Consider the following 115343-nt stretch of genomic DNA (forward strand, 5'->3'; position numbering starts at 1 on the left):
TCGTGGATGGCGGAGCGATCACGGCTGAGGTTGGCGCGGCCCTTGATAGATATGTACTTGGCGTCGCCCTGGTCGGCGTAGAGGAGTGAGACGTGGCTGTCCTGCTTGAGCTCCTCGACTTTGCCGGACTCGTTGCGGGTTAGGAACCAGATCTTGCCGTCGAACTCTTTTTCGGTCTGGGTGGCCATGGGGCGGCTGTCGAAGGAGCCATCAGGGTTGGCGGTGGTCATCATGGCAATCTTGATGTGTTTGATGAGCTCGCCGATTTTCTTGAGGCCCTCGGGGCCGGTAAGGTGCTTTTCTTCGGTCATGGATCAACCCTCCGTGGTGGGTTGGATGCGGGGTTTGCGAGGTGCGGTTGAGTAGAATGCGGGTAGGAGATTGATGGGATGAATGAGGCTGTAAAGGAAGTGGGGCCGATGGTTCGGGTACTGGAGACGGCGGAGTTTCACGAGGCGGTGCACGCGCTGACGCCAGAGATTGCGGTGTTCGATTGTGACGGGACGCTCTGGTCGGGGGACGCTGGGACAGGCTTTATGGCCTGGACGATTGAGCATGGGGTGATATCGAAGGAGGCTACGGATTGGCTTCTGGGGCGGTATGAGGAGTACAAGGCAGGGACAGTTTCCGAAGTGGAGATCTGCGGGGAGATGGTGCAGGTGTACCGGGGCCTGACGGAGGCGCAGGTTCGGGGGGCTGCGGCTGAGTTTTTCGCCGCAAAGATTGAGAAGAACATCTTTCCGGAGATGCTGGAATTGGTGACGGCGCTGCAGGCGAAGGGTGTCGATATCTGGGCAGTGAGTTCGACGAACGACTGGGTGGTGGAAGAGGGCGTGAAGCGGTTCGGGATACCTTCGAACCGGGTGCTTTCGGCCCGAGTGCGGATTGCGAACGGTGTGGTGACCGACGAGATTCTGGACGTGCCGACGGACGAGGGAAAGGTGGCTTCGCTCAAAGATGCGGGGATTCTGGCTCCGGATGCGGTGTTCGGGAACTCGGTGCATGATGCGGCGATGCTGGCGATCGCGCGGGGAGCGTTCCCGGTAAATCCTACTGCGGCGCTGGTGGAACGGAGCGTCGCGGAGGGTTGGGCGCTGTACTATCCGGCGTCGGTTGTGCCCTTGGTGGGCTAGACGGATGCTGGCGAGGTTGGTGCGCCTCATCCAATAGGGTAACCGGCGCGTCTAAACTGTAGGGACGTGAAAGAACCGATACGCAAGCTCGATGCTCGGGGAGATTCGGCGGTCAATAGACCTCTGCGCCTTGTGGTGGCGGCGTTGATTTTGCGTGAGGGGGGGACGGCGGTCGAGGTGCTGGTGTGCCAGCGGAAGCCGGACCAGCCGATGAGCCTGAAGTGGGAGTTTCCGGGCGGAAAGATCGAGCCGGGTGAGACGGCCGAAGAGGCGCTGGCTCGGGAGTTGCAGGAAGAGCTGGGGATTGAAGCGGTGATCGGGAAAAGGGTGTCGCGGGTACGGCACAAGTACCGGAACGGTGGGGCGATCGATTTACAGTTCTTCGTGGTGAAGGAGTTCGGCGGGGCGCTGGAGAACCGGATCTTCAACGATATGCGCTGGTCGACGCTGGAGGCGCTGCCGCAGTTCGATTTTCTGGCGGCGGACCTTGGGCTGATTCGGGACCTGTCGGAAGGCAGACTGCTCTAGGGAAGTTCGAGTGGGCGCTCTTCATGTCTGAGGATAGCTCTTGACGCCAGGCTTGGGTCCGTGGTGCTTTGGGCGGGGGTGGCTCCCAGCTTAGCGACGATGATGCTGCCGCGAATGTGGTCACCCGGCTGCTGCAGGGTTTTCGGCGAGACGGATGAGCTTGGGGGCGCATCCAAACCGGCATGGTTCTTCTTGCTTCGATGATGCTGATGATGGCCCAGGGAACTTCGCCTGAAGTTGTGGCGGGTCTTGGGACGACGCAGATTACGCACGTGCGGGTAATCGACGGGACGGGGCGCGCCCCGATCGAAAATGCTACCGTGACGCTGCGCGATGGGAAGATTGCCGGGATCGGGCCTTCGGGGAAGACGGCGGTGAAGGGCGCGAAGGTGATCGACGGGATGGGCAAGACGGTGATGCCCGGGATCATCAACGCGCATGGACACCTGGCGCTGGTGAATGGGACGAAGAACGACGCTGACTACTACACGCGGGAACACGTGCTCGACGAGTTGCGGCAGTATGAGCGGTATGGCGTGACGACGATGCTTTCGCTTGGGCTGAACCGTGACCTGGTCTACCAGATTCGGGCGGAGCAGAGGGCCGGGAAGCTGGATGGGGCGAGCGTGTTTGTGGCGGACCGTGGGATCGGGGTGCCGGATGGGATGCCGCCGATTCCGCACGAGGGAGACCAGCTTTACCAGCCGAAGACTCCGGAAGAGGCTCGGAAGGATGTGGATGAGGCGGCGGGGCGGCATACGGACTTCGTGAAGATCTGGGTAGACGACCTGTATGGGACGAAGCCGAAGATGAGTCCGTCGGTGGCGCAGGCGGTGATTGAAGAGGCGCACAAAGATGGTGTACCGGCTGCGGCGCATGTGTTTGCGCTGAGCGACGCGAAGGGGCTGGTGGGGTTCGGGGTGAATGTGCTGGCGCACTCGGTGCGGGATTCCGCGGTGGATGCGGAGTTGTTGAATGCGATGAAGACGAAGGGTGTGTTTTATCTGCCGACGCTGACGGTGGATGAGTCGTTTTTTACGTATGCGGAGCATCCGGGGTGGATGCAGTCGGAGTTCTTCAAGAATGCGCTGACGCCTGAGGCTTACACGATGCTGACGAGTGCGGAGTACGCGGACAAGGTGAAGAAGGATTCGCTAACGGCGCAGCATCGGAAGGACTTCGAGCAGGCTCGGAAGAATATGAAGGCAGCTTATGACGCGGGTGTGAAGGTGGGGTTTGGGACGGACTCGGGGGCGAGTGTTTACCGGGTGCCGGGGTTTGCCGAGCACCATGAACTGGCGATGCTGGTGGAGGCTGGACTAACGCCGATGCAGGCGATTCGAGCGGCTACGGAGACAAATGCTTCCTTGCTGGGGATTTCTAAGAAAACGGGGACACTGACAGTCGGCAAAGATGCGGATTTGATTCTGCTTGGGGGGAATCCGCTCGACGATATTCGCAATACGGAGAAGATCGTTGGGGTCTGGCATGAGGGGCGGGAGGTGGCGAACCCCGCTGGACGATAGGCATTTTGTTAGAGGCAGAGACGACGGCAGACGCAGATTCCCTTGGGGAATGAGAACGAAAGTGCAAGGGGCAGAGGCTACCCTTCGTCCTGATCGTGAGAGCGCTCAGACGAGAGCAAGGGCGGCTATGAGGCGGGCGTTGTCTTGTTCGTTGCGGACGGCGGCGCGGAAGTAGGTTGGCGGGAGGGACTCGTAGTTGGTGCAGAGGCGGAGGACGATTCCGTGTTGCTGGATGAGGTGTTCCCAGAGTTGTTCCGGGCTCTGGGTGGAGAGTTTGAGCAAGAGGTAGTTGGCTGAAGATCGGGTTGTGGGGATGTTGAGGGTTTTAAGAGCGGATTCGAGTTGGGTGCGGCGGGTTCGGTTCAGGGTGATGGTGGCTTGAGCGTAGGCTTGGTCGGCCAAGGCGGCGATGACACCCTCGGTGGCCAATGTGGTGACGGGCCATGGGGGAACGTTACGCGTGAGGGCTTTGCTTGTGTCTGGGTGGGAGACGCAGTAGGCGGCGCGAAGGCCGGGGATGCCGTGGAACTTGGTTACCGAGCGGAAGACGACGAGGTTGGGGTGCGTGTGGGTCTCGGGGATGAGAGATTTCGTGGGGGTGTAGTCCATGAAGGCTTCGTCTATGAGGAGGCGTATGTTGTTGGCGGTGGCTTCGTGGAGGAGATCGAGCATGGTGCTGCCTGGGGTGAGGACGCCCGTGGGGTTTTGCGGGTTGGCCAGGAGGATGGTGTCGTGGTGGCCCGCGATGGCTCGGGCGATGAGGGTGGGTGGGTCAGTTGAGTCATAGGCGAAGTTGACTTCCGGGCTTAGGGCGTAGGGCTCGATGTGGATGTGGTTGCGTTCGAGGGTGTGGCGGTACTCGTTGAAGGCGGGGACGGGTAGGAGGCAGCGCTTGACGTTCAGGGTGCGGATGGCGGCTTCGAGGAGGGGGACGAAGCCGTTGGCTACGGCGATGGCGTTGGCTGGGGTGTTGGCGTAGGTGGCGATGGAGGTGCGGAGGGCGGTGGATTCCAGGTCGGGATAGGCGGTTAGGGTGGTGGGGTTGGTGAGAGCGTGGCGGATCGCCTCGACTACACCGGGTGGGGGGCCTTCGGGGTTGATGTTGGCGCTGAAGTCTACTAGACGCTCGATGGGGATGTTGAAACGGGTGGCGATGTGGGGGAGTTGGCCGCCGTGGATTGGGGCTATCATCGGCGGTTCCGGCGGGGGATGAGGCAGAAGATGGTGAGGGCTATGAGGGTGGCCGTGGTGACGATCGTGATGGCCTGGTGGACTTTCGCGGGGTTGGCGGGTGGGTAGTATGCACCCATGATCGGGGTCTCGATAAGGTCGCCGGCGTAGGTGTTTGAGCCTCCGAGTTGGACTTCGAGGGCTCCGGACATGGCGCTCTCGGGGTGGCCGGCGTTTGGGCTTTTGTGGTTGCGGGCGTCGGTGCGCCATGTGGCTAGGGAGGCGCGCGGGTTGCCGGAGGCGGCGGCTATGGCGAGGGCGGTGAGGCGGGCGGGGATGAGGTTGGCTACGTCGTCGAGGCGGGCGGCGGCCTTACCGAAGTAGAGGTAACGGGCGTCGGCGTGGCCGATCATGGAGTCGAGGGTGTTGATCGCTTTGTAGGCCATGGCGGCGGGGACTCCGCCGAGGGCGAGGTAGAACATGGGGGCGATGATGCCGTCGGAGGCACTTTCGGCTACGGTTTCGATGACCGCCCGGCTGATTTCGGTGGGGCCGAGTCGGGCGGTGTCGCGGCCTACGATGCGGGCCAAGCGGGTGCGGGCCTGCTCGATGGTTGTGGCGTCAAGGACGGCGATGGCTTCGTCGTGGAGGTTGCGGGCGGCGAGGGTGGTGGCGGCGAGGGTTACCTCGACCATCGCACCGAGGAACGGGTTGAGGCGGTAGGCGAGGCGGATGGTTGTGGCCGTGGCCGCGTAAGTGCTGAGGACGACGGCGGCGGCGAGGGTGGCTCCGGTGAGGAACTGTTCGGTGTTGGTTTGGTTCGGCGTGCGGAGCAGGCGCTCGCCCTGGTCTATTCCCTTCCCGATGATGCGGACGGGGTGAGGGAGATATTCGGGGTCGCCGATGAGGGCGTCGAGGGCGGAGGCGGTGAGGAGGAGGGTGCGGCGGTTCATTCTGATGCGGCTCTCTTGTAGGGCAGGTTGAGCCAGCCGAAGATCGTTGGCATGTCCCAGGAGTCTTCGACGGCGGCGGCGAGGCGATTGAGGGATTCTTCGCGGCGCTGCTTCCACGGGGTGAGGGTGGTGGGTTCGGTGAGGTGGTGGAAAGCGCGGGCGGCGCGGAGGAACGTGTGTCGGAAGGCGTCGTCGTCGAAGAGGCCGTGGAGATAGGTGCCGAAGATGCGGGTGTTGGGGGAGATGCAGCCGTCTTCGTTAAGGCCGGTGAAGGTGGCGAAGGGTTGGGCGTTGGCGAAGCGGGTGGTTTCGCCTACGTGGATCTCGTAGCCCTCGATCGTTGTGTGGGGGATGGGTTGGTTGAAGAGGGTTTCCGTGGTGAGGGTGCCGGTGGTGAGGCGGGTGAGCTTCGTGGGTTGCATGGTGGTCTGGATAGGGAGGAGGGATAGCCCGGGGTGGGTGCCCTGGCGCTCTATGCCTTCGGGGTCGGCGATGGTTTCTCCAAGCATCTGCATGCCTCCGCAGATGCCTGTTATGAGGCTGGTCTGGGCGTGGGTGGTGATGATGTCAGCCAGGTTAGTTTCGCGGAGCCACTGGAGATCGTCGACGGTTTGCTTGCTGCCGGGGAGGATGATGATATCCGCTGTGCGTAGAACGTCGGGCGTTTGCGTGAAGCGCAGGGATACGGAGGGCTCAGTTGCCAGTGCATCGAAGTCGGTGAAGTTGGAGAAGGTTGGGAGGGCTACTACGGCTATACGTAAGAGGCGGTCGGGAGTGGAATCCTGCGGCCAGGGGATGCGGTCGGTTCGGTCCAGGCCGAGGCTGTCTTCTTCTTCTAATAATAGGTTTGGGAGGTGCGGGACTACGCCGATGCAGGGCTTGTTGAGGCGTTGCTCCATCATCTCGATGCCGGGCTGGAGGAGCGCTATGTCGCCTCGGAATTTGTTGATGGCGAAGGCTTGGATGCGGGCGCGTTCTTCGGCGTCGAGGAGTTCGACAGTGCCGAGTAAGGAGGCGAAGACGCCGCCCCGGTCGATGTCGCCGACGAGGATACAGTGGGCGTCGGCCATCTCGGCCATGCGCATGTTCACGATGTCGTGCTGCTTGAGGTTGATCTCGGCGGGGGAGCCTGCGCCTTCGAGGATGATGACTTCGTGCTCGCGGGCGAGGGTTTCCCAGGACTCGCGGACGATGGGCATGAGCTCTTCGACGCGGCGCTGGTGGTAGTCGCGGGCGGTAACGCGGCCCCAGATCTTGCCGCGCACGACGACCTGCGAGGACATGTCGCCTGTGGGCTTGATGAGGATGGGGTTCATCTCGACGCGGGCGGGGATTCCGGCGGCTTCGGCTTGCAGGGCCTGGGCGCGGCCGATCTCGAGGCCATCGGGCGTGGCGGCGGAGTTGAGGCTCATGTTCTGGGACTTGAACGGGGCTACGCTTATTCCGTGCTGGTGGAAGATGCGGCAGAGAGCGGTGACGAGGAGGCTCTTGCCGACGTGGGAGCTTGTGCCGAGGATCATGATGGATTTGGCGCTCACTCCTCAGGGACTCCGAAGTGGTCGAAGTGGAGGCAGTCGTCGAGGGGCGTGCGCTGCTCCCAGCCCTGGCGCTCGAGGTCGGGTTCGGTGGCGAAGGTGTCGACGTAACCGAGGCAGAGGTAGGCGACGATGGTGAGGTGCTCCGGAATGCGTAGTACGTTGCGCAGGTTACGTGGATCGAGAATGCTAACCCAGCCTGCGCCAATCCCTTCGGCGCGGGCGGCGAGCCAGAGATTCTGGATGGCGCAGACGGTGGAGTAGACGGCGGTCTCGGGCATGGTGCGGCGGCCGAGGCCGTGGCCCTGGGGGCTGTCGCAGTCGCAGACGATGCAGAGGTGCTGGGGGGCTTCCAGCAGGCCCTCCAGTTTCAAGGCGGCGTACTGGTCGCGGCGGTCGGCTGCGAAGGCTTGCTGGGCTTCGTTGTTGGCTTCGAGGAAGAGGTCGTGCACGGCCTGACGGATGGCCGGTTCGCGGACGACGAGGAATCGCCATGGTTGCATGAGGCCGACGGATGGGGCGGAGTGCGCCGCCTCCAGCAGGCGGCGCAGGATGTCGTCGGGTAAGGGCGTTGGGAGGAAGCCTCGGCGGACGTCGCGTCGCTCGCGGATGGCTCGGTAGACGGCTTCGCGTTCGGGTTCGGTGAAGACTTGCGGGGTTTGCATTACCAGGCGCGGGACCACTTGGGGCCGGCCTTGTCTTCAGGGCGGAGGCGGGCGTCGATGCCGGCGTTGAACTCGATGAGGCGACCGAAGAGCCAGATGGCGTCGGAGAGGCGGTTGAGGTAGGCGATAACCTCGGGCTGGACTTCGCCGCCTGATTCGACGAAGCGGACGACCTGGCGCTCGGCGCGGCGGCAGACGGTGCGGGCCATCTCGTAGGCGGCGGATTCGGTGTGGGCGCCGGGTAGGGACCAGTCTGCGAGCACGCCCTGGATGGCTTCGATCTTTTCGACGAGGCCGGTGAGCATGTCGACGTCGGCGGTGGTGATGACGGGTGGGGTCTTGCGGCTTTCGGGGGGCGTGGCGAGGGCGGAACCGACGCGGAAGAGGGTGCGCTGGATCTCTTCCGTCCAGCCGGCAATCTCCTTGTCGGTGCAGATGCTGCGGGCGAAGCCGAGGACGGTGTTGAGTTCGTCGACGCAGCCGTAGGATTCGACGCGCTCGTCGGCTTTAGAGACGCGGATGCCGCCGGCCAGGCCGGTCTGGCCTCCGTCGCCGCGTTTGGTTGCGATGCTCATGATGGGACTCCTGATTCTGAGGGTGTTGCGTTGGGTTCGAAGGTCTCTTCGATGTGAATGCGGATGGTTTTGTGAAGACGTGGGCGGGGATACTCGATGGTCAGGGCATCGCTGAGAAAGTCGGTGACGCGGGGCGGGCGTGGTGAGAAGAGCTCGTCCTCGGAGAAGAACCATGGATGGATCGCGCCGACCTCGGCGATCGTGCGGGCTTCTATGAGGACTGCGGGGACCTGATGAACGCCGGCACTCAGGACGAGGAGAGCGCGGTGGTAGCCGTCTCGGAGAATCCAGCGGTCGCGGTAGTGGGCGACTTCGAGGAAGGGGCTCCCGCCGTGGATTCTGAAGGGGTGCTCAGGATCGGCAGTGGGGCGGAGGGTTAGGTCGGGGTTGGGTGAGGTGATGGTTACGGCACCGCTGGCGATGCTTCCGGCGGAGCTGTAACGCACGAGCCGGGGCTGGGAGAGGGTGACTTCTGTGAGGCCGGGCCAGTTGGCTGGGTCGGGAACGACGGGCTGGATGGAGAGTTGATCGAGCGAGAGGCGGCGCTGGAAGGCTACCAGATGTCTCAGGTCGATCAGGCCGAGGGACCAGTCCAGGCCGCACATCTCTTCGGCTAGATCGGGGCGGGTGGCCTCCGCCTTGAGGAGATCTTCTAAAGCGGTAGGGATTTCGAGAAGAGCAGATTCGAGTGGATGTACAGGCTCGGAGGCAAGAGTTTGACGGGCTGCGGCTACGTGGGCTTGTAGGTTGGTGGGGCGATGGCGGTTTTCGTCGAGGCTCCAGCCGATAAGTTCGCGGACGGTGGTCATGCGTTGACCCCGTGGTAGGGGACGAGGCAGCAGTATTCTTTCGTCTTTTCCCACGCGGCGGCTTCGGTTTCGCCAAGGAGATCCTGGAGGATGATGCGGAGGACACCGGCGTGGGTGACGACGGCAACGCGGCGTCCGGCGGTGAGCCTGGCGAGGGCTTTCACCTCGGCGAGGACACGGGAGCGGAAGGCCTCGAAGGTTTCTCCGCCTGGGGTGGGGAGGCTGGGAAACTCTTCGACCCAGCGCTCGGCGTAGGTGCGGTCTCGCTTCCATATCTCATCCCAGGTGAGGCCTTCCCACTCGCCGAAGTCGATCTCGCGGAGGGCGGGGCTGAGGCGGCAGGTGACGCCTACCGAGCGGGCGAGGGCTTCGGCGGTGGTGCGAGCGCGGAAGAGGTCGCTGGAGTAGACGGCCTGGAGGTGCTTGCCGCGGAGCGAGGCGACGAGGGCTTCGATCTGCTCGTGGCCGACGGAGTTGACGTCAGGATCGGACTGGCCGCAGAAGGTTCCGGCGGAATCGGTCTCGGCGTGCCGGATGAAGAGAATTTCGGTCATGCGATCCATGCTCCGCAGAGGTATACGGCGATTTCAGCGAGTTGGTTGGTGGCTCCGAAGCAGTCGCCGGTGACGCCTTTGATCTTGTACTGGTAGAAGCGCGCTGAGATGACGGCTATGGCGGCTACGGCGAGGATGGGGGCGATGGAGTGCAGGCGCAGCGTGATGCCGACGATCAGGAGGGTGAGGGCCGAGCCAAGGTAGAGCGTCGTGAGGGTGGTGCGGCGAGCAAGACGGGCTCCCTGTCCGTCAGATTCGGCGCGGGCAGCGGGGAGGAACGTGCTGAGAGGGAGGGTCGTCCAGCGGCAGAGGACGTGGGCGGCGATGAGATAGCCTACGACGTTTCCGGGCGGCATGGTGCCGAGGAGGAGGACGCGGGCGGCGAGTGAGACGATGAGGGCGATAGCCCCGTAGCTGCCGATGCGGCTGTCGCGGAGGATCGCGAGGATGCGGTCGCGGGTCCAGCCTCCGCCGAATGCGTCGGCGGCATCGGCGAGGCCGTCTTCGTGGAGGGCTCCGGTGAGGAGGATGAGATAGAAGACGATGGCCAGGGCCACGACGGGGCGGGCTACGTGCGGAGTGAGGAGATGGGCGACGAGGGCGGCCGAGCCACCGATGAGGAGGCCGACGAGGGGAAACCACATGACGGAGCGGGCGAGGGCGTCGGGGGAGTATTCGACGCGGGGGGTGGGGACGCGGGTGAGGAACTGGATGGCGACTACTAAATCGGTCCAAGGCCTTCGGGTGAGTGTGGTTGTCGTCATTGGGCGGCCTCGCTGACGCCTGCGGAGGTGAAGGTGGCCATATCGCGGTATAAGGCTATCGCGGATTCGATTACGGGCATTGCCAGGACGGCTCCGGTGCCTTCGCCGAGGCGCATGTCGAGTTGGAGGATCGGCTGGAGGTTGAGGTGGGCGAGGAGGATGGCGTGGCCGGGCTCGCGGGATTGGTGGCCGGCGATGAGATATCCGGCGGCGGCGGGGGCTATAGAGACGGCAATGGCGGCGGCGGCGGTGGCGATGAAGCCGTCGCAGACTACGGCTAGGTGGGTTCGGGCGGCGGCGAGAATGAAGCCGGTGATGGCAGCGATTTCGAGGCCGCCTACGTGGCCGAGGATTTCGAGAGGGGATGCGGCTTCCCTGCCCTTGAAGTGAAGGGCGAGGGATTCTTCGATGATGCGGATCTTGTGCTCGCGGGCGGGGATGTCGATGCCGGTGCCGAGGCCGGTGACTTCGGGGACGGGGCGCCCGGTAAGGGCAGCGGTGATGGCGCTGGCGGCGGTGGTGTTGCCGATGCCCATCTCTCCGGGGGCTACGAGGTTGTGGCCTGAGGCGGCGGCTTCTTCGGCCATGCGAATGCCTACTGTCAGTGCTTCAAGGAGCTCGTCGTGGGCCATGGCGGGTTCTGCGTGCATGTTGCGGGAGCCACGGCGGACCTTGGCGTGGACGAGGGGGGTGGCGGGGTCGAAGTCGCCATCTACGCCTACGTCGATGACCTGAAGAGCTACGTTGTGGAGGCGGCTGAGGACGTTGATGGCGGCTCCTCCGGCGAGAAAGTTGAGGACCATCTGGCGGGTTACTTCGCTTGGGTAGGCGCTTACCTTTTCAGCGGTGACGCCGTGATCGGCGGCGAAGACGTAGACGGCTTTGCTGACCGGATCGGCGAAGCGGGCCTGGCGGATGGCGATGAATTGGGCGGCTATGTCTTCGAGGCGGCCGAGGCTTCCGAGAGGCTTGGTCAGGGTGTCGAGATGCGCACGCGCCTTCACCCGCCATGGTTCGCTCGGTGGAGCGATGTCGGTCCTGAGGTTTGCCGCTACCGCGTGAATCATCGCGTCTCCTTGGTGACGAGGAGCTCGGGGAGGAAGAGGTGACGGGATGCTGGGTAGTCGAAGGCCCACTGCAGGTGTTCGGAGGTCATGATGTCGGCGGGGGAGCCTTCGAGGAGGCGGTGATCGGGACCTAGGAGGAGGACGGTGGAGAAGTTGTTGGGGACGAGGTGGAGGTCGTGGATGGAGGCGAAGATCGTGATGCCTTCCGAACGAAGGAGGTGCAGGAGGTCGATGAGTTCAACCTGACGGCCGATGTCAAGGTTCTGGGTCGGCTCGTCCAGCAGGAGAAGCTTCGGCTGCTGGGCGAGGCCGAGGGCGATCTTCACGCGCTGGCGCTCGCCTCCGCTGAGCTCGTTGAAGATGCGATGGCGGAGGCTGGTGACGTGGGCGAGATCGAGGGCGCGGTCGACGGCGAGGCGGTCTTCGCGCAGAAGGCCGCGGAGATAGCCGACGTACGGGGTGCGGCCCTGTTCGACGATCTGCTGGACGGTGAAGCGGAACGGGACTTCGAGGCGCTGGGGGACGAGGGCTACGCTTTGGGCGCGCTGTCTGCGGTCGAGGTCTCGGAGGGGCTTGCCGTTGAAGAAGACTTCGCCGTGCGCCGGGGTGATGGCTCCGGAGGCGAGGCGGAGGAGGGTGGTTTTGCCGATGCCGTTGGGGCCGATGAGGGCAGTGGCGGTTCCCTCTTCGATGGCCAAGGAGATATTGCGGAGGACTTCGCGGGCGGGGTGGGCGAAGGCTATGGTGTGGAGTTCGAGGAGGGGTGTCACAGGCCGTACTCCTGCTTACTCTTGCGAAGGAGGTAGAGGAAGAACGGACCGCCGACGAAGACCATGAGGACGCCGACGGGGAGTTCGCGGGGGGAGAGGACGGTGCGGGCGAGGGTGTCGGCGGCGACGAGGAAGATGGCTCCGGCGAGGGCGGTGACGGGGAGGAGGCGGACGTGGTCGGGGCCGAGAAGCATGCGGGCGGCGTGCGGGACGATAAGGCCGGCAAAGCCGATGAGGCCTCCGAGGGAGACGGCCACGGCGGTGAGGAGCGAGCCGGTGAGGATGATGGCGAGGCGGGAGCGTTCGATACGAAGGCCGAGCTGCTGGGCATACTCGTCGCCGAGGGCGAGGGTGTTGAGGCGGCGCATAAGGGGGATGGCGATGACGGCGGCGATGGCGAAGAGGGAGGATGTGACGGCGAGTTGGGGCCAGCCGGGTGTGCCGACGGTTCCGCGGAGCCAGGTTTCGAGGATGGCGGAGCTGCGGGCGGGGTCGGGGTCGAGAAGCTCGAAGAGGTAGGTGCTGTTCATCAGCATGGTGCTGACGGCGAAGCCTGCGAGCAGGAGGGCGACGACGTTTGTGCCTCCGGTGCCCCGGGCGAGGGTGTAGACGAGGAGCATGGTCACGACAGAGCCGGCGAAGGCGAGCAGGGCGGTCGCGCTGAAGCCCAGGAAGGCGGCCTGGGAGAAGAAGAGGATGCCGATGCAGGCTCCGACGACCGCTCCGCCGGAGGAGCCGATCACGTAAGGGTCGGCCATGGGGTTGCGGAAGAGGCCTTGAAAGAGAAGGCCGGCGGTGGCGAGGGCTGCTCCGATGAGAGCGGAGGCGAGCACGCGGGGGAGGCGGAGGTCGAAGAGGATGATGCGGTCCATCGGGGTGAGCGCCTGGTGGGCGATGAGGGCGCGCAGGGGGACGTGAACGGCTCCGGCGGCTAACGATCCGAGGATTGATGCGGCCAGGACGGCAATTAGAAGGAGGACGAGGATGGCTAGAGGGATTGGTCGGGAGGGCGTGGGGCTGCCGAGCATCGGGCGGTCGAGGCCCGATGCCGGCAGCGTGCGCGGGGTTTGGGTTACTTGAGCTTCCACGTCTCTCCCCCGAGGGTGACCCGGATGCCTGAGCGGAAGTTGAACGGGAGGGCTGGATACCCGAACGCTTCGCTATAGTGCTCGCTCAGCAGGTTCTGTATCTCAGTGTAGGCGACGAGGCGGCGCGCGACCTGGTAGCTCCCGGTGGCTTCGAGACGCTGGTAACTGCCGATGAGGTTGTGGTTAGGAAGGAGGAGCGAGTTGCCGAAGTCGGCGTCGGTGAGGAAGGTGCTGTCGTCGCGCTTGCCGACGAGGGTTCCGTTGAGCGCGGCGGAGAAGCGGCTTTGGGTGTAGGTGAGGCCGAAGTAGGCGGAGTTGCGGGCGCGGCGGAAGGGGCGTGCGCCGACCAGAGGGCCGTAGCTGCCGATGGCGATGTTGGAGAAGTTGGACGAGGTGTTGAAGACCGGGGCAAGGGCGCTGCTCGAGAAGGAGCGCTGCACGACGGCGTCGAGGAGGGTGTAGCCGCCGCGGGCGAAGAGGTGGTTGCTGAGCTTGATTTCGACCTGGGTTTCGAGGCCCTGTGCGCGGAAGGCGAGGGAGTTGACGTAGGCTCCGAACTGGGTGCCATCGACCGCAGCCTGCGGGATGCCGAAGCTCGTGAGGGCCGATTGCGAGAGGAACTCGAGGCCGTTGCCGAACTCGTTGTGGAAGTAAGTGAGGCCGACGCGGGCTTTGCCTCCGGCGAGTTCCTGGTCGATGCCGCCATCGTAGGTGCGGGAGGTCTCGGCTCCGGCGGGGCTGATGTTGTTCTGGCTGATGAGCGAGCCGCCGTCGGGAAGCGTCGAGAGCAGGCCGAAGAGCGAGTTCGCCTGCTGATAGATGCTCGGCTCCTTGATGCCCTTGCTGAAGCTGGCGTGGAGTTTCGTGCCGCTGAAGAGGCTGCTGCCGCCGGGGCGGACGAGGTAGTAGCCGAGCGAGGCGCGCGGGGTGGCGGCGAAGCCGAAGACGGCGTTCTTCTCAAGGCCGGTGCCGATGGTGAAGTAAGCGCGGTGGTCGAAGTCGCCCTGAAGCTCGAGCATGGTGCTGTAGTTGCGGCGGTCTGTGGTGTTGGGGTCGAAGCCGGTGGAGACGGTGGACCCGCGCTCGTCTTCGTACTTAAAGCCGCCGACGGCGAGCAGGTTGAAGCGCTGCGCGGAGGGGCTGGTGAGGCGGTAGTCGGTCTGGGCGTACATGAAGTCGCGCGCGGTGTGGTTGGTGGAGAAGCTGGGGTAGGTGCCGGGGTACTGGAAGATGGCCTGTCCGGAGACGGAGTAGCCGTTGGCTCCGCGAATGGTGACGGGGGCTCCGAGATAGTCGTCGATGCCGCCGAATTCGGGGTCGATCTGGGGGACGCCGGTGGGGGCGTAGTCGGAGTAGAGGAAGTTGAGGCGGAGGCTGCCGTAGCGGAGCTGGTTGTGCCAGCGGGACGTGGTCTGGCTGTTGAGGACGGCGCCGAGGTAGCGGTCCTGCTCGCTGACGTTGGCGGAGTCGGGGATGCCATAGAGAAGGATGGCGTTGGGCTGGCCGCCGGAGGTGGTGATGTGGCGGAAGTTGAAGCGGAGGTCGGTGGTGTCGTTGGGCTGATAGCCGATGTTGTCGGCGAAGGTGGCGTTGTGAAAGGCGGAGGAGGCGACGCTGTTGCCGGTGTCCTGACGGGTGAAGTCGGAGAAGTAGTCGAGCTTGCGGATGGCTCCGCCGAGGGCGGCTTCCTGACGGTAGGTTCCGAAGTTTCCGCCTTCGGCCGAGTAGTCGAGCTGGGGCAGGGGCGTTGTGCCGCGGCGTGTGGTGAGCGAGACGACGCCGGCGAGGGCGTCCGAGCCGTAGAGGGCGCTGTTGGGTTCGCGGAGGACTTCGGCGCGGGCGATGCCGGCGGTGGAGATGTTGGCGAACTCGACGGCTCCGCCGACGTCGTTGGCGGGAATGCCGTCGATGAGGACCTTGTTGGCGTCCGTGTCGCCGCCGCGAATGTAGAGGCCGCTGGTGCCGCCGGATTGGCCGGTCTGCGTGATCTGGACGCCGGGGACGTAGCGGAGTGGCTCCTGAATGTCCTGGTTGTAGGGGAAGTCTTCCCTGGTGAGGACAGTGACGGGAGCGGCCACCTGCGCGAGGGGTGTGGGCGTGCCGGTTGCGGTGACGGTAACCTCTTCCGTGGCCGTGGGGGTGGCGAGAGTGATGTCGAGGTGCGTGGGGGCGGAGTCGGGGATTGTGACTTCAGTGGTGACAAATGTGCGGGCGGTGGAGCGGAGAGCGTAGTGGCCGGTGGTTAGGACGGTGAGGTGGTACATGCCGTTGGCGTCGGACTGAGTGGTGGTGAGGACTTCGCCATCGTGGATGAGCGAGATGGTCGCGCCCTGGACCACGGCTCCGAGGGGATCCTTGACGGTTCCGTGGAGGGTGGCCTCATGCGGAGTCTGAGCGTGGCTTAATGCTGCTGCTAAAAAGAGAACGGACGGAGTTATAAGTTGGCTTAGCCGGTGGGTCGTGCGGGTCATGCTTTGTCTCCCTCGAGATGGTGAGTCAGAGCCGGTCTCCTGGCTTACGCGTCCTTGAGCCATGCTGCCTTCCCGGGCTTGTGCCCAGTGGCGTTCCACGTGAGTGCATGGCTCTCTGCGCTTACAGTTACGGGGTAGTGGCGGATTTGCACCGCGCTTCCCGACACTCTGACTTTTGGCTGACGTTGTGGGCCGATGGCTTCTCGGCTTACGGATGAAATTGTTTGGCGAGGTCTTCGAGGGCGTCGAAGGCTACGGGGCTGGCGAAGTCCATGCGCTTGTCGACATAGAAGACCTTTGCCTGGGTGACGGCGGGCATGGACTGCCAGCCGGGAAGCGTCTTTAGGAGTTCGAGGGTGACCTTGCCTCCGCGGGTGAGAAGGAGCGCGTCGGGGGCGCGGGCGATGACGGCCTCGATGCTGATGTGGGGCCACTCCTGCGGGATGTCGGCGGTGACGGAACGGGCTCCGGCGGCGGCGATCATCTCGGTGATGAAGGCTCCGTGGCCGATGGTGATGACGGGGTCGTACCAGACGGGGAGGAACACAGTGACGACAGGCTTGCCCTGCGCGCCGGCGCGTACGGCGGCGAGGCGCTGGCGGAGGCTGGCGACTTCGGCGTCGGCCTGGGGGCGGCGGTTGAGGGCGTCGCCGAGCGAGAGGATGGAGCGGAAGATACCGTCGATGCCGTGGGGGTCGATGAGGAAGATGGGTATGCCGAGCTGGCGGAACTTTTCGACGGAGCCTTCGCCGTTCTGGGTCTTCATGGCGAGGAGGAGGTCGGGGTGAAGGGAGACGATGGTCTCTAAGGACGGCGTGAGGATGGAGCCTACGGATGGTTTCTTTTTGGCTTCGGCGGGGTACTGGACGTAGTCGCTGACGGCGACGACGTCGTCTCCGGCTCCGATGGAGTAGACGGCGTCGGTGACGCTGGGGACGAGGGAGATGATGCGGTGAGGATGGTCGGGGACCTGGACGGCGCGACCGGTCTCGTCGGTGACGGTGCGGGTGGCGTGGGCCTGAAGGCTTAGTGCTAAAAGCGTAAGGAGTAGGAGGAGTTTGGTCTTCATGCGTGCACCAGGCGTGCTGTTCGTGCGGCTTCTACGAAGTGTGGGGCGATGGTTGGGTTGGCGCGGAAGTGAAGGTGGATGTAGCTAGCGAGGATGTTGCCCTGAGTGAAGCCTTCCGGCTCTTTGCGGCTAGCGAGGGAGTAGGTGACTTCGTAGCTTGTTTTCTGCGGTGCGGGAGAGGTGAGGCGGGAGTAGTGGAAACTGTGGCCTCGGATTACGGTGCCCGCTGGGCCGAGGAGGTTGGATTGGGTGAGTTCGACTGTGGTGTAGCCGAATTGGTTCAGCTTGGGGGTCATCTCGAACGCCAGATCGAGGAGATTGGCCATGGCGTGTGGCTCGCCGTCGGTTGTGGTGAGGGTGCGGCCGAGGTAGATCATGCCTCCGCATTCGGCGTAGATAGGGCGGCCTTGCGCGGCGAAGGTTCGGAGGTTTTCGTGCATGGATGTGTTGGCGCTCAGGGCTTCGGCGTGGAGTTCGGGGTAGCCTCCGCCTAAGTAGAGGGCGTCCAGGTCTTCTGGGAGATGAGGATCGTGCAGGGGGCTGAAGGAGATGATTGTTGCGCCCGCGTTGCGGAGGAGGTCGAGGTTGTCTTCGTAGTAGAAGCTGAAGGCGTCGTCGCGGGCTACGCCGATTCGGATTGGGTCTGTTTTGGTCTCAGATGACGTAGACTGCCGAGCTTCGAGCGGAAACTCGAGAGCCAGGATTCGGTCAAGTTCGAGGTGCGCTTCTGCTGCTTCGGCAAAGAGGCTCAGCACTTCCGTTGCTGGAGCTTCAGAGGCCGCGTGCAGACCGAGGTGGCGCTCGGGGATCGTGATGGCTGGGTCGCGGGGAAGCCAGCCTAAGACCGGGGTGCGGCAGGAGGCGGCGATCGCGGTGGAGAGCATCTGGTAGTGGCGCTCGCTAGCTGCGCGGTTGAGGATGACGCCGGCCAGGTTGAGGGTGAGATCGAAGGACTCGAAGCCAAGGACGACGGCGGCTATGCTGCGGGCGCTCTTCGATGCGTCGAGGACGAGGATGACGGGGAGGCCTAGGAGTTTGGCGATCTCGGCGCTGCTGCCGGTCTCGGTGAGACCATCTTTCCCGTCGAAGAGACCCATCATGCCCTCGACGATGACGGCGTCGGCTCCCGCGCTCGCTTCGGAGAGGACGGCGCGGTTTGCCTCGGGGGTGAGCATCCAGGTGTCGAGGTTGCGGGAGGTGCTGCCGGAGATGCGGGTGTGATGGGTGGTATCGAGGAAGTCGGGACCTCCCTTGAAGGGTTGGACGACGAGGCCGCGCTGGCGCGTGGCGGCGATGAGGGCGAGGGTAACGGTGGTCTTGCCGACGCCGCTGGCGGTTCCGGCTACAAGGAAGCCTTTCATCCCATCACCTCGATGTGGCCCTTGAGGGCGAGGGGAAGACCGGCGACCATGAGGATGACATCGTCGGCGATGCGGGCTACGCGCTGGTTGATCTCGCCGAGAAGATCACGGTAGCGGCGGCCCATGGGGTAGGCGGGGACGACGCCGCTGCCGACCTCGTTCGAGACGAGGATGACGCGGCAGGGGGCGTTGGCGAGGGCTTCGATGAGAGCCTCAATCCGAGGTTCCGTGGCATCGCGGACGTCTTCTGTGCCGGCGTCCATCAGGCTGGCGGCGAAGATGGTGAGGCAGTCGATGAGGAGGATGTCGGCTTCGGTTTCGGTGATGACGCGAGCGAGTTCGAGGGGCTCTTCGATGGTGCGCCAGTGGGTGGGGCGGTCTTCGCGGTGGCGGTCGATCTTGCGGCGCATCTCGTCGTCGACCGCGGATGCGGTGGCGACGAAGACGACGGGGGTGCGGCCTTCGTCGAGATGCCCGGCGAGGCGCTGGGCGTAGCGGCTCTTGCCACTGCGGACGCCGCCGAGAACAAGCGTGACGCTGCCCTGACGGTTGTGAGAAGACGAGTCCTGCACGCTTCGCACTGGTGAATACCATTTCGCTCGATGCAGGAGCACGAGGGCGTCTACATCGGGCGGGATTTGGATTTAGGCAGCGGACACGGCGTGGATCGCTTGATCGCGACGACACCGATATGCTCTCCAGCTCTCCCTAGAAGCCGAATCAAGCCCAGATTGGTACGCGGCCGGTATCCTGACTTGTGCTTCGCTGAATCCGGCTCGCCTTCCCAGGGTCGTTTGCCCCAGTGGCTTCAATTACTTGCCGGACTCTCCGCACATACAGTTACTGGGTAGCGACGGAGTCTCACCGTCTTCCCGAAACCGAATACTTTGCAAGTATAGCGGGAGTGCGGCGTCAGGCGGCGGGAAGGCGAAGTTCGGCGCGGCAGCCGGGCTCGTCCTCGCGGTTGGAGAGGCGGACGGTGCCTTGGTGGCCCTCGGCGATCTGGAGGGCGAGGGCGAGGCCGATGCCCGTGCCCTCGGGCTTGGTGGTGTAGAAGGGCACGAAGAGATTGTCGGGGTTGGTGATGCCGGGGCCGTTGTCGACCACATAGATGGAGACGGCTCCGCGTTCGACCTGCCAGCCGACGCAGACGATGGGCTTGCGCGCGCCCATGTCAGGACCAATCGAGGCTTCGACGGCGTTCTTGACGAGGTTGATGAGGGCCTGCTGAACCTGGTCCTCGTCGATGAACAGGAAGACCTCGGGGCCGGGGTCGATCTGAACCTTCATGCCGTGCTCAAGGTGGGCGACGCGCTCGACGAGGAGGGCCACGGAGATGCGCTTGAGGCGGGGCTTTGGCAGGCCGGAGAGTTGACGGTAGGCCTGGAGAAAGCGGTTGAGGGATTCGGCGCGGTTTTCGATCACGCCGAGGCCGCGTTCGAGGTCTTCGAGGCCGGGGTCGCTCGATTTGGCGAGGCGCGCGCGGAGACTCCCGGCGATGGACTTGATGGGGGTGAGGGAGTTGTTGATCTCGTGGCCCATGACGCGTACGAGGCGACGCCAGGCGTTGCGCTCCTCTTCGCGGAGGGCGGAGCTGACTTCCGAGAGCACGACGAGGATGTGCGGGATGCCGCGCATGCGGAAGCTGGTTCGGTTGACGACCCAGCGGGCTCCGGTGGTGCTGCTGCCGAGGGTGATGGACTCCTCTTCGGCTGGCAGGAGGAGGCTGTCGAGGCCGAGATCGACGCCCCGGCGGCCGACGGCTTCACCCATGCGCAGGCCGAAGACGCGCTCGGCGGCGTTGTTGAGCATCTGGACGCGGCCGTTGCCATCGAAGGCGAGGACGGGAGTCTGCATGGCGCTCATGACGCGCTCGGCGAGGGCGACGGCGTCGAGGGCGCTGCCGCGCTGGGCCTGGAGCATGGAGGCCAGAGCATTGACCTCGATGGCGAGGTCGCCGATGGCGTCGTTACGACGGCCGCCACGGGCGCGGAAGGAGAAGTCGTCCTCGCGGAGGGCGGCGATGACGTTGGCGAGGGTCTGGAGCGGGCGGCTGATGGACTCCATGACGAGCGAGACGACCAGCGCCCAGCCAAGCGCGACGGTGGCCAGGACGGCGAGCAAAGCCGCGATGCCTTCGGAGCGGAGGAAGAAGAAGCAGAGGAGGAAGGCGGGGACGCCCATGAGCCAGAGCTTCTGGCGGAGACGACGTTCGAAGCTGAGGCGCTTGCCGCGTGGACCGAGGGCTACCCGGCGGCGGCTAGAGGCCATACTTTTCGATTCGGCGGTAGAGGGCTCCCCGGCTGAGACCGAGAGCGTCGGCGGCGTGGCTGACGTTGCCACCGGCGCGGCCGAGAGCCTTGCGGATGAGCAGGCTCTCGACGGCTTCGAGGCTCATCTCGTCGAGGCCGGCGGGGGTTCCTGCTTTTTGCGGGTTGAGGCCCAGGTCGCTGACTTCAACCTCGGTTCCTCTGGCCATCAGGACGGCGCGCTCCATGGTGTGGTCGAGCTCGCGGACGTTGCCGGGCCACGCGTACTGCATCATGGCGTGGAGGGCGGCGGGTTCGACGCCGCGCAGGGCCTTACGGTAGCGGGTGGCGTAACGGGAGAGGAAGTGTCCGGCCAGCGCGGGAATGTCTTCGCGACGCTCGCGGAGGGCGGGAAGGCGGATCTCGACGGTGTTGAGGCGGAAGAGGAGGTCTTCGCGGAACTCGCGGGCGGTGACGGCGGCGCGGAGGTCGGCGTTGGTTGCGGACAGGACGCGGACGCTTACGGCGCGGGTACGGGATGAGCCGACGCGTTCGAGCTCGCCGGTTTCGAGGACGCGGAGGAGCTTGGCCTGCTGGCGGATAGGGATGTTGGCGATCTCGTCGAGGAAGAGGGTGCCGTTGTCGGCGAGCTCGAAGCGGCCCATGCGGTCGGTTTTGGCGTCGGTGAAGGCACCCTTGACGTGGCCGAACATCTCGCTCTCGAAGGTGCCTTCGGAGAGCGCGCCGGTGTTGACGGCGACGAGCGAGCGGGCGGCGCGGGAGGATACACGGTGGAGGGTCTGGGCGACGACCTCCTTGCCGGTGCCGTGCTCGCCGGTGATGAGGACGTTGGCGTCCGATGGGCCGATGCGGGAGATGAGCTCGACGACGGGACGCATGGCGGGCGCGCTTGCGATCATCTCGGGGACGCCGTCGGTGCGGGCCATGCGGAGCATCTGGTTCTCGGCTTCGAGGCGGCGGGACTGCTTCTGGCTGCGGTAGAGCTCGACCTGGGTGTTGAGGACGGTGAGGAGCCGGGCGTTCTCCCACGGCTTCTGGATGAAGTCGGTGGCGCCGCGGCGCATGGCTTCGACGGCGAGGTCGATGTTTCCCCAGGCGGTCATAACGATGATGGGAACTTGGGGTTCGAGGGCGTGGACCTTCGAGACGAGATCGAGACCCTCCTGGCCGCTGGTGGTGTCGCGAGAGTAGTTGAGATCGAGGAGGATGCCGTCGAAGCTTTCAAACTGGAGCGCTTCGAGTACGAGCGCGGGGGTGCGGACACACTTGAGGCCGTAGCCCTCGGGCTTGAGGAGGAGCTCTAGGGCTTCGAGAACGTGGGGATGGTCGTCGGCGACGAGGAGGCGGCTATCCCCGTTTGCCTTTCCTGCTCCGTTGCCCGATCTCTCCGCCATACGCGACTCCCTGCTGCTTTCAGTTTGCTGCACTGGCGACCACACCTGTTCTGGCCGAATCGATGGAGATGGCATTCTGTTCGAGCGTGGTGCCGATGGATCGGTCCAGTTCGATTTTAGCTTTCTGGTATGCGGTCATCGCAGCCACAAGGGTACTCTCGGCGGCGTCGAAGTCGCGACGGGCGGTAAGGGTCTGGAGTTGAGAACCGGCGCCAAGTTCCTGTTCCTTTGTAGTGATGTTGAAGGTCTTCTCGGCGAGATCGCGGGCCTTGCGCGCGGAGAGGACGCGGGCCTCGCTCTGGGTGAGGGCGTACTGAGCGTTGCGGACCTCGATGCGGATCTGCTTGCGAAGCTGCTGGAGGCGCAGCTCGGCCTGGCGGGCTTCGAGCTCGGAGCGGTATTGATCGCTCTTGGCGACGCGGTTGCGCAGGGGGATGTTCATCGAGAGGCCGACGTAGTAGTCGGGCGCGCTGTTGTTGAAGGTGGTGCGGAGGGCTCCTCCGAAGCCGACAGGCGAGGTGGAGGTGACGCCCGCGGCGGGGTTCTGGACGCCCGCGAGTCCGGTTCCAGCGTAGTAACCGGTAAGGGCGACCTGCGGGAGGAGAGCGTTGCGGGCTGCGTCGCGGCTGATGCGTCGGTTTTCAAGATCGATGCCGGACTCGCTGAGCTCGATGCGGTCGCTAAGGGCGCGGGCGATGAGATCTTCGGTGGGGCCGGAGGCCTGGCCCTGGTCGAGGCCGATGCGGTCGGTGGGACGGACGGGCATGGCTTCGAGGATCGGGTCGTCCAGGTTCTTAGTAAGGGCGTTCTTGATGAGCAGTTCCTGGAACTGGAGGGTGGACTTGGCGATGGAGACATCCTGCTCGCGGGTGGCGACTTCAGCTTCATCCTTGAGGACATCCATGGCCGGAATGGCCTGGAGTTCAAGCTGCTTCCGTCCCTTGTCGAGGGTCTCCTGCGCGAAGGTGAGGGAGCGGGCTTTCAGTTGGTTGTCCTCGTAGGCGGCGACCAGATCCCAATACATGTCGGCGATCTGGGTGATCGTAGTGATGACCTGGAGTCTGAAGGCTTCGTCCGAGATCTTCTGGTTGTTTTTCGCGATGCGGAGAAAGCGGAGGTTTGGACCGAGGCCAAAGCCTGCGAGCAGTTGCTGCTGAAGGAGGAATCGATAGTTCGAGTTCAGCGTTGGATTGAGGATGCTGAACGGGCTGTTGGTGGCCTGGCGATTGTTGTCGAAGATGGCCTGCAGCGTCGTACCGGTGGCGAATGATTGCGAGTAGCCGAAGTTGCCGGTGATGGTGTTGAGCTGCAGAGACTGAACACCGTAGATGGATGTGTTCGAGAGCGGCTCGGTATCGTGCTCGGTGTTGATCGAGGCGGTGATGACGGGGTCGTAGGAGTTGACGTTGGTTCCGGTGCCGAGCGTCGACTGCACGAGGCCGGATGCGCCTGAACCCGCGCCACCCGCGCCACCCGAGGTTCCGCCCGCACCTGCGCCGCTTGAACTGGAGCCGAAGCCGCCTACGCCGCCTCCGGGGGTGTTCTGGACGATGCCGGTGTTGACACCGCGGAAGGATCCACCGGCCTGCGTGCGGATGATGTCGGCCTCAGCGATAGGGATGTTGTAGCGGGCGATAGCGAGGTCGAGATTGTTCTCGAGCGAGAGGGCGATGGCGTCCTTGAGCGAGAGGACGAGTTCACCATTCTGAACGAGTTGGTCGATGCGTGGGGAGTTCGCGAGATTCGGTGGTGCGACGAGCGAGGCTCGGTAGGGCGCGAACGGGTTGTAGGAGTGCGGAATGTCGAGGCGCAGAGCAGGCCTGGCGGCAGTCGCAGCGCTCTGCGTTGTCCCGTTCTTCGCGTTGGCTTCCGCGACGCCCTGGACGGCCTGATTCTGGGCTCCCCGGGGAGCGGGGGCTTCAGGCGGGGCGGGGGCTGGGGAACTGGACGAGGTCTGGGCTTCGAGGCTGCTGGTGAGGAGAAGAGCGATCTGGGCAAGTGCGAGTTTGTTGCGGATGTTCAAGCCGTCACCCCCGCGGTCTCGGTGACGCCTGCGGTATCCGAGAAGATCCACCCGTCGCGAAGCTCGATGGTACGTGTGCCGTAGGCGGCGTTCACCTCCGAGTGGCTGACCTGGATGATGGTGGTGCCTTCGTCGTTGAGCTTGCGGAAGAGCTCCATGATCTCGGTGGCCTGGGCGGAGTGGAGGTTGCCGGTGGGCTCGTCGGCGAGGAGGAGATCGGGCCTGTGGATGACGGCGCGGGCGATGCCGACAAGCTGCTGCTGGCCGCCGGAGAGCTGGTTGGGATAGAGGTCTTTCTTGCCGACGATGTTGAAGCGGTCGAGGGTGTCGGCGACGAGGCCCTGGCGCTCGGACTTGCCGATGTTCTTGTAGGAGAGAGGCAGGTCGATGTTCTCGGCGACGGTGAGGTCGTCGAGCAGGTGGTAGCTCTGGAAGACCATGCCGATGCGGCGGCGGGCGATGTCGGCGCGCTGCTTGCGGTTCATGGCGTGGACGGCTTCACCGGCGAGGAAGTACTCGCCGCGCCATCCGTCGTCGAGCATGGCGATGACGTTGAGGAGCGAACTCTTCCCTGCTCCGGATGGACCCATGAAGGTTACAAATTCACCCTGGCGGATGTTCAGGTTGACGCGACGAAGGACCCAGTTTTCCGTGGAGCCGGTTTTGTAACTGCGTTCGAGACTTTTTAGCTCAATCATGTGTTCTGCCTTCCTATTCCGTGCCCTACTCTGTGCGCAAAGCATCCATGGGTTCAATCCCCGCCGCCCGCCGCGCGGGAAGGTAAGCCGCGATGGCGGCAACGACGATCATCAGCGTTGCAGCGAGAGCGACCGTAGCGATATCGCGAGCCTGGACGCCGAAGAGAAAATGTTTAAGAAGCTGCGTTGTCGCAAGACTTACCGCGACTCCGAGGGCGATGCCTCCGCCGACCATCCATCCGGCCTGCCGCATGACGAGCGAGAGGATGTCTCCACGGGCCGCGCCGAGCGCCATGCGCAGGCCGAACTCGCGTGTGCGCAGGGTTACGAGATAGGCGAGGAGGCTGTAAAGGCCGGCGAGCGCTACGCCGAGTGCGAGGAAGCCGAGGGCTTCGAGGAGGTGAGCCGCGAGAAGCCGGCTGGCCATGGCGTCCTCGACGATCTGATCCATGGTCTCGACTTCACTGGCGCGGAGGTCGGGGTTGACGTCGCGCATGACGCGTTCGAGATCGGGGATGAGGCTGCTTGCATCGCGATTGGCGCGGATGGCCAGTTGGACGCGGACAGAGAGAGTGGGTTGGTAGAAGTTGTCGCCCTTACGCATCTGAGGAGCGCAGACGTCGATCTCGGGGACGGCGGGCGTGTCGATGCCTGCCTGGTGAAAGTCCCTGATGACGCCGACGATCTTGAAGCCTTTGCCTTTTTCCTTCCCACCGACCGTGAAGTTTTCGAGCGGTCCGTTATCCGGCACGTAGCTCTTGACGAAGGCTTCGTTGACGACGGCGACGTGCTGGGAGTCGGGTGTGTCCTGATCGTTGAAGAAGCGGCCCTGTGCCATCTGGAAGCCAAGAACTTTTTGCAACTCGGGGCCGGCGGCTTTGAGGGTGGCGGAGACGCTTGGCTTGGGCTTCGAGGTGCTGTCGCCCTTACCCATGTTGAGCGTGAGGTTGACGTGGAAGCCGTTGCTGAGGGGCATAACCGTCGTGATCGTGGCGGCTTCTACTCCATGGACGGCACGGATGCGATCGAGCAGGGGCTTGTAGACGGTGGTGTTCGCGTCGAGGCCACGGTATTTGTACGCGGGAAGCTTAGGGGTGAGGACGTAGACGTGATCGGTCCGAAAGCCGAGGGGAACGTTGCGAAGGGCGAAGACGGTGCGGAGGAGAAGACCGCAGGCAACGAGCATGGCGAGGCAGAGGCCGATCTCGGCGACGACGAGGGCGGATTGGGCACGGTGCTGGCCGCGTCCGGTGCCAGCCTGTGTGCCTCCGCTACGGAGCGTCTGGTCGATGGGAACGCGTGCACCAAAGAGGGCGGGAGCAACTCCGAAGACGAGGGCGCTGAGAATGCTGAGGGCCAGAAGAGCGAGGAGGACCGGCGTATCTGGAAGCGTGCCGATGTGGGTGGCGAGGCTGGCTTCAAGGGACTTGCTGAAGGCGCGGAGCGTGGCGTAGGCGAGGCCAATGCCGATGGCCGTTCCGCTGAGGCTCAGTAGGAGGCTTTCGACCATCATCTGGCGGGCGAGACGCCATGCGCTTGCGCCGAGAGCGCCACGGACAGCCATCTCACGACGGCGTGCGGTGCTGCGAGCGAGCATGAGATTGGCGACGTTGGCGCAGGCGATGAGCCAGACCATGCCGACCGCACCGAGAAGGGCTAGCAGCGCGGGGCGCTGCTTCGCGGTGAGCTCCTTGCGATAGCTGATGAGCTTCACGGCGGATGGGGTGAGATCGGGGGCCATGTCGGTGTAGAGCTTGGCGTTGTCACCCTGGATCGAGCTGAGTTCTCTTTGGGCAGCAGCTTCGGAGACCCCGGAGCGTGTTCTTCCGATGGCGCGGAACCATCCCGCGTCGTAGCTGCGTGCTCTCTGTTTGGCTCCGACGGTTGCAGGAACCCAGATTTGGGGGGTCTTTGTGTCGACGGGAAGGGCGAAACGGGCGGGCATGACGCCTACGACGGTGAAGGGGGCGTCGTCGATGCGGACGGCGCGGCCGATGATGTCTGGTGACTCGTGGAAGACGTTGCGCCAGAGATCGTTGCTGAGGATTGCTACGCTTCCCTTGCCTTCAAGTTGCTCGTCCGGAAGGAAGGCACGTCCAAGCGCGGGGGCTGTGCCGAGCAAGGGGAGAAGGTTGGCGCTGATGGCGGTTTTAGTGATGTCCTGCTCGCCCAGGCCGGCGTCGAGGACACCGTCTGCTTGATCGTAGTAGGCGACGCCTTCGAGAGTCTTGCTTCGCTGCTGCCACTGCTCGATGTCGAGGATGTGTACGGATTGCTCGTCGCCCTTGCCGGTGACGGTCTGCAGGGTGACGATCTGGTTGGGATCGCGATAGGGCAGGCGGCGCAGGAGGGTTCCATCGAGCACGGTAAACATGGCCGCGTTCGCGCCGATGCCGAGGGCGAGCACGCCGACGACCGTCAGCGTGAAGCCGGGGGAGCGGCGAAGCTGGCGGAGGCCGAAGCGGATGTCTTGGATAAGCGAAGCAAACATGCGGTCTCCTATTCGGTGCGCAAGGCCTGGGTCGGCTCGACGGATGCGGCGCGGCGTGCGGGCACGGCCGAGGCGACGAGGACCATGGACGCGGTGACGACGACGCAGGCGGTGAGCGTGAGCGGGTCGAAGGGCGAGACCTCGAAGAGCTGGCTTCGCATCAGGCGCGAGAGGGCGATCGAGACGGGAAGCGCGAGGACGATGGAGATGCCCGCGACGCGTGCCATGTCGGTGAGGATGAGGCGTACGACCGACCAGCGCTGTGCGCCGAGAGCCATGCGAATGCCGATCTCGCGAGTCCGCTGCGCGGTGGCGTAGGCGAGGACGCCGTAGAGGCCGACGGCTGTCGTGAGGAGAGCGACGATGGCGAAGCAGGCGGCGAGCAGAGCGATCATGCGCTCGTTCGAGACGTTGTCGTCGATCTGCTGGGTCATGGTCTTGATGCCGTCGGGTACGAGCTTTGGGTCGACGGTATGGATCGCCGCGCGGATCATGTTCTCCGCGCTCTCGGGAGCCTGCGTGGTGCGGACGTACCAGGCGAGGCCGTTGCGTGGGCGTGCTCCCTGGGCGAAGGGGAGATACATCACGGGCTTGATCTCGTCGCGGACGCCATAGTGCTTGGTGTCGGCGACGATGCCGATGATCTGGGTGTCAAGCGGTCCGGCTCCGCCGCCGAGCTTGAGCAGGTGACCGAGGGCTTTCTCCGGCGAGCCGAAGAACTTTGCCGCGAAGCCTTGGGAGACGACCGCGACCTTGGCGGCTCCGGCGCGGTCAGCTTCGTTGAAGGTGCGGCCTGCGAGGAGCTTGATGCCGAGGGCGTCGAAGTAGCCGGGGGTGATGAGGGGCGTCTCCATGTCGGTATCGTCTTCAGGCGGCGGGGTGTAGCCTTCGACGGAGATGTTGGCGATGGACTCGCTTCCGCTGAGGACGGGGTCGGTGGATCCGCCGAGCGCCTTGACACCGGGGAGCGAGGCGAGGGCTGCCTGGACGCGTTCGTGAACGGCGAGTGAGTCGCTGTTGGCGTAGCCGGACATGGTGGGGTCGAGGGCGAAGAGGACGACGTGGTCGGTCGACATGCCGAGGTTCTGACCCTTCAACTGGTAGAGGGTGCGGACGAAGAGACCGGCTCCGCTGAGCAGGAGGACGCTGAGGCCAATCTGGAGACCGATGGCGATGGTACGGATGCGCTGCGCCGCGCCGAGGCCGCTGGCGGCCTTCTGACGCAGACCGTCGGTGAGGTTGGGCTTCATCATCTGCCAGGCTGGCGCGAGGCTGAAGAGGACGCTGATACCGAGCGACAGGACCAGGTTGAAGGCGAGGACCCAGGCGTCGGGTCGCGTGGAGAAGGCGGCTTCGCCCGTGGCAGAGGTGACGCGGCGGACGAGGAACTCCGCGGCTGCGGGCGCGAAGGCGAGGCCAAGCGCGCCGCCGATGAGGCCGAGCAGAACGCCTTCGACGATCATCTGGCGGATGATGCGTCCGCGTGCCGCGCCGAGGGCGTAACGGACGGCGAACTCCTTGCCGCGAGCGGCTCCGCGTACGAGCAGGAGGCTCATGAGGTTGATGCAGGTCATGGCCGCGAGCAGGAGAACCATGCCCATGAGGATCATGAGCGGTGTCTTGAGCTCGGTGCGGGTTGGCGAGAAGCCCCTGGCATCGTCGACGAGGATGATGCTCGACTGATTCACGAAGCGATCGCTGAAGCGCTGGGAGGCGTGTGGGATCGCCTTCAACTCTTCGGCGCGGAGAGCCTTCCAGAGAACGGTGAGCGAGGCCTGCGCGGTGGCGGGGCTGACGCCGGGCTTGAGGCGGCCGACGACGTTGAGGAAGCGGGCGCGGCGGTTGAGGAGATAGTCGCGGCCGGGCTTGACCTGCGACTCCATCGTGATGGGCACGAAGAGCTTGGGCTTGAAGCCGCCGATGGCGCTCGAGAAGCCCGGGGCGGCGACGCCGACGATCTGGAAGGGGTGGCCGTTGACGAGGAGCGTCTGGCCTACGACACCGCGATCGGAGGCGAAGCGCTCCTGCCAGTAGGCGTAGCTGAGGACCGCGACGGGGCTTCCGTCCTTGACCTTGTCATCGTCGTCGATGAAGGTGCGGCCCGCGAAGGCGGGAACGCCGAGGACCTGGAAGTAGTTGCCGCTGACCATCTCGGCGTCGGCGGTCTCGGCCTGGTTCTTCCAGGAGACGCCGACGCTGTCCTCGACGTTGGCGAAGACGCCGCTGAAGACGGTGTTCTTATCGCGGAGGTCGTGGTACATTGCGTTCGAGAAGTAGAGGGTGCCGTCGCCGCCGAAGCTGCTCATGTGTCCCATGTCGGAGCCGACGAAGGTGACTTGTTCGAGCTGCTGCGGAGCCTCGACGGGAAGATGACGGAGCAGGACCTGGTTGAAGACGGTGAAGATCGCGGTATTCGCGCCGATGCCGAGAGCGAGGGTGATGATCGCCGTGAAGGTGAAGCCCGGGGCGCGCAGCATCTGGCGGAGCGCGTAACGAACGTCCTGCATGTATCCGCTCATGATGAAACTCCTATTCAGATCGCAGGGCTTTGACCGGGTCTGTCGATGCAGCGCGGCGAGCGGGAACGAGGCCGGCGACGGTGGCCGCCAGGGCAAGCGCGAGGGTTGCGCCAGCCAGCACGGTATAGTCCGTTCCGGTGGCCTGGTAGAGCTGCGCCTTGACGAAGCGGACACAGACGAGCGCGACGGGGATGCCGATCGCGAGGCCGATACCAGCCTGCAGCAGAGCGTCTCGAAGGACCATGGCGACGACGCTTCCGCGAGCGGCTCCAAGGGCCATGCGAATGCCGATCTCGGGGGTGCGGCGAGCGACCGTGTAGGACGTGACGCCGTAGAGGCCGACGGCTGCGAGAACAAGCGCAAGCAGGCCGAAGAGAAGGGTCAGGCGCGCGATCATCCGCTCCTGGCTGAACTGATTGCCAACCTGCTCGCCGAAGCTCTCGTAATGCACGAGCGTGAGGTTCGGATTGATGCTCGAGAGGGTCTGGCGCACCCTCGATTCGAAGCCCGCGTCCGAGCCTTTGAATTGCAGAACGATGGCGCCGATGTACACCGTGCGAATCTCATAGTCTGGCTTGGCGGCGCCGCTGGCACCCCGTTGCAGCAGGGGACGCATGTACATGGCGCGGATCGGCTCCTTCGGATTGTTGTAGACGACATCCGACATCACGCCGACGATCTCGTTATCCATTGTGCTCTTCGGGCCATCCGAGCCGAAGTGCTGGCCGATGGGATCTTCGCCCTTAGGGAAGAACTTCTTTACGAACGCCTGGTTGACTACGGCAACGCCACGCGAGGTCTCTGTGTCTTGATCGGTAAAGGAGCGGCCGCGAACCAGCTTCTGTCCGATTGCCTCGAAGTACTCCGGGTTCGCGCGGTTCCAGGAGGCCCCACTGTTCTCGTTCGGGCCCGGTTCGGGCCTGCCAGCGATGTTGATGCCCTCGCCCCAGTTGTTCCCTTCGAGCGGCGTGTAAAGACTGAGACCGACGTTCTCTACACCCGGAAGCGCGTGGAATTTTTGCTCGAGGTCGGCGTAGAGCCCGTGAAGCTGTTCGAGCTTGTAGCCGGCGTTCTCGGGCGAGAGGTGGATGACGACGCGGTGTTGGGTGTCGATACCGAAGTTCTGATGCTCGAGGCGGTTCAGGCTCCGGGTAAGCAGCCCGGCTCCAACGAGGAGGACGAGCGAGAGCGCAGCCTGGAGGATGACGAGTGAACGCTGCACCAGCGAGGAGCCGTCTTTGGTCGAGCGGCCTGATCCACGGAGGGCTTCGGCGGGTTCGCCATGCGAGGTGATCCACGCGGGCGCGAGGCCGAAGATTATGCCCGTGAGCAGAGAGATGCCGAAGGCGAAGGCGAGGACAGGGATAGACGGCGCGGCGTGGATCGGCAGGTTCTTATCGTTGCTGAAGGCGAGGGTGAGCAGGGCGTGTACGCCCGCATAGGCGACACCGATTCCAGCAGCGCCACCGATGAGTGCGAGCACGATGCTTTCGGTAAGCGTCTGGCGGATGAGCGTGGAGCGCGATGCTCCGAGCGCCATGCGGATGGATGTTTCGGAACGGCGGGCGAGGCCACGAACCAGCACAAGATTTGCGATGTTCGCGCAGGCGATCAGGAGAACGAGAGCCGCGATGCCGGTAAGGAGATGAAGGCCGGAGGAGAACTCCTGGGCCATATTTGCGATGCCTGTGCCACCGGGTGTCAGGACCGTGTGCGTTTTACCAAGCTGCTGCTTGCCGTACTCCGTCTTCTTGTACATTTCGACGTTGGCATTGAGCCAATCACGAATCTCGCCACTCATCTTCTCCTGTAGAGGTCCAAGCTGAGTTCCCTCCTTCGTTCTGCCGAGAAGGTAAACCCAGTTCGCGGGATGATTGTGGAGGATGCTGCTCGGGGCGAGGACCGGCTCCGCGGAGAACGGGAGGAAGTAGTCGGTGGCATCGGCGAGGCGGTCGCCGAAGAAGCCCTGCGGCGCGACGCCGACGATGGTGAAGGGATGCGCGTTGATGACGAAGGTGCTGCCGACGATGGATGGGTCGAGGTTGTAGTCGCGCTGCCACGTGTTGTAGCCCATGACCGCGACGAGCGGGGCTGCGGGTGCGTCGTCAGACGGGATCATGAGCCGGCCAGCCGCGGGCGCGAGCCCAAAGGTGAGGAAGTAGTTTCCGGAGACGTACTCGCCACGGCTGGCTATTGCCGCTGAGCTTCCCTCGCCGGAGCTGCGACGCGCCGTGACGGAGCCGTCGCCGATACCGGACTGCATGGCGGCAAGCTGCTCGAACTCAGGCGTGTGGTCGCGGAGATGGACGTACATGTCGTAGGCGAAGAGGGAGTACTTGTTCTCGTCCGGGAAGCCGCCGTTGACGCAGCAATCGTCCCTGTCTCCGACGCGGACGAGGCGCGAGGGATCGGTGACGGGGAGCTGACGAAGGAGGACCGCATGAACCAGCGTGAAGATAGCCGCGTTCGCGCCGATGCCGAGTGCGAGCGTCAGAACTGCGGTGATGGTGAACCCTGGCGCCTTGGCGAGCTGGCGCAGCGAATAGCGTACGTCCCGCATGATCTGGTTCATTCGCGTTCCTCCTTCCTGTGGTGAGTTAGCTTCTCTGGGCTTCGGCGAGGAGCTGGGTCATCTCACCCTCGGCGACGACCTTGCCATCGAAGAGGTGGACCTGGCGCTCGGCGTGCGCGGCGAAGCGGGGATCATGGGTCACCATGCAGATGGTGGCGCCTTCCTGGTGAAGCTCCTGCAGGAGCGACATGACGGCCTCGCCGTTCTTCGAATCGAGGTTTCCGGTCGGTTCATCAGCCAGCAGAATGGACGGCGAACCGGCGAGCGCACGGGCAACGGCGACGCGCTGCTGCTGACCGCCGGAGAGCTGGGCGGGATAGTGGCGCATGCGGTGCGCCATGTTGACGCGCTCGAGCGACTCCTGCACGCGGCGCTTGCGCTCGGCGGCCGGCATGCCGGGGCGGTAGGTGAGGGGGAGCTCGACGTTCTCGGCCACGGTGAGGTCGCCGATGAGGTTGAAGCTCTGGAAGATGAAGCCGATCTCCTGGTTGCGGATGCGCGAGCGGTCGGCGAAGTTGAGGTTCGCCACCTGCTTGCCGTTCAGGATGTAGGTGCCGTCGGTTGGCGTATCGAGCAGGCCGATGATGGACAGGAGGGTCGACTTGCCGCAGCCCGACGGGCCGGACATGGCGACGTACTCGCCGCGGTTGATCTCGAGATGAATGCCCGAGAGGGCGTGCGTCTCGATCTCATCGGTGTAAAAGACCTTGGTCATGCGCTCAATCGCGATAATCGCTGTGTCCGTCATGCTCTTGCCTCACTCGCCTTAGAGTCTGCCGCGCCTTCGGCGTGGTCAGTGGTTCAAAACTGGTTCCTGCTAATCGAGACGTATGCGATCCGTGCCATCCCAGCGCGACATATCCGAGAGGATGACGGTGTCGCCGTCGGTCAGGCCCTCAAGGATCTGGAGGCTGTTGACGGAGGCGCGACCGACCTTGACCGGGACACGAACGGCTGCCTTGCCGTCGGGGCTCAGCTTGAAGAGGTTGATGGTGCTGTTCTCGTTGCCGAAGGCGGGGCGGCCGACGTAGAGGACGTCGCCCATGCGTTCGAGGTCGATGGTGCCGTCGACGCTGAGGTCGGGGCGAGCGCCCTGCGGAAGAGCGCCTGCAAGCTCTACGTCAACCGTGACCGTTCCGTTCACTACGGCGGGATCGATTCGCATCACCTTGCCGTCGATGACGCCGTTGTGGGTGTCGACCTCGGCGGGCTGGCCGATCTGGATGTCGCGCGCCTGGGTCTCGGCGATCTTGAGGCTGGCCTTCAACTGGTCGGGCTGCACGACCTTGGCGAGGGTGGTGCCGGGATCGACGTGTTCGCCGACTTGGTGCGGGAGATCGACGAGAACGCCCGAGATGCCGGCGCGAACGGTAAGCCCGGCCGCGTCCTTCTGCTTGAGTCCGAGCATAGCCTGCGCCTGCTCGACCTTGGTCTGCTGGACCGCGAGCTGGGTCGCGATAGCTTTGTCGTTCAGGGTGAGCCGCTCGTCTTCGAGATGATTGCGGGTGGTGAGCTCGTCGGCCTTGCCCTTGGAGGCGCTGTAGGTGAGGCCGCTGATGACGCCGAGATCGAAGAGGCTCTTGTCTGTCTGGGCCTGAAGCTGGGCCTGCTTGTAGTCGGCCCCGACTGTTGCGGCTCCGGCCTTCTGGGTCATGAGGTCGCTCTGGAGCTTGGCGCGGATGTTCTGGTAGTCGACCTGCGCGGCCTTGAGTTGGAGCTGGGCGTCGAGAAGCTGCTGCGCCACCTCAGGGTCGACAAGCTCCATGATCTCGGTCTGCGGCTCGACCTTCGCACCCGGGAGCACCAGGATGCGGACGACCGTGGCCGCCGTCTGCGCCGGGATCAAACGAATCTTATCCTCGCGTGGGACGAGGGTGCCGGGTCCGCGAACCTGCCGGAGCAGGGGTCCGTGCTTGACCGTGTCGGTCCAGACGGTGCTCCGGTCGACTGACGGTGCGGCGGGTTTGAGGCGCACCACGAAGTATCCCGCCGCGGCGAGGACGAGAACCGCGATGCCGCCGATCATAAACTGCCGCCGCTGCTTCGTGCGCTTGATATCTGGTCTTGAAATGTCCATCTCGGTCCTGACTAATGCACTTGAAACGCCAAAGTTTCTTGCTTGTATGGAACGACTTACGAGCGCCATGGCAATTTGGTTCCGTCCGCTCGTGAATGCGGCTGTCCGTTTCCGGACACTTACTCCAGGGGCAGTGTTTGATCGAGGCGTAACCTCCACGCCTTTACAATCGTGGGATGGCCCGCATCTACCCTTTTCGCGCATTCCGCTATGACCCATCCCGCGTCAACCTTGAAGATGTCGTGACGCAGCCGTACGACAAGATCACCCCCGAGATGCAGCAGCGCTACTACGACGCTAGCCCCTACAACCTGATCCGGGTGATCCTCGGCAAGCATGAGGCGGGCGATAACGAGACGACCAACGTCTACTCGCGCGCCGCCGAGACGCTGACGACACTGCGCGAGGATAAGATTCTGAAGGAGGAGTCGGAGCCCGCGCTCTACGGCTACTCGCAGACCTACACTGTTCCCCATACTGACGAAGTACGCGAGCGGCGCGGGTTCATCGCGCTCGGCCACCTTTATGACTATGCGGACCACGTGGTCTATCGCCACGAGCAGACGTTTCCAAAGCACAAGTCCGATCGGCTCGCGCTCTTCAAGGCGACGCGCGCGTATTGCGAGCAGATCTACATGCTCTACTCCGACCCGGCATTCACGGCGGAGAAGCTGATCTTCGGTGAGGGCAAGAGCGGCGGGAATGCGCCGGACCTCGCGATCACGGATGAGTACGGCGTCGTGCATCGGGTGTGGAAGCTTACCGATCCGACGCTGATCAACCTGATTCTGACGGCGATGGCGGATAAAAAGCTCATCATCGCGGATGGGCATCATCGCTACGAGACGAGCGTCACGTATTCGAAGGAGCGCGCCGCCGAGCTTGGTGTGGAGCCGGGCCTCTTGAAGGCCCAGGAAGCTGCCGAGGACGAGGAGAGCCCAAGCGGGCGAGCGGACGAATCGGCGCAGCCGCTTCCCACACCTCCGTATCCCGAGGCTGCGATGATGATGACCTTTGTCAACATGGAAGCGCCGGGGATCACTATCCTGCCGACGCATCGCGTGGTCTTCGGGTTGAAAGATTTCGACCGGCAGGCGTTCCTGGCCAAGGCGGAAGAGTTCTTCACGATCACACCGGTTACGGACCATGGTCTCGCGAAGTTGACCAGCGCACAGGGCACGGCGTTCCTTGCCGTCACGCGTGGCGCGCAGGATCTGCTCGTGGCGAAGCCCGAAGCGATGAAGCGCGCGCTCAGCGACATGTCGCCACGGCAGGCTCAGCTCGATGTCGTTCAGCTTCACCGGATCGTGCTCGAGCACTTGCTCAACCTCACGCACGAGTCGATCGCGCGGCTTGAGAATATCCGCTATCTGCGCGAGGCCGACGAAGCGGTTGCCCAGGTCGAAAAGGGTGAAGCGGATATCGCCTTTCTCATCAAGCCGGTGACGCTGACGCAGCTTCGCGATATCTCGCTGGCTCTCGAGGTGATGCCGCAGAAGTCGACGGACTTTTATCCAAAGCTTCTGACCGGACTCGCGATCTACGCACTCGACTAAAGCGACTTCATTTCGTAAAAGACTTCCGGATCCGTGCTCGCCGCGGTCCGGATTTTCTCTTAAGCGATGAAGCGGAAGGGATTGAAGCTCTCGTTGCGGTCGAAGGTGTCAACATGCTCGGCGTGCTTGAGCCACGCGATGACCGCATAGGTAATCGGCGTGGCCAGCGCTTCATACGCGACCTTGGCGAGATAGCCCTGGATGATCATGACGGCAAGCGTCTTCCAGCCGATGACCCCTGCGAAGGTCAGGGTAATAACGATGGTTGTGTCGACGGCTTGCCCTACGACGGTTGAACCGATCGTCCGCGTCCAGAGCATGCGCCCTTCAGTGAACAGCTTCATCCGCGCCATCGTGTAGGAGTTCGCAAATTCACCTGCCCAGAAGGCGATCAGCGATGCCGCGAGAATGCGCGGGATGAAGCCGAAGACGGTCTTGAAGGCCTCCTGGTTCGGCCAGCCCGGAGCAGCGGGGAGAGCGATGGTGGCGGCGCTGATCGCATACAGGAGCGCGGTCCCAAAAAACCCAAGCCAGATGGCGCGGCGTGAAGCGGCGAACCCGTAGACCTCGGTGAAGACGTCGCCGAAGATGTAGGTGATGGGAAACAGGAGGATGGCACCCGAGGTGACGAACGGGCCGATCTGGCAGACCTTTTGCGCGACCAGATTCGAGACCAGGAGAATGACGACAAAGGCCGTCGTGAGTGCGTCCAGGTAGATAAATCGTCCCGCCCGGGAATCTTCTTGCGTCATCGAACACCCCGTTCCATCCTACCGATCCTGTGGTTTTCAGGCGACGTTTCGCGTGGGTGATCTCTTTGACAGCGCGGGTTGAAGTTGGTAGCCTCAACTATGGATCATGGCGCGCCCGCGCTGGTCTATGTGCGTCCCCGTCGTCCAGTGGCCTAGGACACCGCCCTTTCACGGCGGTAACACGGGTTCGAATCCCGTCGGGGACGCCAAAAAAAAGACACTCGCATCTAACTAGCGGTTCTGCTACCTCATCCGGAAGGCATTTTTTGCGGAAATGTGGCATTCCCCCGCGCCCCGTTCAAAGATCCCCCACCCCGAGACAAACGAATCAGATGACGCGGGGCAGCATCGAATATCGGATTATCCGAAGGTCGTTTGGGCCAGCCTCTATACAGGCCCACCTACCGCAATCGTCGGGGCGTGGATAACTAACCGTTCTTTGATATCCCATATCGGCTATCAGGCGCCCTCTAACGTCTAACCACTCCTGAAGATAACTAGGTTCCTAGTGCTAGCGTTGCACGTTGCTATAAGTTAAACTTTAGGCAGTGTTGGCATCCTTGAATCAGATTTGCCCAATCCCTTCAAATTTGAACCACAACGATCATCAGAGAAACGTACCGAAGAAACCACCGGTCGCTACCATGGCACTCATCCCTGAACGGCTGCTCCATTGCGACGAGCCAGCATAAAACGCGAAGTGCCATCCGAAGACGCTACAGAAACTGCTCAAGAAGACGTTGTGCGTGGAATTTATGTCGGAAAGCTGCGGCGAGTCGGTGACTCCCGGCTCTGCGCTCATACGAGATTGACTTTGAGAATTTTGGGATTCGCGTCACCGAATCCATCTGGTACCAAGTGCTGGGCTTCTGTAAGGCGGAAGAATCTGCAAAGCCGGTTCCGATGAACGCATTAGGGCGGACAAGCTGCTTCGTTGACGAAAGATCTGCGCGTATCCAATGCAAGGTGCTTGGGTCTTTGTCAGTCCGCGCATGAAGGGCAAACCGCCCTACCGCATCCAAAGAACATCGATTGGCACACACTCCGCCATCCTTTCGGCACGTTCCTGAAGGCAAACGGGGAAGATGTGAAGACGGGACGGGAACTCTTAGAACGCGCCAGCAGCAGGATCACGCTCGATGCTTATACGCAGCCCCTGAACTCGGAAAAGCGAGCAACTCAGGGTAAGCCTGTTCAGATGAGGGTGCCGAATCCAAATACAAACGGCTCCACCTAGATGGCTCAAGGCGCTTCCTAAGAAGCTCACTGTGCTTATATTGCGCCCGGATTTGATTGTCACTTAGGTCCCATACATCCCAGAAGCCATTTAGAATGTATGGCGGGGACGACGGGGCTCGAACCCGCGACCTCTGCCGTGACAGGGCAGCGCTCTAACCAACTGAGCTACGTCCCCAAAACTTCTCTGCCGCTTGAGAATATGTCAAACAAAATCAAGCGTTCGCTATTCCCAAGTCTGTCGCTCCTCTGGACCCAATTTCCGTCTGTTTGGACGATAACTGGACACCACGAAGGTTTGCGCAACGACAAGACCAAGTCTACCAGAACAGGGACCGATTTGGTGTCCACAGCGCGATCTCAATGACAAGAAAATGGAACTCGGCGTGCCCACCGCAGGAGAGTCACGAGTCTGACGATCTCGCAGTGCTTATCAACGAGATAACCTACTGTCTTATCCGGCCATGATGAAGCCGTTACTTGCAGCTAGGTCCCCGTAATCTGAGCCACACTAGCAGAACGTGCGCAAGCCCATCTCCAGTTGCACCTTTGCAGTTTCTCACCTCACCGTCCCCGGGCTAGAGTGAGGCCATAGATCCGCACGCGCTCCATATTCCTCTACCCGAAAGGCCTACCATGCGAACCCGACTCCTAACTGTCCTCACCCTGAGCCTGGCCGCTACCCAAATCACAGCTCAGGAGACCCGGGATTATTTGGCGGCAGGGGGCCCTATCAGGACCCAGCCCGTAGAGTCGAGGATCCAGAGTGCTTTGAGCCAAGTCTCCCCCGAAAAAATCCGTGCGAACGTCGAAGTCCTTGTGAAGTTCAACAATCGCAGCACCATTTCAAGCGCGGACGCCAACCTTCCACCGGGCACAGGTATCCTGGCTGCCTCGGACTGGATCAAGAAGCAATTGGAGACGTACAGCGAAGCTTGTGGCGGGTGTCTCGAAGTCAAGGTCGATGAATTTTCCCAGAGCCCCGAAGCGGCTTTCAACGGAAGCAATCCCCGCATCGTCAGACCGACTCTCATCCGGAACATCTACGCCATCCTTAGGGGGACCGATTCGAAAGCCTCTAAGCGCATCTACCTCGTCACCGGCCACTATGACACGCGGGAAACTGACGTCATGAACACACATGACCCCGCCCCCGGAGCCAACGACGATTCCAGTGGAACCGCAGTCTCCCTCGAGTCCGCCCGCGTCCTCAGCCAGTTGAAATTCCCCGCTACTATCGTCTTCGCTGCGGTGGCCGGAGAAGAGCAAGGCCTCAACGGGAGCCGTCATCTAGCGCAACTCGCTAAAGACGAGGGATGGCAGGTCGAAGGCATCCTCAACAACGATATCGTCGGTGGCGATACCACACCGGGCGACACCCTCCAGAACAAATCCCTCATCCGCGTCTTCTCCCAAGGCATCCTCCCAAGTGCCCCGGTGGAGACCATTCGCCAGATGCTATCCCTCGGCATCGAGAACGATACGCCTTCCCGCGAGTTGGCCCGCGCGATTCTCGACGTGAGCCGCAGCTACTTTGCAACGCCAAAATCGTTCCGTCCCGTCATGGAGCTTCGTCTTGACCGCTACTTGCGTGGGGGCGATCACAAGTCCTTCAGTGATCTCGGGTTTGCGTCCGTGCGCTTCACCGAGTGGCGCGAGAACTACAATCACCAGCATCAGCATATCCGCGTCGAGAACGGGGTCGAGTACGGCGACCTCCTGAAGTTTGACGACTGGCAGTACATCGCCCAGGTGGCGCGCCTGAACATCGCTACCCTTGGCACCCTAGCCTCTTCGCCTGGTGTTCCCGAGAAGGTCAGGGTCGTGACGACCAACCTCGACAACAACACCACCCTCAGGTGGGACGCCCCAACAGCAGCATCTGAAGCGGTGAAATACGAGATCGTCTGGCGTGAAACCGCGGTCTCCGACTGGCAGTTCTCGGCGGACGCTTCGAAGTTCGGAGATTCTTCTGAAAGTCATTCCGCCACCCTCCCGATCTCGAAGGACAACGTCATCTTTGGCGTCCGCGCCTGTGACGACCGGGGCCATTGCGGCCCTGCCGTGACGCCCTTCCCAGAGCGCCGCCCCTAGCAAAAAGACGACGAAATGGGTGGTGTAAACGTGGGCCAATGTACGGTAAACGTGGTTAGCGGGCGCGTTGTCAACGTGGTGAGAGGTGCGTCTTTGTTGGCTGTTTGCGTTTTTGCGTACACTTTTTGCGTTGGCGACTGGCGAAGGGGGTCTGCGGGGGTGGTCGTTTGTCAAGCAGCCGCTGATACACTGAGTGATGGCAATGAACGTTCAGGAACAGTTCGGGCAGATCGACATCTACGTCTTCGATCAGATTCTCCGTGAAAATCTCAGCCCCGACATGCGCATTCTGGACGCAGGCTGCGGCTACGGTCGCAATCTCGTTTACCTCCTCAGGGAAGGAGCTGAAGTCTTTGCCATCGACGCCGACCAAAACGGCGTGGAACATGTAAAAAACCTTGCTGATTCTCTCGAAACAGGCCTCCCCGCCTCAAATTTCCGGGTAGCACCCATCGAACGGCTTCCCTTCCCCGAAGCGCATTTTGATGCTGTGCTCTGCAACTCCGTTCTTCACTTCGCCCGGGATATGCATCACTTCCGCGCCATGCTGGCAGAGCTCTGGCGCGTCCTAAGGCCCGGCGGACTCCTTTTCTGCCGCCTGGGCTCCAGAATCGGTATGAACTTCAAGGAGATCCGCGAGAACATCTACTTAATCGCCGATAACTCCGAGTGGTTCCTCGTCGACGAATCCATGCTCCTCGCTTTCACCGAAGAGCTAAACGCTGTCCTGGTAGACCCTCTAAAAACTACGATTGTGCAGGACTATCGCTGCATGACAACCTGGGTTCTGCGCAAACGCCGCAGCTGACCCGACAAAACCCTGTAGGAGCTGTCCATGAGTCTCGTTTCTGTGTTTCGTTGCCTTGTGCTGTCAAGCATGCTGCCGATCAAGATTTTCGCTCAAGTGGCTCCTGCCGATTTCGTGCATCCGCTCGTGGGTACGCAGGACGAGGGGCAGACCTATCCGGCCACGGGCGTTCCTTTCGCCATGACCCAATGGACTCCGCAGACACGTGCAGGGGAGACGAAGTGCGTCGCTCCTTACTACTTCACTGACCCGAAGATCCAAGGTTTTCGCGCTTCGCACTTTCTCAGCGGAAGTTGCGCTCCGGACTACGGCACCATCACCATCGCCGCGGGGGTCGGTCCGTTGAAGACATCTGCCGTCGACCGCGCTTCTGCCTTCGATCGGGGGAGTGAGCACGCATCTCCGTATGCCTATTCGGTCGATCTCCGCGAAGCCGGTGTCCGGGCAGAGATCACGGGGACGACCCGCGCCGGGGTGATGCACTTCAGCGCAACGCGCGACGGAGACGCATGGCTGGTCCTAGAAAACAACGCTCGTGGCGGCGATGGATGGGTGAAGGTAGATCAGGCAAAGCAGGAGATGACCGGCGAGGTTCCTGTCCGGCGGGAGTACGCGGGCAGCGGCAAGCTGGCTGGATTCAGCTCTTATTTTGTCGCCGAGTTCAGTCAGCCTTTTGCTTCTTCGGGTACATGGGTCGGCTCTGACGCGCGTGAAGGAGGAGCCACCCAGACTGGAGACGGATTGCCGCTCGGCGTCGTCAAGGTGGCGAAGGTCTCGACGACTGCCGGCGGCGCATCCGGGGCAGCGGCGACCCTGCCTACGGCGGGTACGCGCCCAGGCTTCGGAGCTTATATCCGCTTCCCGGGAGCTCACGTGGGAGATGATGTCGTTGTTCGGATCGGCACGTCTTTCGTGAGCGTGGATGAAGCCCGCAAGAACCTTGCAACCGAGATTCCCAACTGGGACTTGGATGCAGTAAAGTCTGCCGCGAAGAAGGAGTGGAACCACACGCTGGGGCTTATCGAGATCAAGGACGATATTCCCGCCAAGACGGTCTTCTACACGTCGCTCTATCATGCGATGCTGCATCCGCGAACTTACAGTGACATCGACGGAAGTTATCCACGCTTCGCGAGCAGTGGGCGTATCGAGAAGGCAAGCGGCTTCACGTATTACGACGACTTCTCCATGTGGGACATCTTCCGAGCCCAGATGCCACTGCTTACGATCCTCGATCCGGCACGCAATGTCGATATGGTTCGATCGCTGATCGCTAAAGGCGACCAGGGGGGATTCCTGCCTATCTTTCCCGCCTGGAGCAGCTATACCTCCGAGATGGTCGGTGATCATGCAGCGGTCAGCATCGTCGACGCGTACCAGAAGGGTCTGCGCGGATTCGATGCGGAGCAGGCCTATGCGCTGATGCGGAAGACCGCGACGGAACTTCCGAAAGATCGAGCAGAATACATTGACGGCAAGGGGCGACGCGGCCTGGACTCGTACCTAAAATACGGCTATATTCCGCTCGAAGATCCTATCGGCGATGCCTTCCACAGGAACGAGCAGGTCTCTCGCACTCTGGAATACGCTTACGACGATGCGATGCTTGGCGAGTTAGCGAACGCGCTTGGGAAGAAGGGCGACGCCGCGATGTTCCGCGCGCGTGGACAAACCTGGCGCAAGGTCGTCGATGCGCAAACAGGCTTTGCACGTGGCCGCCATGAAGATGGTTCCTGGATCACTCCGTTTGATCCCGCCGGTAAGTACACGTGGATTACTGAAGGGCTCCCATGGCAATACACGTTCTTCGTCCCCCAGGATGTTCCAGGACTGATCGCGCTCGAGGGTGGTAAGGCAGCGTTTGTTAGAAAACTGGATGGGCTCTTTGCTGGCAAGTACTACGATCATGGCAATGAGCCGAGCCATCACATCGCTTATCTCTTTGACGCGGCTGATGCGCCGTCCAAGACGCAGCAGCACGTGCGTGCGCTGATGGAAAGCGAATACCGCGATGGCCCTGGAGGACTTGCGGGTAACGATGATGCGGGACAGATGAGTGCGTGGTATGTGCTGAGTGCGCTCGGCTTCTACCAGGTAACGCCGGGTGTGCCGGAATACTGGATTGGCTCGCCTCGCTTCGACGACATGACCATCAAGCTTCCGAACGGGCGCACCTTTCATATCGAGGCGAAGGGTGCGGGCGGCGGTAAGGTCTACGTTCGTCGGGTGCTCCTCAACGGCCACTTGCTTACCGGATACAAGATCAAGCACAGCGATATCGCTAACGGCGGAACCCTTACTTTCGAGATGAACGATACACCCTCGTAGCTTCAGGGCACGCGAAACTTAGTTACATCGAGTTCCTTGACTGGCTTCTCCAGGTGAGGCGTGCCCTCGGGGGCCCAATCGTAGGGGACAGGTTGGGCACGATACGTGAGGCTATTTGCAAACGGCTTTCCATCGATCGTGCTTCGTCCAACGTAAGGCGTTACATACTCCCAGACAATCGTGCCATCCGGGGTGATCTGGAAGATGCGTCCGTTCATGCCTTCGTCGATCAGCGTGTTTCCGTTCGGCAGACGACGCGCGCTACTTACAAAGGAACTGAAGAAGGTCCAGGTCGGCCTTCCTGAGTTCTCGCCGTTGTATTGCCAGACAATCTCCTCCTTCACTGGATCGATCTCGAGGATGCGCGAACCGGCATAGATGCCGAGGGCTGCCGGGGGGAAGCCGGCGCCGCCTTCGTCGTCGAATAAGAGAAGATGTCCTGCGCCCGGGAGGCCTTTCGGAATGATGTGGGCATTATGTTGTCCTGATATCTGATCCACGGGACGCGGCAGCGTCTTATTCCCGATCCGTTGATCCGGCGAGTACTCGCTTCCCTTGAAGTATGGACCGAGACGCCAGACTACTTTCCCTGTCTTCCTCTCGATGATGAGGACAACGTTTCCCTTGCGTGTGTCGATCATGATGTTCTTTGGATCGAAGCGCTTGTCGCCTTCGTCGAACCAGTGGTTCGGTCCGAGCACCTGCATATCGTTTATCTCGAGATAGCCGTATGGCTCGGGAGGGTTTCGCTTTATGCGTTCGCGCAGATAGCGCATGCCATCGGCCGAGAAGCCGAACTCTTTCAGATGATCGCCGGCGACCCATTGCCAGACGAGCTTGCCATCCGGAGTTACTTCGTAGATAGCCTGATCGCCTATCTCTTTCGGGCCAAGCCCCTTCACGGCCTGCGGGATGGTGACAAGGAGGAGCGTGTTTCCATTCGGCAGGCGCTGCCAGTCATGGTTCTGTCGGACGGCTCCGCCGGGGGCTTGCGTTCCCCACTCCCACACGGTGTTGCCGTCCCAGTCCAACTCGCCCACGGTGCGGTTGGTGAAGATGCCGCCGCGAGGGTCCGAAGTATCCGAGAGCTGTAGAAGGACGTGGCCGCGCTTGCCACCTGTGAGGTTCGGATCGATTACTTCTCCGGGTAGTCCTACATGGGGCCAGCGATGGACCTCGTTACCATCCATGTCGATGAGATGGGTGCTCCCATCGAGGCTGCTGAAGCTTACGAAGCAGTTATAAGCGCGGGATGGATCGTAGATCGTAACTCCCGTGGGATAGACACGCGGGGAGGCGAAGACTGTGCAGGCAACGAAGGCAAGAACAGCCGTAGCGATCATCCGCTGCACGTTGGCAAAGGGCAGGCCTTCAGAGCGCATTGGTGTATCTCCAGAGAGCTTCGATTTTGATGATGCTGCCGGGATGGGTCCGTTAGCTGTGGCCCTGCGTTCGAACGTCGGCGAGCTTTCTGCGCAGGCGTTCGACTATCTCTGGATACTGCGCTGCAACATTTTTTGTTTCTCCCGGATCGGCGGCGATGTCATAGAGTTCGAGCGGTGCCGTGGGGTAACTCGGCTGGCCTTTGAGCGATCTTTCGAGGGAGCCGCCAGATAGATCGAGCGATGCGGGGCGAGGGTGCGCGCCGGGTCTCTGGCTGCGATCGATTAGCTTCCACTTCCCTTCCCGTATGCCCATCACCTGGGCTTCCTCGACGAGAGACTCGCGTCCTTTCGGGGACTTACCAAGCATGGCGGGCAACATGTTGATGCTGTCCTCGGCTGTTCCCGCAGGCACGGGCTGATGTACGAGAGCGGCGAAGCTGGCGAGTATGTCGAGTTGACTGACGAGCGCGTCCGAAATTCCGGGCTTAACGTGGCCGGTCCAACGGACGATGAAGGGCAGCGTCGTGCCACCTTCGAAGATGGTGTACTTGCCTCCGCGAAACGGGCCTGCAGGCTTGTGGCCGTCGAGCTTGCGGTCCGATCCGTCGTCGTAGCCATCGTTGACGACGGGGCCATTGTCGGAGGTGAAGAGGACGAGCGTATTCTCGTCGAGGTGCAGGCGCTTGAGCGTGTCGAGGATGCGGCCGACACTCCAGTCGAGCTGGCTGATGACGTCGCAACGTACGCCGCACTCGTTCTTTCCGGCGAACTCGGGCGCGGGAGCGCGGGGGACGTGGATGTCGCTTGGCGTGAAGTAGAGGAGGAATGGCTTGTGCTGGTTCTTCTCGATGAACTCGACGGCGTTGCCGGTAAAGGTTGCGGCCATCTCTTCATCTTTCCAGCGCGCGGCCTTGCCTCCGGTCATGAAGCCGATGCGGCTGATACCGTCGATGATGGTGCCGTCGTGGCCCTCGCTGAGCTTCATCTTGAGGAGTTCGGGATCTTCCTTGCCGGTCGGCTCGTTGCCGATCTTGTTCTCGTAGGAAACATGGATCGGGTCACTGGGGTCGAGGTTCACGACGCGATGGTTGTGGATGTAGACGGACGGGACGCGATCGGCGGTGGCAGCGAAGAAGAAGGCGTCGTCGAAGCCGACCTCGCATGGCCCAGGCTTGATCTCGCCGTTCCAGTCGATCTTGCCGTCGCCGAGGCCGATGTGCCACTTGCCGACGAGGCCGGTGGTGTAGCCTGCGGACTTCAGTACCGAGGCGATTGTCGACTGGTTGCTTTGGATCAGGAGCTTTGCGTCGCCGGGGAGGATCTGGACGCCGTCGTGCCTCCAGGCATAGCTTCCGGTGAGCATGGCGTAGCGCGATGGGGTGCAGGTTGCGGCGTCGGAGTGGGCGTTGGTGAAGCGGAGGCCGGCCGATGCCATGGCGTCGATTGCCGGGGTGTGGACGTGGGTTGCGCCGTAGCAGGAGAGATCGCCGTAGCCGACGTCGTCCGAGAGGATGACCACGATGTTCGGCTTTTTGCCGGATGGTGTGGATGCGAAGGATTCGAGTCCGGCGAGGGCGAATGTGGCGGTTCCGGCGGCGAAGCGTTGTAGAAACAGACGGCGATCGATCGGCATGAACACTCCAACATGACTTGATGGCTAAAGCCGCATTCTACCGAACGATGAAGCCCACGCTTGCCTGTTCGGCTGCGTGGGCTTCCTTGTTGCTGGGGCTTATTTTATGGACAACTACCAGGGTAGCGATTCGCCGAGGTGGAAGTAGCCTCCGGTCGGACCATCCTCCGGCAGCGTTGCGAGCCAGACGGAGGTCTTTGCGCCTTCGGGGATCTCCATCGGGGCGGCATCGGTGCCCATGTCGGTCTTGACCCAGCCGGGGTGAGCCGAGTTGACCTTGATCTTGGTGTTGGCAAGCTCATGGGCGAGATGGACGGTGAACTGGTTGAGGGCGGTCTTCGAGGCGTCGTAGGCGAAGGTCTTGGCTTCGTAGATCGGCGAGCCCTTGGTTGCATGCAGGGTGAGGGAGGCGAGAATGCTGGACAGGTTGACGATGCGGCCTGCTTCGCTCTTGCGGATGAGGGGGAGGAGTTTCTGGGTAAGGGAGATGGTCGCGAAGAAGTTCGTGTCAAACGTCTTGCGGAGGATCTCTTCGCTGGTGGTGCTTGTCTGGTTCCTGGCCCGGGACTCGTCGATCAAGACGCCGGCGTTGTTGATGAGGATGTCGAGGACGCCGTAGTCTTTTTCTATCAGCGCGGCGATGGCATCCTGGCTGGCCTTGTCGTCAATATCGATCTTGACGGGACGGACTTCGAAGCCTTCCTCTTTCAATTTGGCTGCGGCTTCTTCGCCTTTTGCCAGGTCACGAGCGCCTAGCAGAACGGTGATTCCTTCGGCAGCGAGCTGCTTCGCGGTCTCGAGACCTATGCCCTTGTTCGCGCCAGTGATTAACGCAATCTTCTTTGCACTCATACAGACATCTCCTCGGCAACGTTTGAATTACGCTTCCAGGGATGGGATGTGAAAGGCCTTGAAACGCTCCGCATATTTTTCCGGCAGGGCACGCTTCTTCATGTCCTTCCCGACGACGACGTGGACCGTGGAGCCTTCGCAGAGTAGCGTGCTGTCGGTCTCGCGGAGAATCTCGTAGGCAAACTTGATGACGGGTCCGCGTGCGCCGGTGACGCGGGTTCTGACCAGGATCTGATCGTCGTAGCGGGCCGGGGATCGGTAGCGACAGTTCACTTCGACGACAGCGATTCCGCAGCCCTCAACACGCTCCATGTCCCTGTAATCGAGGCCCATTTGCCGGATCAGTTCGGCTCGTCCTACCTCGAACCAAATGAGATAGTTCGCGTGGTAGACGACGCCCATCTGGTCGGTCTCCGCGTAGCGGACGCGGACGCGCGTCTCGCCAATGACTCCTGTTTTGCTCATCCGTCCAGTTTATCGAAATAGCAACGAAGTGACGACGGATCGGTTTACTGGACCTTTGCGCCGAACTTCCGGGCGATCTCGGCGCTTGCGGCTTGCAGGCTTTCGAGAGGGCTGACGGGAGACATCTTCGCTCCGAGTCTTTTCAGTTCGGCGATCAACGTTCCGGTTGCGATGTTGCCGACGAGGGTGTCCTGCGCGAGGGGGCATCCGCCGAAGCCTCCGATGGCTCCGTCGAAGCGACGGCAGCCTACGCCGTAGGCGGCCCTGACCTTGGCGGTTGCGGTGTCGGGGCGGGCGTGGAGATGGACGCCGATCTCAGCAGTATCATGCACGGCGAAGACGTCGGACAGGACGTCGGAGATGAGCTTTGGGGTGGCGAGGCCGACGGTGTCGGCGAGGGATATCTGGGTGATGCCGTTGTCGACGAGAAGGTCGCAGGCGGAGACGACTTCCTCGATGTCCCAGTCGTCGCCGTAGGGGTTGCCGAAGGCCATCGAGATATAGGCGACGACGTCGAGACCAGCCTTGTAGCCTGCGGTCCCGACCGCTTCGAGGGCGTCGAGCGCTTCTTCGGGGGTCTGGTGTTGGCTCTTCTTGAGGTAGGTGGGGGAGATGGAGTATGGGAAGGCGAGGGTCTGGACGGCGGAGGTCTTGATGGCGCGCTCGGCTCCCTGGGCGTTGAGGACGATGCCGATGATCTCGACGTCATCGGACGGGTCGAGGTAGTCGAGGACGAGTTCCGAATCGGCCATCTGCGGGAATGCCTCCGGAGACACGAAGCTCACAGCGTCGATATGTCTAAATCCGGCAGCAATCAGCACACGAAGGTAGTCCGCTTTGACCTCGGCCGGCATCCTCTGCGGCAAACCCTGCCAGGCGTCGCGCGGGCACTCCACGATCTTCACGATCGACATCGAAACTCCTCAGCCGTACCGAGACTTGGTACGTTTTATGATGCTATGACGGCGCGAGGATTTGGGGAACAGGAGATGTGACTGAAGTTTTCTAAGGGGAGCGAAATCATATCTCTAGGGCTCCAAGACTACAGCGTGACTCGGGGTCTTTGGGTGCAGGTCTCTCGGCGAATGGGACTTCACTTGGAAAGGAGAGTGTGCAGCTCAAGCCACTCGCTGAGTTGGTTCTCGTTCAGTGAACCCGTTACAACCGCCAGCACGGTCTCTTCGGTTTCAACAGGATCAGTGGTCATCTCGAAGCCATTGAGTCGGACGAACAATCCCATCGGAATTAGAGCTAAGCGCCTATTCCCATCTATGAATGGAGGGTTTCGCGCGATGCCGAAACAATAAGCGGCAGACAGCCGATGGGTGGATGTCTCGGGTTCGTAAAGGATCTTGTTTATGGACGCGCCAGAGCGGATTCCAGCAATCCCTCATCCCGGGTGCCGGAAGCGACCCCGGGCGAGGCTCTTCTCATGCAGAGCCAGGAGAGCCTAGCGGTCGAGCCAACGAGGTGAGATGGTCACTGGGCGAGTCTTTTGAGGGTCTCCTGGTACTTTTTCATGAAGGCTCCGCCGAGTTCGACTTGATGATCGGTCTCGGGGTTGCGAGGGGAGAGAAGATAGCCGTTCGGGGTTTCGACGACAAAGAGGGTGTCCCCCCTTCCGACCCCCGTCTGTACGAGCATTTCTTCCGGAATTGCGATTCCGGTGCAGGTTCCGAATGCTTCCAGCTTTAATGCGGCCATTTCGAGACCCCTGTACCCCAATCTGAGGTATCAGAATTATAGGTACCTCCACGTGTAGGGGTTAGCGATAGCATCCAATCAATATGAACCTCTCGGCTACAGACTGCCTTTTGATCATCGATATGCAGAACGACTTTCTTCCCGGTGGTGCTCTTGAGGTGAAGGAGGGAGATCAGATTATTCCCGGTCTCAATGAGCTTGCGGGCCGGTTTGAGCATGTGATTCTGACGCAGGACTGGCACCCCGCCGGGCATATCTCGTTTGCCTCGACGCATCATCTTCGGGCGTTTGCGGATACGGTCGAGGCGAGCTACGGAACGCAGACGCTTTGGCCGGATCACTGTATCCAGGGGACGCGGGGAGCTGAACTGCACTCGGCGCTGGATGTGCCGCATGCGGAGATGATTCTGCGGAAGGGGTTTCGGAAGGAGATCGACAGCTACTCGGCGTTTCTGGAGAACGATGGGGCGACGCCGACGGGGTTGGCGGGTTACCTGCGGGAGAGGGGTCTGCGGCGGCTGTTCTTCGGTGGCGTGGCGTACGATTTCTGCGTCGGGTTCTCGGCGATTGCGGCGGCGGAGCTTGGTTTCGAGGCGATCGTGCTCGAGGATCTGACTCGGGCCGTGTCGCTGCCGGGGACGGTGGACGGGACGAATGAGGCGTTTTCTCGCGGGGGGATCGAGCGAATTTCGTCCGGGAGTATCTCGTAAGTTGTAGCCGGATCTATGCGACCCGGGGCGGGCTGGTTCATCTGAAAGGTATGACCACGCAGCCTATCGATCCTGGCGTCCGTGTTGGACACGTTCATTTGAAGGTGGCGAACCTGCAGCGAGCCCTCAGCTTTTATTGTGGCGTGCTTGGGCTCGAGTTGATGCAGCGCTTTGGGGACACGGCCGCGTTTATCTCCGCTGGCGGATACCACCACCACATCGGGCTGAATACGTGGGAGAGTCTGAACGGGGCGCATCCGGCGGCAGGGACGACGGGCCTGTACCACCTGGCGCTTGTATATCCGACGCGGGCGGCACTTGGAGATGCGCTGAACCGGCTGATCCAGGCGCAGGTGCGACTGGACGGGGCAGCGGATCATGGGGTGAGCCAGGCGCTTTATCTTCGAGACCCTGACCAGAACGGGGTAGAGCTTTACTGGGACCGGCCTCGGGAAGACTGGCCTCGCGACGTGAAGGGCGGATTGGCAATGTATACGAGACCGCTGGAACTGCAGGGTCTGCTCAACGAGGCGGACGAGGCTGCGGGCCGGATCTGAGCCAGGCCTAGGGTAGCCGGGCTGGCGCTAGAGACGTTACGAAGATGGCTCGGTGGGTGGCGATGGTGGGGTCGGCAATATCCTCGGCGAGGGCTGATCCGGTGAAGCGGCGGTAGGGGATTTGGGAATTGGGCTGGACGAACTCGACAGACTGGACGGAGTCGGGGATGCGTCCGCCGAACCAGTGGGGGTCTTCGCGCTGGACCCAGGTGACGAGGGCGAGGACGGATCCTTCAGGGTAGGTAGTGGGGGTGGGAGCGCCGCCTCGGGGCTGGACGGCTGCTATTGCGGCTTCGTTACCGTAGAGGGTTGCAGTGGTGTGGGTTTTGGGGTCGACGAACATGGTGATGGCGTTCCAGGCGAGAGGCTGGAAGGGCAGGCTGGCGGGGAGGGCGGCGGCGTGGTTATTCACCGCTTCTTCGCGGGCTACCTTGGCCTGGGTCATGGGCAGGGTGTAGACGTAGTCGTCACCCTTGACCGGGAGATGGCAGGTGGTGCATTCGGTGACGAACTTTGCGTCGGTGCCGTAGGGCTTAAGGTCGAAGCCGCGCCAGCGGCCCCAGCCCCAGCCTTCGGTCGACTTGTAGAGGTTGGCGTCCTTGATCATGAGTTCAACCTGGATGAATTTGCCGGGACGGATGAGGCCATCGGGGCTCGTCTCCTGCTGCCAGGCGACCTTGGCGAAGCGGGAGCCATCGGGCCAGGGGGTGATGTTGCCGGATTGGGCGGCCTTGATGGCGATGTCATTGCCGAGGATGAAACGGAAGGTATTGTTGTCGCCGCGGTCGGTGGTGCTGATTGGCTTCCAGGATTCAAAGGTCGGATCGAAGGGGACACCGTTGAACTCAGGAGGGACGGAGGCAAGGGCGATGGGTGCAGGCGCGGCGGTAGCGGGCTCAGACGATGCGGGTGCGGGGGCGGTGGACCAGGGGGCGAGGTAGGCTTTGAGAGTGGATAGTTCTTCGGCGGTCACCCTGGCTTCGGGGTGCAGGCGGACGAACTGCGGGAGAGGCATCGCGCCGAGCTGGATCATGTTGACGGCTTCGAAGAGTGTGCTTTTCTGCGCAGCGGCGGGCTTGGAGCCGATGGTCTCGAAGTTAAGGTGCTCGCGGGCGGTGAGGATGTCGTGGCGGACGAGCCAGTAGGCGGGGACGATCTGATCGAACCAGGCGAGACGGCGCTGATCGGAGTGGCAGCTATAGCAATCCTTCTGGAGGATCTGCTTGACCTCGACGGGAGCCTGGATCTCGGCGGTGGCGGGCCGGGTTGGGATTGCGGGCCGGATGACCTGAAGGACTGCAAATACCACCACTGCGGCAACGATCAGCTTGCCAAACATCTTCATCGTGTTTTCTTGCTCCGTTCAATTCTTGATACGCGACGAGCGCTCGAACCGCTGTTTGTGATCATCGCATGGGTTTGACTGAAGCGGAGTCTGGTCGAAATGCGAAGAGGCTTCGGATCTCTCCGAAGCCTCTCTCGCGATGCGGGCAACGCTTGTTAGTAGGGGCGGTAGTAGCGGTAGGCGGCCGGCGGATAGTAGGGGGGTGGAGGATAGGCGTAGTGAACGGGCGGTGGGTAGTTGTAGTTGTTGTAGACCGGCTGGGCGACCGGAGCTGCCGCCTGCTGGATGATGGTCGGAGCGGGCGCGGCAGCCTGGACCACGATTACGGTCGGGCTTGGCTGGGCATAGGACTGCTGGATGGGAGCAGGCTGCTGATATTGCGGCTGATAATAGGGCTGCTGCTGGGCGTAGTTGCGCTCGATGGGTGCGGCCTGCTGAGGCACCTCATTGTCCGCGTAGTTGTAGCGGGAGACCAGCTCCGGCTGGTGCTGCACCTCGGTCTTGGTCGGGATGCCTACGTCGTCGAGGAGCTTGACGGTAAGGCGGGTTTCGGGCTTGAGTTCGGGACGGGGACCGCGGCGGGGCAGGTTGATGAGATCGATCGGCCAGAGGACGGGGATCATCCACTCGATGGTGTCGCGGACGGGGTGGCCGAGGCCGTGGATTTTGCCGTCTCCGTCGACGGGGTTCTTGCCGGAGGTGGCGACGACGCGGGTGGCTATGGGGATGGTGGTGTCGTTACCGACTACCATGCGGTCAAACTTGAGCTCCATCCAGCCCTTGCCGACGAAGTGACCGGGATCCTTGTAGTCCTCGAAGTGGCCGACGAGGTAGGCGCCGTAGGGTAGGACGGAGCGTCCGTAGAGCTCAGTGCGGCTGAGATTGCAGAGGATGGGGTCGCCTACGTGGGTCGTTTTGGAGGAGATGTGGGGTTCGGAGACCATGCACTGCATGACGGAACCGGCTGGGATCAACTGTTCCGCTTGCGCGGAGAGGGAGAGTATGGGTGTTGCGAGCAGAAGTGCAGCCAACAAGTGCTTCATCTGGACCTCCTAAACACACGTTTTGGGGACCGTGTGCTTGGAACGTGCGGTTCGCCGGATCTCGGGGAGTGAGTGATCTTGGACGTGCCTAAATGATGAGCGAGTGCTGACGCGAATTTTAGCGCACGGGTTCGTCTTCGCGATTGGATATTTTTAGCGGGGCTAACACGTTTTGGGAGAGCGAGGTATGAAGAAGGGTGGAAAAGTTTTCCACAGGGCGGCACACGCCAATTAGAGCGTGAGCGCGAGTACCGGATCTTCGAAGGTGGAGGAGCCCACGTGAAAACTGCGGGTTCCGATCTGCTCGAAGCCGTTCTTGCGGTAGAAAGCGAGTGCGCGCTGATTGTCGGGGTGAACGCCCAGGAGGAGGCGCTTCGCTCCCTGCGCACGGGCGCCCGCGACGGCAAGATCCATGAGACGCCGGCCGGTTCCTCCTCCGTGAAAGCGGGAGAAGACGTAGATCCGGCGGAGTTCGAGGTCGCCGGGCTGGGCGAGGGTTCCGGGAAAGTCGGGCTTGGTGAGGATGGCATAGCCGACGGGTGCGGCTCCGGGAGGGACCTCGGCGATCCAGATGCGGGTCTCGGGATTCGCCAGCATCACGGAGTAGGCGCCGGGGACGTGATGGTTCGCGCAGTGAGCGAGGAGTGCCTGGCCAGGGACGAGGCCGGCGAAGGCCTCCAGCAAGGTTGCGGCGCCTATGAGTGCAAGGGTTGGGGCATCCTCAGAAGTACATTCCCGCATGGTGACGACATCCGACAAACTCATTCTCCTGACAATGCTTTGGGCCATCTTACAAGTGCCGCTGCCGTCCTGTGTTTGCTGCTAAACTAAGGGTCCATACCTAGCCGAAGATCCGTGTGACTCCGGAACCGGCCACAGGCTCGCACCACTCGAATTCCGAAATCCCGAAGGAGACCTTCCATGGCAGATCACGCAAGCAACGGACATCAATCGAACGGAACAGGCGGATTTACCGCGAGTGGTCTGCGCCTGAAGGTCGGCCTTGCCGAGATGCTGAAGGGCGGCGTGATCATGGACGTGATCGACGCCGATCAGGCGGTGATCGCCGAGCAGGCTGGCGCGGTGGCGGTGATGGCGCTCGAGCGTGTGCCGGCGCAGATTCGCGCGCAGGGCGGTGTGGCGCGCATGTCGCACCCAAACATGATCAAGGAAGTGATGGCCGTCGTGACGATCCCGGTGATGGCCAAGGCGCGCATCGGCCACTTCGTCGAGGCGCAGGTGCTCCAGGAGCTTGGTGTCGACTTCATCGACGAGTCCGAGGTGCTGACGCCGGCGGATGAGGTTCACCACATCAACAAGCATGACTTCACGACACCGTTTGTCTGCGGCGCGAAAAACCTGGGCGAGGCGCTGCGGCGTATTGCCGAGGGCGCTGCGATGATCCGCACGAAGGGTGAGCCGGGGACAGGCGATGTGATTCACGCGGTGCGGCACATGCGGCAGATCGTCTCGGAGATCAAGGCGTTGACGGTGCTCGACCCGCAGGAACTCTATGCGGCGGCGAAGAACCTGCAGGCTCCGCTCGAGCTTGTACAGATGGTGGCGAAGGCGGGCAAGCTGCCGGTTCCGAACTTCTCGGCGGGCGGTATTGCAACACCGGCGGATGCGGCGATGGTGCGTCAGCTTGGGGCGGAGACGGTATTTGTGGGGTCGGGTATCTTCATGTCGGACTCGACGACGAAGCTGGAGGTTGGGTCGTTCAAACCGGGCGATACGTTCCGGCATACGGACCTGATCGACGGCGAGCCAGTTGCGGCAGAGCGGCTTGGGCAGAAGGTCGATCTCGCGCACTTCGGGAAGTATCGCAACCCGGCGGATCGCGCTGAGGCAGAGTCTCGGGCGAAGGCGATTGTGCGGGCGGCGACGTTCTTCGATGATCCAAAGATCGTGGCGCAATGCTCGGCGGATTGTATGGGCGCAATGAAGGGCCTGGCGGTCGCGAACATTCCTGCCGAAGAGATGATGCAGAACCGCGGCTGGTAGTCCGGCGTTACCGCGCGGCTGACCGCTTAGAATAGAACGATGTCTCCACTTACCATCGGCGTCCTGGCTCTCCAGGGCGCCTACGATGTGCATGCCAAGGCGCTTACGAGCCTGGGTGCTGTTCCGCGTCTTGTGCGTCGGCCTGAAGAGCTTGAAGGACTGGATGGGCTGATCCTGCCGGGTGGCGAATCGACCACGATCCTGAAGTTTCTCGAGCGTGATAACTTCTTCGAGGCGCTCGACGCCTTTGTGAAGGAGACGCCGACGTTTGGCACGTGCGCGGGATGCATTCTGCTGGCGAAGGACGTGAATCATCCCGCGCAGAAGTCGTTTGCGGCTCTGGATATTGCCGTTGAACGGAACGCTTACGGGCGGCAGAACGATTCGAAGATTCTGTTCGAGCCTACGACTCTGGCGGGTGGTCCGCTGGAGATGGTGTTTATCCGGGCTCCACGGATCAACCGCGTGGGTGCCGATGTCGAGGTGCTGGCCGAGCGGGAGGAGCATCCGGCCCTGGTGCGGAGCGGGCATCTGCTGGCGGCTACGTTTCATCCGGAGCTTGGGAGCGACGTCCGGGTGCACCAGCTCTTTCTGGATATGGTGCGGGAGCATAAGGATGGGCGTGGGTAGGGGCTTGGGCGCTCTATGCCGATGATCTGGCTTTTGGGACTCGCATTGCTTGTGCCGCAGCAGAAGACCGAGACGCCTGCGCTTGTGGAGCAGCTTGCGCTGGCTCAGGGACGGCATGACGCGGGGACGATCCAGGCGTCGCTGCTTGAGCTGACGGATCGGCTGGGGACGGCTGACCTCGAGAGCCTTCAGATCGTGGTTCCGGAGATCGTGCGGGCGGCCGACGATCCGGATGCGCAGACGCGCGGGCTGGCGATGCTGGCGCTGACCGCGATCAAGGGCGATGGGCTTGCCGTGTTGGAGCCGCATGCCGGAGCGATCGCGCGGCACCTGCATGATGCGAGCTTGCCGGTGCGGCAGGTGACGGTGCTTGTACTGGGGACTTTCCAGCGGCATCCGACGGCAGCAGTGATTGATCCCCTGCTGGAGAGCCTGAAGGAGGCGGATGCGCCGAAGACGATCGGGCCGGGCGTGGTGTACGCGCTGCTGACGCTTGGGGTGGACGACCCTGCGCATCCGGAGATCGGTGACGGGATCTTGCGGTTCGTGCGGCGGCCGGATCTGCCTGGAGACGTGCTGGCCAGGGTGTTGGTCGCCATTGCGAACGCACCGGTGCATAACGAGGCTTTGGATACAGGGCTTCTTGGTTTTCTTGGGAAAACTCATTCGGCTCCGACGCGGAGCGTGTTGGTGGGGCTTCTGCCGAAGCTGCGCTTGGCGCAGAAGACCCTCGATGGGACGCGGGCGGAGCTTGCCGGTTTCGCTGCCGATCCGAAGGAAGATGCGGGGGTGAAAGCGGCGGCGACCGGGGTGCTTCCCTGCTGGCATAGCTCGAGGATGAGCGATCCGTGTCCGGCGCTGCCGATGCGGTATCGCATGGTGGCTCCGCCAAAGCCGATGACGGCCCCGAGGTACCAATCTCCGCCGCTCTCCTGACACGCGAGGGTATGCTGAGGGTGTGGCCTGGTGCGATGCGGTTGGGATGGCAATGGTGCGGATGCCCTGGGGGCTGCCGAGGGACGCGTCGGCGCATGGGGTGGCGCTCGATCAGCACCTGATTCTGAATCTTTGGATTGCGTTTTCGCTGGCTGTACTGGCGCACATGATTCTGCTGATAGGAATTCTGCTGCGGCGTCCGGCGGCGGAGGCGAGCGAGCGCAGGAGATTGCTGATCGAGTATCTTCCGCTGGCAGCACTCACTTTGCTCTTTGGGTTTTTGGCTATGCGGGCGGAGAGGCTTTGGGAGGAGACGCGGTATACCGGAGCTTCACCGGCAGCGCTGCAGGTCGAGGCTACGGGGATGCAGTTTGCGTGGTACTTCCGGTACCCCGGCGTGGATGGGACGTTTGGCAGGACGTCGGCGGAACGGGTCGACCCCGGGGCGGCAAATCCGGTCGGAGTGGACCCGGCGGATCCGCATGGGGCGGATGACATGGTGAGTAGTGAGTTGGTGCTGCCGGAGGGGCGTGAGGTCGACCTAAGGTTGATAGCCCAAGATGTGATTCACGGGTTTGCGGTTCCAGAGATGCGGTTGAAGCAGAATGCGGTGCCGGGACAGACGATTCATGTGCATTTCACCCCCACGGACGCGGGAACCTATGCCATTCTTTGCACACAGCTTTGTGGGCTTGGGCATTACCGCATGCAGGCGAACCTGCGAGTGCTGACCGAAGCGGGCTACCAAGACTGGCTCAGGAAACGACAACGATGATGGGAACGCCACAGTCCGGCGCAACGGTTCGTCCGCGGAAGATTCGTTGGCTGTTTTCGACGGATCATCATGTGATCGGACTGCAGTACCTGGCACTGGCTTGTGTTGCGGTTACGGTGGGGGTGGGGCTGTCACTCTTTATGCGGCTGCATCTGATCGCGCCGGACTTTGTGGTTCCGGGGCATGGGCCGATCCTGCCGGAGGACTATCTTGCGCTGGTGACGCTGCATGGGACGCTGATGCTGTTCTTCGTGCTGACGACGGCTCCGCAGTCGGGGTTTGGGAACTTGATCTTGCCGGCGCAGATCGGTTCGCGGAGGATGGCGTTTCCGGGGCTGAACGCGGCTGGCTTCTGGACGACGGCGCTGGCGCTGGTGGTACTGCTTGGGTCGACGTTTGTGCAGGGTGGCGCGGCGATCTCGGGGTGGACGGCTTATCCACCGCTTTCGGCGATTGCGGCGGCGGGTCCGGGGCAGGGGCTCGGGATGGATCTGTGGTTGGGGTCGATCGCGCTGTTTGCGGTGGGGACTGGGATAGCCTCGGTGAACACGCTGACGACGGTGATCCGGTTTCGCTGCGAGGGGATGACATGGGAGCGGCTGCCGCTGACGGTGTGGGCATGGTTTACAGCGGCGCTGCTTTCACTGATTGCCTTTTCCGTACTGCTGGCGGCGCTTGTGCTTTTGTTTCTGGATAGGCATGCGGCTACCGGGTTCTTCGTTCCGCAGGGGGATGTGCTGAGCAGCGTGGTTCGGGCGGCCGCGGTGCATGGGAATGGAAGCCCGCTGCTGTGGCTTCACCTGTTCTGGTTCTTCGGACATCCGGAGGTGTATATCGCGATCCTGCCAGGGATGGGGCTGACGTCGATGCTGCTGGCGAACTTTTCGCGGCGACGGGTGTACGCGTACCAGATGATGATCGCGACGACGCTTCTGATCGGCGGGCTCGGGATCCTGGTGTGGGGACACCATATGTTCGTGGCAGGGCTGAACCCGTTTGTGGGAACAGCTTTCTCGATCTCCACGATGGCGATTGCGCTGCCGAGCGCGGCGAAGGTTCTGAGCTGGCTGGCGACGACGTGGCGATCGCGTCCGCACTTCGCGACGCCGATGCTTTTCTCGCTTGGCTTTGTTTCTTTCTTTGTGGTGGGTGGGCTGAGCGGCCCCATTCTGGCGCAGCCCATTCTGGATCAGTATCTGCATAACACCTTCTTCGTCGTCGCGCATTTTCACCTGATCATGGCGATGGCGGGTGTATTTGGGCTGTTCGCGGGGGTTTATTACTACTTTCCACTCATCGCGGGAAGATATCTCTCTGAGGGACTTGGGCGCGTGCACTTCTGGGGGACGCTGGGGGGAGCGTATGCGACGTTTCTGCCGATGCATATGACCGGGCTGGCGGGGGAACCGAGACACTACGCTCAGTTGACCGGGATCCCGAATGCGGCCGCGCGGCTGCTGGCGCAGACACTTCCCTTGCAGAGGCATATCAGCTACGCGGCGTTCTTTCTTGCGGCTTCGCAACTGCCGTTTGTCTGGAATGTGATACGAAGTGCGCGGTGGGGGGATCTGGCTCAGCCGAATCCGTGGAATGCCACAACGCTCGAGTGGCATCCGGCGCTGGCACCGTTTGCGGAGGAGGGTTCATCATCGGATGAACAAATCGTGGCCTACTGTTCTCCCTGCGCGTATGATCCGGGTGCTGGATGGGCCGGGTTTACCCCGCAGTGGCAGGAGATCCCTGCATCGAATGTAAAACGGGAGTAATCTGATAGCCATCGGCCTCGCAAGCCGCACCCAAACGCCCGCACCCCCAAGCGACGGAGCCCATATGCCGGCTATCTTTACGCCCACCGACACCGACCGTAAACGACCCCATGCCGATGACGGGGACCATGGCTCTGGCCGGCGGCCGCCGTACGACGACGGTCTAAAACGAACGGGCGGCGGTGGGGATAACGACAACGATAACTGGAACGACAGGCCTGCCGGGCGGCGCGGGCCGCGGGAGAAGCTGGAGCGTTACCGGCTTGGGCTGTTCTTCGCGCTTGCCGGCGACCTCATGTTCTTCGTGGCGATCATCAGCACGTTCTTCGTGACGAAGTCGTCGGGGCACTTCGATGCGTACGACCGGTACATCAACGAATGGCTGCCGACGGCGATTCCACGGATCCTGTGGCTGAACACCGCGGTACTCTTTCTGAGTTCGGTGACGGTCGAGATGGCGCGGCGGCGGATGTTTCACCAGTTCGATGTGATGGAGGAGTGGTTCGGGTTGGGCAAGCCGACGGCCAAGCGTGCCATGCCGTGGGTGATTGCGACGATCGTGCTCGGGATCGCTTTCCTGCTGGGACAGACGGTAGCGTGGCGGCAGTTGGCGCAGGAGCATGTGTTCCTGAAGTCGAACCCGAGCAGCCATTTCTTCTACCTCATCACCTACACCCATGCGATTCACCTGCTTGTCGGGATCGCCGGGTTGGCGATGGCGCTCGTTGGGCTGTTTGCTTCGAAGCAGATCGAAAACAGGCAGATCCTGGTGGATTGCGCGGCCTGGTACTGGCACTCGATGGGCTTTCTGTGGCTGTTTCTGTTCGTTCTGCTTGCGTACTTTCAGTAGATTCATCTGGACGGTATTTCTCTGGATGGGTCTGCTGGGTGCGCCGATGAGGCTTTCCGCGCAGGGATGTTCGCAGTGTAAGGACAATGCTTCAGCTATGCCTGCGTCCGCGCAGGCGGGATATCGGCAGGCGATTGTTTTGTTGATGATGGCTGGGGTTGGCTTGTTTGTGGGGACTTTGGTGATTCTTCGGCGGAATCGGTAGGGCAAGCCGTTTTTGCTGGATCGATGTGGTGGCCCGGGCAGGAGTCCAACCTGCGACCTTCGCGTTAGGAGTGCGCTGCTCTATGCAACTGAGCTACCGGGCCAGTTCTCCCAGTGTAAACTGGAACAGGTTCGCTTATGCCTGAGATCACTCGCCGCCGTTCCGTTACCTGCAACATCGGAGGAGTCCGCGTCGGCTCCGAAGCTCCTGTCGTCGTGCAGTCGATGACCAATACCGATACTGCGGATGTGGAATCGACCGTCCAGCAGATCGCGGCGCTGGCTCGTGCCGGATCCGAGATGGTTCGCATCACGGTCAACAACGACGATGCGGCGAAGGCTGTTCCGTACATCATCGAAGGCATCGCGGCCAAGGGCTGGAATACTCCGATCATCGGGGACTTCCACTACAACGGACATCAGCTTCTAACCAAGTATCCCGACTGCGCCGAGGCGCTGGCGAAGTATCGCATCAATCCTGGCAACTGCTCGATCGGGCGCAAGGACGACGATAACTTCCGCACGATGGTCGAAGTTGCGGTCAAGCACCAGAAGCCGGTTCGCATCGGCGTCAACTGGGGTTCGCTCGACCAGGCTCTGCTCACCAAGATGATGGACGAGAACTCGAAGCTGAGCGATCCGCTTCCGGCGCGCGATGTGATGATGGAGGCGATGGTCGTTTCGGCGGTCGACAATGCTGCTGCTGCCGAGCGTTACGGGCTTCGTCGCGATCAGATCATCCTTTCGGCCAAGGTTTCGGGGGTTCGGGATCTGGTGGATGTTTATTCCGAGCTGGCTCGGCGTTGCGATCATGCGCTTCACCTTGGGTTGACCGAGGCTGGGATGGGCATGAAGGGCGTTGTGGCTTCGACGGCTGGTCTTTCTCCTTTGCTCCTGGCTGGAATCGGGGATACGATTCGGGTTTCGTTGACTCCGACTCCGGGCGGCGACCGCTCGGAAGAGGTTCGTTGCGGGCAGCAGATCCTGCAATCGCTTGGGATTCGCAGCTTCATGCCGCAGGTGACGAGCTGTCCTGGATGCGGACGGACGACTTCGACTTACTTCCAGAAGCTGGCGGAAGACATCCAGGGCTACCTGGTTGAGTCGATGCCGGAGTGGAAGAAGGTTTATCCGGGCGTCGAGGAGTTGAAGCTGGCCGTGATGGGATGCATCGTCAACGGTCCGGGCGAAAGCAAGCATGCCAACATCGGCATCTCGCTTCCCGGGACATTCGAGGATCCGAAGGCTCCGGTTTACGTGGACGGGAAGTTGTTCACAACGCTCAAGGGCGATCACATCGTCGAGGAGTTCCAGGTGATTCTCGATGAGTATGTCCAGAAGCGTTATGGCAGCGGGACTCATGTGACGACTCCTACGGCCAAGGCTGAGGTGGAACCTCCGGTTTTCGCGGTGCTGCAGTAGGCGATGTTTCCCTGGGGTACCCCCCCTCCCCATAGCCTGCGTCCAAATCATTTGTAATGATGGACTTGCACGGAAGCATGGGGTGCAAATATATCATTACAAAGAAGTTACGGCTAAATATTAGTCAGCAAAGGACTTAGTGCCTCCTGCGAGTTTTGTGCCCGACCCGGGCCACCTTCGGCATGGAAAGCTGCGCCGAAGGTGGGGCACCCACTTCTTCCCCCGATGGGCGGCCGACACTCCCTTCTACTAACCTTCTGACTTAATTGTAGCGATCTCACCGAAACTAAAAGGACACCTCTCATTCCGTTTGGAATGAACGGTTTACGTGGTTTAGGGGCTTGACACGCGATTTTGCCTTTGTTTTCACGCTTTTTATTTTTCGTTCAGCGGCGTCGAGCGCTGGCGCAGGTCCTTGAGGCTATAGAAGGTGCCTCTCCAGCGGACGCCTCCCTGCCATAGGGTGATGGCCATCGAACGGAGCAGGGCGAAGATGAACATTGCGGCTGCTACCGGGAAGAAGGCCGCAGTCCAGGTGGGGATGCCGGAACGCTTGCCGTAGATCCAGTAGCCCCAGACGACGGCGGCGACGGTGATCCATGCGGGCAGCCGGGTGGGCTCGTAGAAGACCTCGAAGGCTGGAGCTACGGCGAAGACAGCTAACCAGCCGCAGGCCATGAGAAGAAGCGAGATGTGGAAGCGGAAGCCGGAGAAGACGTTCTTGGTCATGACGCCGATGAGGCCCCAGGCTCCGGGTGCCCAGTGGACCTCGACGAGGCCAAGGCCGAAGGCGACTCGCTGACGGAGACCGGCTTTTTTGACCCGGCGGGCCAGGGTGAGGTCTTCGAGGATGTCCATCTTCTGGGCCTCGAAGCCCCCGATCTGAAGGTAGGCGGAGCGCCGCATCATGTTGAAGGCACCTACGCCGACGGCATCGCGGATGGCCCTGGGGTCGGCCACCTTCCATGGGCGTGCGACCCAGAGGGCAAAGGTCTGGAAGAAGCCCATGAGGAGGCCCTCGTCCCAACGAAGAATGACGAGGGTGGGCATGGTGACGATGTGGTCGGCCTGGGTTTCGACGGCGTGGACGAGGGTGCGGCGGAGGGCGTCGGGGCGGAACATGACGTCGGCGTCGGTGAAGAGGAGGAACTCAGGCTGGAGGAGGACGGCGGCTTCGCGGGCTCCGAGGGCGAGGGCGTGGGTTTTGCCGAGCCAGCCTTCGGGAAGGTCCGTGACGTGGAGGACGGTGAGGCGGCCGGGGTAGAGGATGGCCGTCTGGTCCATGAGGATGCCGGTGAGGTCCTTGGAGCGGTCGTTAACGGCGATGACGTGGATGTTGGGGTAGTCCTGCTCCATGAGCGACTGGAGGCAGGCGTGGATGTTCGCGCCTTCGTCGCGGGCGGGGACGATGACGGTAAGCCAGGGCCGGCCTTCTGGCATGCGATCGTAGGCGGGAAGAAGGAGGTCGGGGACCTTGGGCAGGCCTCGGGCGGCGGCGGCTGTCTTCCAGATCCAGCCGAGGGCGACGATCCAGGCGATGAAGCGTATGGCGCTATCGAAGACGGGGCCGAGGAGCGCAACGGTCATGCTGTCGCGGGACCGGGATCGGGTGTGGGCGTCGAGCGGGCGACGATCGATCCGAGGAAGAAGATGGCCGAGCCGAGGATGAGGGAGATGAGCGTGACGCCAAGGCCCTTCGAGAGGGTGGAGCGATCGCTGACGGCTCCGATAACGCGGGGGGAGAGCGTGTCTCCGAAGGCGTGGATGAAGAAGAGCTGGCCGGCCATGGCGGTTGCGCGGACGGTCGCGGGCACGGCGTTGAGAGTGGCGGCGTTGACGGGGCCAGTTCCGAGGAAGATGAAGAAGATGGACGCGGCAAGGGATGGCAGGGTGAACTGATGCGGGCCGAAGAAGCAGACGATGCCACATGGGGTGGCGAGCAGGGCTCCGAGGGCTGGGACGAGGTAGAGTGCGCCACGGTTGGTCTTGAACCACTTCTGCGCGATGGTTCCGCCAGTGATGGTTCCGCAGAGGCCCGCTACGACGGTGATGGCTCCCATGATGAAGGCGGCGGACTCCTGCGAGCGGCCGTCGACGCGCTGGAGGAAGGAGGGCATCCAGACGGAGATGCCTCCGATGGTGAAAGTGACGGCGGCGTAGCCGAGGATGGAGCAGACGTAGGGCTTGTTCCTGAGCAGGGCGAGGACGGTTCCCTTCTCGATTTTGGCCTTGCCCTCGATACTTCCGCTGCGTGCGGGCTCCTTCATGAAGACGGCGATGAGGAGAGCGATGATGACTCCGGGGACGGCGGAGACGACGAAGGAGGCGCGCCAACCGAAGTGGGAGCCGACGAGGCCGCCGACGAGATAGCCGAGCGCTGCTCCGACGGGGATAGCGATGTTGAAGATGGTGAGGACGCGGTTGCGCTGGTCTTCGGGGTAGAAGTCGGCGAGGACGGCGGGGCCGAAGATGCCGAAGGAGGCCTCGCCGACGCCGAGGGCGGCGTGGCGGATATTGAGCGAATCGAAGGAGTGGACGGAGGCGGTGAAGAAGTTGATGGCCGACCAGAAGAGGGCGGCGGCGACGATCATGGGCTTGCGGGGGAAACGGTCGCCGAGCCATCCGGTGATAGGCGAGGAGGCCATGTAGGCGATCATGAACCAGAAGACGAGCGAGCCTAGTTTTTCGTCGGAGATGCTGAACTCGTGCTTGACCTGCTCCTGGACGCCGGGGAGGATGTATCGGTCGATGTAGTTGACGAAGTTGAGCGCGGTGAGGAGGACGAGCGCGACCGTGGCTCCTGCGACGGGGAGGGCTGATTTTGGCTGGCCGGGCATTGCGGGAAGGATAACAGGTTGGGGTAACGGCTACGGCTGGCCGGGACCCAATTCCGGTTGTTTTTCGGTGACGGTGCAGAAGGTGGAGGCGGCCATGGCGGCGTCCTGTTCCTTCGGCTTCACGGTCTGGAAGTGATTCGGGTCGGCATACCTTGGGTGTGCCCCGGGGACACCCCAATCGCCACCCCAGACGAGCCCGAGCGATGCACCGATGCGGCCGATGTCCTCGTAACTGCCTGAAAAGATGAGGTTGTTGTCGGGCCCGAGACGGACGACATCGAAGGCAAGACCGTAGCTGTGCATGCCGGGTTTGCTGCTCGCCGTGCTGTGCTGATCGTAAAAGGCCTGTTGGGCCTGGAGCGAACGGCAGGTCTCGAGGACCTTGATCTTGATGCCGTTGCGAGCGGCCTCCTGGATTAGCTTTCGCGCGAGGTCGGCGACGGGGGGCTTGAGGTCGTCGATGTTGGCGTCGAGGGTGAGGCGCTTGACCTGGGCGGTGAGTTGCTGCTGCTGCTGGGAAACCTGACCGAGCTGGGCCGTGAGGGCTTCGCTCTGGGCGTGGACCTTCTGAAGGTCGGCGAGGATGATCTCCTGCTGGGGGATCTTGCCTTTGAGGCTCTTCAATTGCGACTCGAGGGTGGCGGATAGGCCACCGAGGTCGCTACTGCGCTGCTTGAGGCTGGCGAAGGCGGCGTCGGTCTGCTGCACGCGGTTGCTGAGGTCGGTCAGTTCGGCGCCGGTGTGTTTGAGGTCGTTGCTGAGGTCGTTCTTCTTCTGGGTGATCTGGGTGGTGAGGTCGTTATACGTGCGGTAGCCAGCGGCGGTGAGGAAGAGAAGGAAGAGGGCGATGGGAACGCCGGCGAATCCGGCGAAGAGCTTGAGCCAGCTCCAGAGTTTTTCGATGGCGGAGCCGATCCACTCGGATTGGGCTACCTTCGCGTCGGAGAAGCGGGCGTTGAGGGCAGCGGCGACCTTGGCGTCGACGAGATCCGCCACGTAGGCGTTGAGGTCGAGGGTGGCGCCGCACGCCTGGCAAAAGGCGGCGCCTTCGGGATTTTCCTTGCTGCAACGAAAACACACCATCGCGGATGATCCCTGGGCTGTCTGTGAAGACTTAGGGTAAGTGCTTTGGGAATCAATCCGCAACGGGAGTTTTGAGGGAACCGGGGATGGCTTAGGAAGGCTTGGAGTCGGTGGGGCGGGGATAGGTGGCGGTGACTACGGTGGAGATGCCGCCTCGGGGGCGGAAGTCACCCTTGACGACTGCCCAGACGGGGTCGGTGGCCTTGACCAGGTCGTTGAGGACCTGGTTGGCGATGTTTTCCTGGAAGATGCCGAGATTGCGGTAGTGGAAGAGGTATTCCTTGAAAGACTTGAGCTCGAGGCAATGCTCGCGGGGCATGTAGCGGACGGTGAGGATGCCGAAGTCGGGTAGGCCGGTCTTGGGGCAGATGCTGGTGAACTCGGGATCGTCGATGAGGATCTCGTAGCCCTGGAACTGGTTCTGCCAGGTGTCGATCGAGGGGAAGACGTGGTCGAGACCCGACTTCGCGTGGTCGTCGGTGTAGCCGGTGTTCTGTGTGCGCATCTGGCTATTTTACTGGCTTGCCGCTTACCTCGGCGTGAGCGAGCTTGGTGCGGGCGCCTTCGAGCTGGTGGCGGACCTTTTCGACGTCGGCGGGGTCGGAGTCTGCCGGGAGAGACTGGGCGAACTCGGTCATGGCGCGCTCCCACTGGGTGACGGCGAGCTTGAGGCGGCCAGTCTTCTCGTAGACCTGGCCGAGGTGATCGTGGACGGTGGCGTCGGCGCTGGAGCGCTCGATGGCCTTATGGAGGTTCTGCTCGGCGAGGGTGTTCTGGCCGAGTTTGAAGTAGACCCAGCCGAGGGAGTCGAGGTAGGCGTAGTTCTGGGGGTCGAGCTCGACGGCGGTTTTGATCATCTCGAGAGCCTCGGGAAGCTTCTCGCCACGGTCGGCGAGCATATAGCCGAGGTAGTTCAGGATCGTGGGATCCTTGGGGTCGGTCGCGAGGGCCTTGCGGAACTCGGCTTCGGCAAGGTCGAACTCCTTGGCGCGGTCGTAGAGTTCACCGCGGAGGAAGGTGACGTACCGCTTCTCTTCAGGGCGGGTGGCGGAGGCGGAGGCGATGTCGAGCTCGGCGTTGGCTTCCTTGTACTGGCGGAGGCGGATGAGCATCTGGCCGAGGGCGAGGTGGACGTCACGATCGTCGGTGGCACCGGTCAACTGGGCTTTGGCGAGGGCGAGACCCTCGTCGATCTTGCCGGTGTCGGTGAGTTGCTGGGCGTACATCAGCTGGACGTTCTTATCCTTGGGGAAGGCCTTGGCGGCTTCGGCTCCGACGGCGGTGGCTTCCTTGAACTGATGGGCGTCGCGGTAGGTGTCTACCTCGCCCTGATAGCCGCGGACGGTAAAATCTCCGCCGAGGGCTACTACCTGCTTGTAGGCGGCGATGGCTTCGGGGGTCTTGTCTTCTTCCTTGTAGATGGAGCCGAGGCGGTCGAGAAAGAGGTAGCGATTGCCCTTCTCCTGCTCGGAGTAGTTGCCGTCGGGATGGGACGAGGCGGCTAGGAGCTTCTCGAGGACCCCGGTCGCCTCGGGGTATTGGCCGAGGGAGTCGTAGAGGAGGGCTTCGTTGTAGTTCAGCTCGGGATTATCGGGGGCGAGGGACTTGGCCTTTTCGAGAGTGGCGAGGGACTCCTTGTAGTGGCCCTGGCGGCGCTGAACCTCGGAGATGTGGATCTGGGACTGGACGTCCTGCGGTTCGGCGGTGAGGATGGCCTGGAGGGTCTTCATCGCCTCGTCGAGCTGTCCGTCGAGGAGAAGGGCGTTGGCGAGGCCGCGCTCGGCGTCGAGGTTATCGGGCTCCATGTCGAGGGCGCGGCGGTAGGCGGCGGCGGCCTGCCTGGGGTCCTTGAGCTGGTCGTAGCTGGCGCCGAGGGCGTATTCCATACGCTCGGTGCGGTCGGTCTCGGGGACGGCCATGAGGGCATCGACAGCGCGCTGGGGACTTCCCTCCTCGGTGTAGAGGCGGGCCATGTTGAGGACGACTTCTTCGGAGTTCGAATCTATGCCCTGGGCAGCGCGGAACTCTTTTTCGGCCTTTACGGAGTCGTGGTTGACGCCATAGAGCTGGCCGAGGAGGAGCTTGGTCTCTACGTCATTGGGCTTGAGCTCGGCGAGCTTTTCGTACTCGGCGATGGCGAGCTTGAGCATGTCGGCGGCTTGCGCGCCCTGCATGTCTCCGAGGGAACGGACGTAGACCTTGCCGAGAAGCTCATGGGCGGCGAGATCGTCGGGGTTACGGGTGACCTGCTCCTGCGCGGCCTGGACGGCTTCGCGAATGCGGCCGAGGCGGAAGTAGAGGTCTCCGAGGCCGTCCTGCAGGAGGGTAGAACTGGGGTCGGCGTCGAGGGCGAGCTTGTATTGCTCGATGGCCTGGGTGGCGTAGTCGGGGCGGCCGGCGTTGACCGCCATCTCTTCATAGAGATGGGCGAGGCCGTAGTGATAGTAGGAGGTCGCGCGGTCGGGTGCCTTGGTCGTTTCTGACACCGTGACAGGGTTCTTTTCATTCCTGGGGCCGACCTGGGCCATCACGGCGTGAGCAGCCAGAAGAGCGGCGGCGGCCGGAAGCAAGCGAGTGGAGCGGAGAATCCGAGGAGCGGAAGAGCGCAGAAACGACAGGGTCATAAGCAATGGTTTCCTCGGGCCGGTCAAAAGGTGTCGGCAGTGGTGCAGGGACAGCAGGCAACAACTCATACTTTAGACGGTACGATACACGCTTTGGATGCTGTTCCGGAATACCCGATTGGGCTAACCTCTGTGCTTTTGCGGCGCTTCCCTTTGCGGAAAGCCTTGCCAGAGGTTATCCGTGGCGGAAGTGGCGGACTCCGGTGAAGACCATGGCGACGTCAAGGGCGTCGGCTGCGGCAATGACTTCGGCGTCACGGACGGAGCCTCCGGGCTGGATGACGGCGGTGGAACCGGCTTTCGCGATCATCTCGAGGCCGTCGGCGAAGGGGAAGAAAGCGTCGCTGGCGGCGACGGTGCCGGCGAGCGGGAGGACGGCCTTCATGGCTCCGAAGCGGGCGGCGTCGACGCGGCTCATCTGGCCGGCTCCGATGCCGACGGTCTGGCCGAAGCCCTCGGCGAAGCGGCCATAGACGATCGCGTTCGACTTCACGTGCTTGCAGATGCTCCAGGAGAAGAGGAGGGCCTTCATCTCCTCGACGGTCGGGGGGCGCTTGGTGACGACCTTGAGGTCAGCTTCGGTGATGCGGAGGCGATCGGCATCCTGCACGAGGAAGCCGCCTGAGACCTGCTTGAGGACGCGTGGGGTCTTGATGGGGTCGATGGCGACGAGGCGAAGGTTCTTCTTGGTGGCGAAGCGCTCGAGGGCTTCGGGAGTGAACGACGGGGCGACGATCGCTTCGACGAAGAGCTTGGCGATCTCCTCGGCGGCGGCGGCGTCTACCTCGCGGTTGATGCCGATGACGCCACCGAAGGCGGAGACGGGATCGGCTTCGAGGGCGCGCTTGTACGCTTCGAGGACCGTGGTACCGGCTGCTGCTCCGCAGGGGTTGGTGTGCTTGATGATGGCGACGACGGCGGAGGAGGAGTCGAACTCGCTGACGATCTCCCAACAGGCGTCGAGATCGACGATGTTGTTGTAGCTGAGCTCTTTGCCCTGCAACTGCTTTGCGCCTGCGACGCCTTTGCCGGAACCATCAATATAGATGGCGGCGCGCTGGTGGGGGTTCTCGCCATAGCGGAGGACTTTATCGAGGGGGTCGATGACGCGGAGGACCTGGGGGAGAGCAGTTTCGGCGAAGACGGCCTTGCCGCTCGGGGCTTCGATGGACTCGAGCGCGGTTGCGATCCCGGCGTCATAGGCGGCGGTGACCGCGAAGGCCTTTTTGGCCAGGCCCCAGCGGGTGGCGTGGCAGAGGGCGCCCTCGCTGGCGGCCATCTCGCCGAGGATGGCTTCGTAGTCGGAGGCGGAGGTGACTACGGCCACGTCGGCGAAGTTCTTTGCCGCGGAGCGGACCATGGACGGGCCGCCAATATCGATGTTTTCGATGACCTCGGCGAAGCTGACGCCGGGCTTCCCTGCCGTCTTTTCGAAGGCGTAGAGGTTCACGATGACCATGTCGATCGGCTCGATTTCGTGCTCGGCAACAGCCGCTACGTGCTCGGGGTTAGTGCGGATGTGGAGGATGCCGCCATGGACCTTGGGGTGGAGGGTCTTGACGCGGCCGTCGAGCATTTCGGGGAAGCCGGTGAGCTCGCTGATATCCATGACTTCGAGGCCGCCGGCGCGGAGTGCGGCCGAGGTTCCTCCGGTGGAGACGAGCTTGACGCCGAATGCGGCGAGGCCCTTAGCGAAGTCGACTACGCCGGTCTTGTCCGTCACCGAGAGCAGGGCTCGCCGGATGGGGCGGAGGCCTTCGGGAGTCTGCGTGTTGGTGGAGGCGACGGCTTCGGTGGCGGGGATCGGGCTTTGGATAGTCACCCCTTTATTTTAGCTGTGAGTCGGGGTTGAGGCAGGTCTCTTTTGGGCGTGAGGCGGGTGAGGAAAAGATGGCGAAACGCAGATTCCCTTCGGGAATGACAACCAGAAAGGCAATCACCAATGCAAGGTGGCGGTTCGGCGGTTTTGGGTCTCCCACCTTAGCCGACGGTGACGCTGTCGGCGAAGATGGGGCACCGATGGTTTCGGCGGTTTTAGATGGTTACTACGGTAGTTTCCCGCCTGTTGGCCTTGGGCCGCCGTGGGTCCAGCCTACGAGTTCGTCGAAGGCGCGGCCTACCTCGTCCGGAGTGAAGGCGCAGTGGCCTACGTGGTCGACATACTGCTGGGTGAAGTGATCGGCCGAACCGGATTCGGTGACGCGCTCGGCGTAGGCGGCGATGCTGGTGGCGGGGATGAGGGTGTCGTAGACGGTGTGGAGGGCGAGCATGGGCTTGGTCAGCTTGCCGGTGCCGGAGTAGTTCGCGATCATCCACTTGCGGGCTGCGGAGTCGGGTGAGTAGCGCTTGACGCCGTCGTTGAGGCGGAAGTCTTCTTCGGCTGAACCGCTGCCGGTGAGGATGAAGTTCGCCGTGTCGACTGCGTTTCCGCCGGCCTTGCGGCTGAAGTCGGAGACCTGGAAGACCACGTACTGCATGAGGTGGGCGACGTCCTCGTCGCGGTAGAGGCTGGTGAGGCGGCGCATCTTTTCGGCGTTGGCGGGATCGGCTTTGAGGGCGTCGAGGAGCTTCTTGTCGACCTCGGGGGTCTCGACGTAGTTCACCGGGGCGGGGACCAGGTCCGGTAGGAGACCCGGGAAGTAGAACTCGAAGGCGGCGAGAAGGGCGAAGCGGCGCTGCGCCCACTCGTTGGCGGGGACGACGGCTCCGCAGAGGTCGAGGCCGCCGGTGTAGGGGCCGGGGTTGCGCTCCACGGTCATCATGGTGAGGGCACCGCCCATGGAGTGGCCGGCGACGAAGGTCTCCTTCGGCTGGCCGTGTTTCTTCGTGAACTCCTGGCGAAGTTTTTCGGTGTCGGCGAAGCCTTCGGCGAGGGCCCAACCGGTGGTGGAGTAGGCGCTGCGGACGGTGGCGTATCCGCGCTGGGTGAAGGCTATGACCGCGCCGGGACCATCCTCCTTCTTGAACGTGTCGGGGACGAGGCTGTAGCCGTGGTAGAAGACGACGAGGGAGTGGTTCCAGTTGTCCGGGATGTCGACGCGGAAGGGCACTCCGTCGAGTTCGCCTACCTCGACGGATCCAGCCTGTGCGAGCGCGGCGGTTCCGCCGACGAGCATGAGTCCAAGTGCTGCGAGACGTCCCCAGGTGCGAAGTGCCATCTTGTTCCCTCTTCCTGCGCTGCTAAGGTTTTGTCGTCGAAGCGGGCAGCGTCTTCAGCCAGTCGAGCACGGCTGCTGAGAGGGCGAGGCGCTCGTCGGAGTAGGAGTGGTCTGTCGCCAGGTGGAGGGTGGTGACGTGCTGGTCGCCCGCGGCGCGAAGGGCGGCGCTGAACGCATCGTTCTCCGCAGCAAGGCCGTCATCCGAAGTGATGTCGAGGATCGGGCGCGTTTTGAGGCTGTCGACCCGGCTCAGGAAGCGCCACTGTGCCGCATGCTGGAAGGCGTCGCGGCCCAGACCTTCCGGGGTGCATCCCGCGAGAGGCGCCATTCCTTCCGCCTCGAGCCGCTTGCCCATCTTCTGGGCGACGGTCGACTCGGCAAACCTCGGCACACCCTCGGGGATGTGGCCGGCGATATCGGCTCCGGAGATCACGCCGACGGCAAGAAGGGACGGGTCCGCCGCCCCGCCGACGACGGCCATCATTCCGCCCATGCTGTGGCCGACCAGGACGATCCGGGTGGAGTCGACGCGAAGTTTGGCGGCGGTCTCGGGCTGTTTTACATAGGCAACGGCGGATGCTACATCCTCGATGCCGTGCGAGAAGGAGAAGTCTCCGGGGGATCCCCAGGAGCCACGATAGTTGAAGTAAAGGACGTTCCAGCCGGCGCGGCGCATGTCCTGGGCGAGGTCGAGGTTCCTCTCATTGCCGGGAAAGCCGTGCAGGAGGATGACCGTCGGGTGCGGTCCGGGGCCCGCCGCGACGTACATGAGGCCGTTCATGAGCGAGCCATGGCTCGGGATCTGGAAGGACTGCATCTCGGCCCCTGGGGACGGCTTGGCGTCGGCCGCGGGTGCCTGAGCGGCGAGCGAGAGCGTTATGGAAGCGCCGGTGAGGAGGCAGAGTATCGAGCGAGAAACGCGGAGGGAACGACGTTGAGCCATGCAGTCACTCTAAGATAAGAAGCGTCGCAGCGAAACTCTTATGGCTAAGCCGCTCAGCAGACTCGACCTCGACCATATCCTGCAGCATACGCAGACACTGCTTCCGGCGATGGCCGGGGAGCGGATTTTTGTGACGGGCGGGACGGGGTTCTTCGGGCACTGGCTGCTGGAGTCGTTTCTGCATGCGAACCGGGAGTTGGGGCTGAACGCGCGGGCTACCGTGTTGACACGGGACGCTGGGGCGTTTCGGGATCGGTCGCCGCATATTGCGAGTGATCCGGCGATTGCGCTGCTTGAGGGCGATGTGAAGGCGTTTGCCTTTCCGGAGGCGCATCACCGGTTTGTCGTGCATGCGGCTACGGATTCGGGTGGTCAGCAGACGGGGCGGCCGCCGTATGAGCTGGCTGAGTCGATTCTTGAGGGGACGCGGCATACGCTGCGGTTTGCGCGGGAGACGAAGGCGCGGCGGCTTCTGTTTACTTCTACCGGCGCGGTGTATGGGCGGGGGATCTCGGGAATTACGCATATTCCGGAGACGTATCCGGGGGCGCCTGACCCGATGCAGCCTGGGTCTTCTTATGACGAGGCGAAGAGGATGTCGGAGCATCTTTGCGTGGCGCATGCGCACGAGACGCCGCTGGAGTGCTCGGTGGCGCGATGCTTCGCGTTTGTGGGACCACATCTCCCGCTCGATGCGCACTTCGCGATCGGGAACTTCATACGGGACGCGATTGCTGGGACGCCGATTCACATACGCGGGGATGGGACGCCGCTGCGGTCGTATCTGTATGCGGCCGACCTGGCGATATGGCTTTGGACGATGCTGTTTACGGCCCCGAGGGACAGGGCTTATAACGTGGGGTCGGAGGAGCAGTACTCGATTGGGTCGCTGGCGCATTTGACGGCGGAGACGCTGCGTCCGATGGGGGGTGGGGGGTCGAGGCTGCGGGTCCAGGTCGATGGGAAGCCGACGCTTGGGACGCCGATTTCGACGTATGTGCCTTCAACGCAGAAGGCGAAGAGCGAGCTTGGGCTGCGGCAGCATATTTCGCTGGAGGATGCGATCCGGCGAACGGCTGAGTGGCACGGCTACGCGGTGGTCTGAACGACTTTCAGGCCGGAGTTCGCGGTGGCTACGAAGTCGGTGGCGACCTTGGCGATGTAGTCGAGCATCTCGGAGGTGAGGCCGGGGAAGACGCCGAGCCAGAAGACCTGGTTCATGACGTAGTCGGTGTTCTTGAGTTCGCCGACGACGCGGTACTCCCAGCCCTCGTAGGCGGGCTGGCGAAGGAGATTGCCGGCGAACATGAGGCGGGTGGCTACCTTGGCGGCGTCGAAGGCGCGGGTCATCTGGTCGCGGGTGAAGGGGGCATCCTCCTTGACGGCGATGGGGAATCCGAACCAGCTTGGGTCGGCGTGCTCTCCGGCTACGGGAAGGACGAGGACGTCCTGGAGGTGGCTGAGGGCGTTCCAGAGGTAGGCGAAGTTTTCCTTGCGGCGGGCGATGAAGTGGGGGAGCTTGGCGATCTGGGAGACGCCGAGGGCGGCCTGCATGTCGGTCGCTTTGAGGTTGTAGCCGACGTGGGAGTAGGTGTACTTGTGGTCGTAGCCACAGGGGAGGGTGCCGAGCTGCCAGTCGAAGCGCTTGCCGCATGTGTTGTCGACGCCGGGCTCGCACCAGCAGTCGCGGCCCCAATCGCGGAAGCTGTCGATGAGGACCTGGAGGGCGGGCTTGTCGGTGAGGACGGCACCGCCTTCGCCCATGGTGATGTGGTGGGCGGGGTAGAAGCTGACGGTGGCGATGTCGCCGAAGGTGCCTACTTTTTGACCCTTGAAGGTGGACCCGAGGGCGTCGCAGCAGTCTTCGATGAGCCAGAGGTTGTGCTTTTTGCAGAAGTCGGAGACGGCGCCTACGTTGAAGACGTTGCCGAGGGTGTGCGCGATCATGACGGCGCGGGTCTTATCGCTGCGGGCCTCTTCGAGCTTGGTGATGTCGATTTCGAAAGTGGGGAGGGTGACGTCGACGAAGACGGGGATGAGGCGGTTCTGGATGATGGGGTTGACGGTGGTCGGGAAGCCGGCGGCTACGGTGATGACCTCGTGGCCGGGCTTGAGCTGGCGGTCACCCAGTTTTGGGGACGTTAGGGCGCTGAGGGCTACGAGATTGGCGGAGGAACCGGAGTTGACGAGGGAGGCGGAGCGGACGCCGAAGAAGCGGGCTAACTTGCGCTCGAAGTCCCTGGCGAAGCGGCCGGTGGTGAACCATGCGTCGAGGGCCGAATCGACGACGGAGCAGATATCGTCGGGGCCGATGACTTTGCCGGAGACCTGGACCCCGGACTGGCCGGGAAGGAAGTCGCGCGCCGGGAATGCCTCCGCGTGATACTGGGCCGTGAGCTCGAGGATTTGCTTGCGGAGGGCTTCAGCTTTTTCCGTCATATCTGCCCCCAAGGATACACAATCGACGGGTCGCGCCCGGCAATGGAATACTGTTGCCTGCGACGCGCGAAGATGCGCCTGCAATGAGGCTTAGCGAATGAAAGCTGTGATTCTGGCCGGGGGTCTCGGCACACGTATCAGCGAAGAGACTACCCTGCGCCCCAAGCCGATGGTCGAGATCGGCGGCCGTCCGATCCTCTGGCACATTCTGAAGATTTATTCGCAGCATGGCATCAACGACTTCATTATCTGCTGCGGATACAAGGGCTATGTGATCAAGGAGTACTTCGCGAACTACTTCCTGCATACCTCCGACGTGACCTTCAATATGAGGGAGAACAAGATGGAGGTGCATAACTCAGTGGCCGAGCCCTGGCGCGTGACGCTGGTGGATACGGGCGACGCGAGTGGAACGGGCGGGCGGCTTCGCCGGGTGGCGCAGTATCTCGATCCAGGCGAGTCGTTCTGCATGACGTATGGCGACGGCGTGGCCGATGTCGACATTACGGCCTCTCTGGCGTTCCACAAAGCGCATGGCAAGGCGGTCACGCTGACGAGCGTGCAGCCGGTGGCGCGGTTTGGCGCGCTTGGGTTGAAGGACACGCAGATCTACTCGTTCCAGGAGAAGCCGACCGATGAGGGAGGCTGGATCAATGGGGGGTTCTTCGTGCTCGAGCCGCGGGCCATCGAAGCGGTGACGGACGATCTGCAGATGTTCGAGCGGGAGCCGATCGAGAAGCTGGTCGCGAAGGGGGAGGTTCACGCGTTCTTCCATCATGGCTTCTGGCAGGCGATGGATACGCTTCGCGAGAAACAGCAGTTGGAAGATCTTTGGAGCAAGGGTAAAGCACCCTGGAAAACCTGGTAGTTAGTTTGCTGACGGCTTCTCGGCTTGGTCGATGACGAGCGCCTGGAGCGGGCCGTGGGTGGCTAGGAGGGTGAGGCCAAGCTGTTCCTGCATGGCGACGAAGAGTGGTGGAACGGCGACGTCGGCGGGCATGGGCGGCATGTCTCCGCCGAACTGCGTATCGTCGGGAGCCCAGGAGAGGTCGAAGTCAAACTTGCCGGCGAGGCCGGTCTTGTCGACGACGGGCCGGTCCATGACCGCCCGGCGCAGGAGCGAGGCAAACTCCGGCATCGAGGCGTTCCGCGCGGGAAGAGTGACCTTGTTCGGGTACACCGTGCTTACGAGCGCGGCGGGCGCACCCGGATCGCCGGTGCTCGGCTTCATCTTTGGGCCCGACTTGGCCACGCCGAGCACGTAGATCGCGAACTCCTTCTCTTCCCGGTGAAAGCCGAGCTTGAAACGCTCGGTGAGGAGAGTGCGGAGCATGGCCATCTGCTGATCGCGGCTCGGCCTGCCGTCGCCGGGAGTGAGGGCGAGGATGTCGTAGTGCTCGGAGTCGACCCAGGAGGGGCCGCCGGAGATGGTCTTCGGCGAGATGTCGTAGGCCGCTGCGATCAATAGCTTCAGCGTGTAGTCCTTCTCGACGAAGCGGTGGTCCCCATCCATCTTGATGTAGCGGCCGGACTGCTTGTCGGAGGCCACGGGCTTGACCGTCGCCACCTCGAAGGCGTTTTCCACAGGCTTCTCCTCCGGAGCCTGCGCGAGGCCGCTCAAGCTAAGAGCCAGAAACGAACCAAGCATGATTTGCCTAAGATCGAGCGCCATATCAGTACCCTCCGCGTGAGACACCGGGCGATGTCATTCTCTCATCACCCGCGACCAAGTATTCTCATCTCTATGACGGATCACGCGCCCTTTTCCTGGAAGGGCAGGAAAGTTTTTCTTACCGGTCACACCGGCTTCAAGGGCGGGTGGCTCGCTCTCTGGCTCACCTCCCTGGGGGCCACGGTACGCGGGTATTCGCTCGATCCGAGTACGACGCCGAGCTTCTTCGAGGTGGCACGGCTTGGCGACCTGATCGAAGACATGCGGGGAGACATACGCGACGGGGCCACGCTCGATAAGGCCATGCATGACTTTGCTCCGGAGGTCGTCTTTCACCTTGCGGCGCAACCGCTGGTGCGCCTGTCGTACTCGGACCCGATCGGGACGTATGAGACGAACGTGATCGGCACGGCGCGGGTGCTGGATGCGATCCGCAGGGCAGCTTCGGTTCGGGCTGTTGTGTCTGTCACCACGGATAAGTGCTACGAAAACAAGGAGTGGCCCTGGGGCTATCGTGAGACCGATCCGCTTGGCGGGTACGACCCTTACTCAAGCTCGAAGGCTTGCGCCGAGATTGTCTCGGCTGCTTTCCGGCAGTCTTATTTTCCGGTGGACAAGATTGGCGATCACGATAAGGCTCTGGCGACGGCTCGGGCGGGAAACGTGATCGGCGGTGGCGACTGGTCTTTGGACCGTCTCATTCCGGACCTCCTACGCGGCTTTCTCGACGGCACGCCTGTGCCGATTCGCCGTCCGCATGCGATCCGGCCGTGGCAACACGTGCTCGACCCGCTCCATGGATACCTCCGGCTGGCTGAGCACCTGCTGGATCCGGACCGTGTTCGCGCCGCTCGTTACGCCACGGCGTATAACTTCGGCCCCTCGGACGATGACGCTCGGACGGTGCAATGGATCGTCGAGCGGATGGCGGAGTCCTGGGGACATGGCGCCTCGTGGGTGCTCGATGACGGTGAGAGCGTTCACGAAGCGGGGTATCTAAAGCTGGATGCTTCGCGGGCCAGGGCAGAGCTGGCCTGGGCGCCGCGGCTACGGCTCGAAACGGCGCTGCAGTGGCTGGTGCAGTGGTATCGCACATGGCAGGAGAGCCCGGCCGGCAGCAAAGACATGCAAGCGTTCACTCTTACCCAGATTGCGCAGTATGAAGCCCTGACGCGACCCGGGAACCATACGGCTCTGAGACCTTGAGAGACCTGGCCCGCACTTCCCTAGTCCGCTCACACCCGATGAGACCCACGAGGCTGCACGCTCTATGACGATCAAAGCTTTGCGGATGCATGCCTTGCCTTCCGCCCGTACCCTTGGCCGCCTTCTGCTGATGCTTGTGCTTGTTTCACGCGCGTGTCTCTGGTCGGAACCGGTGAGAGCGCCAAAGACCGTTCCAGCCCTTCTTCTCAGCGACATTCACTTCGATCCGTTCGCCGACCCTGCGAAGATTTCGCGATTGGCGGCTGCGCCCGCGAGCGAATGGGACCAGATTTTTGCCGCGCCCTCGTCTCCGAACCGGGAGAAGGACTATACCGCGCTGCTCGAGACGTGCAATTTGCGGGGTCCTGACACCTCCGCCGAGCTCTGGACCTCCAGCCTCCAGGCGATCAAAGCCAAGGCGGCCGACGCCAGCTTCGTGACGGTCAGCGGAGATGTACTCGCGCATAACTTCGATTGCAAGTTCAACCAACGATTTCCCGGTGCCAAAGAGGCGGAACGGGTCGCTTTCATCGAAGAGACGATTCGCTATGTTGTCCGTGGGTTGCGAAGCGCGCTGCCGAACGTTCCGATCTATGTCGCGATGGGAAACAACGATTCCGGCTGCGGCGACTACCGGGACGAACGTCATAGTCCGTTTCTCACCCAGACGGCAAAGATTCTGGCAGAGACGATTCCGCCATCAGAGCGATCCGAGATGGTGCGCGACTTCACGGCTCAAGGCTCTTACGCAGCTACGCTGCCTGCAAGCGTTCCGAACACACGCATCCTTGTGCTCGACGACCTCTTCCTCTCGAGTAAATATGGCGACTGCGCCGGTAAGCCCAACGCTGTCGCCCCTGCCGCGCAAATCCATTGGCTGGAGGCGCAGCTTGCCATGGCCCGCGAACACCGGCAACACGTGTGGGTGCTTGGACACATCCCAACGGGCGTGGACCTGTACGCGACGCTCACGAGCATGCGTAATATCTGCGGACGCGGAACGCCAAAGATGTTTCTTGGCAACGAACAACTTGCCGAGGTGCTTGCCGCGAACGCGGAGACGGTGAGTCTCGCTGTCTTTGGACACAGCCATACGGATGAGCTGCGGCTTCTGACGAGCGAGAAAACGCCTGGCAGGCCGGGGACTGGGGTCGCCGTCAAGATCGTCACCTCGATCTCGCCGGTCAATGGGAACAATCCGGCGTTCACTGTTGCCCGCGTCGACCCTGCCACGGCTGGGCTCGTGGACTACACGGTTTTCTCTGCCTCGAACCTGACCGGTGTCAATTCAACATGGTCGAAGGAGTACACCTTTTCGGAGACATACCACCAGCCTGCGTTCAACCCGGCGACGCTGAAGGTGCTTACCGACGGCTTTCGCCTGGATACGCCGGGAAACACTGCCGAGAGCGCTGCGTATCTCCGGAACTTCTATGTTGGGGACCGGTCCGTGCTGATCAAGCCGCTATGGCCGGAGTATGTGTGCGCGCTGACGCATGACTCGGCGCAGAGCTTTACGAATTGTGTGTGCAAGAAGTAGGAGGGTCTTCGGCCCTGGATCTGCTCCGGCCGATGCTAGAATTCTCCCTCGGAATTATTTCTGACTGATTGGGAGTCTTATGCAGACCCGCATGGTCGCCGCCGTTGCCGTTCTGATGCCTGCGATCGCCTTCGCTCAGCCTGGGACGGTTCGACTTGCGTGCGGGCCGGCGAACCGGATGTTCGCGACGCTCTCCCAGGGCTCGATCGCGAGCGACACGGCCAACGGCTTCGATCTTGGGACAGTACCCGCGTTTACCGGCAAAGCCTGCACGAGCGATCAGCCGTTTTTTATCTCGGCGAATCTGCCGGAAGGGACGTACCGGGTTACGGTGACGCTCGGAGGGCCGCAGGCTTCGGTCACGACGGTTCGGGCGGAGTCGCGGCGACTGATGCTGGAGAAGATCCCAATCCCGGCGGGTGGGGCCGAGACGCGGATGTTCGACGTCAACATTCGCTATCCCGAGATCGCGGATGGCGTGCCAGGCCACGTTGTGAAGCGCAAGCCGCGGGAGTTCGACAATCTCGACTGGGATCACAGGCTCACGCTCGAGTTCAATGGCGAGCGTCCGAGTTTGCGGTCAGTGACGATCGAGCCGGTTACGGAGCCTGTCGTTTATCTTGCGGGGGACTCGACCGTGGTCGACCAGGATACGGAGCCGTGGGCGGCGTGGGGGCAGATGCTTCCGCGCTTCTTTATGCCTGGGGTCGTGATTGCGAACCATGCGGAGTCGGGGGAGACGATCAAGTCGTTTGTGGGAGAGCAGCGGTTCGCGAAGATCTTTTCGGTGATTCGGCCGGGCGATTACCTCTTTCTCCAGTTCAACCACAACGACCAGAAGCCTGGGGCGGTGTCGCTGGAGGACTATAACCGGCTGCTGCGGGAGTACGTTGCGAAGGCTCGAGCGGCTGGGGCCACCCCGGTGCTTGTGACCGCGATGAATCGGCGGACGTTTGACGACGCGGGGAAGATCACGAACTCGCTTGGTGGTTATCCGGACGCGGTGCGGGCAGCGGCGGCGGAGACGCGCACGGCTTTGATCGACCTGAATGCGATGTCGAAGACGCTGTTCGAGGCCATGGGGCCGGAGGTCTCGCGCAAGGCTTTCATGCACTATGCGGCGAATACATTTCCGAACCAGACGGCGGCGATCGACGATGACACGCACTTCAACAGCTATGGGGCGTATGAGCTGGCCCGTTGCGTGGTGCATGGCATTCGCGCGGCTAAGCTTCCGCTGGTGAAGTTTCTTGCCGCGGATGTTCCGGACTTCGATCCTGCGAAGCCTGATCCGCAGGCTACCTTCTCGCTACCGATGACGCCTATCCGGATCAAGACGGATGTGACGAAGGTGCCGCAGACCTGATGTTGGGAGCCGGTAAACTGGGAGGGATGCTTATTGATTCGCATGCTCACCTCGACAGCTATGACGACCTCGACTCCGTTCTGACGCGCGCCCGCGATGAGGGGATCGGTACCATTCTTGCCATCGGTATTGGGGATGGGCCGGAGACCATGCACCAGGCGCTTGCTATCGCGAAATCGCACGTGGGCGGACCGAGGATCTTTGCTTCGGTGGGGATTCATCCGCAGGAGGCCGGGAAGGCTACGGGAGAGGCGCTCGGGGACCTGGCGCGGATCGCGCGGGATCCTCTGTGCGTTGCGATTGGGGAGATCGGGCTGGACTACTACCACTTCGATAACCCGGACATTGCCACGCAGAAGGCGGCGTTCATCGCGCAGTTGAAGATCGCCTCCGAGATGCGGAAGCCGATCCTGATCCACTGTCGCACGTCAGAGCTTGCCAAGCCGGAGGCGAAGGCGAAGTATGGGGATGCGGATGCCTGGGAGGACCTGCTCGCGATTCTGGCTGAGCACTGGCCGGCTGCGAACGGGGGGATCATGCATTGCTTCTCCGGGACGCCGGAGCAGGGGGTGCGGTCGATCGAAGCGGGCTTCTATCTTTCGTTCGCTGGGAACCTGACGTATCCGAAGTCGGACGGGATTCGGCAGGCGGCGATGGCTGCGCCGGCTGACCGGATCCTGGTCGAGACGGATGCTCCGTTTCTTGCGCCGATTCCGTATCGTGGGCAGAGGAACGAACCAGCGCTTGTGACACATACGGCTGGGCTGCTGGCGACGCTGCGAGGGCTGACACCTGAGGCGCTGGCTGAGCTGACGACGGCGAACTTTCACCGGCTCTTCCCCACGACCCTGGACGCACCGGTGCGGTAGAATCGGCTTCGAGGAAACAACAGTTATGGCAGCAGATAACAGCTTCGACGTCGTCAGCAAGGTAGAGATCCAGGAAGTGAAGAACGCCATCGATCAGGCGACTAAAGAGGTGAACGCGCGGTTCGACCTCAAGAGCTCGAAATCGAAGATCGACCTCGAGGGCGAGGAGACGATCCAGCTCGCTTCGCAGGATGAGTACACGCTGAAAGCGGTCATCGAGATCCTCTCGCAGAAGCTGGTAAAGCGCGGCGTCTCGCTCAAGAACCTTGAGTACGAGAAAATCGAGCCGGCTTCGAACTCATCAGTGCGGCAGAAGATCAAGCTGAAGCAGGGGATTGCGTCCGAGCCGGCGAAGAAGATCGTCGCCGTGATCAAGGATTCGAAGCTCAAGGCACAGGCAAGCATTCAAGGCGATACTGTCCGTGTGATCTCGAAGGATCGCGACATTCTGCAGCAGGTGATGGCGAAACTTCGCGGCGGAGACTTCGGGGTCGAGATCCAGTTTACGAATTTCCGTTCCAACTAACGGCCACTCCCATCCTGGGCAGGCGGAAGCGGGCCATATCGATAAGCGGGCCCGCTTCTGCGACCCTGTCAAACTCGGCCGGACGATAACCGAACTGGAGAACCCGTCCTGATAGTCTGTAATCCTAAGTGAGCACGCTCTCCATCGCGACCGCAGCCGAGGTGATCGACCTCCTCCGTGACGATCTCGCCGCTATCGAACTCGAGTTCGCGCAGCAGTCGGACTCTCCGGTCGCCGTCATTACGGACATTGCGCAGTACCTGATGGCGGGTGGAGGCAAGCGCATTCGGCCGCTGCTTCTTCTGCTCTCGGCGAAGGCGCTTGGATGCACCACGCATAGCCGCATACGGCTTGGCGCGGTCGTCGAGATGCTGCACACGGCGACGCTGGTGCATGACGACATCATCGACGAGGCCGATACACGGCGAGGACGGCCTTCGTCGAATACGACGTGGGGGAACTCGAAGTGCGTGCTGGCTGGCGACTGGCTGTATATGCAGTCTTTCCACCATGCGCTCGAAGAGCGCAGCTTCAAGGTGCTCGATCTGCTGATCTCGCTGACGCAGCAGATGGTCGAGGGTGAACTGCTGCAGATGGAGAAGCTCGGCCACCTGATCAACGAGGAAGAGTACTTCGACCTCATCTATCGCAAGACGGCTTGCCTGTTTCGAGTTTCGATGCAGCTTGGCGCGGCGATCACGCATGCGGATGATGAGATGGAATCGAACCTTGGGGAGTACGGGCGGAACCTTGGGCTCGCGTTCCAGATTGTGGATGATGTGCTGGACCTGACCGCCGCGGAGGATGTGCTGGGTAAGCCGGTTGCTTCCGATCTGCGTGAGGGTAAGGCGACACTGGCTGTCATCCATGCGCTCGAACGCGGGACGGGAGCAGACCGCGAGGCGATACGGACGGTGCTTGCCGACCGCAGCTTTACGCGCGTCAGCCACGCGCAGATCCTGGAGATTCTGCATCGGCATGGGTCGCTGGCGTATGCGATGGATACGGCTTGCGCTTATGCGGAGGCGGCTCGGCTTAGCCTGTCGGCGCTGCCGGATTCGGATGCGAAACGAGCTCTGCTTTGGGTGCCTGGGTTTGTGACTACGAGGGATCGGTAAGCGTGCCAGAATATGCGTCGCGCAGGAAGCCTGCCCATTCGGGCACGGGTTCGAATAACTCGATACCTTCCGTACCCTTCATCGCGACGATCCGGTGCCCTTGCATAGACGAGTTATCAAACACCGACGCTTCGTCGGCGAGTGCGAAAGCTTTCCTAAAGTTCTCCATGCTTCTTGGATAACGACGAATCTGATCTTCCTCCGGAACATCGTGGCCGCCGAGCAGAACGCGATGCCGGACTCGCTGCATGTTGATCGACACGTCAGACGTCCCGACAAATAGCAGGATAAGCAAGTATCCCTGCGACTTTGCCCGAGCCATCATGCGAAGGTACGTGCTTCCAGAGAGTGTCGTTTCGACAACGAGGCTCTGGTTCTTTGAAAGCAACTCCTGTGCATTTCGCAGAACGTCCCGACCTGCATCGATGGCAGATCCGCCCGCGACGCCGACGGTTTGCATCGATACGCCTATGGCGTCTGGATCCAACACGGGAGTATGTTGAAATGCCTGTCGCCCCAACCGTGTGAGCGTACTCTTTCCCGATCCGTTCGGACCGGCGACAACGGTCAAGGTGGGCACTAGCTTGATTTGCTCTCTTGCTCTGAAGCCGCCTTCTTGATCTCCGAAAGCTTCCACTCGAGGACCTTTTGCTCAACCGCTATGCCTTCCTGACAGACCTTCTCAAGCCAGAACGCAAGTTTGCGGATATCCTGCTTCATGTTTTAAATCCTACTCCTCGTCCAATTCCTCATCCAGCAAATCTTCCTCGCCGTTATCATCCTCGACGGTCAATTCCTGAACCAGAACGGCACCATCTCCAGGCTCGACGAGGACCTGGATCTTGCCTTCCGCTGCCTCCAGCTCTGCCTTGCATGCGTTCGAGAGGCCGATTCCCTCTTCGAAGAGGCGGACGGAATCGTCGAGCGACAGTTCACCGCGCTCGAGACGTTCGACTACCGACTCCAAGGCTGTCAATTTCTCTTCAAACGTTGCCATTTCTATTCCTTTTCTCCGAGTCCCAACACATCCGCCGCAGCCTTGTATTTTCCGAAGGGTGCGCTTACCTGGACGCCCCGGACCATCATGTGGCCGAGCGTCTTCGCCTCGGCCAGCATCTCCCGGGCGATCTTGATTCCTTCGGCGCGGGCGCCTTCGACACTGCCCGCGCTGGCCATGCGTGCCATGACCTCGTCAGGGACGCGGACCTTCAGATCGTTCTTCATGAACTCGGCGTTCTTGAGCGACGTCAACGGCCAGATGCCCGCGATGACCGGGATGCGGAAGCCTTCGATCCTGCGCAGGAAGTCCTCGAGGACCCTCATGTCGAAGACGGGCTGCGTGATGCAGAACTCAGCGCCGGCCTCGACCTTCGAGGCGAAGCGGCGCACCTCGTAGTCGAGGTCGGGAACGCCGGGGTTGGCTGCGACCGATACGGTGAAACCGGTCGAGCCGCCGATGGGGTTCTTGCCGATATCCATGCCGTGGTTGAGGCCCTGCACGATCTTTACGAGGCCGATCGCGTCGACGTCGAAGACGGCGGTCGCATCGGGGTAGTTGCCCATCTTCGGGGGGTCGCCGGTAAGGCAGAGAACATTCTTCAGGCCGATCGACGATGCGCCGATCAGGTCGCTCTGAATGCTGAGGACGTTGCGGTCGCGGCAGGTGTAATGCAGGATCGTCTCGATGCCGACGTGCTGCTGGATCTGCACGCAGAGGCTCTGCGCCGACATGCGGGCGCTGGCACGGGGCGAGTCGGGAACGTTGATCGCGTCGACGCCGAGGAGGTAAAGCTGGCGTGCTCCTTCGAGTTCCTTGGAGCAATCGATGCCCTTGGGAGGGACGATCTCGACAAGCGTGACAAACTCACTGGCGGCGATCATTCCGCCGATCTTCGAGCGATCCTTCAAGGGTGGCGGCTCGACCTTGCTCTCAACCGGAGCCTCGACCACGGCGTGGATGCCTGCCTCCATTGCGCCGAGAGCGCGGAGTGAGTGCCTCATGGCGCGAATGTGCGCGGGCGTGGTCCCGCAGCAGCCTCCGAGGAAGGTTGCCCCGGCTTTTACGGCCCGCTTGGCGAAGCCTCCCATGAACTCAGGGGAGGTCATGTAGATCTGGCGGCCGTCTACGTCGCGGGGAATGCCGGCGTTCGGCATGGCGGCCAGCGGGAGCCTGGTGACGGCGCGCATCCGCTCGATGACGGCGAGGACGGTCTGGGGACCGGAGCTGCAGTTGCAACCGACGGCATCCGCTCCCCAACTCTCCATGAGCTTTACGGCGTCTTCGGCCGAGGTGCCGTCGAGGCAGTTTCCGTCCTCGTCGACTGTCACCATCACGATGATCTTGAGACCCGGAGCTTCGTCCTTCACGGCTCCGATTGCCTGCTCGACCTCTGCGACGGACATCATGGTCTCGATGACGAAGAGATCCGCGCCGACTCCCGGGCCACCTTCTGCGAGGGCCTTGACCTGCTCCCGGAATGCGTCGCGTGCTTCATCGACCGCTACGATTCCCCTGGGAGCTAGACCCACTCCCAGCGGGCCGAGGGCTCCGGCGACAAACGCCTCGGACGCCTGCTTCTCGCGAATCTCGTTCACACACTGGCGGGCGAGGCGCATTCCGGCGATGTTGACCGCGCGGACCTTGTCCTTGAGGCCGTAACGCTCGAGACGGAAAGCATTTGCGCCGAAGGTGTTGGTTTCAATGATCTGCGCGCCCGCCTGAAGGTACTCGGCGTGGACCGCGCGTACGAGCTCCGGCTGCGAGAGGTTCAGTTCGTCATACGAGCGATTGATGAAGACGCCGCGGCTGTAGAGCATCGTGCCCATGGCGCCATCGCACAGCACGGTTTTGCGCTCGGCCCCGTCTTCACCCGCGACCGCTGCGAACAGGCGATCGACCGCCTGCGCCACCCCGGCACCTTCGACAACACTCGTTCCTGCCATGACACCAAGCCTCACTTCCACTTCAGTCCGACCCGCCCTGCGGCCTTGCGGCGCGTAAAGGGCATCCCTTCATCCTAAGCCACGAGCGCGGGCGAAGCCACCGGGACGGGGCCGTGCTGCTCACCCCCTTTGGTATACTCGCGTCATACCATCGCGGCTGAAACCCGCATCCGGCAGCGGCAGTTCCTCGCGCGGAGGCCTATGGTCTGGAGTTGTTCACGTTGAAGAATCGTAGTCTCTGCACCCGGACCCTCAGCGGTCTCCTGCTCGCCATGTTCACGCTTGCCCTTGCATCCTGCGGGCATAATTACTACAAGTTTCCGCAATACACGTTCGCGAACCGCCCGATTCCTCCAAGCAAGCTCGCCAACCGCGTCATGGTCGGCGTCACGGCCAACGGAACACAGGGTGGCCTGAGCATCCTCGACGGCCTTCGCGACATTCGCAGCAACATCCAGAACACGATCACAAGCTTCTCGATCTCCGGCTACTCTGGCGGTTACCCAAGCAAGATCATCAACTACCCGGCCGAGACCGCCGGCTACGTCTATTCGCAGTCGGATGGAAGCGTTGCGATTATCAACTACGGGACCGAGGCGTCCACCGGCTCTGCCGGAACGCTTCCTGCGCTTTCGACCGGCCTTGCGATCCCGCCAAGCCGAGCAGCTGTCTACTCCGCCGAGGAATCAACGGGACAGCTTGTCGCGCTGGACAACAGCACGGGAAAGTCCTACGCGCTCAATCTTCCGAACGTATATCGGGTCGCCAGCAATACGGGAAACACCGTCGTCCTCGCGATGGTTCGGAACTCGAATACGCTCTACCGGCTGGTCAAGCTAAACGCGAACCAGGCTACGCCCCCGGGATACGTCGACTGCCAGCCCTATAACCTTCCGGTCTACTGCGTCGTTCCGGTGGTGGGAACCTACGACCGCCCGCAGGATGCGTACTTCTCGCTCGATGGCACGACGGTCGATGTCCTGAATTGCGGTCCGGAGTGCGGTGGTTCGACGGCCAGCGTGTCCATCCTGAACCTTGCGCCGCTGGTCATCAACACGATTCCCACGACATCTCCCGATACGAATGCAGTTGTCTCGAACTTCGCCGTTCCAGGGGGCGTCACGACTGCGATTTCGGATGGCACAACACTTTACCTGGCCGGGCAGCAGTTGATGGCGGACGGGCTTTTCGCCGGGAATCTCACGACCGTCAGCCTCGCGAACCTTTCCATTACCGGCAAGTACTCGATCTCGGACGGCAATCACTCCAAGCTTCTCTTCGCCGATGACAACACGCTGTGGATCGGCTCGCAGTTTTGCGCGACGGGCGAGCGCGCCAAGAACAACCTGAACTACAACTGCCTGACCCGTTTCGATCTTGGTGCAAAGACGGCGAGCATCGTTCCGGCGGTCGATCCTACCTCATCGACCTCCTCCGTGCCTTATCCGAACACCGATGGAAATACGAAGTACTACGGAAGCCTGACAGGACTTTGCTGGGTGGAGACCTTCCATAAGGTCTACACGGCCTATGGTGGCCAGGTGCACGCCTTTAACACCGCCGATGCGTCCGAGATCAACAACCAGTTCATCATCGTCCAGGGAACGGCGCTCGATGTGGCGTACATGGATGCTTCGACCGATGAAACAAACTGACGGCTCGGTGAACGGAATCAAAGGCTCAGGGCACCCAACGCGGGTGCCCTGAATTGTTCACACGGTTCTTGAGGGCAAGAAGATGGTGGATGTACTCGCGATTGCTGCGCATCGTGACGACGTAGAGCAAACCTGTGGCGGAACGCTTCTTGTTCAGCAAGGACTGGGCTGGAAGACCGGCATTCTTGACCTTACGCGGGGTGAATCGGGTACGCGGGGCACGGCCGCGGAGCGGGAAGCCGAGGCGAATGACGCGGCACGTATCCTTGGTGTCTCGCATCGGGAGGCGCTCGATCTCCCGGATGGGAACGTTCAGAACACGCTGGAGAATCGGCTCAAGGTGGCCGGCGTGCTGCGACGGCTGCGGCCACGGGTGGTGATCCTTCCGTACTGGCAGGGACGGCACCCGGACCACTACACGTCTGCCACGCTTGGTTATGAATCCTGCTTCGTCTCGGGACTCTCGAAGCTCGATCTGGAGGGCGCGCCGCATCGTCCGTACAAGATCCTCTATGCGTCGCTTTACGCGGATGTCCGTCCTACCTTCGTCGTGGACATATCGGCCTACATGGAGCAGAGGCTGCAGTCGCTGCTCGCCTATCGCTCCCAGTACGCCACGCGACCCGAGGGTGGCGGGCTGTTTGTGCCGGAGGAGGAGATCCGGGAGCGAACTTTTGCGTCGGCTCGCCACTACGGGATGCTCGCCGGTGTTCGCTATGCGGAGCCGTTCGTTCAGAAAGAGGTCGCCCTCGCGAGCGACTTGATGATCATTCCTGTTCAATCGATCTGAGCGCCCGAAAGAGCGAAGAAGGCCCTTCAGCCTTTGCGAAGGCGGGCGAGGTCCCGGAGGTATTCTTTCAGGGGACGCGCCGGTCTTCCCCAGAAGACCTGTCCCGGACCCTTCATCTTCTTTCCACTGAGCACACCGGCGCCCCCACCGAGGATGACGCCTGCACCGACCGTCGCGTGCTCGCCGATGCCGACCTGGCCCCCGAGAATAGCGCCGTCCTCTACGATGCTTGAGCCTGATATGCCGGTCTGCGCGGCGATGATGACGTTTTCGCCGATGACGCAGTTGTGCCCGATGTGGACGAGGTTGTCGATCTTCGTCCCCGAGCCTATCCGCGTCTCGCCCAGGGCACCGCGGTCGATCGTGGTATTCGCTCCGATCTCGACATCGTCTCCGATGACCAGACTTCCCTGCTGCGGGAAGAGTAGATAGCGTCCCGTTTCGGCGTTCCTTGCGTAGCCGAATCCTGTTGAACCGAGCACGGCTCCTGCCTGCACGACCACGCGGCTGCCGAGGCGCGTTCGGGGATAAAGGGTCACTCGCGCCACCAGCTCCACGTCATCTCCGAGAATGACGTCCTCTCCGATGACGCAGCCGGGCCCTATTTGGCAACCCGTGCCCATGGCGACTCCGTCTGCGATCACCGCTGAAGGGTGGATCTCGCTCTGTGTCGGGCGCGCGCGAAGCCGGTCTCCAGCCTCTGCGAACGAGTAACGCGGATCACGCACGTAGGCTACTCGCTGGTCAGCCACGCCTTCGAGTTTTCTGGGGGCCAGGATTGCGCCTGCCGCTGATTCGAGGGCCGCGCTCAGTGTGTCAGCGTCGGTCGCGAAGACAACCGAGGCCGCATCGGCATCCTTCATTCCTGAGACACGGAGGATCTCGACTTCGCCCGCATTTCCTATCTGTTCGGCAGGCAGCAAATCGCGAAGCTTCATCTCTGGTAGATCCCCTTTTCGCCCTCGGGCCGTGTCTTCCAGCGGCGGTGCATCCAGAGCCACTGCTCCGGGTATGCCCGAATATACTTTTCCAGCACGGCGGTGAACATGGCCGTATTTGTGAGGGCATCGGCTTCGGAGTCGCCGGTTTTTACGAGGTCCAGCTCTTCGCCAAAGTGCAGCACGTATCTCCGCTCAGACTTCTCCCACAGAAGAAAGCCTGGGAGAACCGCTGCACCCGTTCTCTCCGCAATGCGCGGCACGCCGGACGCAGTGCATGCGGGAACGCCAAAAAACGGGACAAAGACACCCTGCGGCGGAGTCATATTGGTATCCATCAACACACCAACTGTCCTTCCGGCACGCATCGAGGCGATGAGGCCACGAGCGAAATCGTCTTTGTGGAGGACACGGTTGCCATGCTCGCAACGGATTCCATTGACGAAGTCGTCGACGAGGGGATTATCGAGACGGCGGATGACGATGTCCATGGGATTGCCCATCAGCGAGTGATAGAAACTGGAGAGTTCCCATGCGCCTAGATGGCCAGTCAACACGAACACGCCCTTGCCACGGGCGAGCGCTCGGCTGAAGTTCTCGAAGCCTTCATACCGGATGAACTTCTCGACCGTTTTGTGCCCGTACTGTGGCATATGACAGAACTCCGCGATCTGGTATCCCAGGTTGCGGTATGTCTGCCGCAGGATCTCTTCGCGCTCTGCCCCAGTCTTCTCGGGAAACGCCATGGCGAGATTCTGCTGCCCTACTGCCCTCAGGCGCGGAACGATCCGGTAGGCGATCCACCCGATGCCTGCCCCGACCTGTCTTGCTACCGCACGTGGCATGGCTGCCAGGAGTTCGACGAAGCAGCGAAGCAGCAGGTATTCCAACCTGTGCTTCACGGTAATCGTTGGAGCTCCCTGCTCCTGCTCGTTCAAACTCACAGTCCCAGTGTAACTGGCGGGTGGTAGGTGTCTGCTCGCTTCACTCTGTAGCAAAAGGTTGGGGCGACCCGAAGGCCGCCCCAACGTTTTCCTATCCGTGAAACTTAGTGGTTGTCGCGTGAGACGACGAAGTACTTCGCTACGGTGCGAACGAAGCCGCGAGCCTCGGGAGGCGTCGGCTGATTGCCCTTCAGCACTTCGGTGTAAGGAACGTTGCCGCCATAGACTGTGCGGGTATCATCCTCATTCTGCGAGAGGACCGTGCCGTCCAGATCAAGACCGGCAAAGAGGCCTTTTGAACGCGAGTAGGTGAGGAACTCGGCGTTGAGCTTCCAATCCGTTCCGGCCTGTGCGTTACGGCCAACCGGGCCGGCGGAAGCGGCGGCGTCCGCGCCGAGCTTGAACTTGTTCTTCAGCATGTCCTGCAGGCCATTCTGGTTCATTGCGATCAGCACGAGGTCAGTCGACTGTCCGCCGATCTGGAAACCGAAGCTTCCGCCCGTAAGCTGAACGAACACCGGTGCGCTCCAACCCTTCGGGGTGCGGCAGGTAGCAGCGCCCTGGCCGTACTGAGCGCCGACCACAAAGGCACCCTTCTTGAAGCTTGGAATTACGACGACGCACGATGCGCCTGCAAGGATCGACTGCGGAATGCCCTTATCGGGAGTCGCCATGATCTCGTTAATCACGGCAGACGCGTTGGTCAACCGCTCATCCAACTTCGCCTTGTCCGTGGCTGCAAACGACGTCAGTGAGGTGGCCGCCATCGCCATTGCGCATACAAATCCAGTAACCTTCGTCATTTTCTTACCTTTCAAAGTCAATCTTTAGATCGCGGTCCAAATGGCCCAGTGTCTATTGGGGTACGATGGCGTGCCCACCCCTGTGGTTGCATTGACTTCCAATGGAATCAAAATGGACGAAAAAATAGGGACTGTGAGTGAACCCGGTCGCCCGGCTCCTCTCACAGTCCCTCTCCCAGGTCTGTGTTGCGTAGAGTTACTTTCTCGTGCCTTCGGATAGTTCACAAGAGTACGTAGGTCTAGCGACTTAGGTAATCTACCCATTTACTTATTAGTAAACAGCTAAGCGCTTCTCGCGAGATCGGGATGGTGCCGCAGAGCTTCGACCGTCAGCCCGATCCGATTCTTCGCTCCGACCTTTCTCATGAGGCGGCCAAGGTGCGCCTTGACGGTGCTTTCATCGATGTTGAGAGCCTCGGCGATCTCCCGGTTTCCCAACCCCGTCACCAAGAGGCGAAGCACCTGCAACTCTCGTTCCGTGAAGGATACCGAGGTTGTTCCCGCGGCCTGATCGAGCTTAGAAGCATCCAGCAGACGTGAGAGCACCTTGCGCGGAGCCCAGATCGAGCCGTCATACACGACCTCAAGCGCAAGCCGGATCTCGGTTTCATCCGCTGTCTGGGGCAGGTACCCCTTGGCTCCCGCTCCGATGACCTGCTGAATGTACTCCTGGTCCTTCGAGTCGCCGATGACGATGACGCGCACATGCGGCCGAACCCGGCTGAAGGTCGCCACGAGTTCCATGAGGTGCTGCGTGCAGCTCGCATCGATGAGTACGACGCGGAGGTCCACGTCGTTCAAGACACCTGGGACCGAGAGTGGAATGACCTCGCCGCCGGCGAGCCGCCCGGTGGTGTTGGCGCGCATGATGGCCTGCAGCCCCATGATGCGCATGGGGTCTGTCGCCACCAGCCCGACCCGAACGGGCGTTGCCGGTGACTTCGACACGGAATCGTCTGGAGAAAAGCCTTTGCCCGCGTCCGTCATAGCTTCCAGAGACCTGGCACCCGTCCTGCAAGTTCGACATGGTGAAGCGCTACGTTTGTTTCGAGCCCAGAGGACCGCGGACGCTTAAGACGCCGTTAGAGCATAGGCAGGACGATTCCCTGCTGATGCTGGTACTTGCCCTTGCGATCCGCGTAGCTGACCTCGCACACTTCGTCCGATTGGAAGAAGAGTATCTGGCAAAGCCCTTCGTTCGCGTAAATTCTCGCGGGCAATGGAGTCGTGTTCGAGATTTCGAGCGTTACGAAGCCTTCCCACTCGGGCTCAAACGGCGTGACGTTCACGATGATTCCGCAGCGCGCATAGGTTGACTTGCCGACGCAGATCGTCAGGACGTCGCGTGGAATCTTGAAGTATTCGATGGAGCGAGCCAGGGCGAACGAGTTCGGCGGAACGATGACGCTCGGGGCCTGCACCGTGACGAACGAGCGTTCGTCGAAGGCTTTCGGGTCGATGATGGCGCTATTGACGTTGGTAAAGATCTTGAACTCGTCCGAGACGCGCAGATCGTAGCCGTACGAGGACAGCCCATACGAGATGACTCCATCGCGCACCTGCTTCTCGCTGAACGGCGCGATCATCCCGTGTTCCAAGGCTTGTTCCCGTATCCAACGATCGCTCTTGATTGCCATCTTGCTCCACTTCCTCCAAGGTCCGGAACCGCATTCAGGACGCCAGCCTCGATACTAAGGCACGGGGTTTTGCATTGACAATCAGGGCTTGCCTTCCTAACATCGGGACAGTAGGCACCTCCGATCCCCAAGGCTTCGCCGGGACATGCCGCCTCCAGAGGACGATCACCGTGATCAAGCAGGATCTAGTACAGCGGATCGTCGAGCGCACCGGCCTTCCGAGAACGAAAGCCGAAGCCTCCGTCGATGCCATCTTCGATTGTATGAAACAGAGCATGCTCAGCGGCGATCGAATCGAGCTTCGCGGCTTCGGTGTGTTCACGGTGAAGCCGCGGAAGACGGGCATCGGCCGCAATCCCCGCACAGGCGCTGAAGTCAGCATTATTCCCGGCAAAGCCGTTCGCTTCAAGCCAGGGAAAGAGCTTCACCTGCTCGACTAAGCCAGCTCCCAAGAGGTTTAAATCAGGATGGCGTCCGCCGACCGGCTCCCGGTCTCCCTCAATTCGCACGAGGACGGGCCGTCCGAGCCGGACGCTCATTCGCCTCCGCATCAGGAACGCTGGCGCGACCGGCTATGGCTTCACGTTGTGCTTTTTCTCCTGACCGTGCTCTCCACCACCGTGGTCGGCATGCGCTACATGGAGAACTTCCTTACCGACCAGGTTCCCCTTTCTTCCGACGCGGATGTCTTTCCGTATGCCTGGGTGTGGCATCATCGCGCCGCGTTTGCCACGGGTCTTCCATTTTCGCTGACCGTGCTGGCGATTCTCGTTGCCCATGAGTTCGGCCACTTCTTTTCCTGCCGGCTCTACAAGGTGCAGGTGACGCTTCCCTACTTCCTGCCTGCGCCGACGCTCAGCGGCACCGCAGGAGCCATCCTCCGCATTCGTGGGCGCGTTCGGACGCGATCGGCGATGGCCGTGATTGCCGCCGCAGGACCCATTGCCGGGTTCCTTGTCGCGATCATTGCGGTCGCTGTCGGGCTTGTCCTCTCGAAGTCGACTCCCGCTCCCGTGCCCCAGGTGATTCAGTTCCAGCCACTCCTGCTGCACCTTGTGGACGCATTGCTGCGAGTCTTTCGTCCTGAGACAGCTGCGCTGGATCGCATTATTCCTCACCCCGTGCTCGTCGCAAGCTGGGTGGGCCTGCTGATCACCTCGCTCAATCTGGTTCCGGCCGGCCAGCTTGACGGCGGTCACATCCTCTATGCTCTCTATCCCCGCGCCCACCGCGCGACTTCCTTCGTGACAATCGTACTACTCGCGATCCTGGGGACGTTCGCGTGGGTCGGATGGTTTGCCTGGGCGATCGTACTGGTGATTCCCGGCTTGAAGCATCCGCGGCTTAAGGAAGATCCTCCCCTGCATCCGTGGCAACGTGCCCTGCTTCCGATCTGCCTTGTCATCCTGATCCTGAGCGGAACCTTGAGCCCATTTGCCGGAACCAGTCTTCTTCAGATCGTCACTCACCACTGACGCCTGTGTTGTTACATCAGGTGTACGGCGTCCACATCGATGACGAGGCCCTTGCGCGGAATCCCCTCGGCCTCCGCGAAGGCCAGCATTGCCCGCAGCACCTCTTGCAGCACTTGCCTCTTCTCCGCCTTCAGGACAAAGTGATACCGGTAGATTCGCTTGAGGCGGACGATGGGAGCAGCCGCCGGGCCAAGCACACGCACCTTCTCCATCGCGCGCTTCTGCAGCCAGCGACCGAGCACTCCGGACCAGCCTGTCGCTTCTTCAAGCTTGTCGCTCTGGATGACCACATTTGCCAGGACGGCGAAGGGAGGATAGTGCATCCAACGCCGATAGTTCATCTCCTTGGCGACGAAGCCCGGGTAGTCGTGCTTTGCCGCGAAGGTGATCGCGTAGTGGTCCGGATGGTAGGTTTGCACGACAACTTTCCCTGGGAGATCTCCGCGGCCCGCCCGGCCTGAGACCTGGGTGAGGAGTTGGAAGACGCGCTCCGCGGCGCGGAAGTCGGGCAGGCCCAAGGCGAAGTCCGCGCCCACTACCCCGACCAGCGTGACCCCGTGGATGTCATGACCCTTGGCGATCATCTGCGTCCCGACGAGGAGATTGATCTCACCGGCGTGAAGGCGCGTCAGGAGGCGCTCCATGTCGGAGCGCCCACGTACCGTATCGCGATCCATCCTTCCGATCCGTGCGCTGGGGAAGAGCTCCTGCAGCCTCTCCTCGCCCTGCTGCGATCCCGCGCCAAGATAATACAGGTGCTCGCTCTCGCACTTTGGGCAGACCTTCGGGACTGTTCGGCGAAAACCGCAGTAGTGGCACTCCAACCTCTGCCCAACGGGGGCGCGTCCGTCCGTTCCCTCGACAGGCTTGTGATACGTCATCGAGATGGCGCAGTTCTCGCACTCGATCTTCTCGCCGCAGCTTCGGCACATCACCACGAAGGAGTATCCGCGGCGGTTGAGCAGGATGATGACCTGTTCGCCGCGATCAAGCGTGGCCTGGGTCTCCTCGATGAGCTTGCGCGAGAAGACCTCTTCCTTGCCGACCGCCTGAAACTCGGCTCGCATGTCGATGAGTTCGACTTCAGGAAGCGGCCGGTTCGCAACCCGCTCGCGCATCTCCACACGCGCATAGCGGCCGCGATCGGCGTTAGCCCAGCTCTCGAGGGAGGGCGTCGCCGAACCGAGCACCACTACGGCGTCGTTGAGCTTTGCGCGCATGACCGCGACGTCGCGGCCATGATAGCGGGGCGTCTCCTCCTGCTTGTAGCTGGAGTCGTGCTCCTCGTCGACGATGATGATGCCAAGATCAACCACCGGGGCGAAGACCGCCGAACGCGTTCCGACGACAACCCGCGCCTCGCCACGGCGGATTCTATGCCACTGCTCAGCGCGCTCGTCGGGTGTGAGTTGCGAGTGCAGAAGCGCCACCTCGCTCCCGAACGCTGCAACCATCTGTCCCGTCATCGCCGGGGTCAGGCCGATCTCGGGAACGAGCAAGAGAGCGCTCTTTCCCCTCTCGAGGGCTCGGCGCATCGCCGCGAAGTAGACCGCCGTCTTCCCCGAGCCCGTGACGCCATAGAGGAGATGCGGCGCAAAGACTCCACGGTCGAGGGCGACTGCGATCGTTCCGAGCGCTTCCATCTGCGTCTCGTTGAGGGCGTGTTCGTGGGCATGCTTCTTTCCGTGGGTGCTGACGCTGCCCATGTCGAAGGCTTGCGCTACGTCTTCCAGGCCGACCAAGCCGCGCTTTACCAGCGTCGCCAGCGTCGAGTCGGGGATACCCGTGTCCCGCAGCGACTCCCGCAGATCCCTCACCCGCATGCGGCCACCGACGGCGGCCAGTTCAGCCATGACGGCGAGCTGATTCTCATTCAGCCGCGGTAGACGTCCTCCGCCTTGCTCGCCGCCTCCCTCCACCAGGACGGCAACCCTCTCGGAACGGCGTGCGTCGCGCTCCTCCGCGACGGCCTCCTTCACCAGCCACTTCTTCCGCACCATCGCGTCGAGCATGGCCTTGTTCGCCTGTGTCGCAGACCGCAGCGCTGAAGCCTTCGCGCTTTCTCCGCTTTCGAGATAGTTCAGGACGGCATATTCGCGATTCTGCTCCTCCGGAGTGAGCCTTGAACGCCGCGAGGATCCCTTGGCCGCGCCCTCGTACAGGACGCGCCGCCCGGCCTCTCCAATGCGGTAGACGAACTGCCGCTTCACCTCGGCGCTCAAAGGAAGCATTCCCCGAAGGACCTCGCCGAGCGGAGCGACGTAGTACTGGGCGATCCACAGGGCGAGCTTCGTCAACTCGTCGGGGAGAAGCGCTACTTCATCCAGCACCGCCTGCACCGGCTTCGCCTCGACACCCTCCGGAAGAGGCTCATCGTGGAGACGAACCACGACTCCCATCAGCCTCTGTCCGCTGAACGGCACAAGTACGCGCGCACCCACGACTGGCATGGTGCCGATTCCATTCGCATAGGTGAAGGTGCGGTCGAGCGGCACAGGAAGCGCCACGTCGCAGTACAAAGCCATCATTCCAGCTTAGCTGCTCGCCAACCATCCGGGAAACGGCGCGGCCGTCCTAGAATCAGGCGAGCTGTTCTCACCGGGGAGATTGTGATCGACCTCACCTATCGCACCGCCAGACCGAGCGACATCGCAGGCATGGCGAGTCTTCGCGCCCAGACGTGGGGCACGGAGGACTACTGGCAATCCCGCATTCGCGGCTACATGGATGGGACGATCAATCCGCAACACGCCTTACCTAGCCGAACGCTCTTCGTGGCTATGGTGGGGGACGAGGTCATCGGCCTGATCGGCGGGCACCTCACCCAGCGCTTCGACTGCGAGGGAGAGTTGGAATGGATCGATGTCGCCCCTGCCCATCGCGGGTCGGGTGTGGCCTCTGCGCTCTTTCTTGAACTAGGTGAGTGGTTCGTTCGGCAGGACGCGAAGCGGGTCTGTGTCAACGTGGAGCCTACTAACCACGCGGCTCTCCGGTTCTACAGGAAGCATGGTTCCGAGACTCTCAACGAGCATTGGCAGGTCTGGCCCGACATCGGCGCAAGCCTATCCGCGCTGCGGCCCCTTTAGGCCGAGGGCGCCCATTACTGTCTGCAGGTCCTTCCAGGCCTCGCCTTTCTGCCGGGGATCGCGCAGCAGAAATGCGGGGTGATAGGTCACCACGACTTTCGCTCCACGCGCGCTATGCCAGCGTCCGCGCAGGGAGGCAAGGGACTGCCGCACGCCAAGCAGATAGGTCGCCGCCGTCGCGCCAAGGGCCACGACGATCTCCGGCTGCACGATATCCATCTGCCGTATCAGGAACTGCGAGCATGTTCCTGCCTCGATTGGTTCGGGAACGCGGTTCGCTGGAGGGCGGCACTTTACGATGTTGGCGATGTAGACGTCTTCGCGCTTCAGTCCCATCGCCGCGATCATATTGTTCAGGAGCTGCCCGGCTTTGCCGACGAACGGCACGCCCGAGGCGTCCTCGTCCGCTCCTGGGCCTTCGCCAACAAACATGAGCCGCGCATTCGGGTTGCCGTCCGCGAAGACGATGCTGTGGCGTCCCGCGTAGGCCAAGGGGCACCGCGTGCAGTCGCCGATCTCTTCCTGCAGAACTCGCAGCGCACCGGCCCGCTCTTCAGGCGCAACCCGGACCGGAGGTAGAGGCGCAAGTTCATCGAAGGAGGGTGGCTTGGGAATGGAGATATCGCTGTAGGGAGTGGAGCTGGCCTGGGGAGGAGCCACAACCGCAGGCTTCACCGGGGCGACAGGTGCAGGTGGGGTAGAAGGCCGAGGCGAAGAGACGGCAGGAGCAGCAACCGGTTTGGCCGCGACAGGAACATCCTGCGCCACGAGCGCTTCGGCGGGCCCAGCCAGGGTCGCCGCAAGCCGAGCAACAAGTTCGCTATCCGAGTCCCCATCCTGCCGGTAGAAGTCGTACACCCCAAGGTCGCGAAAGTACTCCACGTATCCGCGCAGTTGCTGCGCTGCTTCCGAACCCTGGCGTGCCTCTCCATCCATCCCGGCGCTAGAGCCTCGTTCCGACGACAGGTTCAACCTTCTTCGCCTGAACGACGAAGGTTACGTGCCCGTCGCGAATCTCGTCCTGCGCCACGCGGCAGGCTTTCATCGACTTCGAAACCATGAGAGGAGGAGCACCCGACTGCAACTGGCGAGCCCGACGTGCTGCACCCTTGACAAGGCTGTACTTATTCAGCAGACCTTCGTTGACTGTCATGATATATATCCCCCGCGGGATGTGGTTGTGTTGGTGTAACTCGAATCTACCGCATCCGGGAATATTTCGCAAAGTCCGTGCAACTCTTAGCCCGCCTGAAACGTCCCCAGGGCCGCCTGTAACTTGGTCGAAGCCTCGTCGGTCCGGCAACTGGCGGCGATCGCGTCCACCGCCTCGGGATCGTGGCGCTCGAATAAAACGATCGCCTTCATCTCCGTCACCGCCTGGTCGAGCACATCGTTTACGAGCGCATAGCGGTATTGCCGAATCCTCTTCAACTCCTCACGAGCCTCGCGCAGACGCCGCTCAATCACCGACTCGACGGTCATATGCTCGGCCTCGCTGCGGTTTCTCAGCCTCATCTCGAGCACCTCGGGACTTGGCGGCATGATGAAGATCGAGACGGCTTCGGGCAGCTTCTTCATCACCTGCATGGCTCCCTGCACGTCGATATCGAGAAGCAGATCCCGCTTCTCGGTCTTCGCATGCGCGAGTGCCGAGAGGGCCGTGCCGTAGTAATTTCCGAAGACTTCCGCCCACTCGAGAAAGTCTCCCGCCGAGATCATCCGCTCGAACTCCTCACGCGTGGTGAAGTAATACTCCTGCCCGTTCTTTTCGGAGCCGCGCGGCGCCCGCGTCGTATAGGAGATCGAGAAATCCAGGCCCTCGACCAGCGTCCGCAACTGGCTCACAATCGTAGATTTTCCTGAACCCGAAGGAGCCGAAATGATAAAAAGAATTCCCGCCATAGTGCTTATCAGACTCCAAAGAAAAGCGTATCCAAGAAGTCTACCGGACACGTCTCCAGAGGGCGTTGATCCTGGGCGAAGCGGCTCGGCCGAGGGTTATTTTTGTTTATTTTCTTTACTCCAGATTTTGCACCTGCTCCTTGCACCGCTCGATCTCCGCCTTCATCCCTAGCCCGATGTCGGTCAACCGCAGGCCGCGCTCTCCCATCGCGCCGTTCATCTTCGAGACCATCGTGTTCGCCTCGCGGTTCATCTCCTGCAGCAGGAAGTCCAGCGCCTTGCCGACCTCGCCGCCCGCATCGAGCATCGCCTGGAAGCGCCGGGCATGGGTCTGCATGCGGACGATCTCTTCCTCCACATCGCTCCGCTCCGCGAGCATCGCGGCCTCGGTCAGGACACGCTCCTCGCTGGCCGCTGCGCCTTCCAGCAACTCGGCAAGCCTTGTCTTCAGCCGTTCGATATGTGCTTCCCGCACACCCTCGCGGAGGGCGGCCATCTCTCCGGCGAAGAGGAGCAGGCGGTCCATCCCGCTTCGCAGGCCAGCCACCAGGGACGCTCCTTCAAGGCTTCGCGCTTCGTTGAAGCGCTCCATGAGCGTAACTGCAGCTTCTTCGATCGCTGCCGCATCGATCACGCGCGCCGCGACTTCCGTGGTCATTACGCCCGGCACACGCAACATGCCGTTCAGATCAGGCTCACCGGTCACTCCATGCTTCTCGGCGGCCTCGCGGTAGTTCTTCACCAGTTCAGCGAGCAGGAAATCATTTCGCCGGACCTGCACCGACCCCGCTGCGCGATCGAGATCGAGCGACACCTCAACGTGGCCACGTGTCACCGCGCCGCGCACGATCGCCCGCAGCCGCGCCTCCAGTTCTTCGGACCCGGAGGACACACGGATCTGCAGATCGAGAAAGCGATGGTTGACGCTCTTCACCGTCAGCGTGAAGCCATCTCCGTTTACGGTCGCGAAACCCGTCATCGAAAGGACACCGCTCAAGCCACACCCTCCAGGCCGACACGGTCGTTATCCGCGAACTGCATATCGTGCAGGCGCCGGTATGTCCCCGAGTGAACCATGAGTTCCTCGTGCGTTCCTACTTCCGTGATCTGCCCCGCTTCCAGTACAACGATCCTCGTTGCACGCCGAACAGTCGACAGGCGATGAGCGATCACGAACACCGTCCTTCCCTGCATGAGGTTCGCCAAAGCCGCCTGTACGAACTGCTCGCTTTCTGTGTCGAGCGCGCTGGTCGCTTCGTCGAGGATAAGGATCGGCGCGTTCTTCAGGATCGCCCGGGCGATTGCAAGCCTTTGCCGTTCGCCGCCGCTCAGGCGAACACCCTTCTCGCCGATCATGGTGTTGTAGCCTTCCGGCATGCGCAGGATGAAGTCATGCGCCAGGGCCATCTTCGCGGCTTCTTCTACCTTGCTGAGCGGAACGTCCGGCTGACCGTATGCGATGTTGTTCCGCACGGTGTCGTTGAAGAGCACGGTCTCCTGCGTCACCTTGCCGATCTGCGCACGCAGGCTCACAAGCGTGACGTCGCGCACGTCATGGCCATCGATGGTGATCGAGCCTGCGCTCGCATCGAAGAAGCGTGGGATGAGGTTCACCAGCGAACTTTTACCCGCTCCGCTCGGACCCACAAGCGCGATCACCTCGCCGCGTTGGACGTTGAGCGTTATGCCGCGCAGCACGAGCTTCTTTTCGCCATCGACGTCGTAGCCGAACTCTACGTCCTTGAAGTCAAAGCGCCCGGAAAAACCCTTCAGAACGTGCGCGCGGCGCTTCTCGCGGACCTCGTCCTGCGCATCCATGAACTTGAAGATGTCCTCGCTCGCGCCGAGCGCCTGCTGAAAGCTCGTGTAGAACATGGCGAACTTCCGAACAGGATCGTAGAGCGTGAAGACGGCGATGATGAACGACATGAACGAGCCAACCGTCATCCGCTGATGAAGAATCTCCTGCCGTCCGAGGAAAAGCAGAAGCGCGATCGCCACTGATCCAAGGGCGTCCATCAAGGGCGAACTGATCGCCGCCACACTCATTGATTTCAGGTTCGCCCGGAAGAGTCTTCGCGCCGCACGACGAAAGCGATCCATCTCCCAGATCTCCATGCCGAAGGCCTTCACGATGCTGTTGCCCGTAATGGTCTCGTGCAGGATGTTCTGGATCTCGGCGAGCTTGTCCTGTCCGCGACGCGTGGTCTGCCGTACCCGCCTGCCGATGCGCCGGGCCGAAGAAATCACCACTGGAACGAACAGGAGGAGCACCCACGAGAGACGTCCGCCGTAGAAGATCGCTACGCCGACGAGGAAGATCAACGTGAAGAACTGCTGCAGGAACTCGCCCAGCACAGCCGACATCGCCGTCTGGACTTTCTCGATGTCGTTGATCAATGTCGACAGCAAGGAGCCCGTCGAATGCTTCTGAAAGAAGCTCATGGAGCGCCGCAGCACGGCGTTGTAGAGATCGTTCCGCAGGTCGGTGATCATGCCAAAGCCGGCGTAGTTCACCAGGTACGTGCCTGCGTAATCCGATATCGACTTCACGATTGCCGACATCACGAGCGCATACGCCATGACGGTCCAGGCGTTGTGAAAGTGGCTCGGCACCAGCAGGTGCAGGTCTAGAGGATGTTTGAGATAGGGGGTCTTGAAGACCAGCACAGCGTCGTTCGGCACATCCGGATTCAGCACCTTATCGAAGATCTGCTTCACCAGCAGAACCCGGAAGGCTGCCATAGCCCCCACAAGGGCCATCAGAACCACTGAACCAAGTGAGTAGAGGGCGTAGGGCCGCATATACAGCAACAAACGCCAGATGCGCCTTACACCCATCCCAACGCACCTCGCCAAGAAACCATGAGGCCCATTCTATCGCCGTACGAGCCTACCGTGGCATGTCCCGATGCGTCACCTTTACGCGGTATCCCGCATCTCCGAGTCGCCGCTGCATCTCTTCCGCGATCATTACCGACCGGTGCTGGCCTCCCGTACATCCGAACGCCACCGTGAGGTAGCTCTTGCCTTCCTTGATGTAGAACGGCAGCAGGAACGTCAGCATCTCCGTCGTCTTCTCGAGGAACTCCTCAGTCTGCGGAAAGCTCCGAACGTACTTCGCCACCTTCGGGTCTTTGCCTGTGAGAGGACGAAACTCCTCGATGAAGTGTGGATTCGGCAGGAATCTCACGTCGAAGACCAGGTCCGCGTCGGTTGGGACGCCATTCTTGAAGCCGAAGCTCATCGAGGCGATCGTAAGGTTCTGCTCGCTCGCCTCCTGGTCGAACTGCGCGTTGATATGTGCGCGGAGTTCATGGACATTGAATTTCGTGGTCTCTAGAACAATATCCGCGACGTTGCGGATGGGGTCGAGCCTTTTCCGCTCCTCCTCGATGGATTGCACGACAGTATCGCCACGCCCCATCGGGTGCGGCCTGCGAGTCTCAGAGAAACGCCGCACAAGCGCGTCGTCGCTGGCCTCGAGAAACAGAACCTTGGTTGCGAGGACGGTTCGTATCTTCTTGAGATTGGCCGGGAACTCCTCGAGCCGAATGCCTTCCCGCACGTCGATCACAAGCGCCGCCCGCTTGATGTCGCGCGACTCCCGGACGATCTCCGCGAACTGCGTCATCAGCTCAAGCGGGAGGTTATCGACCGCGTAATAGCCAAGATCCTCAAAGGCCTTCAAGGCCGAGGCCTTGCCTGACCCGGACATTCCCGTCAGGATGACAAGTTCTTTGCCCGGCTCAGTCGTGCTCTGCTGCTCGTTCACACCCATGGAGAAATCCTAGCATCTGCCCGTTTGCTCCTGGATCAATCGCAAGCCGGGAGCAAACGGGCGAGAGCCAGGCCCACTCAAACGGCGATGTCCACCTGTTCCAACACCGTGTCTCTCATTCCGATTCCCTTGGGATGCCGCTTCATCGTAGTTGTCTTCTGGTTGTGCCGAACCCACTGCTGCTCCAGCTTCGCGAGCGCGTCGTGCAGGGCCGCTTCCATGTCGGTCCCTTCGCAGTTCGCCACCAGCGTCTGCCCTTTGCACAGCACGGAGATCTCGGCCATCTGCCGGTACTTATCCACCGTCAAAATGACGTGTGCGCTGCACGCCCCGCCAATCATCTCCCCGATACGCGTAAGCCCTGCCGCAGCCTGCGCCTTCTGCTTCGCCGTTACTGTCGTATGCCGTCCGGTGTACTCGATATTCATCCAAACACCCCGTTTTTGCTTGCTCAACGTGTTGGTTCAGGCCTGGTCGACTCAACCGTGCGAGCCGCCCCTTCTTTGCTGCTCCTCGAACTTCCCGAGGCTAAAAATCGTACGATGCGTTTTACCGTACTCGCCGTTGGTGCGTACTCGGGATTTGGAGATCCTCCCGGTACTTCGCCACCGTCCTACGCGTGACCTGGATACCTTCCCGCTGCAACTGCGCCGCTAACTGGTCGTCCGTGAGCGGCTTCCTCGAGTCCTCCGCTTCAATCATCTGCTTTACCTTCCGCTTGAGCAATACCAAGGGAAGGTCCCCCCCTTCGGGGCCGCCGACGCCCTCGGAGAAGAAAAATCGCAGTTCATAGACGCCCTGGTGGGTGTGGACGTATTTGTTCGACACCGCGCGGCTGACCGTCGAGGGATGCACCCCAAGCTCCTCGGCAACTTCCTTGATCATCATCGGTTTCAGGCCGGACTCACCTTTTTCAAGAAACTCCTGCTGCCGCCTTAAGATCACCTCGCAGGTACGCACGATCGTGTTTTTCCTCTGCTCGATGTTCCGGAGAAGCTGGATCGCCGACTTGTAGCGCTCCTTCACGTACTCACGGACTTCCTTCTCCGTCTGCTTCTGCCGGAGCATCTTGCGGTAGCCCTGGTTGAGGCGCAGTGTTGGCAGGTCGTCCTCATTCACCACCACGACGTAGACGTCGTCCCGCTTCACGAAGGCCACGTCCGGCTCGATCAGCCGCGTTTCGGACTGGTTGTACCGCTGGCCGGGCCGGGGGTCGAGCGTCCGGATGAAGTCCACCGCAGCCTGTACTTCATCAGCCGAGCGGCCGCAGCTCTTCGTCAGCTCTCGCATATCCTTCTTCTGCAGAAGCCCAAGAAAGTTCGTGACGATATTCTCCGCCACGGAAAAGGTGTCCGTCCGGTCGACGGAAACCCGGCCCTTCGGCTCCGGAATTTCCGCGTACTCGTCCGGATCGTCCCACCTGGTTTTTTTCGAGAACGCCCCGTTCGATGAAGCGCCATTGGACGAAGCGCCGTTGGACGAAGATCCGTTGGAACCAGCTTTTTTCTTCGACTCTTCCCTCTGACGCCGGGCGAGCGTCATCTCCGCCTCGCGCCTTTGGGCGCAGATCTGGATGATGAGGCATTCCTTCAGGTCTCGAGCCGCCACTCCGACGGGATCAAGCTGATTGACCAGCTCGCGCGCGGCGATAACGTCCGCAAGCGCCTTAGCCCGCGCCGCCTCGAACTCGTCCGGTCCGGTCGTCAAGGAGATCCTGCCCGCAATCAGGAGGGCCTCGGCCATCTCTTCGTCGCTCGCGGTCAGGTATCCATTTTCGTTCAGGTTCCCGACGACGAGATCGGCGGCGGCTTTGACTCCGGGCGTCAGGGTCAGGGCGCCAAGCTGCCACCCCAGGTGATCGCTCAGGGTGCTAGGTTGCGACAAAAAATGCTCAAACGAGGGCTTATCTGACTCCTCGAAGTTCGACGCAGTCTTGAAACCGGGGTCGAGATAATCCTGAAAGTAGCTGCCGAAATCGATCTCATCGAAGGGATCTTTCTCGACCCGCTCGGTCTCCGCGGCGACATCCTCCGCGGAGCGTTCGCGATCTCCTTCGATTCCCGTCCGTTCATCCAGCGAGACGCTGATCTCCTCCAGTTCTTCCAGAACCGGGTTCTCGATCATCTCGTTGTTCAGCATTTCCTTCAGTTCGAGCTTGTTCAGCGCGAGCACGCTGACCATCTGCACCAGGCCGGGAGTCAATACCTGCCGTTGCGATACCCGTAAATTCAGCTTGGGCTGAAGCAAAAGTCACCAACCTCACGACGTGGAATGCCAGGGAGCATTCGTGAGACAGCCAAACCCGTTCAGCAGCGAGCGGGAAACAAACGGCCCCCGACTTGCTCAGAGGCTCCGCTTGCACCAAAGTCTACACGCCTTCGGCCCGCCCTGCCGAGTCCCTGCTTTTAGTCGCTACTCCGGTGCCCCGTTCCCGGGACCTTCTAGTCCATGGAAAACTTTTCGCCCAGATAGATCCTCTTTACCTCAGCGTCGCGACCAAGTTCGCCCGGTGTTCCCGCGCGAAAGATCGTTCCCTCGTTGATGATGTACGCCCGATCCACCACCGAGAGGGTCTCGCGGACGTTGTGGTCTGTGATCAGCACCCCGATCCCGCTCGCCTTCAGGCCGAAGATAATCTCCTGTAGATCCAGCACAGCGATTGGGTCGATTCCCGAAAACGGCTCGTCCAGTAAAATGAATGCCGGCTCGATGGCCAGACACCGGGCGATCTCGACCCGGCGTCGCTCGCCGCCGCTCAGGGCGTACCCATGGGTCTTGCGAACGTGCCCGAGGTTCAACTGCTCAATCAGCTTTTCGGTCTTTGTGCGACGGCTCTCCCAGCTGAGGTGTTGCGCTTCGAGGACGGCGAGAATGTTCTCTTCCACGGTCAGCTTACGGAAGACCGAGGGCTCCTGCGGCAGGTAGCTGATGCCGTACTTCCGTGCCCGCAGATACATTGGCAGCCGAGTGATGTCGTCGCCGTCAGCGAGCACCCGGCCGGAATCGGGCCGAACCAGCCCGACGATCATGTAGAAACTCGTTGTCTTTCCGGCTCCATTGGGGCCGAGCAAACCCACGACCTCGCCCTGCTGAATCTCGACCGACACCCCGCGAACCACCTGCCGCCCGCCATACGACTTGCCAATCTCTTCGGTTACCAACCGCCGCATCGTCACTGCTTCACCCGCGTTTCCGTCCGCACACGCTTCCCAGCATTTTCCTTTGACCCAGTTTGGATGCCCCCGCTCGACACAACGACGCTGTCATCTCCGGAATGAAACTGCAAAGCCGCTCCCGTTACGGTTCCACGCGCATCGTCCTCAACTTTGGGAGGCGCCGCCGGCGTTCCGGTCAGCACGAAAAGCCCATCGCTTGACGTGTAAACGAGTTGCTCTCCCGTGCCACGGCGCCCCGGCTGCACGATGTCGATCTTGCCCGTCGCGACGACTCGATCCACGCTGCCACCGAGGAACATCCCGGGTGTCTTGCCTGCGGCACTCGGAGGGCCGCCAGCCTTCGCTGCCTCGGGTCCTTGCAGGTACGCGGTCGCCTGCTGCGCCTTCATGCTTCCCTGCGCATCCTCAACCAGCACTCCACCACTGAAAACCACTTCCCGGGCTGCATCCGTATAAACCATCTTGCGGCTTGCGATCCTCACCGGGCCGCCCTGCCCGCTGGCCTTCCCGGCAACGCTCTTCTGGGCTGCGGGCTTCACCGTGCTCCCCTGCGAGACGAGCGTGGTATGCACCACCATGCCAGTGCCCGGCCCGCTCGCCGTCAGACGCTTCGCGCCCTGCTCAAACTCAAGCACTGGAGCCTCTACCTGCGATGGGCCCTGCCACAACCGGGCCGCGCGTCCCGTCCCGTAGAAGAACGCCGTATCAGCCTCCGGCTTCTTCGCCCCCGCAGCCGCGTCGACGGGTCCCCGCTTGAACTCTGCGCGGTCCGCCAAGATGTGAACCGGCTCGCCTTCGCTTCCGTCCTTCGCCGCCTGCGCGTAGTTGACCCGCACGGCACCCTCGGCAGTCGCATTGCCCGCCCCACGCTCGACGACGACGCGGTTTCCCCAGAGCGTGCTTTCGGTGTTCGTCATCTGAACGCCGCCCGTGAGGGTCACCTTGTCCGCGTCCGCGTCGTAGACCGCCTTCTCAGCCGTCGAACGCTCCTCCACCGGAACCATCGCGCTGCCCTGTTTCCGCATGCTCTTCCGCACGGTCACCACGTGCCCCTGCTGGACGGCGGATGCTAATTGCTCTGCCTGCCTCCCACCATGCGAAGCGGTATCGCTCGTCCGGAATTCCAGGTCGGTCGTATCCCCCGAGCTCACCTCATCCACACCATCCCCGTTGAGCTGGTGGAGCGAGGTGTGCCCGGTCCCCAGCACCTTCGAAACCTGCTTGCCAGCGAGGAAGTGCGCCTTCAGGTCGTCGCCCGCCATCTCGGTCCGAGTCTCTTTCTGTCCGGGCTTCTTCGCCTCGTCCACGACGACGAGCCGCGCCCCACCCGTTGCCTCCGCATCCCGTATCTCGGCCTTCTTTTCAGTCCCTGAAGGACCGAGCGCGATCTCGACAGCCTGGCCCGTCAACGTTCGCGAGTTCCAGGCTCCAGAGGCAGGCACCTGCTCCCTGGTCTCCATCCGCACACCGCCGGTCATGGAAACGTGCTCCGCCTGACCGGCCTTATCGAAGAGCACCCTAAGATCCGCCGCGGTCCCTCGCTCCTGCCGCGCTGACTCATCCTCTGAATAGGTCACGTCGCCAGAAAACCGGGCATTTTCAGCCTTACCGTCAGCGTTCAGGAGTACGTCCGCATGACCGGCCGTCAGGGTGCCCCCTGTCGAGCGCGTCACCGTCACCTTGCCGCTGCCCTCCATTCGTTCCGGCGACCCGTCCTTCCGCACATGCACAACGCCCTGCTCCGCTGTCACCGTCTCCTGCGTTGTGACTACCTTGGCTCCCGTCAGATCCGCGACCTGCTCAAGCCTGTGCAGTTCCGCGCGGCTTGCCGTCATCACCATCGGCCCTGTCGTCGTCAGACCGTTCATGCGCACGTTGGACTGCAGGACGAGCACGCCAGTGTCGGAGTTGTAATCCGCCCCGTGCGCACGACCGGTCATCTTGCCTTCGGAGAACTCGATATCTTCAGGCGTAGCCGCCACACCAAGCTTCTTCAGGTAGACGAGCCCTGAAGTCTTCACGTGAATCATCTTTGCGTCCGAGACAGGCTCACCTTCGGTCACGGGCACCGGCCTCTGCTTCTTCGTCGAGCCATCCGCCGGGGCAGGCGCTTCGAGGTCCATGTGCACTTCGCCGATCGCCCGGATGATCTCCGCCGCCTGGTCGTATTCGAACTCGTTTCCGTACACCCGGTCTGCGCGGTCCTGCTTCCGCCCATAGAGAACGATGCCTACGTCGTGCAGAAGCACCTTGCCGTCATTCCTCTGCTCGAGCTTCGCCGCATGCATGGTGAAGATGGCATGGCCATCCGATCCGGACTGCGACCAGGTGTAACCCTCCGCCTGGCGTGAGATGTTCGCTCCCAGCCGGCCAGGCAGGCCCGCCAGAAACCGGCGCGACCTGTAGTGCGCGTATCCCAGGAACCCCCCGACCACAAGCACGAGCAGCGTCGCACCCACCACAAGCCAAATCCTTATCCTGTCGACGCCAGTCCGCATTATCCGCCTGATCCATCTTCTCACCCCAAAGGCCACGTCTCGCTGGATGACAGGCGTAAACTAACTTAATGGCCGATCAGCTTTACCTGAGCCTCTGGTTCCCAAATTTCCGTCTCGAGAGTCTTCCCCAGGCGCTCGTCGGCGTCATGCGTCAGTTCGCCATCATCGCGGGGGACAAGCGGGTCGCTGCCGCGTCGGCGTACCCGATCGACTTCACCGAATCGCCGACCTACCAGCGCATCTACGTCAACGACGAGCGCGCCGCGGAGTCACCCGATACGGCCGCGTCCGCGATCGAACTTGCCGTCGCCGAGGCCACCGAGCAGCTCCATGAGGACATGGCCTACGAGTTCGAGATGACCTGGCATCTTTGGTACCCGGAGGGTTCGTCGCCAAGCAATCCTCCACGGCCATCCGACGACGACGAAGATCCGGACGACGAGGACCTGGAAGACAGCTTCGACGACGTCGCTCCCCGCAAGACGCCGATTCCGTTTCCCGGCCAGCCCGGCTCGCCCGCGCTCGATTCCCTGTGGAAACGCCACCCCGCCACGGTTCGCATCCTTGGCTTTGGACCGGAGTTCGACCAATCCGGGTACGCGCAGAATGGGCATATCCGTGTCGACTTCGGCCTCGACACCCCGTGGACTTTGGAAGACGCCAGCGTCGACGAAGCCGCCACCAAGCACATTCAACAGAACGTCGAGATGCTGTTGGCGTTCACCCTTCTGGTCGAAAAGCAGTGCAGCATCTCCAGCCGTCTGCTCTGGACCGAATCCGGTGAGCCGTTGGCCGAAAAGCTCATCGCGCGCCTGCAAAAAGTCCACTAGAACGTCTTACTGTGGATCTCCGTGATCCCACCTTCGCCCGGCTTCATCGGTCTAAGGTGGGATCCCATGCGGTAGGAACAGCCATCTACCCCGCCACCACTATCTCTGAAAACTCCGCGATGCCAGAGAAATCCCCAAGCACCCGATCGAGCAGCGCCAGACGATTTCCGCGGACCTCCGCGTCCGGATCCATCACCATCACCGACTCGAAGAACGCGTCTACCTGTGCCCGCAGCCCGGCAATCGCTTCCAGAGCGCCGCGATAGTCGCCAGCGGAACGCATCCGCGCAACTTCGGGAGCGAGCGAAGCGGCCTTCTCCGCAAGCCCAAGTTCGGCGGCATCCTTCAACAGGGCAACATCCACCACGCCACTCGCGGCGAATCCCTTCTCCCGAGCCTGCGCAAGAATATTCGTCATCCGTTTGAACGCGCCGGCAACAGCCGTGAAATCAGCCGACCCACGCACCGCCGTCACCGCCTCCGCACGAGCCACAGCATCGCGGACACCATCCGCCCGAATGGCCAAAACAGCCTTCACCACGTCGTACGCCTGCCCCTTTGCCTCGCGCAAATAGAACTCCAGCCGTTCGGCGAAGAACAGCTCGATCTTGCGCACGACCTCCTCACGTCCCGGAGCCGCGAGGAATGCGATCTCCCCAAGGTTGAGCGGAACCTCGGTCTCGCCCAGAATCTTCACGATGCCATTCGCTGCCCGGCGCAGCGCGAATGGATCCTTCGACCCAGTCGGCTCAAGGCCGAGGCCGAACATTCCGGCGATCGTATCCGCCTTATCGGCAATCGCGAGGAGCGCGCCTTCCATCGTCCGGGGCACAGAGTCTTCCATCGACTCCGGCAAGTACTGGTCGTACACGGCGAGGGCAACCGCTTCGGGATATCCCTGCGCCCGCGCATACAGCCCGCCCACGATGCCCTGCAGCTCCGTAAACTCCTTCACCAACTCTGCCGTGAGGTCGGTCTTCGCGAGCACGACCGCCTGATCCAGCGCTCCAGCATCGACCGCGCCACCGCGCGTCGCTACCTCCGTCGCCAGAAGCTTCGCAACCCCTCTTACCCGCTCCGACTTCGTCGCGTAGCTTCCGAGATCCTTCTGGAAGGTCACCTTCTCCAGCAGCTTCACGCGCTCCATCAGCGGAGTTCTCTGGTCGAACTCCCAGAAGAAGCGCGCATCGTTGAACCGCGCCCGCAGCACACGCTCGTTACCATGCCGGATGACAGCCTGCCCGCGCTCATCCGCCTCGGTGTTCAGCACCGCGAGGAAGTACGGCGCCAGTTTGCCCTCCTTGTTCTCGACCGCGAAGTAGTTCTGGTGGTCGCGCATGACGGTCACCAGCACTTCCTCGGGCAGCTCCAGATACTCCTCCTGGAACGTCCCAAGGATTATGGAAGGCCACTCCGTGAGGTGCGTCATCTTGTCGACAAGCGCATGATCCTCGCGCCAGCGCATTCCCGGAACCGTACGGCACACACGGTCCAGCTCCTTGCGAATCCTGTGCCGCCGCGCCTCGACGTCCGCGATGACGAAGGCCTCGCGCAACGCTTCCTCATAGCCCGCTGCATCCGCAAGATCGATCGCGCTATCGCCGAACAATACCCGGTGCCCATAGGTCAGGTCGTTCGTCATGAAGCCCGCGAAGCTCGTCAGCACGATCTCGGTCCCAAGCATCCCGACCATCCAACGCACCGGCCTCACGAACTTCTCCGGCTTTCCCGGCCGCCAGTACATGTTCTTAGCCCAGTAGATCGCCGCCAGCTCCTTCGGCATCTCCTCGGCAATCACCAGCGCCGCCGTCCGTCCCGGCTTCACGACGGTCGCCGCGAGGTACTCGCCCTTGGGTGTCGTCACCGTACGCAGTGCCTCGACCTCAATACCAGCCTTCTTCGCGAACGCCACTGCCGCCCCGGTGGCCACGCCATCCTTGAACGCGACTTTCACCGACGGCCCGTTCATCTCTTCCGAGACATCCTCCTGACGATCCGCCACCCCCGGGACCAGCACCGCGAGCCGTCGCGGCGTCGAGTAGCTCTTCGCCACCGCATCCGCTCCGACCAGACGTTCCCGCGCCAGCATCGCTACGACACGCCGCTCCAACTCGGCTTGCGCCCCCGCGATCATCCTCGCCGGAACCTCTTCCAACCCGATCTCAAACAAAAAATCCGACATAATCCCTATCTCTTGCGATCGCCGCTTGCTTGTTGGTTTCGCTCCCAAAGGAGCCTGATGTCACCCTTTGCCGTCTAGGCTGTGGTCCCTATCGCGAGCGCCTCGCCCTGTCCCGCGTAAGCCTTCGCGACGCCTACGACGAGCGTGCGAATCCGTCCCATTACACCAACCCGCTCGGTCACGGAGATCGCCCCGCGCGCATCCAGCAAGTTGAAAAGCTGCGAACACTTCAGCGCCAGCTCATACGCCCCAAGCACAGGAAACCGCTTGAGCTTCAACGCATCCATCCCCTCGTAGCGTTTTGCCTGCTCCAGCAAGCCAAGACACTCGGCCTCGTAGAGCTCGAGGTGCTTCCACAACGAAGGCACATCGGCATAGTCAAACCCGTAGGCCGAGAACTGCTCCTCTTCCGGCAAACGCATCTCGCCATACGTCACCTCTCGACCGGAGTCCGGCTCGACCGCCCAGACGATGTCGTAGATCGAGTCGACATCCTGCAGGAAACCGGCGATGCGCTCCAGCCCGTACGTGATCTCCCCGCAGATGGGGTCCAGATCCATTCCGCCGCACTGCTGGAAGTACGTAAACTGCGTGATCTCCAGCCCATCGAGCATCACCTGCCACCCGACACCCCAGGCACCGCCAACCGGCCACTCCCAGTTGTCCTCCTCGAACTTGATGTCGTGCTCTTTCAGGTCGATCCCGATCGCCTCAAGCGATTCGAGATACATCTCCTGGATCCGCAACGGTGGCGGCTTCAGAATCACCTGGAACTGCGTATGCCGGAACAGGCGATTCGGGTTCTCCCCATAGCGCCCGTCAGCCGGACGCCGCGAAGGCTGCGCATAGGCGATTCGCACCGGCTTCGGGCCAAGCACACGTAGAAACGTGTCCGGCGACATTGTTCCCGCCCCCACCTCAACATCATAGGGCTGCTGCAACACACAGCCGCGCTCCGCCCAGAACACCTGCAACTTGAATAGCAATTCTTGAAACGTCAGAGCCTTTTTCTTCTCGACCATCGCGTGCACACGCCTCTTCGAAATCTACGAATCCCCTAAGTCTACCTACTTGGCCGCATAAAACGAATACTTGGCCGAGTACTCCACACGCGTGGACTTCCCAGCTTCGCAGGTTCCAATCGGAGCATTTCCGCCATGCGTTTCCCACCGCCGCACCCAGGCTACTTCGCCAAGTACGCCAGCATCAGCCGCCGGCGTCCCCTTCAGCAGCAGCCAAGGCACAGCCCCAGCCTCAGGCGAGGCCAGCTTATGCACCACCGCCCCCTTCACCGAGCTCCCATCCTTCCAGATCCAGACCGGTCCCGCTCCATGTGTCCCGACCTTCGAACCGCCCTCAAACAGCTCGGCCTCGGGAGCCACAAAGACCCACGCACTTGCATCGCACCGGTAGATCTGGACGCCCCGTCCCTCGACCGTCCGCAGCACTTTCGCTTCCGCAGGAACAGTGACATCCTGACCCACGGCAGCCGCCTGCACCGCCAGCATCACGATCAACCCAACCAGAATCCTCAAACCTTGCCTCCAAAGACGTCCGCTATCCAGATGAGCCATACATCGGCCCGCGTCTAGACCACACATTACGACCGAAAAAGCGCCCTTGCACTCGCCAGGCGCCGCTCCAGGTGCCTCTCCAGCGTCTCGATGGCGAACCGCCGCAGGTCGCCGCCACGGATCCTCGGCCACTCTTCCAAAGCCAACTCCCGCACCGTCCCGCGAAACAGCCGCCCCGCCAGAGCCACAGACTCAGCCGACAAAAGTACCGCGCCCGGCCTCCGGTCATCCTCGCACGTCACGCCGTCGCTCGTCGCCGAGTACCAGACATTCTCACCTCGAAGATCGAGCCCGCACACCACGCAATGACCGAACTCTGGCATCCATCCCATCAGCCGATTCATCCACAGCGCGAAGTAGGTGATGGGCATCCACACCCGGCCAATCTTAAGCTCATCAAGAACCGCAAGTGCCAGCCGGAAGACCGCATCCTCAGGAGCACCGTCCGGCATGGCCTCTTCGAGAACCTCCGCTACCATCTGGAGCGCTGCCGTCCTCTGGTAGTCGATCTCCCGCGAAAGAGGAGAGCTTAGAATCTCGAACGCATCCAGCCGCACCAGCTCCTGCTTCGGCCTCTCCACGTAGCTGGCGCGCACATGCGTCATCGGCTCGAGCGCCCCGCCGAATCGCCTTCGCGACTTCATCGCATGGCGAGCCACACCTCGGACCCGGCCCTGATCCCGTGTAAACAGGCTCACCAGTAGATCCGCCTCGTGAAACGGCCATACCCGTAGCACAAGTGCCTCGCCGACATGCTGGATCACGAGCCACCACCGCTCAAGAGCCTGCCACAAAAGGCAAGACCGCGCAGCTTATACGCTGCGCGGTCACCGGAAACTTCTGCGAAACGAGATTTACCGGCCGAAGTGCGCCGCATTCTTCTCCTGGAACGCAGCCCACTTTTCAGGCAGATCGTCTCCGGCGTAGATCGCCGAAACCGGGCAGACCGGAACGCACGCGCCGCAATCGATGCACTCGACGGGATCGATGAAAAGTTGCTCCGCGTCCGAGTGACCGCCCTCATCCTTCTTCGGATGAATGCAATCTACCGGGCAAGCGTCCACACAGGCCGAATCCTTCGTTCCAATGCAAGGTTCCGCAATTACATACGCCATCTCTTGAATCTCCCTTATGCCGCTTCTGAAATATCGGCTCTTCCTAAGCTTAGGTCTCAATTCTAGCAGTAGAAAGCGACGATCTGCAGGAAAGAAGTGAGGCACATCTAGGACCAAAAAGGCCCGATTTGCAAGGCTTTTGCCCTACTTTGATGCCTCCCGTGCCTTCCGTCGCGCAGCGAACTCAGCGGGCGTAGGAATCGGTTCGAGGTTGCGTCCGGCGAACATATCCGCGAACAAATGCAGCATCTCGCCCTGGATGAGACCATTCGTCGCCAAGACCTCACGCGAGTCGAGTGTGAACTTCCCTCCGTCGAAGTGGGTGAGCGTTCCGCCGGCCTCCTCCACGAGAAGATAGCCAGCCGAGGTGTCCCAGGGGTTGAGCTTGAACTCCCAGTAGCCGTCCAGCCGGCCGCATGCGACGTAGGCCAGGTCCAACCCCGCTGACCCCGCCCTGCGAACTCCATGCGACCGCAGGGTTATCTCCTGATAAAAATGCACATTCGGATTCTCGTGCCGCTTCTGTGAAGGAAAGCCCGTTGCCGTCAGTGACTCCTGCAGTGTCTCCGTCTTCGAAACGTGAATGCGGTGGCCGTTGAGCCAGGCACCGCGCCCGCGCTCAGCCACGAACATCTCGTCGCGTAACGCGTCGTACGTTATCGCCGCGACCATCTCGCCGTCCTCGTCCGGCGCCAGTCCGGCGCGCCGCCGCTCCAGTCCGAGGAGCACGCAGAATGCCGGGAAGCCGTGGGCAAAGTTCGTCGTCCCGTCCAGAGGATCGACGTACCAGCGGAACTCCCGGTCTAAGCCGTCCCGCGTGCCTTCCTCGCCGTAGACGCCGTGGTCCGGAAATGCGGCCTCGAGCCTCTTGACGATCAGCGCCTCACTGGCCCGGTCCGCTGCCGTCACGAGGTCGACGTCCCCCTTGTACTCCATTGCGACGCCGTGCTCGTAGTACTCCTTCAACAGAGCCCCGGCCTCGCGAGCGATTCCCATGGCCACTTCCGCAAACTCAAACCGAACCATCACATCTCCAGACGGACCTACCGCGCATCCGCGTAATACCCACTACGGTATCGCAGCTTGTACTTCGCCTGCAGCCCAGGATCGTTAAGAGTCACGCGGATGGTCCGAAACGACGTGTCCTCGCCACGCTTCGGAGCGTAGTAGCCAAGCAGATACTGCGTCCGCAGATCCTCCGAAACATGCTGGAAGGCCGCGTTCAGGTCGCCTGGATCCTGCACGTAAAAGTACTTTCCTCCCGTGTCCTGCGACATCTGGATAAGCGCATGCTCTCCGCCGGTATTCCTCCCGGCGTCGGCCGACACGGGCACAACGATGATCGAGTACACCAATGCCCCCGCTCGCTGCACCTCTTCCAGCGCCCGCGCGTACACCATACCCTTCTTCGTGTTTCCTCCATCGGAGATGAGCACGATAATCCGTCTCCGTCCGTTCGCCGCACTCGTGTCTTTCAGGCGGTCAGCGGCAAGGTA

The 115343-nt window shown here is 62.2% G+C and carries 103 protein-coding genes, 3 tRNA genes and 2 riboswitches (2 of these 108 running past the window's edge); of the genes, 31 read left to right on the plus strand and 75 right to left on the minus strand.

Features of this window, described 5'->3' with window-relative positions:
• Window positions 1–311 carry the 5' portion of a pyridoxamine 5'-phosphate oxidase family protein gene (locus GRAN_RS00920; protein ID WP_128911157.1) on the minus strand. Its footprint begins 205 nt before the window's first position, so only the first 311 of its 516 coding nucleotides appear in the window; it begins with the start codon at window positions 309–311; its stop codon lies off the left edge, out of view.
• Window positions 312–389: 78 nt separating this feature from the next.
• Between GRAN_RS00920 and GRAN_RS00925 the strand changes: the two genes are divergently transcribed.
• The 3 genes from GRAN_RS00925 (at window position 390) to GRAN_RS00935 (ending at window position 3187) form a co-directional block, all read left to right on the plus strand.
• Window positions 390–1133, plus strand: a complete 744-nt coding sequence (locus GRAN_RS00925) for an HAD family hydrolase (protein ID WP_241654258.1) — start codon at window positions 390–392, stop codon at window positions 1131–1133.
• A 66-nt stretch (window positions 1134–1199) separates the two neighbouring features.
• Complete coding sequence (locus GRAN_RS00930; protein WP_128911158.1) at window positions 1200–1661, plus strand: (deoxy)nucleoside triphosphate pyrophosphohydrolase; 462 nt, start codon at window positions 1200–1202, stop codon at window positions 1659–1661.
• A 182-nt stretch (window positions 1662–1843) separates the two neighbouring features.
• Complete coding sequence (locus GRAN_RS00935; RefSeq protein ID WP_128911159.1) at window positions 1844–3187, plus strand: amidohydrolase family protein; 1344 nt, start codon at window positions 1844–1846, stop codon at window positions 3185–3187.
• Between the two features lie 105 nt (window positions 3188–3292).
• Here the strand turns inward: GRAN_RS00935 and GRAN_RS00940 are convergent, their stop codons facing one another.
• The 24 genes from GRAN_RS00940 to GRAN_RS01055 all read right to left on the minus strand — a co-directional run bounded on the left by GRAN_RS00940 (window position 3293) and on the right by GRAN_RS01055 (window position 34082).
• Window positions 3293–4378: a pyridoxal phosphate-dependent aminotransferase gene (locus GRAN_RS00940; RefSeq protein WP_128911160.1), complete on the minus strand. Its 1086-nt coding sequence runs from the start codon at window positions 4376–4378 to the stop codon at window positions 3293–3295.
• Window positions 4375–5310: an adenosylcobinamide-phosphate synthase CbiB gene (gene cbiB / locus GRAN_RS00945; protein ID WP_128911161.1), complete on the minus strand. Its 936-nt coding sequence runs from the start codon at window positions 5308–5310 to the stop codon at window positions 4375–4377. Before cbiB ends, GRAN_RS00940 begins: the two co-directional genes overlap by 4 nt.
• Entirely contained in the window at window positions 5307–6848 is a 1542-nt protein-coding gene (locus GRAN_RS00950; RefSeq protein ID WP_128911162.1) for a cobyric acid synthase, read from the minus strand. Before GRAN_RS00950 ends, cbiB begins: the two co-directional genes overlap by 4 nt.
• On the minus strand, window positions 6845–7510 hold the full coding sequence (gene bluB / locus GRAN_RS00955) for a 5,6-dimethylbenzimidazole synthase (RefSeq protein WP_128911163.1): 666 nt from the start codon (window positions 7508–7510) through the stop codon (window positions 6845–6847). Before bluB ends, GRAN_RS00950 begins: the two co-directional genes overlap by 4 nt.
• Window positions 7510–8085 (minus strand): cob(I)yrinic acid a,c-diamide adenosyltransferase, encoded by a 576-nt coding sequence (locus GRAN_RS00960; RefSeq protein WP_128911164.1) that lies wholly within the window; start codon window positions 8083–8085, stop codon window positions 7510–7512. Before GRAN_RS00960 ends, bluB begins: the two co-directional genes overlap by 1 nt.
• Complete coding sequence (locus GRAN_RS00965; protein ID WP_128911165.1) at window positions 8082–8894, minus strand: hypothetical protein; 813 nt, start codon at window positions 8892–8894, stop codon at window positions 8082–8084. Before GRAN_RS00965 ends, GRAN_RS00960 begins: the two co-directional genes overlap by 4 nt.
• Window positions 8891–9448 carry a histidine phosphatase family protein gene (locus tag GRAN_RS00970; protein ID WP_241654259.1) on the minus strand — a complete coding sequence of 186 codons (558 nt, stop codon included), beginning with the start codon at window positions 9446–9448 and terminating at the stop codon, window positions 8891–8893. The genes GRAN_RS00965 and GRAN_RS00970 overlap by 4 nt, the downstream gene beginning before the upstream one ends.
• Window positions 9445–10212: an adenosylcobinamide-GDP ribazoletransferase gene (cobS, locus tag GRAN_RS00975; RefSeq protein ID WP_128911167.1), complete on the minus strand. Its 768-nt coding sequence runs from the start codon at window positions 10210–10212 to the stop codon at window positions 9445–9447. The genes GRAN_RS00970 and cobS overlap by 4 nt, the downstream gene beginning before the upstream one ends.
• A complete protein-coding gene (gene cobT / locus GRAN_RS00980) occupies window positions 10209–11279 on the minus strand; it encodes a nicotinate-nucleotide--dimethylbenzimidazole phosphoribosyltransferase (protein WP_128911168.1) in 1071 nt (356 codons plus the stop codon). Before cobT ends, cobS begins: the two co-directional genes overlap by 4 nt.
• A complete protein-coding gene (locus GRAN_RS00985; protein WP_128911169.1) occupies window positions 11276–12049 on the minus strand; it encodes an ABC transporter ATP-binding protein in 774 nt (257 codons plus the stop codon). Before GRAN_RS00985 ends, cobT begins: the two co-directional genes overlap by 4 nt.
• Window positions 12046–13137 (minus strand): FecCD family ABC transporter permease, encoded by a 1092-nt coding sequence (locus GRAN_RS00990; RefSeq protein WP_128911170.1) that lies wholly within the window; start codon window positions 13135–13137, stop codon window positions 12046–12048. The genes GRAN_RS00985 and GRAN_RS00990 overlap by 4 nt, the downstream gene beginning before the upstream one ends.
• Complete coding sequence (locus GRAN_RS00995; protein ID WP_128911171.1) at window positions 13122–15608, minus strand: TonB-dependent receptor; 2487 nt, start codon at window positions 15606–15608, stop codon at window positions 13122–13124. The genes GRAN_RS00990 and GRAN_RS00995 overlap by 16 nt, the downstream gene beginning before the upstream one ends.
• Window positions 15609–15620: 12 nt before the next feature.
• A riboswitch (cobalamin riboswitch) is annotated at window positions 15621–15794 on the minus strand.
• Window positions 15795–15816: 22 nt separating this feature from the next.
• A complete protein-coding gene (locus GRAN_RS01000; protein WP_128911172.1) occupies window positions 15817–16677 on the minus strand; it encodes an ABC transporter substrate-binding protein in 861 nt (286 codons plus the stop codon).
• Window positions 16674–18038, minus strand: a complete 1365-nt coding sequence (locus GRAN_RS01005; protein ID WP_128911173.1) for a cobyrinic acid a,c-diamide synthase CobB — start codon at window positions 18036–18038, stop codon at window positions 16674–16676. The genes GRAN_RS01000 and GRAN_RS01005 overlap by 4 nt, the downstream gene beginning before the upstream one ends.
• Entirely contained in the window at window positions 18035–18610 is a 576-nt protein-coding gene (gene cobU / locus GRAN_RS01010; RefSeq protein ID WP_128911174.1) for a bifunctional adenosylcobinamide kinase/adenosylcobinamide-phosphate guanylyltransferase, read from the minus strand. The genes GRAN_RS01005 and cobU overlap by 4 nt, the downstream gene beginning before the upstream one ends.
• Window positions 18611–18761: 151 nt before the next feature.
• Window positions 18762–18936: riboswitch (cobalamin riboswitch) on the minus strand.
• 14 nt (window positions 18937–18950) lie between these two features.
• Window positions 18951–20309 (minus strand): sensor histidine kinase, encoded by a 1359-nt coding sequence (locus GRAN_RS01015; protein ID WP_128911175.1) that lies wholly within the window; start codon window positions 20307–20309, stop codon window positions 18951–18953.
• A complete protein-coding gene (locus GRAN_RS01020; RefSeq protein WP_128911176.1) occupies window positions 20299–21702 on the minus strand; it encodes a sigma-54-dependent transcriptional regulator in 1404 nt (467 codons plus the stop codon). The genes GRAN_RS01015 and GRAN_RS01020 overlap by 11 nt, the downstream gene beginning before the upstream one ends.
• 19 nt (window positions 21703–21721) lie before the next feature.
• On the minus strand, window positions 21722–23725 hold the full coding sequence (locus GRAN_RS01025; RefSeq protein WP_241654260.1) for a TolC family protein: 2004 nt from the start codon (window positions 23723–23725) through the stop codon (window positions 21722–21724).
• Complete coding sequence (locus tag GRAN_RS01030; RefSeq protein WP_128911177.1) at window positions 23722–24423, minus strand: ABC transporter ATP-binding protein; 702 nt, start codon at window positions 24421–24423, stop codon at window positions 23722–23724. Before GRAN_RS01030 ends, GRAN_RS01025 begins: the two co-directional genes overlap by 4 nt.
• Before the next feature lie 25 nt (window positions 24424–24448).
• A complete protein-coding gene (locus tag GRAN_RS01035; protein ID WP_128911178.1) occupies window positions 24449–26914 on the minus strand; it encodes an ABC transporter permease in 2466 nt (821 codons plus the stop codon).
• Between the two features lie 8 nt (window positions 26915–26922).
• Window positions 26923–29433 carry an ABC transporter permease gene (locus tag GRAN_RS01040; protein ID WP_241654261.1) on the minus strand — a complete coding sequence of 837 codons (2511 nt, stop codon included), beginning with the start codon at window positions 29431–29433 and terminating at the stop codon, window positions 26923–26925.
• Window positions 29434–29443: 10 nt separating this feature from the next.
• Window positions 29444–32005 carry an ABC transporter permease gene (locus GRAN_RS01045; RefSeq protein ID WP_241654262.1) on the minus strand — a complete coding sequence of 854 codons (2562 nt, stop codon included), beginning with the start codon at window positions 32003–32005 and terminating at the stop codon, window positions 29444–29446.
• A gap of 25 nt (window positions 32006–32030) precedes the next feature.
• Entirely contained in the window at window positions 32031–32753 is a 723-nt protein-coding gene (locus GRAN_RS01050) for an ABC transporter ATP-binding protein (RefSeq protein ID WP_128911179.1), read from the minus strand.
• Between the two features lie 69 nt (window positions 32754–32822).
• The gene (locus tag GRAN_RS01055; RefSeq protein WP_128911180.1) at window positions 32823–34082 is read right to left on the minus strand and encodes an efflux RND transporter periplasmic adaptor subunit; all 1260 of its coding nucleotides are present in this window, start codon (window positions 34080–34082) and stop codon (window positions 32823–32825) included.
• Between the two features lie 176 nt (window positions 34083–34258).
• Between GRAN_RS01055 and GRAN_RS01060 the strand changes: the two genes are divergently transcribed.
• Window positions 34259–35638, plus strand: a complete 1380-nt coding sequence (locus GRAN_RS01060) for a DUF1015 domain-containing protein (protein WP_128911181.1) — start codon at window positions 34259–34261, stop codon at window positions 35636–35638.
• Window positions 35639–35697: 59 nt separating this feature from the next.
• Here GRAN_RS01060 and GRAN_RS01065 read toward each other — a convergent pair whose 3' ends face one another.
• A complete protein-coding gene (locus GRAN_RS01065) occupies window positions 35698–36390 on the minus strand; it encodes a queuosine precursor transporter (protein WP_128911182.1) in 693 nt (230 codons plus the stop codon).
• 133 nt (window positions 36391–36523) lie between these two features.
• Here GRAN_RS01065 and GRAN_RS01070 point away from each other — a divergent pair.
• Window positions 36524–36599: transfer RNA gene (locus GRAN_RS01070), tRNA-Glu, on the plus strand.
• A gap of 1128 nt (window positions 36600–37727) precedes the next feature.
• Here GRAN_RS01070 and GRAN_RS01075 read toward each other — a convergent pair.
• Window positions 37728–37804, minus strand: a tRNA-Asp gene (locus tag GRAN_RS01075).
• Window positions 37805–38397: 593 nt separating this feature from the next.
• On the opposite strand from GRAN_RS01075, the gene GRAN_RS01080 reads away from it, so the two are divergent.
• The 3 genes from GRAN_RS01080 to GRAN_RS01090 all read left to right on the plus strand — a co-directional run bounded on the left by GRAN_RS01080 (window position 38398) and on the right by GRAN_RS01090 (window position 42856).
• The gene (locus tag GRAN_RS01080) at window positions 38398–39720 is read left to right on the plus strand and encodes a M28 family metallopeptidase (protein WP_241654263.1); all 1323 of its coding nucleotides are present in this window, start codon (window positions 38398–38400) and stop codon (window positions 39718–39720) included.
• 196 nt (window positions 39721–39916) lie between these two features.
• On the plus strand, window positions 39917–40528 hold the full coding sequence (locus GRAN_RS01085) for a class I SAM-dependent methyltransferase (protein WP_241654264.1): 612 nt from the start codon (window positions 39917–39919) through the stop codon (window positions 40526–40528).
• 27 nt (window positions 40529–40555) lie between these two features.
• Window positions 40556–42856: a GH92 family glycosyl hydrolase gene (locus tag GRAN_RS01090; RefSeq protein ID WP_128911185.1), complete on the plus strand. Its 2301-nt coding sequence runs from the start codon at window positions 40556–40558 to the stop codon at window positions 42854–42856.
• Window positions 42857–42858: 2 nt separating this feature from the next.
• Here the strand turns inward: GRAN_RS01090 and GRAN_RS01095 are convergent, their stop codons facing one another.
• The 7 genes from GRAN_RS01095 to GRAN_RS01125 form a co-directional block, all read right to left on the minus strand.
• Window positions 42859–44238, minus strand: a complete 1380-nt coding sequence (locus tag GRAN_RS01095) for an aryl-sulfate sulfotransferase (protein ID WP_128911186.1) — start codon at window positions 44236–44238, stop codon at window positions 42859–42861.
• A gap of 52 nt (window positions 44239–44290) precedes the next feature.
• Window positions 44291–45874 carry a sulfatase family protein gene (locus tag GRAN_RS01100; protein ID WP_128911187.1) on the minus strand — a complete coding sequence of 528 codons (1584 nt, stop codon included), beginning with the start codon at window positions 45872–45874 and terminating at the stop codon, window positions 44291–44293.
• A gap of 114 nt (window positions 45875–45988) precedes the next feature.
• Window positions 45989–46726 (minus strand): SDR family oxidoreductase, encoded by a 738-nt coding sequence (locus GRAN_RS01105; RefSeq protein WP_128911188.1) that lies wholly within the window; start codon window positions 46724–46726, stop codon window positions 45989–45991.
• A gap of 27 nt (window positions 46727–46753) precedes the next feature.
• Window positions 46754–47191: an acyl-CoA thioesterase gene (locus GRAN_RS01110; RefSeq protein ID WP_128911189.1), complete on the minus strand. Its 438-nt coding sequence runs from the start codon at window positions 47189–47191 to the stop codon at window positions 46754–46756.
• A 44-nt stretch (window positions 47192–47235) separates the two neighbouring features.
• Window positions 47236–48105, minus strand: coding sequence for a beta/alpha barrel domain-containing protein (locus GRAN_RS01115; RefSeq protein ID WP_128911190.1), 870 nt, complete (start codon window positions 48103–48105; stop codon window positions 47236–47238).
• Window positions 48106–48284: 179 nt separating this feature from the next.
• The gene (locus tag GRAN_RS26875) at window positions 48285–48578 is read right to left on the minus strand and encodes a type II toxin-antitoxin system death-on-curing family toxin (RefSeq protein WP_128912898.1); all 294 of its coding nucleotides are present in this window, start codon (window positions 48576–48578) and stop codon (window positions 48285–48287) included.
• Between the two features lie 92 nt (window positions 48579–48670).
• Complete coding sequence (locus GRAN_RS01125; protein WP_128911191.1) at window positions 48671–48895, minus strand: AbrB/MazE/SpoVT family DNA-binding domain-containing protein; 225 nt, start codon at window positions 48893–48895, stop codon at window positions 48671–48673.
• A gap of 83 nt (window positions 48896–48978) precedes the next feature.
• On the opposite strand from GRAN_RS01125, the gene GRAN_RS01130 reads away from it, so the two are divergent.
• Both GRAN_RS01130 and GRAN_RS01135 read left to right on the plus strand, forming a co-directional pair.
• On the plus strand, window positions 48979–49605 hold the full coding sequence (locus tag GRAN_RS01130; protein WP_128911192.1) for a nicotinamidase: 627 nt from the start codon (window positions 48979–48981) through the stop codon (window positions 49603–49605).
• 50 nt (window positions 49606–49655) lie between these two features.
• Window positions 49656–50162 (plus strand): VOC family protein, encoded by a 507-nt coding sequence (locus GRAN_RS01135; protein WP_128911193.1) that lies wholly within the window; start codon window positions 49656–49658, stop codon window positions 50160–50162.
• A gap of 7 nt (window positions 50163–50169) precedes the next feature.
• Here the strand turns inward: GRAN_RS01135 and GRAN_RS01140 are convergent, their stop codons facing one another.
• From GRAN_RS01140 to GRAN_RS01150, 3 genes are all read right to left on the minus strand, one after another.
• Complete coding sequence (locus tag GRAN_RS01140) at window positions 50170–51507, minus strand: cytochrome P460 family protein (RefSeq protein WP_128911194.1); 1338 nt, start codon at window positions 51505–51507, stop codon at window positions 50170–50172.
• A 155-nt stretch (window positions 51508–51662) separates the two neighbouring features.
• On the minus strand, window positions 51663–52550 hold the full coding sequence (locus GRAN_RS01145; protein WP_128911195.1) for a hypothetical protein: 888 nt from the start codon (window positions 52548–52550) through the stop codon (window positions 51663–51665).
• A gap of 231 nt (window positions 52551–52781) precedes the next feature.
• Window positions 52782–53315, minus strand: coding sequence for a GNAT family N-acetyltransferase (locus tag GRAN_RS01150; RefSeq protein WP_128911196.1), 534 nt, complete (start codon window positions 53313–53315; stop codon window positions 52782–52784).
• A 156-nt stretch (window positions 53316–53471) separates the two neighbouring features.
• Here GRAN_RS01150 and pdxS point away from each other — a divergent pair, with 156 nt between their 5' ends.
• From pdxS to GRAN_RS01180, 6 genes are all read left to right on the plus strand, one after another.
• Window positions 53472–54554, plus strand: coding sequence for a pyridoxal 5'-phosphate synthase lyase subunit PdxS (pdxS, locus tag GRAN_RS01155; RefSeq protein WP_128911197.1), 1083 nt, complete (start codon window positions 53472–53474; stop codon window positions 54552–54554).
• A 39-nt stretch (window positions 54555–54593) separates the two neighbouring features.
• Window positions 54594–55184 carry a pyridoxal 5'-phosphate synthase glutaminase subunit PdxT gene (pdxT, locus tag GRAN_RS01160; RefSeq protein ID WP_128911198.1) on the plus strand — a complete coding sequence of 197 codons (591 nt, stop codon included), beginning with the start codon at window positions 54594–54596 and terminating at the stop codon, window positions 55182–55184.
• Between the two features lie 21 nt (window positions 55185–55205).
• The gene (locus tag GRAN_RS01165) at window positions 55206–56120 is read left to right on the plus strand and encodes a hypothetical protein (protein WP_150133245.1); all 915 of its coding nucleotides are present in this window, start codon (window positions 55206–55208) and stop codon (window positions 56118–56120) included.
• 46 nt (window positions 56121–56166) lie between these two features.
• Window positions 56167–56895 (plus strand): cupredoxin domain-containing protein, encoded by a 729-nt coding sequence (locus GRAN_RS01170; RefSeq protein WP_128911200.1) that lies wholly within the window; start codon window positions 56167–56169, stop codon window positions 56893–56895.
• Window positions 56892–58661, plus strand: a complete 1770-nt coding sequence (locus tag GRAN_RS01175) for a cytochrome c oxidase subunit I (protein ID WP_241654265.1) — start codon at window positions 56892–56894, stop codon at window positions 58659–58661. The genes GRAN_RS01170 and GRAN_RS01175 overlap by 4 nt, the downstream gene beginning before the upstream one ends.
• A gap of 64 nt (window positions 58662–58725) precedes the next feature.
• Window positions 58726–59511 (plus strand): cytochrome c oxidase subunit 3, encoded by a 786-nt coding sequence (locus GRAN_RS01180; RefSeq protein WP_128911201.1) that lies wholly within the window; start codon window positions 58726–58728, stop codon window positions 59509–59511.
• Between the two features lie 231 nt (window positions 59512–59742).
• Here the strand turns inward: GRAN_RS01180 and GRAN_RS01190 are convergent.
• Window positions 59743–59819: transfer RNA gene (locus GRAN_RS01190), tRNA-Arg, on the minus strand.
• Between the two features lie 34 nt (window positions 59820–59853).
• Here GRAN_RS01190 and ispG point away from each other — a divergent pair.
• Complete coding sequence (gene ispG / locus GRAN_RS01195) at window positions 59854–61137, plus strand: flavodoxin-dependent (E)-4-hydroxy-3-methylbut-2-enyl-diphosphate synthase (protein ID WP_241654266.1); 1284 nt, start codon at window positions 59854–59856, stop codon at window positions 61135–61137.
• A gap of 375 nt (window positions 61138–61512) precedes the next feature.
• Here ispG and GRAN_RS01200 read toward each other — a convergent pair whose 3' ends face one another.
• The 8 genes from GRAN_RS01200 to GRAN_RS01235 all read right to left on the minus strand — a co-directional run bounded on the left by GRAN_RS01200 (window position 61513) and on the right by GRAN_RS01235 (window position 71782).
• Complete coding sequence (locus tag GRAN_RS01200) at window positions 61513–62724, minus strand: glycosyltransferase (RefSeq protein WP_128911203.1); 1212 nt, start codon at window positions 62722–62724, stop codon at window positions 61513–61515.
• A complete protein-coding gene (locus GRAN_RS01205) occupies window positions 62721–63974 on the minus strand; it encodes a spinster family MFS transporter (RefSeq protein WP_128911204.1) in 1254 nt (417 codons plus the stop codon). Before GRAN_RS01205 ends, GRAN_RS01200 begins: the two co-directional genes overlap by 4 nt.
• A gap of 30 nt (window positions 63975–64004) precedes the next feature.
• Window positions 64005–65057: a M15 family metallopeptidase gene (locus tag GRAN_RS01210; RefSeq protein WP_128911205.1), complete on the minus strand. Its 1053-nt coding sequence runs from the start codon at window positions 65055–65057 to the stop codon at window positions 64005–64007.
• A 91-nt stretch (window positions 65058–65148) separates the two neighbouring features.
• Complete coding sequence (gene queF, locus GRAN_RS01215) at window positions 65149–65562, minus strand: preQ(1) synthase (RefSeq protein ID WP_128911206.1); 414 nt, start codon at window positions 65560–65562, stop codon at window positions 65149–65151.
• Between the two features lie 4 nt (window positions 65563–65566).
• Window positions 65567–67681: a tetratricopeptide repeat protein gene (locus tag GRAN_RS01220; protein ID WP_128911207.1), complete on the minus strand. Its 2115-nt coding sequence runs from the start codon at window positions 67679–67681 to the stop codon at window positions 65567–65569.
• Between the two features lie 175 nt (window positions 67682–67856).
• Window positions 67857–69485 (minus strand): bifunctional phosphoribosylaminoimidazolecarboxamide formyltransferase/IMP cyclohydrolase, encoded by a 1629-nt coding sequence (gene purH / locus GRAN_RS01225; protein ID WP_128912900.1) that lies wholly within the window; start codon window positions 69483–69485, stop codon window positions 67857–67859.
• A 241-nt stretch (window positions 69486–69726) separates the two neighbouring features.
• Window positions 69727–70839, minus strand: coding sequence for an alpha/beta fold hydrolase (locus tag GRAN_RS01230; protein ID WP_128911208.1), 1113 nt, complete (start codon window positions 70837–70839; stop codon window positions 69727–69729).
• A gap of 22 nt (window positions 70840–70861) precedes the next feature.
• Complete coding sequence (locus GRAN_RS01235; protein ID WP_128911209.1) at window positions 70862–71782, minus strand: alpha/beta hydrolase family protein; 921 nt, start codon at window positions 71780–71782, stop codon at window positions 70862–70864.
• Window positions 71783–71822: 40 nt separating this feature from the next.
• On the opposite strand from GRAN_RS01235, the gene GRAN_RS01240 reads away from it, so the two are divergent.
• Window positions 71823–72887 carry an NAD-dependent epimerase/dehydratase family protein gene (locus GRAN_RS01240; RefSeq protein ID WP_128911210.1) on the plus strand — a complete coding sequence of 355 codons (1065 nt, stop codon included), beginning with the start codon at window positions 71823–71825 and terminating at the stop codon, window positions 72885–72887.
• Here GRAN_RS01240 and rfbH read toward each other — a convergent pair.
• The gene (rfbH, locus tag GRAN_RS01245; RefSeq protein ID WP_128911211.1) at window positions 72872–74221 is read right to left on the minus strand and encodes a lipopolysaccharide biosynthesis protein RfbH; all 1350 of its coding nucleotides are present in this window, start codon (window positions 74219–74221) and stop codon (window positions 72872–72874) included. The genes GRAN_RS01240 and rfbH overlap by 16 nt on opposite strands.
• A gap of 97 nt (window positions 74222–74318) precedes the next feature.
• Here rfbH and rfbF point away from each other — a divergent pair, with 97 nt between their 5' ends.
• Complete coding sequence (gene rfbF, locus GRAN_RS01250) at window positions 74319–75089, plus strand: glucose-1-phosphate cytidylyltransferase (RefSeq protein ID WP_128911212.1); 771 nt, start codon at window positions 74319–74321, stop codon at window positions 75087–75089.
• Here rfbF and GRAN_RS01255 read toward each other — a convergent pair whose 3' ends face one another.
• On the minus strand, window positions 75090–75893 hold the full coding sequence (locus GRAN_RS01255) for a TIGR03435 family protein (protein WP_192897963.1): 804 nt from the start codon (window positions 75891–75893) through the stop codon (window positions 75090–75092). It lies immediately after the preceding gene.
• A gap of 72 nt (window positions 75894–75965) precedes the next feature.
• Between GRAN_RS01255 and rfbG the strand changes: the two genes are divergently transcribed.
• The 6 genes from rfbG (at window position 75966) to GRAN_RS01285 (ending at window position 82518) form a co-directional block, all read left to right on the plus strand.
• On the plus strand, window positions 75966–77099 hold the full coding sequence (rfbG, locus tag GRAN_RS01260; RefSeq protein ID WP_128911213.1) for a CDP-glucose 4,6-dehydratase: 1134 nt from the start codon (window positions 75966–75968) through the stop codon (window positions 77097–77099).
• A gap of 64 nt (window positions 77100–77163) precedes the next feature.
• A complete protein-coding gene (locus tag GRAN_RS01265; protein WP_128911214.1) occupies window positions 77164–78639 on the plus strand; it encodes a metallophosphoesterase in 1476 nt (491 codons plus the stop codon).
• Window positions 78640–78718: 79 nt separating this feature from the next.
• Window positions 78719–80005: a rhamnogalacturonan acetylesterase gene (locus GRAN_RS01270; RefSeq protein ID WP_241654267.1), complete on the plus strand. Its 1287-nt coding sequence runs from the start codon at window positions 78719–78721 to the stop codon at window positions 80003–80005.
• 26 nt (window positions 80006–80031) lie between these two features.
• The gene (locus GRAN_RS01275; protein WP_128911215.1) at window positions 80032–80874 is read left to right on the plus strand and encodes a TatD family hydrolase; all 843 of its coding nucleotides are present in this window, start codon (window positions 80032–80034) and stop codon (window positions 80872–80874) included.
• 25 nt (window positions 80875–80899) lie between these two features.
• Window positions 80900–81400 (plus strand): YajQ family cyclic di-GMP-binding protein, encoded by a 501-nt coding sequence (locus GRAN_RS01280; protein WP_128911216.1) that lies wholly within the window; start codon window positions 80900–80902, stop codon window positions 81398–81400.
• Window positions 81401–81528: 128 nt separating this feature from the next.
• Window positions 81529–82518, plus strand: coding sequence for a polyprenyl synthetase family protein (locus GRAN_RS01285; protein ID WP_128911217.1), 990 nt, complete (start codon window positions 81529–81531; stop codon window positions 82516–82518).
• Here GRAN_RS01285 and GRAN_RS26880 read toward each other — a convergent pair.
• The 4 genes from GRAN_RS26880 to GRAN_RS01300 are packed head-to-tail and all read right to left on the minus strand — an operon-like array spanning window position 82502 to window position 85461.
• The gene (locus GRAN_RS26880; RefSeq protein ID WP_421800752.1) at window positions 82502–83155 is read right to left on the minus strand and encodes an ATPase; all 654 of its coding nucleotides are present in this window, start codon (window positions 83153–83155) and stop codon (window positions 82502–82504) included. The two genes, GRAN_RS01285 and GRAN_RS26880, sit on opposite strands and share 17 nt — an antisense overlap.
• Complete coding sequence (locus GRAN_RS25340; RefSeq protein WP_161570789.1) at window positions 83098–83238, minus strand: hypothetical protein; 141 nt, start codon at window positions 83236–83238, stop codon at window positions 83098–83100. The genes GRAN_RS26880 and GRAN_RS25340 overlap by 58 nt, the downstream gene beginning before the upstream one ends.
• A 10-nt stretch (window positions 83239–83248) precedes the next feature.
• Window positions 83249–83515, minus strand: a complete 267-nt coding sequence (gene xseB, locus GRAN_RS01295; RefSeq protein WP_128911219.1) for an exodeoxyribonuclease VII small subunit — start codon at window positions 83513–83515, stop codon at window positions 83249–83251.
• 2 nt (window positions 83516–83517) lie between these two features.
• Complete coding sequence (locus GRAN_RS01300; protein WP_128911220.1) at window positions 83518–85461, minus strand: bifunctional homocysteine S-methyltransferase/methylenetetrahydrofolate reductase; 1944 nt, start codon at window positions 85459–85461, stop codon at window positions 83518–83520.
• Window positions 85462–85682: 221 nt separating this feature from the next.
• Between GRAN_RS01300 and GRAN_RS01305 the strand changes: the two genes are divergently transcribed.
• Together GRAN_RS01305 and bshB1 are read left to right on the plus strand one after the other, a co-directional pair.
• On the plus strand, window positions 85683–87116 hold the full coding sequence (locus GRAN_RS01305; protein WP_128911221.1) for a hypothetical protein: 1434 nt from the start codon (window positions 85683–85685) through the stop codon (window positions 87114–87116).
• An 82-nt stretch (window positions 87117–87198) separates the two neighbouring features.
• Window positions 87199–87906, plus strand: coding sequence for a bacillithiol biosynthesis deacetylase BshB1 (bshB1, locus tag GRAN_RS01310; RefSeq protein ID WP_128911222.1), 708 nt, complete (start codon window positions 87199–87201; stop codon window positions 87904–87906).
• A gap of 26 nt (window positions 87907–87932) precedes the next feature.
• Here the strand turns inward: bshB1 and GRAN_RS01315 are convergent, their stop codons facing one another.
• The 5 genes from GRAN_RS01315 to dcd form a co-directional block, all read right to left on the minus strand.
• The gene (locus tag GRAN_RS01315) at window positions 87933–88844 is read right to left on the minus strand and encodes a UDP-3-O-(3-hydroxymyristoyl)glucosamine N-acyltransferase (protein WP_128911223.1); all 912 of its coding nucleotides are present in this window, start codon (window positions 88842–88844) and stop codon (window positions 87933–87935) included.
• Window positions 88841–89746 carry a lysophospholipid acyltransferase family protein gene (locus tag GRAN_RS01320; RefSeq protein WP_128911224.1) on the minus strand — a complete coding sequence of 302 codons (906 nt, stop codon included), beginning with the start codon at window positions 89744–89746 and terminating at the stop codon, window positions 88841–88843. Before GRAN_RS01320 ends, GRAN_RS01315 begins: the two co-directional genes overlap by 4 nt.
• 146 nt (window positions 89747–89892) lie before the next feature.
• Complete coding sequence (locus GRAN_RS01325; RefSeq protein WP_128911225.1) at window positions 89893–90591, minus strand: lipid-binding SYLF domain-containing protein; 699 nt, start codon at window positions 90589–90591, stop codon at window positions 89893–89895.
• A gap of 282 nt (window positions 90592–90873) precedes the next feature.
• The gene (locus tag GRAN_RS01330) at window positions 90874–91578 is read right to left on the minus strand and encodes a response regulator transcription factor (RefSeq protein WP_128911226.1); all 705 of its coding nucleotides are present in this window, start codon (window positions 91576–91578) and stop codon (window positions 90874–90876) included.
• 95 nt (window positions 91579–91673) lie between these two features.
• On the minus strand, window positions 91674–92228 hold the full coding sequence (gene dcd / locus GRAN_RS01335) for a dCTP deaminase (protein WP_128911227.1): 555 nt from the start codon (window positions 92226–92228) through the stop codon (window positions 91674–91676).
• Between the two features lie 74 nt (window positions 92229–92302).
• On the opposite strand from dcd, the gene GRAN_RS01340 reads away from it, so the two are divergent.
• Both GRAN_RS01340 and GRAN_RS01345 read left to right on the plus strand, forming a co-directional pair.
• Entirely contained in the window at window positions 92303–92668 is a 366-nt protein-coding gene (locus tag GRAN_RS01340; RefSeq protein ID WP_479680598.1) for an HU family DNA-binding protein, read from the plus strand.
• Window positions 92669–92695: 27 nt separating this feature from the next.
• Window positions 92696–93703 carry a site-2 protease family protein gene (locus tag GRAN_RS01345; RefSeq protein WP_128911228.1) on the plus strand — a complete coding sequence of 336 codons (1008 nt, stop codon included), beginning with the start codon at window positions 92696–92698 and terminating at the stop codon, window positions 93701–93703.
• 11 nt (window positions 93704–93714) lie between these two features.
• On the opposite strand, the gene priA is transcribed toward GRAN_RS01345, so the two are convergent.
• A complete protein-coding gene (gene priA, locus GRAN_RS01350) occupies window positions 93715–96228 on the minus strand; it encodes a replication restart helicase PriA (protein ID WP_128911229.1) in 2514 nt (837 codons plus the stop codon).
• Window positions 96229–96312: 84 nt separating this feature from the next.
• On the opposite strand from priA, the gene GRAN_RS01355 reads away from it, so the two are divergent.
• Window positions 96313–96789, plus strand: a complete 477-nt coding sequence (locus GRAN_RS01355) for a GNAT family N-acetyltransferase (RefSeq protein WP_128911230.1) — start codon at window positions 96313–96315, stop codon at window positions 96787–96789.
• Here GRAN_RS01355 and GRAN_RS01360 read toward each other — a convergent pair.
• The 10 genes from GRAN_RS01360 to GRAN_RS01405 form a co-directional block, all read right to left on the minus strand.
• The gene (locus GRAN_RS01360; protein WP_128911231.1) at window positions 96766–97725 is read right to left on the minus strand and encodes a uracil-DNA glycosylase; all 960 of its coding nucleotides are present in this window, start codon (window positions 97723–97725) and stop codon (window positions 96766–96768) included. The two genes, GRAN_RS01355 and GRAN_RS01360, sit on opposite strands and share 24 nt — an antisense overlap.
• Before the next feature lie 7 nt (window positions 97726–97732).
• Window positions 97733–97942: a DNA-directed RNA polymerase subunit omega gene (gene rpoZ, locus GRAN_RS01365; RefSeq protein WP_128911232.1), complete on the minus strand. Its 210-nt coding sequence runs from the start codon at window positions 97940–97942 to the stop codon at window positions 97733–97735.
• Window positions 97943–98028: 86 nt separating this feature from the next.
• Window positions 98029–98691, minus strand: a complete 663-nt coding sequence (gene gmk / locus GRAN_RS01370) for a guanylate kinase (RefSeq protein ID WP_128911233.1) — start codon at window positions 98689–98691, stop codon at window positions 98029–98031.
• A gap of 115 nt (window positions 98692–98806) precedes the next feature.
• The gene (locus GRAN_RS01375; protein ID WP_128911234.1) at window positions 98807–99688 is read right to left on the minus strand and encodes a YicC/YloC family endoribonuclease; all 882 of its coding nucleotides are present in this window, start codon (window positions 99686–99688) and stop codon (window positions 98807–98809) included.
• A complete protein-coding gene (locus GRAN_RS01380) occupies window positions 99685–101532 on the minus strand; it encodes an ABC transporter ATP-binding protein (protein ID WP_241654269.1) in 1848 nt (615 codons plus the stop codon). The genes GRAN_RS01375 and GRAN_RS01380 overlap by 4 nt, the downstream gene beginning before the upstream one ends.
• A gap of 52 nt (window positions 101533–101584) precedes the next feature.
• Window positions 101585–102472 carry an RNase adapter RapZ gene (gene rapZ / locus GRAN_RS01385; RefSeq protein WP_128911235.1) on the minus strand — a complete coding sequence of 296 codons (888 nt, stop codon included), beginning with the start codon at window positions 102470–102472 and terminating at the stop codon, window positions 101585–101587.
• A 77-nt stretch (window positions 102473–102549) separates the two neighbouring features.
• A complete protein-coding gene (hpf, locus tag GRAN_RS01390) occupies window positions 102550–102900 on the minus strand; it encodes a ribosome hibernation-promoting factor, HPF/YfiA family (protein ID WP_128911236.1) in 351 nt (116 codons plus the stop codon).
• Window positions 102901–103021: 121 nt separating this feature from the next.
• Window positions 103022–104719, minus strand: a complete 1698-nt coding sequence (gene rpoN / locus GRAN_RS01395) for an RNA polymerase factor sigma-54 (RefSeq protein ID WP_128911237.1) — start codon at window positions 104717–104719, stop codon at window positions 103022–103024.
• A 194-nt stretch (window positions 104720–104913) separates the two neighbouring features.
• Window positions 104914–105642: an LPS export ABC transporter ATP-binding protein gene (gene lptB / locus GRAN_RS01400; protein ID WP_128911238.1), complete on the minus strand. Its 729-nt coding sequence runs from the start codon at window positions 105640–105642 to the stop codon at window positions 104914–104916.
• Window positions 105643–105644: 2 nt separating this feature from the next.
• A complete protein-coding gene (locus tag GRAN_RS01405) occupies window positions 105645–108146 on the minus strand; it encodes an LptA/OstA family protein (RefSeq protein WP_128911239.1) in 2502 nt (833 codons plus the stop codon).
• A 68-nt stretch (window positions 108147–108214) separates the two neighbouring features.
• Here GRAN_RS01405 and GRAN_RS01410 point away from each other — a divergent pair, with 68 nt between their 5' ends.
• On the plus strand, window positions 108215–108976 hold the full coding sequence (locus GRAN_RS01410) for a hypothetical protein (RefSeq protein WP_128911240.1): 762 nt from the start codon (window positions 108215–108217) through the stop codon (window positions 108974–108976).
• Window positions 108977–109061: 85 nt separating this feature from the next.
• On the opposite strand, the gene glyS is transcribed toward GRAN_RS01410, so the two are convergent.
• The 7 genes from glyS to GRAN_RS01445 form a co-directional block, all read right to left on the minus strand.
• A complete protein-coding gene (gene glyS / locus GRAN_RS01415; protein WP_128911241.1) occupies window positions 109062–111158 on the minus strand; it encodes a glycine--tRNA ligase subunit beta in 2097 nt (698 codons plus the stop codon).
• Between the two features lie 74 nt (window positions 111159–111232).
• Entirely contained in the window at window positions 111233–112180 is a 948-nt protein-coding gene (locus GRAN_RS01420; RefSeq protein WP_128911242.1) for a glycine--tRNA ligase subunit alpha, read from the minus strand.
• 45 nt (window positions 112181–112225) lie between these two features.
• Window positions 112226–112693, minus strand: a complete 468-nt coding sequence (locus GRAN_RS01425; RefSeq protein WP_241654270.1) for a DUF3455 domain-containing protein — start codon at window positions 112691–112693, stop codon at window positions 112226–112228.
• A 65-nt stretch (window positions 112694–112758) separates the two neighbouring features.
• Window positions 112759–113496 carry a DNA repair protein RecO gene (recO, locus tag GRAN_RS01430; RefSeq protein ID WP_128911243.1) on the minus strand — a complete coding sequence of 246 codons (738 nt, stop codon included), beginning with the start codon at window positions 113494–113496 and terminating at the stop codon, window positions 112759–112761.
• A gap of 90 nt (window positions 113497–113586) precedes the next feature.
• Window positions 113587–113847 (minus strand): 4Fe-4S dicluster domain-containing protein, encoded by a 261-nt coding sequence (locus GRAN_RS01435; RefSeq protein WP_128911244.1) that lies wholly within the window; start codon window positions 113845–113847, stop codon window positions 113587–113589.
• 144 nt (window positions 113848–113991) lie between these two features.
• Window positions 113992–114873, minus strand: coding sequence for an inositol monophosphatase family protein (locus GRAN_RS01440; protein ID WP_128911245.1), 882 nt, complete (start codon window positions 114871–114873; stop codon window positions 113992–113994).
• Window positions 114874–114890: 17 nt separating this feature from the next.
• Window positions 114891–115343, minus strand: partial view of a VWA domain-containing protein gene (locus tag GRAN_RS01445; RefSeq protein ID WP_128911246.1) — the 3' portion only. 558 nt of this gene lie beyond the right edge of the window; the window shows 453 of its 1011 coding nt (coding positions 559–1011); the start codon falls outside the window, past its right edge; the stop codon is at window positions 114891–114893.

Origin of the sequence: Granulicella sibirica (genome assembly GCF_004115155.1) — a bacterium.
Lineage (GTDB): Bacteria > Acidobacteriota > Terriglobia > Terriglobales > Acidobacteriaceae > Edaphobacter > Edaphobacter sibiricus.

Coding starts and splice junctions, on each gene's coding strand:
- GRAN_RS01360 (WP_128911231.1), bottom strand. CDS start 97,725: ATGGATGGAGAGGCACGCCAGGGTTCGGAAGCAGCGCAGCAACTGCGC.
- GRAN_RS01280 (WP_128911216.1), top strand. CDS start 80,900: ATGGCAGCAGATAACAGCTTCGACGTCGTCAGCAAGGTAGAGATCCAG.
- GRAN_RS01000 (WP_128911172.1), bottom strand. CDS start 16,677: ATGAAGACCAAACTCCTCCTACTCCTTACGCTTTTAGCACTAAGCCTT.
- GRAN_RS01300 (WP_128911220.1), bottom strand. CDS start 85,461: ATGGCAGGAACGAGTGTTGTCGAAGGTGCCGGGGTGGCGCAGGCGGTC.
- GRAN_RS01015 (WP_128911175.1), bottom strand. CDS start 20,309: ATGGCCTCTAGCCGCCGCCGGGTAGCCCTCGGTCCACGCGGCAAGCGC.
- GRAN_RS01005 (WP_128911173.1), bottom strand. CDS start 18,038: ATGAAAGGCTTCCTTGTAGCCGGAACCGCCAGCGGCGTCGGCAAGACC.
- GRAN_RS01210 (WP_128911205.1), bottom strand. CDS start 65,057: ATGGTGTGTTTTCGTTGCAGCAAGGAAAATCCCGAAGGCGCCGCCTTT.
- cobS (WP_128911167.1), bottom strand. CDS start 10,212: ATGACGACAACCACACTCACCCGAAGGCCTTGGACCGATTTAGTAGTC.
- bshB1 (WP_128911222.1), top strand. CDS start 87,199: ATGGTGGATGTACTCGCGATTGCTGCGCATCGTGACGACGTAGAGCAA.
- GRAN_RS01100 (WP_128911187.1), bottom strand. CDS start 45,874: ATGCCGATCGATCGCCGTCTGTTTCTACAACGCTTCGCCGCCGGAACC.
- GRAN_RS00965 (WP_128911165.1), bottom strand. CDS start 8,894: ATGACCACCGTCCGCGAACTTATCGGCTGGAGCCTCGACGAAAACCGC.
- GRAN_RS01095 (WP_128911186.1), bottom strand. CDS start 44,238: ATGCGCTCTGAAGGCCTGCCCTTTGCCAACGTGCAGCGGATGATCGCT.
- GRAN_RS00960 (WP_128911164.1), bottom strand. CDS start 8,085: ATGAGCATCGCAACCAAACGCGGCGACGGAGGCCAGACCGGCCTGGCC.
- GRAN_RS01275 (WP_128911215.1), top strand. CDS start 80,032: ATGCTTATTGATTCGCATGCTCACCTCGACAGCTATGACGACCTCGAC.
- GRAN_RS01145 (WP_128911195.1), bottom strand. CDS start 52,550: ATGAAGCACTTGTTGGCTGCACTTCTGCTCGCAACACCCATACTCTCC.
- gmk (WP_128911233.1), bottom strand. CDS start 98,691: ATGGCGGGAATTCTTTTTATCATTTCGGCTCCTTCGGGTTCAGGAAAA.
- queF (WP_128911206.1), bottom strand. CDS start 65,562: ATGCGCACACAGAACACCGGCTACACCGACGACCACGCGAAGTCGGGT.
- GRAN_RS00935 (WP_128911159.1), top strand. CDS start 1,844: ATGGTTCTTCTTGCTTCGATGATGCTGATGATGGCCCAGGGAACTTCG.
- GRAN_RS01205 (WP_128911204.1), bottom strand. CDS start 63,974: ATGCCCGGCCAGCCAAAATCAGCCCTCCCCGTCGCAGGAGCCACGGTC.
- hpf (WP_128911236.1), bottom strand. CDS start 102,900: ATGAATATCGAGTACACCGGACGGCATACGACAGTAACGGCGAAGCAG.
- GRAN_RS01110 (WP_128911189.1), bottom strand. CDS start 47,191: ATGAGCAAAACAGGAGTCATTGGCGAGACGCGCGTCCGCGTCCGCTAC.
- GRAN_RS01345 (WP_128911228.1), top strand. CDS start 92,696: ATGGCGTCCGCCGACCGGCTCCCGGTCTCCCTCAATTCGCACGAGGAC.
- priA (WP_128911229.1), bottom strand. CDS start 96,228: ATGGCTTTGTACTGCGACGTGGCGCTTCCTGTGCCGCTCGACCGCACC.
- GRAN_RS01105 (WP_128911188.1), bottom strand. CDS start 46,726: ATGAGTGCAAAGAAGATTGCGTTAATCACTGGCGCGAACAAGGGCATA.
- GRAN_RS01240 (WP_128911210.1), top strand. CDS start 71,823: ATGGCTAAGCCGCTCAGCAGACTCGACCTCGACCATATCCTGCAGCAT.
- GRAN_RS01150 (WP_128911196.1), bottom strand. CDS start 53,315: ATGAGTTTGTCGGATGTCGTCACCATGCGGGAATGTACTTCTGAGGAT.
- GRAN_RS00940 (WP_128911160.1), bottom strand. CDS start 4,378: ATGATAGCCCCAATCCACGGCGGCCAACTCCCCCACATCGCCACCCGT.
- GRAN_RS01060 (WP_128911181.1), top strand. CDS start 34,259: ATGGCCCGCATCTACCCTTTTCGCGCATTCCGCTATGACCCATCCCGC.
- glyS (WP_128911241.1), bottom strand. CDS start 111,158: ATGTCGGATTTTTTGTTTGAGATCGGGTTGGAAGAGGTTCCGGCGAGG.
- GRAN_RS01170 (WP_128911200.1), top strand. CDS start 56,167: ATGGCAATGGTGCGGATGCCCTGGGGGCTGCCGAGGGACGCGTCGGCG.
- cbiB (WP_128911161.1), bottom strand. CDS start 5,310: ATGAACCGCCGCACCCTCCTCCTCACCGCCTCCGCCCTCGACGCCCTC.
- GRAN_RS01330 (WP_128911226.1), bottom strand. CDS start 91,578: ATGACGGACGCGGGCAAAGGCTTTTCTCCAGACGATTCCGTGTCGAAG.
- GRAN_RS01255 (WP_192897963.1), bottom strand. CDS start 75,893: ATGGCGCTCGATCTTAGGCAAATCATGCTTGGTTCGTTTCTGGCTCTT.
- GRAN_RS25340 (WP_161570789.1), bottom strand. CDS start 83,238: ATGAAGCAGGATATCCGCAAACTTGCGTTCTGGCTTGAGAAGGTCTGT.
- GRAN_RS01265 (WP_128911214.1), top strand. CDS start 77,164: ATGACGATCAAAGCTTTGCGGATGCATGCCTTGCCTTCCGCCCGTACC.
- cobT (WP_128911168.1), bottom strand. CDS start 11,279: ATGATTCACGCGGTAGCGGCAAACCTCAGGACCGACATCGCTCCACCG.
- rapZ (WP_128911235.1), bottom strand. CDS start 102,472: ATGGGTGTGAACGAGCAGCAGAGCACGACTGAGCCGGGCAAAGAACTT.
- GRAN_RS01200 (WP_128911203.1), bottom strand. CDS start 62,724: ATGACCGTTGCGCTCCTCGGCCCCGTCTTCGATAGCGCCATACGCTTC.
- GRAN_RS01085 (WP_241654264.1), top strand. CDS start 39,917: ATGGCAATGAACGTTCAGGAACAGTTCGGGCAGATCGACATCTACGTC.
- rfbG (WP_128911213.1), top strand. CDS start 75,966: ATGACGGATCACGCGCCCTTTTCCTGGAAGGGCAGGAAAGTTTTTCTT.
- GRAN_RS01435 (WP_128911244.1), bottom strand. CDS start 113,847: ATGGCGTATGTAATTGCGGAACCTTGCATTGGAACGAAGGATTCGGCC.
- GRAN_RS01065 (WP_128911182.1), bottom strand. CDS start 36,390: ATGACGCAAGAAGATTCCCGGGCGGGACGATTTATCTACCTGGACGCA.
- GRAN_RS01410 (WP_128911240.1), top strand. CDS start 108,215: ATGGCCGATCAGCTTTACCTGAGCCTCTGGTTCCCAAATTTCCGTCTC.
- GRAN_RS01235 (WP_128911209.1), bottom strand. CDS start 71,782: ATGGCTCAACGTCGTTCCCTCCGCGTTTCTCGCTCGATACTCTGCCTC.
- lptB (WP_128911238.1), bottom strand. CDS start 105,642: ATGCGGCGGTTGGTAACCGAAGAGATTGGCAAGTCGTATGGCGGGCGG.
- GRAN_RS01040 (WP_241654261.1), bottom strand. CDS start 29,433: ATGAGCGGATACATGCAGGACGTTCGTTACGCGCTCCGCCAGATGCTG.
- GRAN_RS01315 (WP_128911223.1), bottom strand. CDS start 88,844: ATGAAGCTTCGCGATTTGCTGCCTGCCGAACAGATAGGAAATGCGGGC.
- GRAN_RS01405 (WP_128911239.1), bottom strand. CDS start 108,146: ATGCGGACTGGCGTCGACAGGATAAGGATTTGGCTTGTGGTGGGTGCG.
- pdxS (WP_128911197.1), top strand. CDS start 53,472: ATGGCAGATCACGCAAGCAACGGACATCAATCGAACGGAACAGGCGGA.
- rfbF (WP_128911212.1), top strand. CDS start 74,319: ATGAAAGCTGTGATTCTGGCCGGGGGTCTCGGCACACGTATCAGCGAA.
- ispG (WP_241654266.1), top strand. CDS start 59,854: ATGCCTGAGATCACTCGCCGCCGTTCCGTTACCTGCAACATCGGAGGA.
- dcd (WP_128911227.1), bottom strand. CDS start 92,228: ATGGCAATCAAGAGCGATCGTTGGATACGGGAACAAGCCTTGGAACAC.
- GRAN_RS01220 (WP_128911207.1), bottom strand. CDS start 67,681: ATGACCCTGTCGTTTCTGCGCTCTTCCGCTCCTCGGATTCTCCGCTCC.
- GRAN_RS01030 (WP_128911177.1), bottom strand. CDS start 24,423: ATGATTGAGCTAAAAAGTCTCGAACGCAGTTACAAAACCGGCTCCACG.
- rpoZ (WP_128911232.1), bottom strand. CDS start 97,942: ATGACAGTCAACGAAGGTCTGCTGAATAAGTACAGCCTTGTCAAGGGT.
- GRAN_RS01090 (WP_128911185.1), top strand. CDS start 40,556: ATGAGTCTCGTTTCTGTGTTTCGTTGCCTTGTGCTGTCAAGCATGCTG.
- GRAN_RS00970 (WP_241654259.1), bottom strand. CDS start 9,448: ATGACCGAAATTCTCTTCATCCGGCACGCCGAGACCGATTCCGCCGGA.
- rfbH (WP_128911211.1), bottom strand. CDS start 74,221: ATGACGGAAAAAGCTGAAGCCCTCCGCAAGCAAATCCTCGAGCTCACG.
- GRAN_RS01325 (WP_128911225.1), bottom strand. CDS start 90,591: ATGACGAAGGTTACTGGATTTGTATGCGCAATGGCGATGGCGGCCACC.
- GRAN_RS01020 (WP_128911176.1), bottom strand. CDS start 21,702: ATGGCGGAGAGATCGGGCAACGGAGCAGGAAAGGCAAACGGGGATAGC.
- GRAN_RS01180 (WP_128911201.1), top strand. CDS start 58,726: ATGCCGGCTATCTTTACGCCCACCGACACCGACCGTAAACGACCCCAT.
- GRAN_RS01115 (WP_128911190.1), bottom strand. CDS start 48,105: ATGTCGATCGTGAAGATCGTGGAGTGCCCGCGCGACGCCTGGCAGGGT.
- GRAN_RS01175 (WP_241654265.1), top strand. CDS start 56,892: ATGATGGGAACGCCACAGTCCGGCGCAACGGTTCGTCCGCGGAAGATT.
- GRAN_RS01055 (WP_128911180.1), bottom strand. CDS start 34,082: ATGGACATTTCAAGACCAGATATCAAGCGCACGAAGCAGCGGCGGCAG.
- GRAN_RS01165 (WP_150133245.1), top strand. CDS start 55,206: ATGATCTGGCTTTTGGGACTCGCATTGCTTGTGCCGCAGCAGAAGACC.
- GRAN_RS01045 (WP_241654262.1), bottom strand. CDS start 32,005: ATGAACCAGATCATGCGGGACGTACGCTATTCGCTGCGCCAGCTCGCC.
- GRAN_RS01135 (WP_128911193.1), top strand. CDS start 49,656: ATGACCACGCAGCCTATCGATCCTGGCGTCCGTGTTGGACACGTTCAT.
- GRAN_RS01130 (WP_128911192.1), top strand. CDS start 48,979: ATGAACCTCTCGGCTACAGACTGCCTTTTGATCATCGATATGCAGAAC.
- GRAN_RS01035 (WP_128911178.1), bottom strand. CDS start 26,914: ATGTTTGCTTCGCTTATCCAAGACATCCGCTTCGGCCTCCGCCAGCTT.
- GRAN_RS01440 (WP_128911245.1), bottom strand. CDS start 114,873: ATGGTTCGGTTTGAGTTTGCGGAAGTGGCCATGGGAATCGCTCGCGAG.
- GRAN_RS01125 (WP_128911191.1), bottom strand. CDS start 48,895: ATGGCCGCATTAAAGCTGGAAGCATTCGGAACCTGCACCGGAATCGCA.
- GRAN_RS01050 (WP_128911179.1), bottom strand. CDS start 32,753: ATGACGGACACAGCGATTATCGCGATTGAGCGCATGACCAAGGTCTTT.
- GRAN_RS01230 (WP_128911208.1), bottom strand. CDS start 70,839: ATGGCACTTCGCACCTGGGGACGTCTCGCAGCACTTGGACTCATGCTC.
- GRAN_RS00925 (WP_241654258.1), top strand. CDS start 390: ATGAATGAGGCTGTAAAGGAAGTGGGGCCGATGGTTCGGGTACTGGAG.
- xseB (WP_128911219.1), bottom strand. CDS start 83,515: ATGGCAACGTTTGAAGAGAAATTGACAGCCTTGGAGTCGGTAGTCGAA.
- GRAN_RS01380 (WP_241654269.1), bottom strand. CDS start 101,532: ATGGGTGTAAGGCGCATCTGGCGTTTGTTGCTGTATATGCGGCCCTAC.
- GRAN_RS01140 (WP_128911194.1), bottom strand. CDS start 51,507: ATGAAGATGTTTGGCAAGCTGATCGTTGCCGCAGTGGTGGTATTTGCA.
- GRAN_RS01270 (WP_241654267.1), top strand. CDS start 78,719: ATGCAGACCCGCATGGTCGCCGCCGTTGCCGTTCTGATGCCTGCGATC.
- GRAN_RS01420 (WP_128911242.1), bottom strand. CDS start 112,180: ATGGTCGAGAAGAAAAAGGCTCTGACGTTTCAAGAATTGCTATTCAAG.
- GRAN_RS00995 (WP_128911171.1), bottom strand. CDS start 15,608: ATGACCCGCACGACCCACCGGCTAAGCCAACTTATAACTCCGTCCGTT.
- bluB (WP_128911163.1), bottom strand. CDS start 7,510: ATGCAAACCCCGCAAGTCTTCACCGAACCCGAACGCGAAGCCGTCTAC.
- pdxT (WP_128911198.1), top strand. CDS start 54,594: ATGTCTCCACTTACCATCGGCGTCCTGGCTCTCCAGGGCGCCTACGAT.